The organism is Streptomyces fulvorobeus, from assembly GCF_013167895.1.
GTDB lineage: Bacteria > Actinomycetota > Actinomycetes > Streptomycetales > Streptomycetaceae > Streptomyces > Streptomyces fulvorobeus.
In genome coordinates this window covers 4,566,136-4,681,478 of sequence record NZ_BLWC01000001.1, presented here as the reverse complement: position 1 = coordinate 4,681,478, position 115,343 = coordinate 4,566,136, and the positions used below count along the sequence as shown (strand labels likewise).

Below are 115,343 nucleotides of genomic sequence, written 5' to 3'. Positions count from 1 at the left end.
CCCAAGACCCCGTCCACCTCGCCTTCCTCGAAATCCGCCGGGCCCAACAGGACGGCCGTGACCCCTTCGAAGAGTGCGAAGGAGTCGAGGCGGCCGAGCAAGGCACCCACGACGGAGATCCCGAGGAAGACGAACGCCCCCCGGGCCACGAAGGCCCCGGCAGCGCCGAAGACCTCGTCCGCCGCCCCGGCTCCCGAGCCCACGGCCACCGAGTCCCCGGCTCCCGCCCCGGCCACCGACGCGACCGCATCCGCCCGCTCCGGCGTCCTCTCCCTCGTCAACCAGGAGCGCGCGAAGGCCGGCTGCGCTCCGGTCGCCGCGTCCCGCGGGCTGACCTCCCTCGCGCAGGACTTCAGCGAGGACATGGCCGCACGCGGCTTCTTCGCCCACACCGACCCCGACGGGGCGACCCCCTGGGACCGCGCGGCGAAAGCCGGCGTGCTGGGGCTCGGCGGCGAGAACATAGCCCGCGGCCAGGCCGACGCACGGGCCGTGATGGACGGCTGGATGAACAGCGACGGCCACCGGGCAAACATTCTCAACTGCGATTACCAGAGGCTCGGCGTCGGCGTCCACTTCGGCTCCGGCGGCCCCTGGTGGACCCAGGACTTCGGCCTCTGAGAGGCCGGCGGCTCACGGCACCGGCTGGGCCCGTGGCGGGCGCTGGCAGTGCGGGCAGTAGTAGCTGGAGCGGTTCATCCACGGCCTGCGGCGGATCGGCGTACCGCAGCGGTGGCACGGCTCGCCCTCCTGCCCGTACGCGTCGAGTGACCGGTCGAAGTAGCCGGACTCGCCGTTCACGTTCACGTACAGACTGTCGAAGCTGGTGCCGCCCTGGGCGAGCGCCTCGTTCATCACGTCCCGGACATGTCCGAGCAGCAGGGTCGTCGCGGGGCGGGTGAGCGTCGCGGTGGGCCGCTCGTAGTGCAGCCGGGAGCGCCACAGGGACTCGTCGGCGTAGATGTTGCCGACCCCGCTGATCAGGGTCTGGTCGAGCAGGGCGCGCTTGACGGTGGTGCGGCGCAGGCGCAGGGCCGCGTGGAACACGGCGTCGTCGAAGGCCGGGTCGAGCGGGTCGCGGGCGATGTGCGCGATGGTGTCGGGCAGTCCCTCGGGAGTGTTCTCGTGGAGCGAGAGTCCCCCGAACGTCCGCTGGTCGACGAAGCGCAGCTCGGTGCCGAGGGCGTCGTCGAAGACGATCCTGATCCGCAGGTGCTTCTCGTCGGGCGCGTCCTGCGGCTGTACGAGCAGTTGGCCGCTCATCCCCAGGTGGCCGAGGAGCGAGAACGTCATGTCGTCGAGCGGCACCCAGAGGTACTTGCCGCGGCGCATGGCCGTGCCGAGGCGGATGCCGTGCAGCCGCGCCGCGAAGTCGGGTCCCCCCGCGAGGTGCCGGCGGACCGCACGCGGATGCAGGACCTCCACCGCGCCGACCCTGCGCCCGGTGACCCAGCGCTCCAGACCCCGCCGTACGACTTCGACCTCGGGCAGCTCGGGCACGGTGACGCTCCTGGGAGAACTGGGCGGTGCGGGACAGGGAAAACCCCCCGGTGCACCAGGCACCGAGGGGTTTCCTCAGGGGTCAGGCCGGAGCGACGTCCGTGTCGGGCGACGGTTCCGCAGGGAGGACGGCGACCCCTGCGTCGGCGGCGGCCTTGGCCGCCGCCTGTCGCGCTTCCGCGTCGGCGCTGATCTCGCGCCAGGCGGACTCCGCCGCCTGTTGCTCCGCTTCCTTCTTGCTACGGCCGGTGCCGGTGCCGTACGAGACACCACCGACGCGAGCAGCAGCAGTGAAGGTCTTCTCGTGGTCGGGGCCGGTCTCCGTCACGAGGTACTCGGGAACCCCGAGGCTCTCGCTGGCGGTGAGCTCCTGGAGGCTGGTTTTCCAGTCCAGGCCGGCGCCCAGGTTGGAGGACCTGTCGATCAGCGGGTCGAAGAGCCGGTGGACCAGCTCCGAGGCCGCGCCGAGGCCCTGGTCGAGATAGACGGCGCCGATCACTGCTTCCAGTGTGTCGGCGAGGATGGAAGCCTTGTCCCGGCCACCCGTACCCTCTTCACCGCGGCCGAGCCTGATGAAGGAGCCGAGTTCGAGGCCGCGACCCACTTCCGCGAGTGCACGTGAGTTGACCACCGCGGCCCGCAACTTGGCCAGCTGGCCTTCGGGCAGGTCGGGGTGGGTGCGGTACAGCGTGTCCGTGACCACCAGGCCGAGCACCGAATCCCCGAGGAATTCGAGACGCTCGTTGGTGGGCAGACCGCCGTTCTCGTATGCGAACGAGCGGTGGGTCAGCGCACGCACCAGAAGGGCGGACTCGAGGTGATACCCGAGCCGCCCTTCCAGAAGCGTGGGGGACGAGGCTGTGTTGACGTTGTCTGCCTGCTTCTTGGCGCTGGACAACTCAGACATCGGGCCTCTCACCAGCCGCTCAGACCTCGAGGACCTGGCGCTTGTTGTAGGTGCCGCAGCTCGGGCACGCAATGTGCTGGAGCTTCGGCTCCTGGCAACGCTCGCACGAAACCAGGGTGGGGACCGCAGCCTTCCACTGCGACCGGCGGTGGCGCGTGTTGCTGCGCGACATCTTCCGCTTCGGAACAGCCACGGCTACTTCTCCTGCTTCTCGTCGACGCCTGCTTCGGCGCCGCCCATGTTGTCCTTCTCGCCGTCCTGATCGGTCTCGGCGAGTCCTTGCAATGCCGCCCAACGAATGTCGACGGCATCGTGGTGGTGGCCGGGATTCTCGTCCAGCCTGATTCCGCATTCGGAACACAGACCGGAACAGGTCTCCTTGCACACCGGCTGCAGCGGCAGTGCGAGCACCACCGCGTCACGCAGCACCGACTCGAGGTCGAACAAGCCGTCCTCGAGGAAGAACCTGTCCTCGTCGTCCTCGGCGTCGTCGACCGGCTCCGCAGTCCTGCTGCGGCTCCGGTCATCGGCGTCAGGGTACGAGAACATCTCCTGGAAGTCCGCCGAAACCTCTCGGCTCACCGGCTCCAGACACCTTACGCACTCCGCCTCGGCCGTCGCACGGGCGGTGCCTGTGACGAGCACCCCTTCCATGACCGACTCGAGGCGGAGCTTCAGCGCCAGCGGCGCGCCTTCCGGCACTCCGATGACTCCGTCGATACCCAGGTCCTTGGGTGCCTCGACCGAACGGGTCAGCCGCTTGAGGGCACCAGGACGCCGACCCAGCTCACGCGTATCGAACACGAGAGGGTTGCGGTGGTCGAGATGGCCGTTCAGGGCTTTTCCTGCTTTCGAGTCATGTGCGTCGCGCTGTTCCGGGGAGGCTGTCCCGGCTTCGGATGAGAAGCGGGCAGCCGGGATCGCGGACATAGGCGCGACCGAACAGCCAGGATACTGGACGCGCCTCCCAGCACCCAATCGGGCCCTGAGCGCTGCGGACGGGACCCGGTCAGCGCCCTTGTTCGTAGCGGCGCAGCTGCTCCAGGTCGATCATGCCGGTGTCGAAGAGACTGGTCTCGTCGAGCGCGCCCTCGCCCTGCGGCGCGGGCGGCTGGGCGGGCTGCTGCGGCCAGCCGTACTCCTGCTGCTGGGGCTGCCCCTGGCTGGGGTCGTAGCCCTGCTGCGGGTAGCCGGCGTACGGGTCGGGCTGCTGGGGGTACCCGTAGGAGTCCTGCTGAGGAGGCTGGTCCTGGTACGCGTAACCCTGCGCGTACTGCGGCTCGGGACTCTGTGTGTACTGCGGCCCGGGCTCCGCCTGGACCGGGAAGTCCACAGGCGGCTGGACCGGGAAGTCCTGCTGCGCCGGGGCGGGGAAGGAGGGCCGGCCGGACACCGGGTCCGCGGTGGAGAGCGCGACCAGACCGGCCCAGTGGTCCTCGTCGCTGATGTGCCCCTGGCTGCCCGCCGCGTCCTGGGCGGCCATGTGGGCTCCGAGGTCGTCGGTGGAGACCCGGCCGAGCAGCTTCTGACGTCCGCGGCCGACCGCTTCCAGGGTCTTGGCGAGTACGGCCTCGAAGGCGCCGAGCTTGGTGTCGACGTACTCGTCGGCCCGGCGCCGGAGCGTCTCCGGGTCGGCGCTGCGTTCGGGCGCCTCGGCGAAGTCCGGGTCGTCGTAGCCCTGGCCCTCGTAGCCCTGGCCGCGGCCCAGCAGCTTCTCGCGGCCCCGGTCGACGGAGCCGATGGTCTTGGTGAGGACGACCTCGAAGTTGGCGAGCTTGCTGTCGACGTACTCGTCCGCCTCGGCCCTGACCTCGTCGGCGTCCTTGCGGGCCTCCGAGAGGATGCGGTCGGCCTCGGCCTGGGACCGGCGGGCGATCTCGGTGTCGGAGATCAGCGAGCCGCGCTGGGCGTGGGCGGACTCGATGATCCGCTCCGCCTCCTGGCGGGCCTGCTCGACCAGCTGCTCGCGTCCGCCGATGAGCTCCTGGGCGTGGGCGAGGGAGCCGGGGAGGGCCTCCCGTACCTCTTCGAGCATGGCGAGCAGCTCGGCGCGGTTGACCACGCACGACGCCGACATGGGCATGGACCGGGCGTTCCCTACCGCCGCGACGATCTCGTCGAGCTTCTTCTGCACGTCCACCGTGTGCTCGCCACTCTCTGCTGCTGTTGGTGCCGGACGGGACGACTGTAAGGCCAGTCGGCTCCCGCCCGACAGCTGGTGACGGGCCGTCAGCGCTTCACTTGCGGCCCAGCCGCTCCGTGAGGGCTTCGTGGACCCTGGGCGGCAGCAGGTGGGAGACGTCGCCGCCCCAGGTCGCCACTTCCTTGACCAGGGAGGACGACAGGAAGCTGTACGTGGGATTGGTCGGCACGAAGAGGGTCTCGACGCCGGAGAGGCCGTTGTTCATCTGGGCCATCTGGAGCTCGTAGTCGAAGTCGCTCACGGCCCGCAGGCCCTTCACGATCGCCGGGATGTCGCGCTGCTTGCAGAAGTCGACCAGGAGGCCGTGGAAGGACTCGACCTCGACGTTGCCGAAGTCGGCGGTGACCTCGCGGATCAGGTCGATCCGCTCCTCCACCGTGAACAGCCCCTTCTTGGACTGGTTGATCATCACCGCGACGTGTACGACGTCGTACAGCTTCGAGGCTCGGCCAATGATGTCGAGGTGTCCATTGGTGATGGGGTCGAATGACCCCGGACAGACGGCGCGGCGCAACGTGATTCCCTCGCTCTCCGGTCCGGTCATCGTGCGTCTTCGCAACGAGAGGCGGCGCGACCGTACCAAAGCGTTCCCTCGCCGTAGCGACGGGCCCGCAGCGGCTCGAATCCCTCGGGCCAGCCGAACTCTCCGCCTCTGGTGCTCCGCTCCACGGTGACGAGCGCATCGTCGGTGAGCCACCCCTGGGTTCGGAGTGTGACCAGCATCTCGCCGAGAGCGCGGTCCGTGACGGCGTACGGCGGGTCCAGGAACACCACGTCGTAGGGGTCGGCGGGCGCCGGTCCCGACACGACCTGTTCCGCCTTGCCCGCGCGGACCTCGGCGCCCGGCAGTCCGAGCGTACGGACGTTGTCGCGCACGACGCGTACGGCGCGGGCGTCGGCCTCGACGAGCAGGGCGTGGACACCGCCCCGGGAGAGCGCTTCGAGGCCCACGGCACCGGAACCGGCGTACAGGTCCGCGACGCGGACGCCCTCCAGGGTGCCCAGGAGCGCTTCCCAGGTGGAGAAGAGGCCCTCGCGCGCCCGGTCGGACGTGGGGCGGGTGCCGGTACCGGGCGGGACGGCCAGGCGGCGTCCGCCGGCCGAGCCGGCGATCACGCGGGTCATGGGTGTCAGGTCCTAGGGTCGCGGGTGGCACACGGTCCTTACGCGTGCCGTGCCACCCACGATATGGCGTCCGGGCCGGCCGGGCCCCGCTCACCCCTTGTCGAGGTACTCCTCACGCTCCTTGTCGAGCAGGGCGTCCAGGGCCGTACGCAGCTCCGGCAGGTGTTCGAGGCCGGGGTCGGCCGCGACGATCCGGACGGCCTCCTCGCGGGCGGCGGCGATGACCTCCTCGTCGTCGATGACGCTGAGCACCCGCAGGGACGAGCGGACGCCGGACTGGGCCTGGCCGAGGACATCGCCCTCGCGGCGCTGTTCCAGGTCGATCCGGGAGAGCTCGAAGCCGTCGAGGGTGGCGGCGACCGCGGCGAGCCTGGCCCGGGCGGGGCTCGCCTCGTGGGCCTCGCTGACCAGCAGGCAGAGGCCGGGCGCGGAGCCCCGCCCGACCCGGCCGCGCAACTGGTGCAGCTGCGACACCCCGAAGCGGTCGGCGTCCATGATCACCATCGCGGTGGCGTTGGGGACGTTGACGCCGACCTCGATGACGGTCGTGGCGACCAGCACGTCGGCCTGGCCCGCGGAGAAGCGGCGCATCACGTCGTCCTTGTCGTCGGGGGGCATCCGGCCGTGCAGCACCTCGGTCCGCAGTCCCGAGAGCGCGCCCTTGCGCAGCTCGTCCGCGATCTCCAGGACGGCCAGCGGGGGCCGCTTCCCGCCGTCGTCCTCGGGGGCCGGGTCCTTGGTGCCCTTACCGTCCTTCGCGTTCTTCGCGTTCTTCCCCGGGGCCTCGTCGGCGTCGTCACCGATGCGGGGGCAGACGACGTACGCCTGGTGGCCGTTCTCCACCTCCTCGCGGACCCGCTCCCAGGCGCGGCTGAGGAAGTGCGGCTTGTCCTTGGCGGGGACGACATGGCTGGCGATCGGCGAACGGCCCGCAGGCAGCTGGTCCAGTACGGAGGTCTCCAGATCGCCGAAGACCGTCATGGCGACCGTGCGGGGAATGGGGGTGGCGGTCATGACCAGCAGGTGGGGCGGTTGCCTGCCCTTCGAGCGCAGGGCGTCGCGCTGCTCCACCCCGAAGCGGTGCTGCTCGTCCACGACGACGAGACCCAGGTCGTGGAAGCGCACCTTGTCCTCGATCAGCGCATGGGTGCCGATCACGATCCCGGCCTCGCCCGTGACCAGGTCGAGCAGCGCCTGCCGGCGGGCCGGGACGCCCATGGACCCGGTGAGCAGCACGACCTTGGTGCCCAGCTCCGAGCCGCCGAGCAGGCCGCCCTCGGCGAGCTCGCCCATCATCTCGGTGACGGAGCGGTGGTGCTGCTGGGCGAGCACCTCGGTGGGCGCGAGCATGGCGGCCTGCCCGCCCGCGTCGACGACACCGAGCATGGCGCGCAGGGCGACCAGCGTCTTGCCTGAACCGACCTCGCCCTGGAGGAGGCGGTGCATCGGGTGGTCCGTGGCCAGGTCGGCGAAGATCTCGCCTGACACCTTCTCCTGGCCCTCGGTGAGGGTGAAGGGCAGCTTCGCGTCGAAGGCGTCGAGCAGGCCGTCCGGTACGGGCCTGCGGGCGACCGCCGGGGACTGGGTGTCCGCGTAGCGCCGCCGGGCCAGGGCGACCTGGAGGACGAACGCCTCGTCCCACTTGAGCCGGGCCCTGGCATCCTCGATGTCGGCCCTGGTCTGCGGCCGGTGGATCTTGAGCAGCGCCTCGGGCAGCTTCGCGAAGCCGCGCCCCTCGCGCAGGGCGGGCGGCAGCGGGTCGACGGCGTCCTGGGCACTGGGCAGCACCGCGTCGACGGCCTTGGCGATCCGCCAGGAGTCGAGCTGCTTGCAGGCCGGGTAGATCGGCAGCAGCCGGCCGGCGAACGCGTCGACCGCCTCGGTGGCCTCGTCGGTGTCCGCGGCGTCGAGCAGTTGGTACGTGGGGTGCGCCAGCTGCGTTCTGCGGTTGAACACGGAGACCTTGCCCGCGAACATCGCCCGCCGGCCGGGCAGCAGTTCCTTGTGCGGCTTGTGGACACCGTGGCCGAAGAAGACCAGCTGGAGCCGGCCGCTGCCGTCGGTGAGGGTCACTTCGAGGCGCTTGCCCCGGCCGTTGTTGAACACCATGATCCGCGCGTCGGCCACCTGCGCGACGACGGTCACGTGTTCCTCCAGCGGGAGGTCGGACAGCGCCGTGAGCTGACCGCGCTCCTCGTACCGCCGCGGGTAGTGGTGCAGCAGATCACCGACCGTGTGCAGGTCGAGGTGTTCGGCCATCACCTTCGCGGTGGCTCCGCCGAGCAGCTTCTTCAGGGGTTCATCGAACGAGGACACGCGATCCATTGCACACCACGCCACTGACACATCCCCGCAGGGCGCCCTGCCGCGGGGCCGCGCGCGCCTATTCGACGCCGAGGAGCAGGGGCGCCACCTGGCGGCCGCCCCGGTAGACGACCGTGTCCACGGCGGGATATCCCTCGCGTACGTGCTCCGCCAGCGCGTCGGCCAGCGCGTCCGGTACGTCCTGGCCGAGGACGAGTGTGACGAGTTCGCCGCCCGCCGACAGCATCCGGTCCAGGACCGTGCGGGCCGTGGACGGCACGTCGGCTCCGATGACGGCGACGTCCCCGTCGATCAGGCCGAGGATGTCGCCGGCCTGGCAGATGCCCGCCATGGTCCACGACTGCCGCTCGGCCACGGCGAGTTCGGCGTACCGGGTGGCCCCGGCGGCGGCGGTCATGGCCACCACGTCCTCGTCGAAGCCCCGGTCCGGTTCGTGCACGGCGAGGGCGGCGAGGCCCTGGACCGCGGCGCGGGTGGGGATCACGGCGACCCGCACGCCCTCGGTGCGGGCCTGCTCGGCGGCGGCTCCGGCGGTGTGCCGCAGCGTCGCGTCACTGGGGAGGAGGACCACTTCGCGGGCGTGGGCGCGGCGGATCGCGTCGACCAGTTCGCCGCTGGCGGGCGGCTCCCCGGGGCGCGCGAGCACGGTGGTCGCGCCCGCCTCCGTACACAGCTCCGCGAGCCCGTCGCCCGGGACGACGACGACGACCCCGCGCTGGGCGGGCTCGGCCTGGGCGGGGACCCGGTCGGCACCGAAGTGGGTGATGCGGATGCGGTAGGGCCGGCCGGCCTCGACACCGGCCTCGACCGCGGCGCCCGCGTCGTCGACGTGGACGTGGACGTTCCACAGCCCGTCACCGCCCACCACCACGAGTGAGTCCCCGAGTCCGTCCAGCCGGGCCCGCAGCCGGCCGACGGCCTCGTCACCGGCCTCCAGCAGGTAGATCACCTCGAAGGCCGGCCCCTCCGCTCCGGCCGGGGCGCAGTCCTCGGCCGGAGCGGGCAGCCCTTCGGGTACGGCCCACGAGGTGCGCGCCGGAGCCTGCCCCGACACGGCTTCCAGCAGTGCTCCGAGTACGGCCACCAGGCCACGCCCGCCCGCGTCCACGACGCCCGCCCGTCCGAGGACCGCGAGCTGGCCGGGGGTGGCGGCCAGCGCGGTGCGCGCGCTCTCGTACGCCGCTGCCACCACGGCCGTGAGACCGCCGGCCGCGCGTTCCGCGGCCTCGGCCGCCGCGGTGGCCACGGTCAGCACCGTGCCCTCGACGGGGTGGGCGACGGCCTGCCGCGCCGCCGCCGCGGCCCTGGTCAGAGCGGCTCGCAGGTGGTCGGCGTCGCCGCCGTGGGCCAGCACTCCCGCCATGCCCCGCAGCAACTGCGCCAGGATGGTGCCGGAATTGCCGCGGGCGCCGATCAGGGCGCCGTGCGCCATGGCCCGTACGGCATCGGCGCGGCCGGCCACGAGGGAGCCCGTCTCGTGGGCGGCGAACACCGCTTCCACAGCCGCCGCCGCGGACTCCACGGTCAGGTAGAGGTTGGTGCCGGTGTCCCCGTCCGCGACGGGATAGACGTTGATCGCGTCGATCTCCTCGCGCTCCCGGCCCAGGGCCTCCAGCGCCAGTGAGCACCAGGTGCGCACCGCGACGGCGTCCAGATCGTCGGGGGCTGCGGCACCTGGTGGTCCTCCTTGAAGCGGCCGTAGGCGGCGGGTTGCACCGCAGAGTAGCCCCGGGTCCCCGCGCCTGCGGGGACAGGGGCGGGGCGGGCGGCCGGGTCGGACATGGTAGTTTCGTATCTCCGACGCAGCCGTTGTATGCTGCTCCGGTTGCCCGGTGAGAGCCGGGCCATTCCCTCCGGTACCGCCACTTCAGTCAAATGAATCCGGCGCGCCGGAATTCACTGTAAGTGCATCTGAAGTCTTTGGAGTGACCCGTGGCTGCCAACTGCGACGTTTGCGGCAAGGGGCCGAGCTTCGGCAACAGCATTTCGCACTCGCACCGCCGTACGTCCCGTCGCTGGAATCCCAACATCCAGCGCGTGCGTGCCGTGGTCGGGCGGACGCCGAAGCGGCTCAACGTCTGCACCTCGTGCATCAAGGCCGGCAAGGTCGCGCGCTGACGTCTCGTCGTAGCGCAGCCTTACCGGTTGCCCAAAAGGCCGGTCCACCTCGGTGGACCGGCCTTTTGCTGTGCCGTGTCAGTGCGGGGCGCGCGTCCGCGTCAGCCAGCCGTGGTCGACGGGGCCGATGCCGCCGCCGAGCGGGAAGCCCGCCGCGATCGCCCCGGTGACGTACTCCTTCGCGGCCCGGACGGCCGCCGGCACGTCCTGCCCGCGCGCCAGACCGGCCGCGATGGCGGAGGCGAGGGTGCAGCCCGTGCCGTGCGTGTGCCGGTTGTCGTGCCGGGGGGCGCGCAGCCAGTGCTCCTCGGCGCCGTCCGTCAGCAGGTCCACGGCCTCACCCGGCAGATGACCGCCCTTGATCACCACCCAGCGCGGCCCGAAGGCCAGCACGGCGGCGGCGGCCCGGCACATCCCGGCCTCGTCGGTGACGGTGACGCCGGTGAGCTGCGCCACTTCGTCCAGGTTGGGGGTGGCCACGGTGGCGACGGGCAGCAGCTTCACGCGTACGCGGTCCAGCGCCTCGGCGGCCAGCAGGGAATCGCCGTGCTTGGAGACGCCGACCGGGTCGACGACGACGGGCGCGTCCGTCTCCGCGAGGAGCGCGGCGACCGTCTCGACGAGTACGGCCGATGAGAGCATCCCCGTCTTGACCGCGTGCACCCCGATGTCGTCGACGACGCTGCGGTACTGGGCGCGTACGGCTTCCACCGGAAGCTCCCAGACGCCCTGGACCCCGAGGGAGTTCTGCGCGGTCACGGCTGTCAGCACGCTCATGCCGTGCACGCCGAGTGCCAGCATCGTCTTGAGGTCGGCCTGGATGCCCGCACCGCCGCCGGAGTCGGAGCCGGCGACGGTGAGGACACGGGGCGGTACAGCGGTGCGTATGGGCATACGCGGCAATCTACTGGGCGTCCTCGATGTCACCGAAGTGGTCCCAGCCGCCCTTGCTGGTCCAGGGCGCGCCGTCGACCGTGACCTGGGGCAGCGCCGAGGGGTTGAGGACCTCGCCGATCACCTTCCAGCGTGCGGGGAGCTTCACGTCCGGCGGGAAGGTCGCCACGATCGCGTGGTCCTCTCCCCCGGTCAGCACCCACTGCAACGGGTCGACGCCGACTGCCTGGCCGATGTCGTACATCTGCGAGGGGATGTCGATGAGGCCGGAGCGCAGGTCGATGCGGACCTTGCTGGACTCCGCGATGTGCCCGAGGTCCGCCACGAGTCCGTCGCTGACGTCCGTCATGGCGGTGGCGCCGAGACCGGCGGCCGCGGGCCCCGCGTGGTACGGCGGTTCGGGGCGCCGGTGCGCCTCGACGAAGGCGCGCGGTGAGCGGAAGCCGCGGGAGAGCACGGCGAATCCGGCGGCGGACCAGCCGAGCCAGCCGGTCACGGCGACGACGTCCCCGGGCCTGGCCCCGGACCGGGTGACCGGCTCGTGGTTGCGCAGGTCACCGAGGGCGGTGATCGCGATGGTGATGGTGTCACCGCGTACGACGTCCCCGCCGACCACGGCGGCGCCCGCCACCTGGCACTCGTCCCGGATACCGTCCATCAGCTCGCCCGCCCAGGTGACCGGGAGTTCGGCGGGTACCACCAGGCCGAGCAGCAGCGCGGTGGGCACGGCGCCCATGGCCGCGATGTCCGCGAGGTTCTGCGCGGCGGCCTTGCGGCCGACGTCGTACGCGGTCGACCAGTCGCGGCGGAAGTGCCGGCCCTCCAACATGATGTCGCTACTGGCCACGACCCTGCGGTCGGGAGCGGCTACGACCGCGGCGTCGTCGCCGGGTCCCAGCCGCACCGCCGGAGTGGTGGTGAGCCGGGAAGTGAGCTCTCTGATGAGCCCGAACTCCCCCAACTCGCCCACGGTTCCCTTCACCGAGTCTCCCCTCTCATTCATCGCACCGGACACCTGTCCGGGCTGCTTCAGCGGACCGGAGTCCCGGCCGTGGACCACCGGCCGCCGGGGGCCCTCCGCCCCGGAACGTACTGGCATGTCCGTCCCCCTTCCGCACCGGGGCTCGCGGTCGCGTGCGGTCACCGCTGTCGGTACGGTCAAGGAATACGTCAACTTCTGCTGTGCGCACGCCACGCTGTGGGCGCCATCGGGCCCGCGGGTCTCCCGCGGCCCGCGGCGACGCGATACCGTGGCGTCCCTTTCCCCCACATGATCCTCGTGGCGGCCCTGGAGGTTCCGTGGTACAGGCGTACATCCTCATCCAGACAGAGGTGGGCAAGGCGTCGACAGTCGCCGAGTCCATCGCGAAGATCCCGGGAGTCATTCAGGCAGAGGACGTCACAGGCCCCTACGACGTGATCGTGCGCGCACAGGCCGACACCGTCGACGCACTCGGCCGCATGGTGGTGGCCAGGGTCCAGCAGGTGGACGGCATCACGCGGACCCTGACCTGCCCGGTCGTCCACCTCTGACCCCCGTCTAGGCTGGGCCGGTGATGTACACCGGCCGCAGGCTCCCCTCGCTGTTCCTCGCCCCCTCCGCCGCCGTGCTCGTCATGGCCGCGGCGGGCTGCTCCTCCGGCGACGCCCAGCCATCGGTCACCGTTCCCACACCGTCTTCGGAGGCCGCCGCGTACTGCGAGGCGCTGCACGGGGAACTGCCGAAGAGCGTCGCCGGAATGGACCGGAGCGATCCCGAGCCGGAGTCCGGCCTCACGGCCGGATGGGGGGACGGGGCGATCGTACTGCGCTGCGGCGTCCCCCGGCCGGCGAAGATGGAGGACGCCCAGTCTGAGGGGATCGACGCGGACGGCGTCCGATGGCTGCTGGAGCAGCGGGAGGGCGCCGGTCCGCGGTTCACGACCGTGTACCGCAAGGCGTATGTGGAGGTGACGCTCCCCGGGGAGTTCGCCCACGACATCACGCCGCTCGCCGAGTTCGCCGCGTCCGTCCGCAAGACGGTCCCCGAGAGCCTGTAGGCCACGGGGGTCTTCGGACGGCCGCGGCGGAACGTCAGCGCAGACCGGTGGGCCTGTCCAGCGCGGCCTGGATGAGCCGGCCCACCAGTTCCTGGTAGTCCACACCGCTCTCCTGCCACATCCGCGGGTACATGGAGATCGGCGTGAAGCCCGGCATGGTGTTGATCTCGTTGATGACGAAGCCGCCCTCGTCGGTGAGGAAGAAGTCGGCGCGCACGAGGCCCTCGCAGGAGGTGGCCTCGAAGGCGGCGACCGCGAGCCGCTGGACCTCGGCGGTCTGCTCCTCGGTGAGGGGCGCGGGCACGAGCCCGGCCGCCGAGTCGATGTACTTGGCCTCGAAGTCGTAGAAGTCGTGCGCGGTGACCGGGGGGATCTCGGCGGGCACGCTGGCGCGGGGGCCGTCCTCGAACTCCAGCACACCGCACTCGATCTCGCGGCCCCGCAGCAGCGACTCCACGAGGAACTTGGGGTCGTGGCGGCGGGCCTCCTCGATCGCCTCGTCGAGGCCCGAGACGTCGTCGACCTTGGTGATGCCCATCGAGGAGCCGCCGCGGGCGGGCTTGACGAAGATCGGGAAGCCGTGCTCGGCGGCGAAGTCCACGATGCGCTTGCGTGCGGTGGGACGGTCGTTGTCCCACTCGCGGGGGCGCACCACCTCGTACGGGCCGACGGGCAGCCCGAAGGAGGTGAACACCCGCTTCATGTACTCCTTGTCCTGACCGACCGCGGAGGCCAGGACTCCGGCGCCCACGTAGGGCACGCCGGAGAGTTCCAGGAGCCCCTGGAGCGTGCCGTCCTCACCGTAGGGGCCGTGCAGCACCGGGAAGACGACGTCGACCTCACCGAGCGCCTTGGGGACCGCACCCGGTTCGGTGTACACGACCTCGCGGCTGCCGGGGTCGACGGAGAGCACGACACCGCCTTCGGCGGACTCCGCGAGCTGGGTGACGTTCGGGACCTTGCGGTCCGCGATGGCCATGCGGGCGGGGTCGTCGGCGGTGAGCGCCCAGCGGCCGTCCGTGGTGATGCCGATCGGCAGGACGTCGTACGCGGTCCGGTCGATGGCGTTCAGTACGGCACCGGCCGTGACGACCGAGATGCCGTGTTCGGAGCTTCGGCCGCCGAACACGACGGCCACCCGCGGCTTACGGCCCTGCACAGGGCTCTCGGGGCTCTCAGGGCTCTGGGGGAGGTTCTCGCTGCTCATATCGCGACGAGCGTACCCTGCGGCCTGCGGACCGAGGAGTGCAGGCACGGGGCGTGCCGGGCACGTGGCGAGGGGGTCAGTGCCGCTCGGGCTTGGCGCTGCGCGCCATCAGCTCCTTGAGCGCGACGACCGGCGGTTTGCCCTCGTGGACGATCCCGACGACCGTTTCGGTGAGGGGCATGTCGACCCCGTGCCGGCGTGCCAGATCGAGCACCGACTCGCAGGACTTGACGCCCTCGGCGGTCTGCCTGGTGGCGGCGATCGCCTCCTGGAGCGTCATCCCGCGGCCGAGGTTGGTGCCGAAGGTGTGGTTGCGCGAGAGCGGGGAGGAGCAGGTCGCCACCAGGTCGCCGAGGCCGGCGAGGCCGGAGAAGGTGAGCGGGTCGGCTCCCATGGCCAGGCCCAGACGGGTGGTCTCGGCGAGGCCGCGTGTGATGAGGGAGCCCTTGGCGTTGTCACCGAGGCCCATGCCGTCCGCGATGCCGACGGCGAGGCCGATGACGTTCTTGACGGCACCGCCGAGCTCGCAGCCGACCATGTCGGTGTTGGTGTACGGGCGGAAGTACGGGGTGTGGCAGGCGGCCTGGAGGCGCTGGGCCACGGACTCGTCCTGGCAGGCGACGACGGCCGCGGCGGGGCGGCGCTCGGCGATCTCCTTGGCGAGGTTGGGGCCGGTGACGACGGCGATGCGGTCCGCGGTGACCCCCGTGACGTCGGCGATGACCTCGCTCATCCGCTTGGCGGTGCCGAGTTCGACGCCCTTCATCAGCGAGACGAGCACCGTGCCGGGTCCGATGTGCGGGGCCCAGGCGGCGAGGTTGGCGCGCAGGGTCTGCGAGGGCACGACGAGGACGGCGAAGTCGGCGCCGCGCAGGGCTTCGGCGGGGTCGGTGGTGGCCCGCACCGAGGCGGGGAGTTCGATTCCCGGCAGGTAGTCGGGGTTGCTGCGGGTCGTGTTGATGGCGTCGGTGACCTCCGCGCGACGGCCCCAGAGGGTGACGTCGCAGCCCGCGTCGGCGAGGACCATGGCGAAGGCCGTACCCCATGAGCCGGTTCCGAAGACGGCTGCCCTGGCGGGGTGCGTCACGTGGTTCCCTTTCCCTCTGCCCTGCGCCGTTGCTCGGCGCGGGCCTTGCGGTGATCGTAGAGCTCGGCCGGTGCCTTCTCGCCCCGCACGGTCTCCAGCTGGGCGGTGATCGCGGCCATGATGGCCTCGGTCGCCTCGCGCAGGACCTCGGGGGTGGGCTCCAGGCCGTAGAACCGGTGGAGGTCCACCGGCGGACCGGCGTACACCTGGAGGGTCTTGCGGGGGAAGAAGCTGAACCTGTGCCGCGTGGCGTACGGCGGCATCGCGAGGTTGGCGCCCCACTGGGCCACGGGGATGACGGGCGCCCGGGTCAGCAGGGCGACCCTGGCGGCGCCGGTCTTGCCCGCCATCGGCCACATGCCGGGGTCACGGGTGAGCGTGCCCTCGGGGTAGAAGGCGACGCATTCGCCCCGCTCGATCGCGTCGACGGCGGCGCGGAAGGCGTCCAGCGCGTCGGTCGTCTCGCGGTAGACCGGAATCTGTCCCGTTCCGCGCAGCATCATGCCCACGAAAGGAGTGCTGAACAGCCCCGCCTTCGCCAGCAGCCGCGGCACCCGGCCGGTGTTGTACTGGAAATGTCCGTACGAAAGCGGGTCCAGGTAGGAATTGTGGTTGACCGCGGTGATGAATCCGCCCTCGGCCGGAATGTGTTCCATTCCCCGCCAGTCGCGCTTGAACAGGACCACCAGTGGCGGCTTTGCGATGACCGCCGCCAGGCGGTACCAGAAGCCGATTCTGCGGCGGGACACTCGGACACCTTCCTCTAGGACCTGACCTGCTGCCTGGCTGTTGACGGCCAAGTCGCGCCCCAGGTCCCTGCTCTGTCGGGAACACCGTACGCCCCGCCCTGCCGACCGGACCTCCGGGTTGTCACACCGGCAGGCGAGAATGAGCGGCGATGTGTACGGAGGGGGAGATGGCCACGAACACCGACCTGACAGGGCCCTGGTCCCTGGTCGTCCCGCTGAAACCGCTCGCGCGCGCCAAGAGCAGGCTGGGGCGGACGGCCGGGGAGGCGCTCAGACCTCGCCTCGCCCTGGCGTTCGCCCAGGACACGGTGGCCGCGGCGCTGGCCTGCCCGGCGGTGCGGGATGTGTTGGTCGTCACGGACGATCCGCTGGCCGGGGAGGAGCTCTCGGCGCTGGGGGCGGACATCGTCCCGGACTCGCCGGCGGCCGGACTCAACGCGGCGCTGGTCCACGGGGCGCGTGCGGTGCGTGCGCGGCGGGCCGGTGCGGCGGTGGCCGCGCTCAACGCGGATCTTCCCGCGCTCCGCCCCGAGGAACTGGCTCGCGTACTCGATTTCTCCAGCGCTTTTCCCCGTGCGTTCGTCACGGATGCGGCGGGAATCGGTACGACATTTCTGTCGGCCTCGCCAGGTGCGGAATTGCGCCCGGCTTTCGGCGGGCCTTCGCGGGCCCGGCACCTGGCTTCGGGCGCCGCGGAGATAACGCTGCCGGGGCTCGACTCGGTCCGCCGGGACGTGGACACCGGTGAGGATCTGCGGGTGGCGCTGGCCCTGGGCGTCGGCCCGCACACCGCGGGGCTGTGCGCTTCGGCCGGCCGTGTGGGAGACCGATAGGCTGCCGCTCATGCAGGCGACCGCGTACACGTACGACTCCGAGACCCGCACCGGCAGTGTGCTTCTCGACGACGGCACCCCGATGGAGTTCGACGCCCCGGCCTTCGACGCCGGCGGGCTGCGGCTGCTGCGTCCGGGGCAGCGGGTGCGGATCGAGGTGAGCGGTGAGGGAGTCCCGCCGCGGATCAGCCTGGTGACGCTCCAGACGTTCTGATCCGTACGCGAAGCCCGCGGGCCGGGCTCCCCAGGGGGAGCCCGGCCCGGCGCGTGTGGAGGAACGGGTGCTGCCCGTTCTCACTTCTTGCGTGCAGTGGCCTTCTTGGCCGTGGTGGTGCGCGCCGTGGTCTTCTTCGCGGGCGCCTTCTTCGCCGTGGTCTTCTTGGCGGGCGCGGTCTTGCTGGCGACGGCGGCCTTCTTCGCCGGAGTCGCCTTCTTCGCCGGAGCGGCGGCCTGCTTGGCGGGCGTGGCCTTCTTGGCGGTCGCGGTGGCGGTGGTCTTCTTCGCCGCCGACGTGGCCTTCTTGACGGTGGCCGTGGTCTTCTTCGCCGCCGGCACGGCCTTCTTCGCGCTCGCCGTGGCCTTCTTGGTCGCCACGGCCTTCTTGGCGGTGGCCTTCTTGGCCGCGGCCTTCGCCGTCGTACGGGTGGAAGATCCGCCCGAGAGGCTGCCCTTGGGCGCCTTCTTCACCGCCACGTCGTTCTTGGGGAGCTTCTTCGAGCCGCTCACCAGGTCCTTGAAGCCCTGCCCCGCACGGAAACGGGGCACGGACGTCTTCTTGACCCGCACGCGCTCACCCGTCTGCGGGTTGCGGGCGTAGCGGGCGGGGCGGTCGACCTTCTCGAACGAGCCGAAGCCGGTGACCGAGACACGGTCCCCGGCGACGACCGCACGGACGATCGCGTCGAGTACCGCGTCTACGGCGTCTGCGGCCTGCTGGCGGCCGCCGACCTTGTCGGCAATCGCTTCTACGAGCTGCGCCTTGTTCACGTCTTCCCCTTCGGAGACATTGCCAGAACGAAAGTGTTCAAGCTTTTTCGCACGTTAGGCAGATATATACCGCAAATCAAACACGAAACGGGCTAATCACCCTAGTGCCGCAACGAAGTCGACCACTGCGCAGTTCCGCAGAGTCAGTCACCTTCGGGGAATCGGCCCTCATCGAGGTCCTTCATCAACCGGTCCAGACGCCGTGCCGCATCCGGGAGATCGTGTTTCGCCGCGGCCGTGATGACCAGCAGCTTCCGGGAGAGCGCCATCCGTACGCCCTCCGGGACTTGCAGTGCGCGCACCACTGAGTGCGCTTCCTTCAATCGGTCGGCGACTTGGCCATAGAGCTTGAGTTGGCTGTCGCGTTCCATGCACCGATTGTGCCATCTGGGGCGAGTTGTCGCCCGACGGGGTCTCAACAAGCGACTGCGCCCCCTGCCCGAAGGCAGGGGGCGCGGTCCTGGAAAAGCGCTGCTCAGACCTGAATCGTACGCGGCTTGTGCGACGGCCTCGCCGCTTCGTACGTCGCGATGTCCGCTTCGTTCTGAAGGGTGAGGCTGATGTCGTCGAGGCCGTTCATGAGCCGCCAGCGGGCGTTCTCGTCGAGCTCGAAGTCGGCCGTGATGCCCTCGGCGAGAACCTGTCGCTTCGCCAGGTCCACGGTGATCTCGGCGGTCGGGTCGGCCTCCGTCAGCTCCCACAGCGTGTCCACGACCCTCTGGTCGAGCACCACGGTCAGCAGGCCGTTCTTCAGCGAGTTGCCGCGGAAGATGTCGGCGAACCGGGAGGAGATGACCGTCTTGAAGCCGAAGTTCTGCAGCGCCCAGACGGCGTGCTCGCGCGAGGAGCCGGTACCGAAGTCCGGACCCGCCACCAGGACCGAGGCGCCCGCCCGCTCGGGACGGTTGAGGACGAAGTCCGCGTCCTTGCGCCACGCCTCGAAGAGGCCGTCCTCGAAGCCGTCCCTGGTGACCTTCTTCAGCCAGTGGGCGGGGATGATCTGGTCGGTGTCGACGTTGCTGCGGCGCAGCGGGACGGCCCGGCCGGTGTGTGCGGTGAATGCTTCCATGGCTATCGGACTCCGGCGGACGTGAGGGCATCGGACAGATCGGCGGGCGAGGCCAGATGGCCCAGTACCGCGGTGGCCGCGGCGACCTGCGGGGAGACCAGGTGCGTACGGCCGCCCTTGCCCTGCCGGCCCTCGAAGTTGCGGTTCGAGGTCGACGCCGAGCGCTCGCCGGGGGCCAGCTGGTCGGGGTTCATACCGAGGCACATCGAGCAGCCCGCGTGCCGCCATTCGGCTCCGGCGGCGGTGAAGACCTTGTCCAGGCCCTCCTCCACGGCCTGGAGGGCGACCCGCACGGAGCCCGGGACCACCAGCATCCGTACGCCGTCGGCGACTTTGCGGCCGTCCAGGATTGAGGCCGCGTTGCGCAGGTCCTCGATACGGCCGTTGGTGCACGAACCGACGAAGACGGTGTCGACCCTGATGTCCCGCAGCCGCTGCCCGGCGGTCAACCCCATGTACTCCAGGGCCTTTTCGGCGGCGTGCCGCTCCGAGGCGTCCTCGTACGAGGCGGGGTCGGGGACGTCGGCCGACAGGGGCGCGCCCTGGCCGGGGTTGGTGCCCCAGGTGACGAACGGCGCCAGTTCGGTGGCGTCGATGACGACCTCCGCGTCGAAGACGGCGTCGTCGTCGGTGCGCAGGGTCTTCCAGTACGCGACGGCCGCGTCCCACTCCTCGCCCACGGGCGCGTGGTCACGGCCCTGGAGGTAGTCGAACGTCGTTCGGTCCGGCGCGATCATCCCGGCGCGGGCGCCGGCCTCGATCGACATGTTGCAGATGGTCATCCGGGCCTCCATCGAGAGCTTCTCGATGGCCGGGCCGCGGTATTCGAGGATGTAACCCTGTCCGCCGCCGGTGCCGATCCGGGCGATGATCGCCAGGATCAGGTCCTTGGCCGTGACGGTGGCGGGCAGTTCGCCCTCGACGGTGATCGCCATGGTCTTCGGGCGGGCCAGCGGGAGGGTCTGGGTGGCCAGCACGTGTTCGACCTGGCTGGTGCCGATGCCGAAGGCCAGCGCGCCGAACGCACCGTGCGTGGAGGTGTGGGAGTCGCCGCAGACCACGGTGGTGCCGGGCTGGGTGAGACCGAGCTGGGGGCCGACCACGTGCACGACGCCCTGCTCCACGTCGCCCAGCGGGTGCAGCCGGACGCCGAAGTCCGCGCAGTTCTTGCGCAGGGTCTCCAGCTGCACGCGGGAGACCGGGTCGGCGATCGGCTTGTCGATGTCGAGGGTCGGGGTGTTGTGGTCCTCGGTGGCGATGGTGAGGTCGAGGCGCCGCACCGGGCGTCCGGCCTGCCGGAGGCCGTCGAACGCCTGCGGGCTGGTCACCTCGTGCAGCAGGTGCAGATCGATGAAGAGAAGGTCGGGCTCGCCCTCCGCGCGCCGGACGACGTGGTCGTCCCAGACCTTCTCCGCGAGTGTCCTACCCATCGCTTTCCCTCCGGCCGGCGTCTTCGCCGGCCCAACTAGAGATTCGGTGCGTCACCGTCCGGACCCCCGTGCGGGGCGGTGGCTACGGGCCGTTGTGTGGCCGCCCGTACAGGTTCGCAACTTCCGCCGGAAATTGAACTTGCGTTTCACAGAGTGAGACGCGAGTATCGTCGTATGGACAACTCTAGCGGCGTCGGCGTTCTCGACAAGGCGGCTCTGGTACTGAGCGCCCTGGAGTCCGGTCCGGCCACCCTCGCCGGGCTGGTCGCGGCGACCGGGCTCGCACGACCCACGGCTCACCGGCTGGCCGTGGCACTGGAACACCACCGCATGGTGGCGAGGGACATGCAGGGCCGCTTCATTCTCGGCCCCCGGCTCTCGGAACTCTCGGCCGCGGCCGGCGAGGACCGCCTGCTCGCGACGGCCGGGCCGGTGCTCACGCACCTGCGCGACATCACGGGAGAGAGCGCGCAGCTCTACCGCAGGCAGGGCGACATGCGGATCTGCGTGGCAGCGGCGGAACGGCTGTCCGGACTGCGGGACACCGTGCCGGTCGGCTCCACGCTCACCATGAAGGCCGGTTCGTCGGCCCAGATCCTGATGGCGTGGGAGGAGCCGGAGCGTCTGCACCGCGGCCTCCAGGGCGCCCGGTTCACGGCGACGGCACTCTCCGGCGTACGCCGCCGGGGCTGGGCCCAGTCGATCGGCGAGCGGGAACCGGGCGTCGCCTCGGTCTCGGCGCCGGTGCGGGGCCCCTCGAACCGGGTGGTCGCCGCCGTGTCGGTCTCCGGTCCCATCGAGCGGCTGACCCGCCACCCCGGCCGGATGCACGCCCAGGCCGTCATCGACTCGGCCGCCCGGCTGAGCGAGGCCCTGCGCCGTACGGGCTGACGCGGAGCACTCCCCCACGTCCCACGTGAAGGCCGCCCCAGCGCCGCGGCGGCCCGACCGGTCCTTTCGCCCCGCTCGCCGGTCGCCTCCGCGACCACCCCGGGCGCCATACGGAAAAAGCCCTCCACCGAAGTGAAGGGCCTTGTCCTTTCGGGCTGTTGTACCCCCGACCGGATTCGAACCGGCGCTACTGCCGTGAGAGGGCAGCGTGCTAGGCCGCTACACAACGGGGGCTTGTACTGCGGTCTTGCGCTGGGCTACCAGGACTCGAACCTAGAATGACGGTACCAGAAACCGTAGTGTTGCCAATTACACCATAGCCCATGGTGTTGCAAGTACCCCCGACCGGATTCGAACCGGCGCTACTGCCGTGAGAGGGCAGCGTGCTAGGCCGCTACACAACGGGGGCCCTAGCGATCCTCCATCCGGCGTCAGCCGGATATTGTCACCGCAGGAACATGGGTGCGACCCAGATGTTCCCGCGGGAAGGATCTGTACCCCCGACCGGATTCGAACCGGCGCTACTGCCGTGAGAGGGCAGCGTGCTAGGCCGCTACACAACGGGGGCTTGTACTGCGATTTTGCGCTGGGCTACCAGGACTCGAACCTAGAATGACGGTACCAGAAACCGTAGTGTTGCCAATTACACCATAGCCCACTGAAACGCAACCCCTGGGGGTTTCATTTCTGTCTGCGCTTCCCTGCCGGACCTTCCGTCCCGCTCGGGCGGCGCAGGAAGAACACTACCCGAAGGTGTCCGGCGCTCCAAAACGGGTATGGCCCGCCAGCAGCCCGGGCAGCTGATGGAGCCCGGTGATCCGCGTGAGATCGGGTCTGCCGCCGCGGTCCTGCCGGTCCAGCCAGATTCCCGTCAGACCGGCGGCCATGGCTCCACCCGCGTCGATGTCAGGCTCATTGCCCACGTACGCCACCTCGTGCGGAGCCAGCGCGAGCGCATCGCAGGCGGCGTGGAAGGCGGCGACCTCGGGCTTGGAGACGCCCAGCTCCGCGGCGCAGAGAACGGACTCGAACCGGTCCCGCACCCCGAGGACGGTCAGCTTGCGGTGCTGGTGCACCAGCGAGGAGTTCGACAGAACGGCGTGCCGGTACTCCGTCAGCGCGTCCAGCACGGGCACGGAGTCCGCGAAGAGCGACCAGGCGGTCTCGTAGTGGCGGACGTGCCGGCCGAACCACTCGTCGGCCTCGGCGTCACTGAGCGGACGGCCCAGGAAGTCCCTGGCCCGGTCCCGGCGCTGCCCCTCCCAGTCGGTGAGTCCCGCGGCGAAGCGCTCCCAGTGCCGCCGCGTGAGCCCTTCCCAGGCGTCCAGGGCATCCTGCGCGCAGCCGTAGCCATCGGGCAGCCCTTCGGCCTCCAGGTGCCTGCTGAGGCCGGTGGCAGCGGCCGTTCCGTAGTCGAAGAGGGTGTCGTCAACGTCCCAGAGGACGGCTCTGATCGCCATGCGCACCAGGGTAGGGCCTCTGTTACGCGCGCGGACCCGGCACTCGGGACGGACGGAGGGGGCGGCAGCCCTGCGGCTGCCGCCCCCTTCCCGTACCGGAGCGTTACGCGGCGAGTCTCGCCAGTGCCGCGTCCACGCGGGCGATGGTCTTCTCCCGGCCCAGGATCTCCAGGGACTCGAAGAGCGGCAGGCCGACCGTGCGGCCGGTGACGGCGACACGGACCGGGGCCTGGGCCTTGCCGAGCTTCAGGCCGTGCTCCTCGCCAGCCGCGAGGACGGCGGCCTTGAGCGCCTCCGCGTTCCACTCGGCGGCGAGCAGCCGGGCGCGGGCCGTGACGAGGAGCTCGTGGGAACCCTCCTTCATCGCCTTGGCCCAGGACGCCTCGTCGTGGACCGGCTCGTCGAGGAAGAGGAAGTCGACGTTGGCCGTGATCTCGGAGAGGACGGTCAGACGGGTCTGGGCGTAGGGCGCGATCGTCGCGAACTGCTCCGCGTCGAACGCCTCGGGGGCCCAGGGGGCGAACGGGGCCTTCAGCCAGGGGCCGCACGCCTCCGTGAACGCCCGGACGTCGAGCCTGCGCACGTGCTCGGCGTTGACGTGCTCGGCCTTCTTCAGGTCGAAGCGGGCCGGGTTGGCGTTGACGTCGGCGATGTCGAAGGCGGCGACCATCTCGTCGATGTCGAAGATGTCGCGGTCCTCGGCGATCGACCAGCCGAGCAGCGAGAGGTAGTTGAGCAGGCCCTCGGGAGGAACCCGCGCTCGCGGTAGAGGTTGAGCGATGCCTGCGGGTCGCGCTTGGAGAGCTTCTTGTTGCCCTCGCCCATGACGTAGGGGAGGTGGCCGAAGAGGGGGATCTCCTTGGCGATCCCGAGCTCGATGAGCGCCCTGTACAGGGCGATCTGCCGGGGGGTGGAGGAGAGCAGGTCCTCGCCGCGCAGGACGTGGGTGATCTCCATCAGGGCGTCGTCGACCGGGTTGACCAGTGTGTAGAGCGGGGCGCCGTTGGCACGGACGATGCCGTAGTCCGGCACGTTCTCCGGCTGGACGGTGATGTCGCCGCGGACCAGGTCGGTGAAGGTGATCGCCTCGTCGGGCATCCGGAAGCGGACGATCGAGGCACGCCCCTCACCCTCGTACGCGGCGGTCTGCTCCGCGCTCAGATCGCGGCAGTGACCGTCGTAACCGGAGGGCCTGCCGGCGGCGCGGGCGGCGTCGCGGCGGGCGTCGAGCTCCTCGGTGGTGCAGTAGCAGTGGTACGCGTGTCCGGCCGCGAGGAGCTTTCCGGCGACGTCCCGGTAGATGTCCATGCGCTGCGACTGGCGGTACGGGGCGTGGGGGCCGCCGACCTCGGGGCCCTCGTCCCAGTCGAAGCCCAGCCAGCGCATCGACTCCAGCAGCTGGCCGTAGGACTCCTCGGAGTCACGGGCCGCGTCGGTGTCCTCGATGCGGAAGACCAGGGTGCCCTTGTGGTGCCGGGCGAACGCCCAGTTGAACAGGGCGGTACGGACCAGGCCCACGTGCGGGTTGCCGGTCGGGGAGGGACAGAAACGTACGCGAGGGGGCCCCTGCTCGGACGGTGCCGGGGGCCGGGGGACGGTGCGTTAACCACGCTTGATCACCTTGTTGGTGAGAGTGCCGATGCCTTCGATGGTGACGGCGACCTCGTCGCCGACGTGGAGGGGGCCGACCCCCGCGGGGGTTCCGGTGAGGATCACGTCGCCCGGGAGCAGCGTCATGGCTTCCGTGATGTGGACGACCAGGTCCTCGATCGAGCGGACCATGTCGCTCGTACGGCCGAGCTGGCGCTGCTCGCCGTTGACCGTCGCCTGGATGGTGAGGTCGGCGGGGTCGAGCTCGGTCTCCACCCAGGGGCCGAGCGGGCAGGAGGTGTCGAAGCCCTTGGCCCGCGCCCACTGCTTCTCGCGCTGCTGGGCGTCACGGGCGGTCACGTCGTTGGCGCAGGTGTAGCCGAAGATGACGTCCTTGACGCGCCCAGGCGGGACTTCCCGGCACATGCGGCCGATGACCACGGCCAGTTCGGCCTCGTGGTGCAGTTCGTTCGAGAAGGAGGGGTACTCGATGGCGTCTCCCGAGCCGATCACCGAGGTGGTGGGCTTGAAGAAGGCGACCGGGACCTCCGGGACCTCGTTGCCCAGCTCGGCGGCGTGCTCCGCGTAGTTGCGGCCGATGGCCACGACCTTGTTGGGGAGCACGGGCGGGAGCAGCCGGACCTTGCTCAGCGGGACCTTGGTGCCGGAGAGCTCGAAGTCGGTGTACGGGATGCCCCTGATGATGTCGAGGACGAGGTCGCCGGATTCGACGGTGCCCTCACCCTCCACGGCGCCGAAGGCGACATTGCCGTCGATGGAGAACCTGGCGATGCGCACGGGAAGCTGTCGCCCCTCACTTGCTGGCTGGCTGAAGACTGACGCTCCAGGCTATCGCCTCGCCCGGTGAGGGGGCGGCAGCGCCGGTTCAGGCGCCGGTCGTGACCGGGGCCTCCATCAGGATGGTGCGGCGGGGGTTGGCCGTCCGGGCGGGCAGGTCGACCGAGTGCTCCGGCTGCTCCCGTGTCCGCAGTGCTTCGGCGTCCTCGAGGTGCGCCAGCGTGGTGCGCCGGGGGTTGGCAATGTTGCGGAACATCATCGTGGTCTTCATCTGCCGTCTGGGCCCTGTCGGTCGGGGCGCCACCTGAGGGGCGCCTACTGGTCGGATTCGCCATCCCTGTAAAGGGTCAGGCTAAACATCCAATTCCCGGCCGAGGACCCGGGAAGTCGGCGATCATCATGTGAGTTTGCTCACGAACTACCCGACAAATGGTGCATGACGGTCAGGGAATTGCCTGTCATGAAACGGACATTGCATAGCTGAACAAGTCATTCCGCCCCTGATCAACGCGACTGGGGCACCCCCTACCTGTAAGCGACTCATCCCTGATCGCCCGTTTTGACCCCGAACACGCTCCACATCTTGTTACTCGTTCATCACAACGTGTCACCCAGGTCACAGCCCGGTACAGGGGCCTTGTTGGAGATCCTGCACTGTGCTGGAATTCCACGCACCGCCGCGGGTTTCAGGCCGGCGCGCAGGGCGCGACGCAGCGCCGAGTGGCGGCGGGAGGGGGAAGAACGCCGGTCACTCACGACCACCATGGGGCGCGTCCAGCGCCCCACGACGCCGACACCGTCCCGACCCGCGCACGCGGAGAGGGACGCCTGGTCCAGAGGTTGCGACGCTAGTGCAGGGACGTTTCAAGAGGGATGGCATGGGGTCTCCCCAGGCCCGCCAGGGCCGAGGGAAAGCTCCGGCGGATCAGGAACGCGGCGGGAACGACCGCGGTTCCTCGCCCCAGCACGCCCAGAGCCCCGGGCAGTCCGCGGCCGGTGACAGCGCCGACCGCGCACAGCGCCCGGGCACGGCCAGCGGCTCCGAGCCGGCCGGCGGGTTCCAGTCGCGCGGCCCGGTCAACACGGGGTCGCGAATAGCCCTCCGCAACTGGCGCATCAGCACGCGTCTGGTGTCGCTCCTCGCACTTCCCGTGGTGGCGGCGACCACGCTGGGCGGACTCCGTATCAACGAGTCCATGAACGACATGCAGCAGCTGGAGCACATGCAGCTGCTGACCCAGATGACCAAGCAGGCGACCGCGCTCGCCCAGGCGCTCCAGGAGGAGCGCGACAAGTCCGCGGGCCCCCTGTCCAACGGCACCGAGCCCACCGACTTCAAGATCACGGAACCGCGCAAGAAGACCGACCGCTCCAAGGACGCCTTCTTCGACGCGACCAACGCGATCGGCAACCCCGACGACGACGAGGCCCTGGAGGGCATCCACGCGAGCGTCGCCCAGATCTCGACGCAGCTCGGCCAGATCCGGGACATCCGCGAGGACGCCTACGCCAAGGGCACCCCGAGTCTCAACACCATCGACCGGTACAGCCAGTTGATCACCTCGCTGCTGAGCCTCTCGCAGGACATGGCGCAGGCGACCAACAACCCGGAGATGATCAAGCGGACCCGGGCCCTGGCGGCCTTCTCCTCCTCCAAGGAGTACGCCTCGGTCCAGCGGGCGGTCATCGCGGCCGCGCTGCCCGGCGGGAACAGCCAGAAGACGAACCTCGACAAGAACGACCAGCAGTTCGGCCGCAACGCCCTCCGCAAGGAGGCGCAGACCCTCGCCTCGTTCAAGTCGACGTACGAGAACACCGGCAACAGCGCCGACGAGCTGACGGCCTCGCTGACCAGCGGCCACCCCGAGATCAACGCGGCCGACATGTACGCCAAGCAGGTGCTCGAGAGCCCGACGGGCATGGTGGGCAAGAAGGCCCGCTCGTACATGGACTGGTACGACCAGAGCTCCACCAAGATCTCGGCCATGAAGACCATCGAGGAGACCCTCCTCAGCGAGATGGAGGGCAAGGCGCGCGAGCTCCGCGAGGAGTCACAGCGCGAGGCCATCCTCAACGGTGCGGTCATCCTCCTCGTCCTCGGTGTCTCGCTGGTGGGCGCGTTCGTCGTGGCGCGGTCCATGATCCGTTCGCTGCGGCGGCTCCAGGACACCGCGACCCGGGTCGCCCAGGACCGGCTGCCCGAGCTCGTCAAGCAGCTCTCCGAGACGGACCCGCAGGACGTCGACACCTCCGTCGAGTCCGTCGGTGTGCACTCCAGGGACGAGATCGGCCAGGTGGCCGCGGCCTTCGACGACGTGCACCGCGAGGCCGTCCGGCTCGCCGCCGAACAGGCGCTGCTGCGAGGCAACGTCAACGCGATGTTCACCAACCTCTCGCGTCGTTCGCAGGGCCTCATCCAGCGCCAGCTCTCGCTCATCTCCGAGCTGGAGTCGCGCGAGGCCGACCCGGACCAGCTGTCCTCCCTCTTCAAGCTCGACCACCTCGCGACCCGTATGCGCCGCAACGGCGAGAACCTCCTCGTCCTCGCGGGCGAGGAGCCGGGCCGCCGGTGGACGCGCCCCGTGCCGCTGGTCGACGTGCTCCGTGCCGCCGCCTCCGAGGTGGAGCAGTACGAGCGCATCGAACTGGCCGCCGTGCCCGCCACCGAGGTCGCGGGCCGCGTGGTCAACGACCTCGTGCACCTGCTCGCGGAGCTGCTGGAGAACGCCACGTCGTTCTCGTCGCCGCAGACGAAGGTCAAGGTCACCGGGCACGCGCTGCCCGACGGCCGCGTGCTCGTGGAGATCCACGACACCGGTATCGGCCTCTCCCCCGAGGACCTCGCGGCGATCAACGAGCGGCTCGCCTCCCCGCCCACCGTGGACGTCTCGGTCTCCCGCCGCATGGGTCTGTTCGTGGTCGGCCGGCTGTCCCTGCGGCACGGCATCCGCATCCAGCTGCGCCCCTCGGACTCCGGCGGCACGACCGCACTGGTCATGCTCCCCGTCGACGTCGCCCACGGAGGCAAGCAGGCCCCCTCCAAGCAGGGCCCCGGTCAGCAGGGCGCTCCCGGCGGGCTTCTCTCCGGTGGTGCCCCGGGCAGCGCCCCGCGCCCCGGGCTCGGCGGCTCCCCGACAGGGCCTTCGGCGGTCGCCGGAGCCGGTGCGCAGCGCGGACAGGTCGGCGCGGGCTCAGGTCCGCGTGCCGCGCTGCCCTCGCGCGACGGCGGTCCCTCGCAGGACGGCGGACCGCGCCAGCCGCAGCCCGCCGCCGGCTCCCCCGGCAACGGCACGCAGAACAACGGCATGCAGGGCGCGGGCCGCCCCCAGCAGGCTCCGCCCGCGGGCGGCCTCACCGGCGCCTTCGGCGGTGGTGCCCGGACGGGCGCCCGCGGGGGCCAGGGCGACGCTCCCGGCCGTACGGAGCCGGGTCAGCCCAACCTGTTCGGTCACTCGGGGCAGAGCCGTCCGGGCCAGCAGCAGGGCGGCCCGTTCGGCCAGCAGAGCGGCCCGCCGGTCCGGCAGCAGGGCAGGCACGCGCAGAACGACCGGAGCGGGTTCCAGCAGCCCGGCGGCCCCGGCCGCCAGCTGCCGCCGTCCGGTGGGCCGCGCGCCGAGCTGCCCGGTGGTGCCCCCAGCCGCAGCGGCCGCAGAGCACGAGCTGGGGTGTCGAGGAGCAGGGCGTACCGCGCCAGTCCCCGCCGGACACCCCGCGCGGCCACGAGGAGCCCGACAGCACCGGCCAGTTCGCCAGGCCCGCCGTGCCGAACCAGCCGTTCGGCGCGTCGGACCAGCACCAGGGCCCCGGTGTCCCGGCGGAGTTCGCCCGCCCGGACTTCTCGGCGCCGCAGGCGCCCCAGGACCCGGCGGGCACCGCCCAGTTCGCCCGACCGGACTTCGGCACCCCGCCGCCGGTCCAGGGCACACCGGCGCCGCGCCAGCGCGGCCGGGAGGACGCCGGCTTCGGCGCTCCCCGTCCGGCGGCCCCGCCCACGGGTGAGCTGCAGCGCCGTCCGGCTCTGCCGCAGCCCGAGTCGCTTCCGCCGGCCGGTCCCGGGGACGGCCGTACCCCGCTGTACGACACCCTGGAGACCAACTGGTTCCACGGCCCGCAGCAGGGCGGCCAGCAGCCGTCCGCTCCCGAGGCCCAGGTACCGGCGGCTCACTCCGCCACGCCCGTTCCGCCCATGCCCCGGCGTGGTGACACCGACACCGGCGCCATGAGCACCTGGCGTCCCTCGCCCAACGACGAGCTCGTACGACAGGCCGAGCGGGTCAAGAAGCCCGCCGCGGGCGGCATCACCACGTCCGGACTTCCCCGCCGGGTTCCCCGTGCCAATTTGGTACCGGGCACCGCCCAGCAGCAGAATCACCAGTCCGGACCCCAGGTTTCGCGTGCGCCCGATGACGTACGCGGACGTCTGACCAATCTCCGCCGGGGCATCCAGCAGGGTCGGCAGGCCAACAACGGCCAGCCGACCGGCGGTTTCCATCTCGGCCCCACTCACCAGCAGGAGCGTTAGTTGAGCCCCATGAGTCAGGCCGCACAGAATCTGAACTGGCTGATCACCAACTTCGTGGACAACACCCCAGGGGTTTCCCACACCGTCGTGGTCTCCGCGGACGGCCTGCTGCTGGCGATGTCCGAAGGCTTCCCGCGCGACCGCGCCGACCAGCTGGCGGCCGTCGCCTCCGGGCTGACGTCGCTGACGGCGGGCGCCTCCCGGATCTTCGAGGGCGGCGCCGTGAGCCAGACGGTCGTGGAGATGGAGCGAGGCTTCCTTTTCCTGATGTCCGTCTCGGACGGCTCCTCGCTGGCCGTCCTCGCCCACCCGGACGCCGACATCGGTCTGGTCGGGTACGAGATGGCTCTCCTCGTCGACCGCGCGGGCACCGTCCTCACGCCCGACCTGCGCGCCGAGCTCCAGGGCAGTCTGCTCCACTAGGCGGCCATGCAGCGGATTCCCGTCACAATCCCCCCAGGTACCACCCGTAACCCTCACCCGTCCGGCCGCTTCAGACCCCCCACCGGCCCCTTCAGACGGCAAGCCGACACACTGCTGTCACGCCCGGAGGATTCATGACCCCGCCACCCGCCTCATCTGATCCGTACGGCGCCCTGCACCACGCGTCGTACGACGGTGAAGGCGACCAGCCGCTGGTCCGTCCCTATGCCATGACCGGCGGCCGGACCCGGCCGCGTTACCAGCTCGCGATAGAGGCCCTGGTCAGCACCACGGCCGACCCGGCACACCTGGGGACCCTGCTCCCCGAGCACCAGCGGATCTGCCACCTGTGCCGTGAGGTCAAGTCGGTGGCAGAGGTCTCGGCGCTGCTGTCCATGCCGCTCGGCGTGGCCCGCATCCTCGTGGCGGACCTGGCGGAAGCCGGCATGGTGGCCATCCACCAGCCGGGCAACGGAGAGGCCGGCGGCGCGCCGGATGTGACACTGCTCGAAAGGGTGCTCAGTGGACTTCGCAAGCTCTAGCGGCGGGACGGGCCGTGCCACCACCTCGGCGAAGATCGTGGTGGCGGGCGGTTTCGGCGTGGGTAAGACCACGTTTGTCGGTGCTGTCTCGGAGATCAATCCGCTGCGTACCGAAGCGGTGATGACGTCCGCGTCCGCGGGCATCGACGACCTCACCCACACCGGGGACAAGACCACCACCACGGTGGCCATGGACTTCGGCCGCATCACCCTCGACCAGGACCTGATCCTGTACCTCTTCGGCACCCCCGGACAGGACCGCTTCTGGTTCATGTGGGACGACCTCGTACGCGGCGCCATCGGCGCCGTCGTCCTCGTCGACACCCGCCGCCTCGCCGACTGCTTCCCCGCCGTCGACTACTTCGAGAACAGCGGACTCCCCTTCGTCATCGCCCTCAACGGCTTCGACGGACACCAGCCCTACACCCCCGACGAAGTACGCGAAGCACTCCAGATCGGCCCCGACACCCCGATCATCACGACGGACGCCCGCCACCGCGCGGACGCCAAGAGCGGCTTGATCACGTTGGTCGAGCACGCGCTCATGGCGCGTCTCAAGTAGGCGTAAGTCGTTTTTGTCGTACGGAAGTTGTTGTAGTCACTTGGGGGCGGACTGTGTCCTTTGACACGATCCGCCCCCGTGTTCATAACGTTTCGACAGAGAATTGCCGACGGACCGATACCCGACGCGTTCGGCTGGTACCGCTCTGCTCATGCGAGCCCCGTCTTTTAGCGGGGCTCGCTCTTTATGCCCGATTTATCTGCGGCGTGGACCACTCGGAATCACTCATTCCGACTGTTTGGAACGCGACCCGTCCCCGTGCTGGAATTCGATGAACTACCGAGTGGTACGGCCCTGAACGAAAACTTCGGCACAACGTTGGTGCCGACGCCGAGAGGTTGTTGGTCGAGTGACGCGAAGCAACGAGGGCTCCCCGGCGCAGCCGGAACGGGGCAACTTCACCCCGCCGCAGCGCGCCGGGGCGTCGTCCGCGGAACTGTCCGCGCCCGAACCGGCCGGTGGTTCCACCAGCCGGCTGGCCCCGCGCAACTGGCGAGTGCCCACGCGGCTGAACGCGATCCTCCTGATTCCCGCACTGGTCGGCCTGATCATGGGCGGCTTCCAGGTGAAGGGATCGGTCGACACCTGGAACGAGGCCCAGGACGCCGAGAGGACCGCGCTGATCGTGCGCGCGGCCTCGGAGTACGGGCAGGCGCTGCTCAACGAGCGTGACCTCACCGCTCAGCCGCTCCTGTCGAACAAGCGCACCGCCGAGGTCGTCGAGGGGCCCGGGCCACCACGGACGAGGCCCGGAAGAAGTTCGACAAGGCCGTTCAGGACAGGCCGTCGAAGCAGGGCCTGGACCGCCGCCTTGAGCTGTTCAAGGTCGAGGAGCCCCAGCTTCCCGAGCTGCGCAAGGCCGCGTACGCCGAGGGCATGGACCCGGTGAAGACCGAGGAGGGCTACACCAAGGTCCAGCACTCCCTGATGGAGTTCTCCAACGAGCTCCACCTCGGCGCCGGCAACATCACCAGTTACGGCCGTACGGTCTACGCGATCGAGCTGTCCAAGGCGGCGCTGTCGCTTCAGCGCTCCATCGGCACCCACCTGCTGGTCCGTCCCAGCCAGAAGCGCGTCACGTTCCAGGCTCAGGTCAAGGCGTTCAGCTCGTACAACTACCTGGAGCAGATCGCCCTCGCGGAGTTCGTCTCCGGTGGCACCGAGGCCGACGCGAACCGCCTCAGGACCGTGATGACCGGCAAGGCGGCCGAGGGCGCCAAGCAGCTGAAGGCCGCCGCCGAGCAGGCCGAGGCCGCCGGCAAGCCGTTCGTGCCGCCGCCCAGCGTCAACGGTTCGGTCTTCGACGGCATGGTCCAGCAGCTGAGCCAGGGGCAGTCACCGGCCCAGCTGAAGGCGAAGGGGATCACCCCCGAGACCTGGATGGCCGCCTCGACCGCCAAGTTCGACGGGTACTCCACGGTCGGTGACGAGCTCGTCGACAAGGCCGTGACCGAGGCCGCCGAGATCTCGTCCGACGCCAGGACCGACGCCATCGTCAACGCGGCGATCGTGATCATCGCGCTGCTCGCGGCCTTCATCGTCGCCGGGCTCATGGCCCGCCAGATGAGCCGCTCGATGCGCCAGCTGCGCACCGCCGCCTTCGGCATCGCCGAGCAGCGGCTGCCGATGCTGGTCGACCAGCTGTCGCGGACCGACCCGGGCCGGGTCGACACCCGGGTCCAGCCCATCCCGATCAACACCCGGGACGAGATCGGCGAGGTCGCCCGCGCCTTCGACCAGGTGCACCGCGAGGCCGTCCGGCTCGCCGCCGAGCAGGCCATGCTCCGGGGCAACGTCAACGCGATCTTCACCAACCTCTCGCGCCGCAACCAGTCGCTCATCGAGGGCCAGCTCACCCTCATCACCGACCTGGAGAACAACGAGGCCGACCCCGACCAGCTGGAGAACCTCTTCCGCCTGGACCACCTGGCCACCCGTATGCGCCGCAACGGCGAGAACCTCCTCGTCCTCGCGGGCGAGGAGCCCGGCCGCCGCTGGAACCAGCCGGTGCCGCTGGTCGACGTCCTGCGGGCCGCCTCCTCCGAGGTGGAGTCCTACGAGCGCATCGAGCTCACCGGCGTCCCCGAGAGCGAGATCCACGGGCAGGCCGTGACCGACCTCGTCCACCTGCTGGCCGAGCTGCTGGAGAACGCCACCACGTTCTCCTCCCCGCAGACCAAGGTCCGGGTCACCGCGACCCGGCTGCCCGACGGCCGCGTGATGGTCGAGATCCACGACAAGGGCATCGGCCTCACCGCCGAGGACTTCGCCGACATCAACCACAAGCTGGCCAACCCGCCGACCGTGGACGCCGCGGTGTCCCAGCGCATGGGCCTGTTCGTGGTCGGCCGGCTCGCGGACCGGCACGGCATCCGGGTCCAGCTGCGCCCCTCGGGCGAGCAGGCCGGTACCACCTCGCTGGTCATGCTCCCGGACGCGATCACCCACGGCGGTGGCGGCGAGATCCCCCAGCAGGACGACTTCACGGTCTCCTCGATCATTCCGGAACAGCAGCGTCCGGCGTTCGACGCGATGCCGCACCAGAGCACGATGCGTACGGCGGCGGAGCTCGGCTTCGACGACACGCGCTACGAGATACCGGACCCCGACGCACCGCAGCTGGACCCGGTCGGCCGCTCGCTCCAGCGCGAGGAGCGCCGCGCCGCCCTGGAGGCCCAGGCCGGCGGCGAGCGTCCGGCGCTCCACGGCGAGAGCCCTCAGCAGTACGGCCAGGAGCAGTACGCCCAGGAGCAGCACGGCGGCCTGGGCAGTTACGGCCAGGAGCAGTTCGGCCAGGGGCCGCAGCCCGTACAGCAGGGGTACGAGCAGTCCTCCTACGAGGCACCCTACGAGCCGTACGCCACTGAGGGCGGCTACCCCCAGCAGCCTCAGCAGGGCGGCTATCCGGAAGCGGCGTACGGCGCTCCGGAAGTCCAGCAGGCTCAGTACGGTGAGCAGTTCAGCACCCCGATGACCCCGTCCCACCAGGACGACTGGCCGGTGCAGGGCGGTTACCAGGGCGCCTATGAACAAGCCCCCCAGGCGGAAGCGGAATCTGCGCCGAGTGCACCTGCCGGGGCTCAGGAGCACGGGGGCCTCGACCGTTCCGGCCCCGTCCCCAACGCCGCGCAGGAGATGACCGAAGCCGGTCTGCCGCGCCGGGGCGGTGCACAGCACTGGCAGCCCGCCGGCCGCGGCAGCGATTCGCCGGCCCGGCAGGACACCCGGCAGCCGCCGTCCGCCCCGGTGACCGGCGAAGGTCCCGACGACTGGCGCTCCACGAACGACGAGCGCTGGGGCCGGGCGGAGAAGCTCCGTGAGCCGAAGGCCGGCGGGATCACCCCCTCCGGTCTCCCCCGTCGCGTGCCCAAGGCGAATCTGGTGGAGGGCACGGCGGAGCAGACGCAGCAGGGCGGCCCCCAGGTCTCCCGCGCACCGGAGGACGTCCGTGGCAGGCTGAGCAACCTGCGGCGCGGTGTCCAGCGGGGCCGTGATGCGGGGTCGGACGCAGGTAACACCTACAACCAGGAGCGTTAGTGTGAGCCCGATGAGCCAGGCGGCGCAGAATCTGAACTGGTTGATCACCAACTTCGTGGACAACACCCCCGGGGTGTCGCACACGGTGGTGGTCTCCGCTGACGGCCTGCTGCTGGCGATGTCCGAAGGCTTCCCGCGCGACCGCGGGGACCAGCTGGCGGCCGTCGCCTCCGGGCTGACGTCGCTCACGGCGGGTGCTTCCCGGATCTTCGAGGGCGGCGCCGTGAATCAGACCGTTGTGGAGATGGAGCGGGGATTCCTCTTCATCATGTCCATCTCGGACGGATCATCTCTTGCCGTCCTTTCGCATCCGGACGCCGATATCGGTCTGGTTGGGTATGAAATGGCGCTTTTGGTAGATCGCGCCGGCAGTGTTCTGACCCCGGATCTCCGTGCGGAGCTCCAGGGCAGTCTTCTTAACTAGTAGACAGACAGTGCGTTTCTCGCCACCGCGCCATAAGGTGCGGTGGCGCGGCCCCACTGGGATCGGCGACCGGCATTCGGAGGAGGAAACGTGGCAGCACCCACAGACGGACACCCATATGAGGGTGGCCAGCGGGTTCCGGGTGAGCACGACGGCAACCGCTTCGACTTCCCCTCCGCTCCCGGCAGAGAGGGCGCACAGCAGCCGTACCAGTCACAACAGCACTATCAGCCACAACAGCACTATCAGCAGCCGCAGAGTGCGCAGGGGTCCGCCTGGCCCCAGCAGGACTCGGACTGGCCGCAGCAGGACTCGGACTGGCGTCGGCAGGGCTCGGACCGGCCGCAGCAGGACTCGTGGCCGCAGCAGCCCCAGCAGCCGTACGAGCAGCCCCGCGCACCCCGTATCCAGCCCGCGCAGCCGCAGCGGGCCGCGGCGCCCGCTCCCCCGGCGCACAACCCGCTGGTCCGTCCGTACGCCATGACAGGCGGCCGGACCCGGCCGCGTTACCAGCTCGCCATCGAAGCACTGGTGAGCACCACGGCCGATCCGTCGCGCCTGCAGGGGCAGTTGCCCGAGCATCAGCGGATCTGCCGGCTCTGCGTGGAGATCAAGTCGGTGGCCGAGATCTCGGCCCTCCTCTCGATCCCGCTCGGCGTAGCCCGGATTCTCGTGGCCGACCTGGCCGAGGCCGGACTCGTCGCCATCCATCAGCCCGCCGGCGACGAGGCCGCCGGTGGCCAACCAGACGTGACACTGCTCGAAAGGGTGCTCAGTGGACTTCGCAAGCTCTAGCGGCGGAGCGGCCCGCTCCACTACCTCGGCGAAGATCGTGGTGGCAGGGGGCTTCGGCGTGGGTAAGACCACGTTTGTCGGTGCTGTCTCGGAGATCAATCCGCTGCGCACCGAAGCCGTGATGACGTCCGCGTCCGCGGGCATCGACGACCTCACCCACACCGGGGACAAGACCACCACCACGGTGGCCATGGACTTCGGCCGCATCACCCTCGACCAGGACCTGATCCTGTACCTCTTCGGCACCCCCGGACAGGACCGCTTCTGGTTCATGTGGGACGACCTCGTACGCGGCGCCATCGGCGCCGTCGTCCTCGTCGACACCCGCCGCCTCGCCGACTGCTTCCCCGCCGTCGACTACTTCGAGAACAGCGGACTCCCCTTCGTCATCGCCCTCAACGGCTTCGACGGACACCAGCCCTACACCCCCGACGAAGTACGCGAAGCACTCCAGATCGGCCCCGACACCCCGATCCTGACCACGGACGCCCGCCACCGCGCGGACGCCAAGAGCGCGCTCATCACGCTGGTCGAGCACGCGCTCATGGCGCGCCTGCGCTGACGGTCCCGGTACGGCGGAAGGCCCCGCACTCCTGTCGGAGTGCGGGGCCTTCCGCGCGCCGTGGGGACGGGGGCGGTGCTCAGCCCTGCCAGCTGTGCGGGGCACGGAAGCCGGGGGTGCGCTCCAGGCGGCGCCATCCGGCGGTCTCACGGCCCCTGTGGGCGGGTGCCGCGGGCCGGGAGGCCGCGCGGGCGAGCAGGACGGCGGTGATGGCCGCCAGCTCCTCGGGGTCGGCGAGACCCTTCTCGACGCGCAGCACGGACTCGGCGGGCATGGTGCTCATGGGTGTCTCCGTCTTCTGGGCAGCTGGGCGCGGGCTTTCGCGGGGTGACCCGCGTCGGCCGCGCTACTGCGGCGGGTTGCCGTGCTTGCGGGACGGCAGGTCGGCGTGCTTGTTGCGGAGCATCGCGAGCGAGGCGATCAGGATCTCGCGGGTCTCGGCGGGGTCGATGACGTCGTCGACCAGGCCGCGCTCGGCGGCGTAGTACGGGTGCATGAGCTCGGCCTTGTACTCCTTGACCATGCGGGCCCGCATGGCCTCGGAGTCCTCGGCCTCCGCGATCTGGCGGCGGAAGATGACGTTGGCCGCGCCTTCGGCTCCCATCACCGCGATCTCGTTGGTGGGCCAGGCGTAGGTGAGGTCGGCTCCGATGGACTGGGAGTCCATGACGATGTACGCGCCTCCGTAAGCCTTGCGCAGGATCAGGCTGATCCTCGGCACGGTGGCGTTGCAGTACGCGTAGAGCAGCTTGGCGCCGTGCCGGATGATCCCACCGTGCTCCTGATCGACGCCCGGCAGGAAGCCGGGTACGTCCAGCAGAGTGACGATCGGGATGTTGAACGCGTCACACATCTGGACGAAACGAGCGGCCTTCTCGGACGCCTCGATGTCCAGGACGCCCGCCATGGCCAGCGGCTGGTTGGCGACGATGCCGACGACCTGGCCGTCCAGGCGGGCCAGCGCGCAGATGATGTTGCGGGCCCAGCGCTCGTGGATCTCCAGGTAGTCCCCGTCGTCGACGAGCTCCTCGATCACCTTGTGCATGTCGTAGGGGCGGTTGCCGTCGGCCGGCACCAGGTCGAGCAGGGTGTCACCGCGCCGGTCGGCGGGGTCGTCGCTCGCCACGGTGGGCGGGTTCTCGCGGTTGTTCGAGGGCAGCATGCCGATCAGGTAGCGGACCTCGGCGATGCACGTCTCCTCGTCGTCGTACGCGAAGTGCGCGACGCCCGAGGTCCCGGCGTGCACGTCCGCGCCGCCGAGTCCGTTCTGGGTGATCTCCTCGCCGGTGACCGCCTTGACGACGTCGGGGCCCGTGATGAACATCTGCGAGGTCTCACGGACCATGAAGACGAAGTCGGTGAGGGCGGGGCTGTAGGCCGCGCCGCCCGCGCACGGGCCGAGCATCACGCTGATCTGCGGGATGACACCGGAGGCGCGGGTGTTGCGCTGGAAGATCCCGCCGTATCCGGCGAGCGCGGAGACGCCCTCCTGGATGCGGGCGCCCGCGCCGTCGTTCAGGGACACCAGCGGCGCGCCCGCCGAGATGGCCATGTCCATGATCTTGTGGATCTTGGTGGCGTGGGCCTCGCCCAGCGCTCCGCCGAAGATCCGGAAGTCGTGGGCGTAGACGAAGACCGTGCGGCCGTCGACGGTGCCCCAGCCGGTGATGACGCCGTCGGTGTACGGCTTCTTCGCCTCCAGGCCGAACCCGGTCGCCCGGTGCCTGCGCAGCTGCTCGACCTCCTTGAACGAGCCTTCGTCGAGGAGCAGCGCGATGCGCTCGCGGGCGGTCAGCTTGCCCTTGGCGTGCTGGGCCTCGGTCGCGCGGTCACTCGGTCCCCGCATGGCCTGCTCACGCAGGGCCAGCAGTTCGGCCACCCGGCCACGCGTATCGCTCGGCTCGCTCGGGGTCTCGTCCACAACGGTCATGTACTGACCCTACGAAGCCGACCGCACAAATCGTGCCGTCGACTCCGTACAGTCTCCTGCCCGGTTTCCTGGTGGGCCCCGACAGAACCCCACGGCGGAGCAGCCGATCCACCAGCTCACAGCCCTGCCTCTTTGTCGGAGGCCGACAAAGAGGCAGGTGTGTCTCCCGGCACAGCCGTCAACGGACCTCGCACCGGAGGGTGGCGCCGGCGACTCCGGGGCTGACCCGCAGGACCAGTCTCCCGCCCGTGGCCCGGACCTCGATACCGGGGGCGGAGGTGACCACTTCCCGTACCGGCCGGTTCCACACGAGGTCCACGGGGGTGCCGGTCCGGTCGGGCCCGCTCACGCAGAGCGTGGTGGAGCGCCGGCCCCTCCTGACGAGCACGCTCGCCGGGGCGGAGGCGGTGAGCGGACCCGCCGTACCCGCCTTCCAGAAGTTGGCGGCCGTCACGCCCAGCGAACCGATCGCCACCGCCTGGACGGTGGCGGTGTTGGCGAGCACTTCCAGCCAGTCGCCGTCCGCCGCGCGGGCCGCGACCGTGCGGCGGGAGGCGCCCGGCATGAGCAGGTAGGTGTACCGGGCGTCCACCGGATCGGTGCCGTGGTCGAGCCAGAGGGTCTGGTAGCGGCGGGTGCGGCGCTCGGTGGTGCTGGAGGTGTTGATGTCGCTCCAGGACCCCGTGCGGTCCTCGCGCAGGGTGCGCAGCTCCGCCCCGCCGGGGAAGACCCAGCCGCCGTGCCCTTCCAGATGGGCCCAGCGCGGGGCGGTACGGTCCTCGGCGGTGAACGCGTTCGTGCCCGCCTCGCCGAGCATGCGGTTGTCGACGACCGTCTCCGCGGGTACTCCGTCGCCGCTCGTGATCCCGGCGCCGAGGCACACGACGGCGTCGGCCGCACAGAACCACGACTTACGGGCTTCGATGGTGGAGCCGAGCCCTCTGAGGTGCTGCCCCACCGCGGCGAACTCGCCGTCCGTGGCGCCTCCGACCCACGTCACCGCGGGTTTGGGCGCTCCCCACTCGCCGCCCGCCCGGTCGGCGAGCCGCCTGGTGGAGACGGTCGTTCCCGGCAGCCGGCAGAGGTCGACGGTCGGCCAGAACCAGTCGGTGTACTGGTCGCCTCCGGTCTCGCCCGGCCACCAGTAGAGCATTCCGGCCCCGGTGTGCCAGCCGCGCGGATTCTCGCCGTTGCCGCACTCGTAGTACGCGATCCGCTCCGACGCCATCGAGAGGCAGGCGGCCCAGCCGGGTCTGCGGTGCACCGCGCGGTCCATGGCGGCGAACAGCTTGTGGGCGACGGGTTCGGGGGCCGCGGGCACGGCCGACGCGGCGAAGGTGTGCAGCCGGGCCAGGTCGGCGACGTCGAACTGGGGCGCGGTGAGCAGCGGAGTCGTACGGTCCCGCTCGATCCAGCCCTTGACCGTCGCGGTCCAGCGCTGCCGCTCGGCCGCCGAGGCGCCGCCCGCGAGGAGGGGGATGGCCGCGATCAGGCCCTGGCCGTGGAAGTGGTCGCTGCGCATGACCCCGCGGTCGTCGCTTTTGAGGTGACCGCGGCTGATGGCGCGTCCGTTGACGCTGTCCATCATCAGGCCGTTGTAGATCAGCGGCACGTAGGCGTTCTCCACGGAGTCCAGGATGATCTGCCGGCCCGGGTCGGTGACGGCCCAGTCCGATCCGGCGAGGAGGGTGAACAGGCGGCCCAGCCCGTCGAGCATGACCTGGCCGTACGTACCCGAGTAGGCGACCCAGGTGTGCTGGACGAACGAGCCGTCCGCGTAGAGGCCGTCGCCCTTCGTCACGTACGGGAAGACGGGTGAGAGGGCGTCCCTGGCCAGCGCGATCCTGGCCGGGCTGCGGCCGATGACGCCGCGCAGGGCGACGGAGCGGCAGAGGTCGACCCGGTTGGCGCCGGTGCTCGTGCCGGTGTAGCTGGTGAGCAGGGAGTCGGGGACGAAGTGGTCGACGGCGGCGCAGGCGGCCTGGCGCCGGTCCTCGGTGAGTTCACCGTGGAGGGCGGCGTGGATGTCCATGAGGAGGCGCGGGCTGCCGATCTGCCACTCCCACCAGTTGCCGTAGCGGGCCGTCGAGGGGTTGTAGACGGTGGTGGAGAGATGGTCGAGCCCCCGCACCACGTCGGTGAGCAGGGTGTCGTCGGCGGTGAGACCGGTGCCCGGCTGGAGGTACGCCTGGGTCATGGTCCACAGGCGGCTGTAGCTCCGGGTGATGCCGGACGGCGGGTCGAAGGTGTGGCCGGGCCAGAGGGTGGTGGCGGTGGGCGCCATGGTCGCCCGGAAGCCCGCGGCGAGCCGGCCGGTCTCCTGGAGCCGGGAGGCGAAGGGTTCGGCGGCCGGGTCGAAGCCGGTGCCGAGCGAGAGACCGACCCAGCGGGCCCTGAGCGTCTCGTAGGCGTCGGTGCCCGACGCGGCGCGGGCGGGGCCGGCGCGGGTGGCGCCGAGCGCGGTGGCCGAGGTGGTGGCGAGGAAGGCGCGGCGGGACCAGGCGGCGGGCAGGAGCGGCACGGGGAGTCCTCACGGAGCAAGTGGCTTAGCCCTGTCGCCCGTTGGTCTAGCACGCCGCCCGAGAGCCTTGCAACGAGCGTGCGGGCCGGACCGACTCACCGGTCCGGCAGCCGCCTCGCCCCGGTTTGGGGCGCCGGTCCGCTCAGGGCGGTGGCCCCGTCCCGCCGGACGGGGCCACCCCTGCGCACGGCTCAGCAGCCGCCGCAGTTGTAGTACGTCACGTCCCAGTGGTGGCCCTCGTCCGCGTAGATGTTGCCGGAGCCGGACCTGTACTGGGGAGCGCCGTCACCCCGGACACCGATGTAGGTGAAGACGCCGCGGACGTAGTTGTTGAGGCAGGTGGACTTGGAGAAGTCGAGCTTGTAGCCGTTCCAGTGCGAGTACGTGCCGCCGGCGTGCCCGGTCTCCGTACCGCCGGTGATGTTCAGCGCGCAGCCGGTGGCGCTCTTGAGGGTCTGGGCACCCTGGGCGCTGGCCAGATTGAGCTGGTCGAAGGAGGTGCAGGTGGGGACGTTCCGGTCGGAACAGCCGCCGGACGAGGACCAGGTGATGTTGGACGAGCGGAACATCGAGGCCGCGGTGGAGTGACTGATCTTGGTGACGGCGAAGGCGTCGGTGGCGCCTGAGACGACACCGATGCCGGGGGCGAACAGGGCGCCCAGCACGAGGGCGAGGGCGGTCAGTACGGAGCGGAGCTGCGGGCGGTGGGACACGGGGGTTCCTCCTGCTCATGACAATTACAGCGCGGCGGCCACGCTGGACGGGCAGGCAGATAGTGCCCGAGTTCTACGCGCGTCCGCCAGAGGCGGCGCGATACCCCGAGGCGGAAGGGCGACTTCCGGACCGGCCTGGACCCTTGATGTTGAAACTTGAACTAGATTGCTCTACAGTGAGTCTCGTTGAAGGTTAAACAACCTCTCCGCAGCCGCTCGATCACGTCCCCCGAGGAGGAGCCATGGCTCTGTTCAACCGCAAGAACACCAACGCCCCGTCCACCACCGCCACGCTCCCGGTGGACCCCGCACTGGCCGCCCTGACCGGCGACTACGTGATCGACCCGGCCCACAGCAGCATCGGATTCACGGTGCGCCACGCCATGGTCACCAACGTGCGCGGTTCCTTCGGCGAGCACGAGGGCAGCCTCAGGCTGGACGGCGCGGACCCGGCGAACTCCAGCGCCTCCATCGACGTCAGAATCGCCAGCATCGACACCGGCATCGCGGACCGCGACGGCCATCTGGTCAGCGGCGACTTCTTCGACGCCGAGAAGTTCCCGCTCATGACCTTCCGGTCCACGAGCGCCGAGCAGCTCGGCGGCGACTCGTACCGCGTCACCGGCGACCTCACCATCAAGGACGTCACGCGTCCGCTCTCCATCGACCTGGAGTTCAACGGCTCCGCCACCGACGTCTACGGCAACGAGCGCGTCGGCTTCGAGGGCACCGCGGACATCCTGCGCTCGGACTGGGGCCTGACCTGGAACGCGGCGCTGGAGACCGGCGGCGTGATGGTCAGCGACAAGGTCAGACTGAGCTTCGACATCTCCGCGATCAAGTCCGCCCCGCAGGTCTGACCCGCGGCACGCGCGTACGCCGGGCGCCCGCCTCCACTCCCCGCCTGCGGCTGGGGAGCGAGGCGGGCGCCCGGCGTTCTCGCCTTCACCCCCGGTACGCGGCCACCGCGTCGCGGACGTCCTCACCGATCAGGTCCGCGTTGATCGCCGCACCGGCCTTCAGCCCCGCGCTCGCCGCGCCGATGACCTGCTCGGTCAGACCGGCGACGTTTCCGGCCACCCAGACGCCGGGGACCTCGGTCGCCCCGGTCGGGTCGGCCGCGATGCAGGTGCCGACCACGTGTCCGCCCATCTCCTGCTCCGTCGCCGCGAGACCCAGGCTCTCCAGCACCCCGGAACGCGCGGTGAAGCGGGGCTGGACGACCACCGCCTCCCGGGCGACGACCCGCCCGCCGGCCAGCCGGACCCCGGTGAGCCGGCCGTCCGCCACCTCAAGACCTGTCACCTCACCGTCCACGACGGCGACGCCCCGGGCGGCGAGCTGTTCGTACTCCTCGTCGCTCGGTTCCGGTCCGGTGTGGCGGAAGAGCGTGACGTCCTCGCTCCACTGCCGCCACATCAGTGCCTGGTGCGCGGCCATGGGGCTGACGCCCAGGATGCCGAGCGGGCGGTCCCTGACCTCCCAGCCGTGGCAGTACGGGCAGTGCAGCACCTCGCGGCCCCACCGATCGGCCAGGCCCGGCACCGGGGGAGCTCGTCGACCAGGCCGGTGGTCACCAGCAGCCGGCGGGCCACCACGGCGGCCCCGTCCTCCCGTACGACGCGGAACCCCTTCCCGCCCGGGAGCCTCTCCGCGGACGCCACGGCGCCCTCGGTGATCTCGGCGCCGTACCCGGCCGCCTCCGCGCGCCCGGCGGCCAGGAGCTCCGAAGGGGCGGTGCCCTCGCGGGCCAGGTAGTTGTGCACGTGGGCCGCGGGCGCGTTGCGCGGCCGGCCGGCGTCGATCACCAGCACCGAGCGCCTCGCCCGGGACAGGGCCACCGCGCCGCTCAGGCCGGCCGATCCGCCGCCCACCACCACCACGTCGTACCGCTGCTCGTTGTCGTCGTTGTCGTCCATGCGGAACACCTCCATGGCACGGATGGTGCGACGGGCAGGGCTCCGACGACAAGTTCCCTTGCCGTACCGGCAAAACCACGGTGTGGCCGGAACTAGACGCTGCTGTCGGCTGCCCGGCCGAGGTGCCGCTCGTGCCGGAGACCTCGCAGACCAGGCTCTCGTCGCACAGGAGCCGCACCCTGATCGGTCCCGAGCCGCAGCGGATGGCGTTGGTGACCAGCTCGCTGAGGATGCACGAATCACAGCGTGGGGAACGGTATGGATCGCGTCCGCCCCTAGAAGCCGCCTCCGTCGAACCCTCCGCCGCCGCCCAAACCGCCGCCGTCGCCGAAGCCGCCGAAGTCGGACGCGTTGAAGTCGGAGCCCGAGACGTCGCCGCCGCCCCATTCCCCGCCGGAACCGGCGCCGAAGTCCCCGCCGCCGTACTCACCCGCGTACGCGGGAGTGGCCAGCATCGAGCCGAGCATGGTGCCCACCAGCAGGCCGGGCAGCAGCCCGCCGCCGAAGTAGCCGCCCGCCCAGGGGCCGTAGGCCGGTCCCGCCTCCCAGTACGGGCGGCGGCGGCCGTCCCCCACGTCGACGGTGCGGCTCATCGGGTCCTCGCCCGCGCGCAGCCGGACCTCGTCGGCGCCGCAGACGGGGACCTCGCGTCCGGCGCCGCCGGACGGTGTCCACCGGACGTCGGCGACCGAGGGGCCGTGGCGGGGGTCGAAGAAGCAGGGCGGGCGCCGGGCGGGGAGTGCGGCGCCCGTCCTGCGGGCCTCCAGGACGGCGAGGGAGTAGCGGCCGTCCTCAAGCGCCTGGGTGACGCCCCGCACCTCCGAGGGGTGCCGGGCCCGTTCCATCCTCGCCTTGGCGCTCTCGTAGGAGTCCAGGGCCCGCTCGTAGTCGGCGCGCATCGTGTCGTCGGCGCCCGGTTCGGCGGGGTGGAAGTCCAGCCGCTCCAGGGTTTCGCCGTACGCGGTGATGTCCTCGTCCACGACGACCCGGAGCTTGTCGAGGGCGGCCCGCTCCTCCTCGTCCTTGCGGCGCCGGTTGCGGCGGACGACGGCGTACGCCACCGCGCCGCCCGCGACCGCCACCGCGCCGAGCAGGACCAGGCCGGTCGCCGAGGCTCCCGTGCCGTCCGCGGCCCCGCCCGACCAGGAGGCCGGCGCGTTGCCCCTGGCCTGTTCGACGGCCCGGTCCACGAAGGCGTTGAGCTGCGTCGCCGCGTCCGCGCCGACGTCCCCCGTCTTGACGGAGGCGACCAGGTTGTCGACGGCGCGCACCGGCATCACCGCGCGGTCGGCGCCCGCGTCGAAGCCGTCGCCGAGACGGACAGCGTAGAGGCCGGTGATCCCCGTGTCGTTGCGGAGGCCGGCCAGAAGCCCTTCCTCGGGGAAGTCGGCGGACGGGGGCAGGACGGCCACGAAGACCGGTTTGCCGGCGTCCTTGATCTTCTTCTCCAGCGCGTCCGCCTGGGAAGGGGAGAGCTGGCCGGCCGCTGCCGGATGGACGTAGACCGGGCCCTGGCGCAGGGCCTGGGCGGCTTCGCCGATCGTGGCGGGGGCGGACGGCGCAGCGGGGGACATCGCCAGCACGGCCGCCGAGAGCATCAGCAGCAGGCAGGCCCACAGGGGAGCGAACAGCCTCTTCCGCATACTCCGAAAATAACCCAGATGGGCGGCGGATGCGCCGCCCATCTGGGCTTTATCGCGACCCGACGCGTTTTACACGGCGCGGTAGGCGGCGCGGAGCCCGGCCACCGCTCCCGTGAGGTCGCCGGAGAGCAGCAGGTGGTCGGCGTCGGCGAAGGGACCGGACATCGCCGCGGTCACCTTGCCTCCGGCCTTCTCCTGCACCAGCAGCCTGGCCCGGTCCACGATCGCCTTGCCCTGCGCGGTCCTGGAGAGGCCGGCCTTCTCCGCCGCGTGCGCGGCGACCGCGAGGGCGGCGAGGGTGTGCTCCCCGCCCATCGGGGTCTTCGTGAGCGTGGTCAGACCCCAGCCGTAGGGGAACTGCGGGTCGTACGCCGCGTCACCGACGTTGATCGGCAGCTGCGCCTCGGACTTCGGCCAGGTCACCGGGAGCTGACCGCTGAAGGGCCGCTTGCCGTAGAGGACGTCGGCCACGCCGTCGCCCTCGGTGCCGGGCAGCCAGGAGGCCACCAGGGCGTCGATCGAGGCGAGTTGCCCGCCGATGAGCTGCGGGCGTCCGGAGACGACGAGGACGGCGCACTCCATGGCGGCGCAGACCGTGTCCACGGCCGCCCGGTCGGCGGCGCTGAGCTCCAGGTCGTGACCGTTGCCCACGTCCCCGATGCCCTCGGCGTACGGGGTCTCGCCGACCACCACGACTCCGACGTCATGGCCGCCCGTGGGCGCGGACGCGTCCTTGGAGTAGGTGACGGACGCCGGGTCGGCGGCCGCCTTGCGCATGCCCTCCAGGATCGTGGTGCCGGTGGTGGTGCGGCCCGACGCGCCCTGCCAGCTGACGGTCCAGCCGCCGGCCTGGTTGCCGAGGTCGTCGGCGTTGGAGCCGGCGACGTAAACCTTCCGGGACGGATCGATCGGCAGGACCGCGCCGTCGTTCTTCAGCAGGACCTGGGACTTGGCCACCGCCTCGCGGGCCACGGCGCGGTGTCCGGCCGAGCCGACCTTGTCCAGGTTGGCCGGGTCGGCGTACGGCTTCTCGAACAGTCCGAGGCGGAACTTCTGGGTGAGGATGCGCGAGACCGCGTCGTCGATCCGCGCCTGGCCGATCCGGCCCGCGGCGACCTCGTCCCGAAGCGTCTTGGTGAACTCCTGGTACGCGGTCGGGACCATGATCATGTCGAGCCCGGCGTTGACCGACGTGCGGACGTCACTGGCGTAGTCGCCGGGGATCTGGTCGATGGCCTGCCAGTCGCTGATGACGAAGCCCTTGAAGCCCATCCGGTCCTTGAGCACACCGTTGATCATCTCGGCGTGCGCGTGCATCTTCACGGGGCCCGCGTCGTCGCCGATGATGTCCAGCGAGGAGTAGGACGGCATCACCGTGCCGACACCCCGCTCGACGGCTTCCGCGAACGGGGCGAGGTGCACCGCCTCCAGTTCCTCGCGGGTGACCTTCGTGACGCCCTGGTCGATCGTGTACGCGCCCGTGGTGGAGGAGCCGAACTCCGTACCGCCGTCGCCGACGAAGTGCTTGGCGCTGGCCAGCACCTTGTCGTTGCGGTCCAGGTCCTTGCCCGACGGGCTGCCCTGCATGCCCCTGATGACCGTCTCCATGGCTTCCACCAGGGCCGGGTCCTCGCCGTACGCCTCGTAGGAACGGCCCCAGCGCTCGTCGCGGGTCACACAGACGCACGGGGCGAAGTCCCAGGGGACGCCGGTCGCGCGGACCTCGCTCGCGGTCACGGCGCCGGTCCGCTCGGCGAGCTTCGGGTCGCGGCCCGCGCCGATGCCGATGTTGTGCGGCATGATCGTCGCGCCGATCACGTTGTTGTGCCCGTGCACCGCGTCCACGCCGTAGATCAGCGGGATCTGGAAGCGCGTCGCCTGCGCGCGCAGCTGGTAGGCGTCGACCATCTTGGCCCAGGCGGCGGCCGTGTTCGGGGTGGGTACGGAGCCTCCGCCCGAGAGCAGCGAACCGAGGTCGTAGGCGGCGATGTCGCCGGGCGTCCTGAGCGCGTTGCGCTCGGCCTGGGTCATCTGCCCGGCCTTCTCGGCGGGCGACATCCGCGACAGCAGGTCGGCGACGCGCTTCTTCACCGGCAGCTTCGCGTCCAGGTACGGGAGTCCGTGGGCGTCGATGACGACCTGCGGGTCCTCCTTGGGCGGTTTGGCTCCGGTGACGGTCAGCTCGACCGGGATCGTCTCCGCTGGCTCGGCGTCCCCGTCCCGCGCGGTGGCCACGGCGACGGTGTGCGAGGTGCCGGAGGCGGTGCCCGCGGGGAAGGTGTGGGTGCCGGTGACCGGTGTGTAGTCGGTGCCGGACGCGGCACTGCCGCCCTGGGTCGTGTAAGCGACGGTGACGGGCTCCTCGATGGGGAGGGAGCCGGTGGTGGCGACGGAGATCTCGATGTGCGCCGTGGCGCCCTCCTTCACCGGGTGCAGGGCCGAGTCGACGACGACGCCGGACTTGAGGGCCGGGTCGGGCTTCCCGTACAGCTCGACGCCGTCCATGGCGAACGCGCCGGGGGCGCCGGCCGGCAGGCTGAGCGCGTAGCCCCACATCTCGTTCAGGCCGAGGACCTGGTCGATGCCGCCGACGGGCTGGTAGTCGGCTCGGTAGACGAAGTCCGAGAAGGGGATCTCGATCTGGTGCCAGCCCTCCCAGTCGTCGGTGAAGGAGGTGGTCCACAGCTCGGACGCGCCGCCGTTGGCGCCGCCGTCCTTGATCTCGAAATTGATCCGCTTGCCCGAACCGGGCGGCAGGGGCGCGGTGTTCTGTCCGTACCACCAGAAGCGGATGCCCTTGTGGCTGGTCCAGTTCTTCGGCGGCTGGTCGACGGCGAACTCGTGGCTCAGTCCGCCCCAGGCGCTTATCCCGTAGGTGCCCTGCAGGACCTTGTCGCCCTCGGGGCGTCGGCCCGTGCCGCGAACTCCAGCTTCGGGTGGTCGTCCGCGTCGCCGCCCCAGGTGAAGAGGGAGTCGGCCGGCGGGTTGCCGAACGGGACCTCGCCCTCGAAACGGTCGATGAGGACCGGTGCGGGGTCGTCTCCTTCGGCTGCCGCGCTGGGAACCGCCCCGGCGAGCAGTCCGGCGAGGACCGTGACGGCGGCGAGCGCGGCGGTGGCCGGTCTCGCGCGGTGGCGGGCGCGGGCGTGCGGGGTACGCGGCATTGCGGCTCCAGTGGGGACGGCGGAGCGGGCGCTCCGCGTCGGGTCGGCCGCCGCATTCGGTGACGTGCGGTCACTTCCCGAACACCGGCGGGCCGTTGGACCGCCGGCCTCCGCCATGAGCCGACGACGCTCGTCGAAGCTTCACGGGCAGGGCGGGGCAGGCGGGGACCATAGCTGAGGTACCGGCATCCGTACCGCTACCTGCGTTGCGGCTGGAGTCAACCGCGCGGAAAAGTCGACGTCAATACTTCACGCCGAGATTGGTCCGTACCCGTTCCCCCACCTGACCGGACCCCTGACCCGTTCATCTAGTGAACACACGCGCCCGGACACCTCCTGGCCGGGCGAGCTAGTCGAGGGGTTCGACCCCCGCGCGCAGCAGCCCGAAGGTGTAGGCGTCCTCCAGCGCCTGCCAGGAGGCCGCGATGATGTTCTCGGCCACTCCCACGGTCGACCAGTCGCCGGTTCCGTCACCGGTGGTGATCAGTACCCGGGTGGTGGAGTCGGTGCCGGTCGTCCCCTCCAGGATGCGGACCTTGTAGTCGACCAGTTCCAGCTTGGCCAGTTGCGGGTACATCCGCTCCAGGCCGACCCGCAGCGCCCGGTCCAGCGCGTTGACCGGTCCGTTGCCCTCCGCGGTGGTGACGATCCGCTCCCCCTTGGCCCAGAGCTTCACGGTCGCCTCGTTGGCGTGCGTGCCGTCGGGGCGGTCCTCGGTGATGACGCGCCAGGACTCCGTACGGAAGTAGCGGCGGGCCCGGCCCTCGACCTCGCCGCGCAGCAGGAGTTCGAAGGAGGCGTCGGCGGCCTCGTAGGTGTAGCCCTGGAGTTCGCGCTCCTTGACCCGGGCCACCACCCGGCCGACGAGCTCGCGGTCCTCCCCGAGCTCGATGCCGAGCTCCCTGCCCTTGAGCTCGATCGAGGCGCGGCCCGCCATGTCGGAGACGAGCATCCGCATGGTGTTGCCGACGCGCTCGGGGTCGATGTGCTGGTACAGGTCCGGGTCGACCTTGATCGCGGAGGCGTGGAGTCCGGCCTTGTGGGCGAAGGCGGAGACTCCCACGTACGGCTGGTGGGTGGAGGGCGTGAGGTTGACGACCTCGGCGATGGCGTGCGAGATCCGGGTCATGTCGGCGAGCGCGCCCTCGGGCAGGACGGTCATGCCGTACTTGAGTTCCAGCGCGGCGACGACGGGGAAGAGGTTGGCGTTGCCCACGCGTTCGCCGTATCCGTTGGCCGTGCACTGGACGTGGGTGGCGCCCGCGTCCACGGCGGCGAGGGTGTTGGCCACGGCGCAGCCGGTGTCGTCCTGGGCGTGGATGCCGAGGCGGGCCCCGGTGTCCGCGCGGACGGTGGCGACGACGGCCTGGATCTGGGCGGGCAGCATGCCGCCGTTGGTGTCGCACAGGACGACGACGTCGGCGCCCGCGTCGGCGGCGGCCCGGACGACGGCCTTGGCGTACTCGGCGTTGGCGCGGTAGCCGTCGAAGAAGTGCTCGCAGTCGACGAAGACGCGCCGGCCGTGCTCGCGGAGGTGGGAGACGGTGTCGCGGACCATCTCCAGGTTCTCCTCCAGAGTGGTGCGCAGGGCCAGTTCCACATGGCGGTCGTGGGACTTGGCGACCAGGGTGATCACCGGCGCCCCGGAGTCGAGGAGCGCCTTGACCTGTGGATCGCCGGCCGCGCTGCCGCCGGCTCTGCGGGTCGCCCCGAACGCGACCAGTTGGGCGTGGGCGAAGTCGATCTCCTTCGCGGCGCGGGCGAAGAACTCCGTGTCGCGCGGGTTGGCGCCCGGCCAGCCGCCCTCGATGAAGCCGACGCCGAAGTCGTCCAGATGCCGGGCGATGGTCAGCTTGTCCGCGACCGTCAGGTTGATGCCTTCACGCTGTGCACCGTCGCGCAGGGTGGTGTCGAAGACATGGAAGCTGTCGTCGGTGGCCGTGGCCTTAATGGTCATGCTGTCTGACTCCTGTCGGATGAGTGGATACCGGACGATCGGACTCCACTTGCCCCCGTCATCCCGGGCGCGACGCCCCGGCCGAGGTGAGGGCCGGAAAACGAAAAAACCCCTCGCGGGTGCGAGAGGTCTGCGCGCGGGTCTGGGGCACGGTGGCCGCGCCGTACAGGGTGGTACGGGGCGATCACTGCGGACCGGCGCGCCTGTTGCCAATAATCATGAGGAACGAGGACACGGACGCAGTCTCGCACAGCGCCGCCCCCGCGAACCGGCCCGTCTCAGTATGCGGTCGTGACGTCCATCGCGGACGGCAGCGGCGGACTCAGGGCGCGGCAGCGAGGAACAGCGCGTCCCCCAGGAACTCCCGTACGTGGGAGAGCACCTGCTCACGCCCCGTACCCGGTATGCCGACCGCCACGTGCACGCTGAAGCCGTCGAGCAGGGCCCGCAGCCTGGCGGCGAAACGGTCCGGGTCAAGGGCGCGGAACTCACCGCGCGAGATCCCCTCGGCGAGCAGCGCCACCAGGTCCCGGTGCCAGGCTCCCTCGATCGCCGCCTGCCGTCCGCGCGCGTCGGCGTCGGCGCTCTGCGAGCGGTTCCAGACCTCCAGCCAGAGCGTCCAGTGGGGGTCGCGCGGCCCTTCGGGTACGTAGAGGTCCACGTAGGCGCCGAGCCGCTCGGCGGCGGGCGCCTGGCGGGAGAGCAGGGCACCGCGCTCGGCGCCGAGCCGGCCCTCGCTCCACTCCAGGGTCTGGAGCAGGAGCTCGTCCTTGGTCCGGAAGTAGTAGAGGAGGTGCCCGCTGCTCATCCCGACCTCGCGGCCGAGCCCGGCCATGGTCAGCCCTTCGAGCCCGCGCTCGGCGATGGTGGCCATGGCCGCGACGAGCACGGACTCCCGGGGCGGGGCGATGTTGCGCCGGCGGGCGGGGGGCGTGGTCATGCCGCGGCCGGTACGCGGAGCATCTCGTTCACCCGTACGTTCTACCGGATCACGGCTCAGCCGTGCACGGCCGGCTGCTGCTGGGTGATGCAGTGGATGCCGCCGCCGCCCGCGAAGATCGTCCGGGCGTCGACCAGCTCGACGGTGCGGCCGGGGTGGAGGCGGCGGAAGATCTCCGCGGCCTGCTCGTCACGCGGGTCGTCGAAGGCGCACAGCACCACCCCGCCGTTGCAGAGGTAGTGGTTGATGTAGGAGTAGTCGGCCCACTGGCCGTCCTCGTCCTGGACGGCGGTGGGCGCCGGGACCTCGACGACCTCCAGTCGGCGGCCCCGGGCGTCCGTCTGCGCCCTGAGCATCGCCACGTTCTCCCGGCAGAGTGTGTGGTCGGGGTGGGACGGGTCGGGCTGGGTGTGGGCGACGACCACTCCGGGGGCCGCGAAGGCGGCGACGATGTCGACATGGCCGAGGGTGCCGTAACCGTGGGGCGGGTAGTCGCCGGTGAGGCCGCGTTCCAGCCAGATCGCCTTCGTGGTGCCGAGCCTGGCGTGGATCTCCGCCTCGACCTCGGCCCTGGACCAGCCCGGGTTGCGCTCGGGGCCCAGCTGCACCGTCTCGGTGAGCAGCACCGTGCCCTCACCGTCGACGTGGATGCCGCCGCCCTCGTTGACCAGGGGCGAGCTGTGTACGGGCACGCCCGCGAGGTCCGCCACATGGCGGGCGATCCTCGCGTCGTGCTCCCAGGTGGCCCAGTCCTGCGCGCCCCAGCCGTTGAACACCCAGTCGACGGCGGCGAGCCGGGTGCCGTCGGTGACGAAGGTGGGGCCGATGTCGCGCATCCAGGCGTCGTCGAGCTCGCGCTCCACCACCTCGATGCCCGGGCCGAGGAGGCCGCGGGCGTGCTCCGCCTGTCCGGGTCCCACGACCATGGTCACCGGCTCGAAACGGCGCACGGCCCGGGCGACCGAGGCCCACGCCGCACGGGACGCGGCGAGGTCGTCACCGGAGAAGGTCACGTTGGGGCCCGGCCACGCCATCCAGGTCCGCTCGTGCGGGGCCCACTCGGGCGGCATACGGAAGCTCATGTCGTCGTACTCCAAGGTCCGGTGTGCTAGAGGAAGTAGAGGCGGTTCAGGGAGACGGATTCGGCCGGTTCGGAGCGCACCGGAGCACCGTCCAGCGTGACCAGGCCGCTCTCCCCGTCCACGGCCACCGTGCCGGTCCGGGAGTTGAGGAGCAGGTCGGCCGGACCGATCCCGCGGGTGCCGCGCACGGCGACCCTGCGGCGGCGGGTGGGCATGAGGTCGGCGCCCAGCTCGGTCGCGGCCTTCGCCACGAAGGCCACCGAGATGTCCGCGGGGGTGGTTCCGTACGCGCCGAACTGCGGCCCCAGGATCAGTGGTTCGCAGGTGTCGGTGGCGGCGTTCGGGTCGCCCGTCACGCCGTACGCGGGGAAGCCCGACTTCAGTACGAGTTGGGGTTTCGCCCCGAAGAACTGCGGCTTCCACAGCACGATGTCGGCCATCTTGCCCACCTCGAGCGACCCGATCTCGTGGGCCAGGCCGTGCGCCAGGGCGGGGTTGATGGTGAGCTTGGCGAGGTAGCGCAGGACGCGGGCGTTGTCGTCGTGCGGTCCGTCGCCCTCCAGTGGCCCGAGCTCGGCCTTCATCTTCCCCGCCATCGCGAAGGTACGGCGCACGGTCTCGCCGGCGCGCCCCATCCCCTGTGCGTCCGATGAGGTGATGCCGATCGCGCCGAGGTCGTGGAGCACGTCCTCGGCGCCCATGGTGCCCGCCCTGATCCGGTCCCTCGCCATGGCGGCGTCGCCCGGCAGGTCGGTCTTGAGGTCGTGTACGGAGACGATCATCCCGTAGTGCTCGGCCACCGCGTCCCGGCCGAAGGGCAGGGTCGGGTTGGTGGAGGAGCCGATGACGTTGGGCACGCCCGCCATCTTCAGGACGTTCGGCACGTGCCCGCCGCCGCAGCCCTCGATGTGGAAGGCGTGGATCGTCCGGCCGTCCAGGACGCTCAGGGTGTCCTCGACGGACAGGCATTCGTTGAGGCCGTCACTGTGCAGGGCGACCTGTACGTCGTACTCGTCGGCCACCCGCAGGGCCGTGTCGAGGGCGCGGGTGTGGGCGCCCATGTCCTCGTGCACCTTGAAGCCGGAAGCACCGCCCTCGGCGAGCGCCTCCACCAGCGGAGCACTGTCGGACGAGGAACCGCGGGCCAGGAAACCGATGTTGACGGGCCAGGCGTCGAAGGCGTTGAAGGCGTGCCGCAGCGCCCACGGCGAGTTGACGCCGACGCCCCACACCGGGCCGAACTCCTGGCCGATGACGGTGGTGACACCGGAGGCGAGCGACGCCTCCATGATGCGCGGGGACAGGAGGTGGACATGGGTGTCCACGGCGCCGGCCGTGGCGATCATGCCCTCGCCGGAGACGATGGTGGTCCCGGTGCCCACGACGACGTCGACGCCGTCGAGGGTGTCCGGGTTCCCGGCCCGGCCGATCGCGCTGATACGGCCCTCGCGGATACCGATGGAGACCTTCCTGATCCCCAGGACGGCGTCGATGACCAGCACGTTGCTGATGACGACGTCGCAGGTGTCGCGTACCGCGGCCGCCTTCAGGTGCATCCCGTCGCGCGCGGTCTTGCCGAAGCCGGCGAGGAACTCCTCGCCGTGCCGCTGGGAGTCCGACTCGACGCGCACCACCAGGCCGGAGTCGCCGAGGACGACCCGGTCCCCGGCGCGCGGTCCGTGGACCGAGGCGTATTCACCGGGGTTCATCAGGCGTCCTCCGCTCCGAGATAGCCGCAGGCCGCCGCGCGCCGCAGGGCCTCTTCCTTCGCGCCCGGCGCGTCCAGCGGGCCGTCGACCAGGCCCGCGAACCCGATCACTGTCCGCGCGCCGCCGATCGGCACGAGGCCGACCTCGGCCCCGCCGCCCGGATCGAAGCGGACGGAGGAGCCGGCGGGCACACACAGCCGCATGCCGTAGGCGGCGGCCCGGTCGAAGTCGAGGCGCGGATTGGCCTCGAAGAAGTGGAAGTGCGAGGTGACACTGACCGGGACCGTCGCGGTGTTGCGCACGGTCAGCCGCAGCACGGGCTCGGGCTCGGGGTGCGGCGGGCCGGGCAGGACGGCACCGGGCGCCCTCTCGCCGGGACTTCCGCCCCCCAGGGGCGCGGACACGACCGCCAGCCGGGAGCCGTCGTCGAAGACGGCCTCGACGTGCACCTCGGTGACCACGTCCGCCACACCGGGCAGGACGTCGTCCGGTCCCAGCACGGAGCGTGCCGCCTCGACGGCCTCCGCGAGCCGCCGCCCGTCGCGGGCCGCCTCGCAGACGGTGTCCGCGATGAGCGCGGTCGCCTCGGGGACATTGAGCCTCAGCCCACGCGCCCGGCGCGCCCGCGCCAGTTCGGCGGCGCTGAAGAGCAGCAGCCGGTCGCGCTCGGTCGGGGTCAGTCTCATGCCGTCACACCTCCTGGTTAGAGCATCACTCTAACCACAGGCGCTTTATCTAGAAAGTCTCTCTGAATGTGCGCTGCGACTCTTCGAGCGTCGCTCTAACTCTGGGCCATGAAAGACCGCAGCCCGGGTACGCCCCAGGCGCCGTACGAGCCCGTACGGCGCCTGGGAGAACCGAGCCCAGAAGGGCTCAGCCGAGCGGGTGCATCCAGCCGTGGGTGTCCTCGGCGACGCCCCGCTGGATGTCCAGCAGACGGTCCCGCAGCCTCATCGTGACCTCGCCGGGCGCGCCGTCGCCCTGGGCCCACTCGCCCTCGGCGGACTTGACGGTGCCGACGGGCGTGATGACGGCGGCCGTGCCGCAGGCGAAGACCTCGGTCAGGGTGCCGTCCGCGGTGTCGGCCTTCCAGCGGTCGATGGAGACCCGGCCCTCCTCCGCCGTGTAACCGAGGTCACCGGCGACCTTGAGCAGCGAGTCGCGGGTGATGCCGGCGAGCAGCGAACCGGTGAGCCCCGGCGTGACGATGCGCGCCCCGCCGTCCTCCTGCCCGTACACGAAGTACAGGTTCATGCCGCCGAGCTCCTCGACCCACTTGTGCTCCACGGCGTCGAGGTAGGCGACCTGGTCGCAGCCCTGCGCCGCGGCCTCGGCCTGGGCCAGCAGGGACGCCGCGTAGTTGCCGCCGGTCTTGGCGTCGCCCACGCCGCCGGGGACCGCGCGGACGCGGTTCTCGGAGAGCCAGATGGAGACGGGCTTCACACCACCGGGGAAGTACGCGCCGGCCGGCGAGGCGATGACGATGAAGAGGTACTCGTTGGCGGGCCGCACGCCGAGGCCGACCTCCGCGGCGATCATGAACGGGCGCAGGTAGAGGGACTCCTCACCGCCGTGCGCGGGGACCCATGCCTTGTCCTGCTGGACGAGGGCGTCGCAGGCGGCGATGAACGTCTCGACCGGGAGTTCCGGCATCGCGAGGCGGGCGGCGGACCGCTGGAAGCGCACGGCGTTGGCCTCGGGGCGGAAACTGGCCACGGTGCCGTCCGGCTGGCGGTACGCCTTGAGGCCCTCGAAGATCTCCTGCGCGTAGTGCAGGGTCATGTTGGCCGGGTCCATCGACAGCGGGCCGTACGGGACGAGCTGGGCGTCGTGCCAGCCCCGGCCCTCGGTCCACCGGATCGTCACCATGTGGTCGGTGAAGTGGCGGCCGAATCCCGGGTTGACCAGGATCGCCTCGCGCTCCGCGTCGGACAGCGGGTTCGAGGAGGGCTTGAGCTCGATCGTGGGCGTCGTCATGAGTGCGTGTCCTTCACCGGTCTTGTGTGTGATGGACCGCGCTCACGCCCTCTGCCGCCCGGCGGCCGCCCGGGAGGTCCTAGGACGTCCGAGCAGTGCCGCGAGCCACGGCCCCGCGTCCGATTATCTCCCGGGGGTGGCCGTGCGCGAAATGACGTGGTTGCGGTCCAGGGTCGATGGTGGCACCCGGAGACCGCAGAAGAAGCCGCCGGGTGCGTCGTGACCCGGCGGCTTCGAAGTGGAGTCGTCGGGTCAGCCCGCTACCCGTACCGCGAGGGCGTCGCCGATCTCGTCGGTGGTGCGGGCCGCGTCGCGCTCCGCGAGGTCGGCGGAGACGGCGTCCTCGATGCGCACGGCCTCGGTCTCGTAGCCGAGGTGGCGCAGCAGGAGGGCGACGGAGAGGACCGTGGCGGTCGGGTCGGCCTTGCCCTGGCCCGCGATGTCGGGGGCGGAGCCGTGGACCGGCTCGAACATCGACGGGAAGGCGCCCGTCGGGTTGATGTTGCCGGAGGCGGCCAGGCCGATACCGCCGGTCACCGCGGCGGCGAGGTCCGTGAGGATGTCGCCGAAGAGGTTGTCGGTGACGATGACGTCGAAGCGCTCGGGCTGGGTGACGAAGAAGATCGTCGCGGCGTCGACGTGCAGGTAGTCGGTGGTGACCTCGGGATACTCGGCCGCGACCCGGTCGAAGGTGTTCTTCCACAGGTGGCCCGCGTAGACGAGGACGTTGGTCTTGTGGACCAGCGTCAGCTTCTTGCGCGGGCGGGCCTTCGCCCGCTCGAAGGCGTCACGGACGACCCGCTCGACACCGTAGGCGGTGTTGACGCTGACCTCGGTGGCGACCTCGTGCTCCGTGCCCGTGCGCAGCGAGCCGCCGTTGCCCGTGTACGGGCCCTCGGTACCCTCGCGCACGACCACGAAGTCGATGTCCGGGCGGCCGGCGAGCGGACTCGCGGTGTTCGGGAAGAGCTTCGACGGGCGCAGGTTGATGTAGTGGTCGAAGGCGAAACGCAGCTTCAGCAGGAGCCCGCGCTCCAGGACGCCGGACGGCACGGACGGGTCGCCGATCGCGCCGAGCAGCAGGGCGTCGTGGCCCTTGAGCGCTTCCAGCTCCGCGTCCGGGAGGGTCTCACCGGTGCGGTGCCAGCGCTGGGCACCGAGGTCGTACTCCTTGGTCTCCAGCTTCACATCCTGCGGGAGAACAGCGTTGAGGACCTTGAGGCCCTGGGCCACGACTTCCTGGCCGATTCCGTCACCGGGGATCACTGCGAGATCGATGCTGCGAGACATATCGGCACCCTACTGTTCGTCCCATCCCATGACATCCACTGTCCGCCATACGGACAGCAGGCCGTGGTACGGGGGCGGCGCGGCCGGCCTTCAGTGACCGGTGGAGCCGCCGTTGTCCCTGCGGTCGAGGGCGCGCTGGAGGGCCGCGGCGGCGTTCTTGCGCTCGGACTCGGTGGGGCGGTGGGCGTGGCGGACGCGGCGTGCGGTGGTCTCGGCCATGGTGGATCGACTCCTTGAGATCGCGAGGATTTCGAGATCGAGATTCGAGATCGGGATTTCGAGGCGCCGGAAGGGGCGGGGAGCGTGCCGCAGGGGTTACCTGCTCCGGGGCACGCGCTCACAACCGCCAGTCACTCGATGGAGCGAGTCGTTCGGCTTCCACAACGCTAGGACAGAAAGGCCGTTCTGTCTCCACAGTTACTCGGACTTCCTACTATCTGAGACGGGCGCGCCGGACCGCCGCCCCGCCGGGCGCGACGGCCCCCAGGGCCGGACGGTCAGAGCACGTCGCCGTCGCGCCAGTCGAAGAGCAGGGTCCCGGTACGGATGGCGGGCCCGCCGCGCACGTACGCGCTGCCCTCCTCCTCCGGCAGGGGCACCGTCCCCCGGGGTCCCAGCGCGGTGATACTCCCCCGCCACAGCTCCCAGCCACGGGCCTCGTACAGCAGGGCGCCCTCGGTGGACGCGGAGAGCGCCCCGAAATCGTAGGCCCTGTCGATGACGCCTTCCAGTGCGGCCATCAAGCGGCCCCCGAGCCCCTCGCGCCGCCGGTCGGCACGGACGGCCACGCTCTCGACGTACCCGATGCGGTACGAGCGGTCCTCGTGGATCACCCGGCGCTGGATGACGGAGCCGTGGGCGAGGAGGTCACCGTCGTCCCCGCGTGCGAGGACGTGGACGCCGCCGAGTGTGTGGTCCCAGTCGTCGTCGCCGAAGTCCCCGGCGAAGGCCGTGTCCAGGAAGGCCCGGACGTCCTCGAGGAGCGCCGGGGTCAGTTCGTGGGTGTGCGCGGTGTACAGGGCCGCCTGACGTGTCATGGCCCCAGCCTGCCAGGGCCGCCCCCCGCCCGGCAGAGGGCGGGGGGCGGCCCTGGCGGGAAGCGCCGGACAGGTCAGTACACGGTGACGCCGTACGCGGCCAGGGCCTCCCTGACCGGCTGGTGGATGGCGGAGCCGCTGGTGCCGGTGCAGCCGGAGCTGCCCGAGTGGATGCCGAGGGCGACGGACCCGGCGAAGTGCGCGCCGCCGCTGTCGCCGCCGGCCGAGCAGGCGGTGGTGCGGACCATGTTGTAGACGGGGCCGTCGCCGTAGTTGACGGTCACGTTGACGGCGGTGACCGTGCCGCTGGTCACCTTGGTGGTGGAGCCGCTCTTCCTGAGCGCCTGGCCCACGACCGCGTCGGCGGCCGACGCGATGTCCTGGAAGCTGCCGCTGTAGAGGTCGACGTTCCCGGCGGGCGCGGAGCCGTCCGTGTACCGGACGATGCCGTAGTCGTTGGTCGGGAAGCTGGTGCCCTCCCGCACGCCGATCACGGCGCCGCCGGAGGTCGCGGACCAGTTGGCCGAGATGTTGGTGCAGTGGCCCGCGGTCACGAAGTACCTGGCGCTGTTCTTGGTGACGTTGAAGGCGGCCGAACAGCGGCTCCCGCCCCCGTAGATGGCCCCGCCGCCCGCGACCTCGCGGTGGAAGACGCCGGGCACCCTGGCGATGCGGACGGCTCCGTCGAGCCGGGCGGCGACGGCCTTGAGGCGGGCCATCTCCTTCGCGGATACCGACTCGTCGGCCTCCACGGCGACCTGGTTGGTACGGGGGTCGATGCCCCACGAGGTACCGGTGATCTTCGCGCCGGTCTCCAGGGCGTCCATCGCGGCGTCGAGCTCCGCCGCGTCGCGCGTCACCCGGCGGACGGTGGCCCCCGCGGCACGGGCCTGTTCGGCGGCGCGGTCGGTGGTGACCGTGACGACGAGGGCGCCGGTCCTCGCGTCCAGGTAGCTGCCCGCGCTGTCGGCTCCGAGCTGCCGTTCGAGCGTGGCGTCCAGGGCGTACGCGGCCGGGGCGGGGGTGGCGCCCGCGGCCGGGACGGCCTCGGCGGGGGTCGCGCCGAGGCCGAGGGTCGCGCCGACGAGCAGACAGGCGCCGACGCGCGTACGAAGGGTGCGTCTCATGGGGGAGCTCCTTCTCGGATGACGTGCAGGGACGTACCTACCGAGCAAGGAATTTGACATGCGCATTACTGATGCCGCAAGGGTGCCTGGCGGGAACCGGACGGCCGCCGCGGTCCCCGCGGACGGAGACCGCCCCCCGGCCGGCTGGGGGGCCGGACGGGGGGCGGGACTCGCGGCGGGGCCGCCTGTGCGGCGCCCGGGGGGATCAGCCCTGGTGGGGGTAGGTGTAGTCGGTCGGCGGAACCAGCGTCTCCTTGATGGCGCGGGTCAGCGTCCAGCGCTGCAGGTTCTGCGGCGCACCGGCCTTGTCGTTCGTACCGGAGGCCCGGCCGCCGCCGAAGGGCTGCTGGCCGACGACGGCACCGGTCGACTTGTCGTTGATGTAGAAGTTGCCCGCGGCGTACCGCAGCTTCTCCATCGTGCGGGCCGCCGCGGCGCGGTCGTTGGCGATGACCGCACCGGTCAGGGCATAGTCGGAGGCCGACTCCATCTGCTCCAGCATGGCGTCGTACTCCTCGTCCTGGTACACGTGGACCGCGAGGATCGGGCCGAAGTACTCGGTCGTGAAGACCTCGTTCGACGGGTCCGTGCACTCGATGACCGTGGGCCGGACGAAGTAGCCGACCGAGTCGTCGTACGTGCCGCCCGCGACGATCGCGCAGCTCGGGTCGGCCTTGGCACGGTCGATCGCGGCCTTGTTCTTCGCGAAGGAACGCTCGTCGATCACGGCGCCGATGAAGTTGGACAGATCGGTGACGTCACCCATGGCGATGCCGTCGACCTCGGCGGCGAACGCCTCCTTGAAACCGGAGTTCCAGAGGGAAGCGGGTACGTACGCCCGCGAGGACGCCGAGCACTTCTGGCCCTGGTACTCGAAGGAGCCACGCGTCAGCGCGGTCTTCAGGACGGCCGGGTCGGCGCTCGGGTGGGCGACGACGAAGTCCTTGCCGCCGGTCTCGCCGACCAGCCGCGGGTAGGTGCGGTACTTGGCGATGTTGTTGCCGACCGTCCTCCACAGGTGCTGGAAGGTGGGGGTCGAGCCGGTGAAGTGGATACCGGCCAGGTCACGGTGGTTCAGGGCCACCTCGGAGACGGCGATGCCGTCACCGGTCACCAGGTTGATGACGCCCTTCGGCAGCCCGGCCTCCTCGAGGAGCTGCATCAGCAGCACGGCGGCGTGGGTCTGCGTGGGGGACGGCTTCCAGACCACCACGTTGCCCATGAGAGCGGGGGCGGTGGGCAGGTTGCCCGCGATGGCGGTGAAGTTGAACGGCGTGATCGCGTAGACGAAGCCCTCCAGCGGGCGGTGGTCCATGCGGTTCCACACGCCGGGGGAGTTGGCCGGGGGCTGCTCGGCGAGGATCTGGCGCGCGTAGTGCACGTTGAAGCGCCAGAAGTCGACGAGCTCGCAGGGCGTGTCGATCTCGGCCTGCTGCGCGGTCTTGGACTGGCCGAGCATCGTGGAGGCGGCCAGCGTCTCGCGCCAGGGGCCCGCGAGGAGCTCGGCGGCGCGCAGGATGATCGCGGCGCGGTCGTCGAAGGCCATCGCGCGCCAGGCCGGGGCGGCGGCGAGGGCCGCGTCGATCGCGTCCTGCGCGTCCTGCTGGGTGGCGGCGGCGAAGGTGCCGATGACGGCCTTGTGGTTGTGCGGCTGCACGACGTCGAAACGCTCACCGCCGCCCATCCGCCTCTCGCCGCCGATGGTCATCGGCAGCTCGACCGGGTTCTCGGCGAGCTCCTTGAGCTTCACTTCGAGGCGGGCGCGCTCGGGCGATCCGGGGGCGTAGGAGCGGACCGGCTCGTTGACCGGCGCGGGGACCTGGGTGACAGCGTCCATGAGTGCCTTGTCTCCTTGTGTCAGGGGGTGGGGGTCAGCCGGGCAGGTCAGCCCTTGGTGAGGACGGAGCGGCCGAAGAACAGCAGGTTGGCCGGCTTCTCCGCGAGGCGCCGCATGAAGTAGCCGTACCAGTCGGTGCCGTACGCCGTGTAGACGCGCATCCGGTGGCCCTCGGCCGCGAGCCGGACGTGCTCGTCGCTGCGGATGCCGTACAGCATCTGGAACTCGTACTCGTCCAGTTTGCGCCCGGCGTTGCGGGCGAGCTCCTGGGTGATGGCGATGAGGCGGGGGTCGTGGGACCCGATCATCGGGTAGCCCTCGCCCTCCATCAGGATCCTGACGACGCGGACGAACGCCTTGTCGGTCTCGGCCTTGTCCTGGTACGCGACGGAGGCGGGCTCCTTGTAGGCGCCCTTGACGATGCGGACGCGGCTGCCGGCGGCGGCCAGGCGGCGGGCGTCGTCCTCGGTGCGGAAGAGGTACGCCTGGATCACACAGCCGGTCTGCGGGAAGTCCTTCCGCAGCTCCTCGTGGATGGCGAACATCGAGTCGAGGGTGGTGTGGTCCTCGGCGTCCAGCGTCACCGTGGTGCCGATCGCGGCGGCGGCCTCGACGACGGGTCGCACGTTGGCGAGGGCCAGCTCGTGGCCTCCGTCCAGCGCCTGGCCGAACATCGACAGCTTGACGGACATCTCGGCCCGGGTGCCGAGGCCCAGCTCCCTGAGCCGGCCGATCAGCTCCAGATAGGCGTCGCGCGCCGCCGTGGCCTGCGCGGGAGTCGTGATGTCCTCGCCGACGACGTCGAGGGTGACCTCCAGGCCCTTGCCTGCCGCGTCCTCGACGATGGGGACGACCTGCTCGACGGTCTCACCGGCGATGAACCGGGCGACGACCTGCTTCGTGCCCGGCGCCGCCGAGATGAAACGACGCATCTTGTCGCTGCGGGACGCGGCGAGAATCACGGGACCCAGCACGGGGCACCTCCACGGAATCAGACGAACGAGGCTGTAGGGGTACGAAGTGACACGGACCGGTACAGCACGGAGAACCACCGTGAAATCTAAGGACCTCTCCGATCCTGTGCCATCGACACCTGTCACGCATCCGTGGTCCACACCTCAGACATATGTCTGAGAGGGTGCGAGAATAAGGGGATGAAAGGCGACTACCAGGAGCTGGTCGACGAGATCTCCGCCCTGCTCGGCGCTCCGGCGACCCTGGAGAACCGGGACTTCGGCCTGGTCGCCTTCGGGGCCCACGACAGCGACGACGACACGGCGATGGACCCGGTCCGCACCCGGTCGATCCTGACCCGGCGCTCCACCCCTGCCGTCCGGGCCTGGTTCGAGAACTTCGGCATCACCCGCGCCACCGGCCCCGTCCGCATCCCGGCCGCCCCGGAGGCCGGTGTCTTCCGGGGCCGGATCTGCCTTCCGGTACGCCACCGGGGTGTCGTGCTCGGTTACGTGTGGCTGCTCGACGCGGACCCCGGCCCGGGCGACGACCGGCTGACGGCCGCGATGGACGTGGCGTCCAGGATCGGGGCGCTGCTCTCCGACGAGGCGCGGGCGGGCACGGACCTCTCCCGGGAGTTCGGGGCGGTCCTCACGGCGGTGCGCGGCTGGCAGCGGGACATGGCGGTGGCCGCGCTGCGCGAGGCGCTCGGCCCGGACGCGGACGGGCTGCACACGGTGGTGTGCGTGAGCCCGTGGGCCGAGGAGACCCCGTCGGTGCGTACGGTGCCGTCGGCGGCGGCCTTGTCCACGGTCGCGTACCCGGCCGGGCCGGGCTCCTCGGCGGGTGCCGGAGACGCCCAGGTGTCGCTCGCCGCACTGGTCAGACTGCGCTCGTCCGATGTCCTGGACCCCGCCACGACGGCGGCCGGGCGGCTGCGCTCCGCCGCGGGCACGGCCGCCACAGCCGGGATCGCCGTCCCCCGGCGGGGCCTGGCGGAGCTGGCCGCCTCCTGGCACGAGGCGGTGTCGGCGGCCCGCGCCGCCACGGCCGGGACCCGCTTCGGCCCGGTCGCCGACTGGCGGGCCATCGGCCCGTACCGGCTGCTGACCTCACTCCCCCGGCCGGCGGACGGCCTCCCGGACCCCGCGATACGCCCCCTGCTGACCCCGCCGCACAGCGAACTGGCCCGCACCGCCGAGGTGTTCCTCGACTGCGCGGGCCAGGCCGGCCGGACGGCGGCGGAGCTGGGCATCCACCGCCAGACGCTCTACTACCGGCTCTCGCGCGTCCACCAGCTGACGGGGCTCGACCTCAACGACGGCGAGGACCGGCTGTTGCTGCACATGGCGCTGAAGACGGCGCGGCTGTGAAGGAGAGCCCTAAGGGCTGTCCACGCAGTCGTCCTCATCCGGCAGCCCGACGACCGGCCGGTCGCTGACCGCCGCCGCCATGACCACGGGCGCGTCACCGTCGCTGTGCCCGGCGCTCACCGCCACCCACCGGCGCACGGCCCCGGGCCCCTCGACCGTCACCGGCCCCCACACCCACAGGTCCCCGTAGCAGTCCTCCGCCAGCAGGGCGCCGAACAGCGGCGGCACGGGCGCTCCCCGCCGCCTGCGGAACAACGGCACGTGCATGGCCACCTTCCGGTGCACACCCCAGCGGGCGTCCAACTCCCCCACCAAAGCGGCGAGGTGGCCTTCGGCGACGCCCACCTCCTCGTTCCATTCGGGCTCGTACAGCCCTGTGAGCGCCTCGCCCTCCCACAGCGGCACGACCCGGAAGCCCTCACCACGCGTCGTGGTCCACTCCCCCGTGGCCGGATCGCCCACGGCGACGGTCGGCCCGTCCGCCGGGACCGGCCCGGCCAGCAGTGCCTCGACGTCGGCGACCGCCCGTACGACGTCGAACTCCTCCCCCGCCCTGGCGGTCACAGCGCGGCCCGGTCCATCGGTCGCGGCAGCCCCCGGAGCACCCCCGCCTCGCGGAGCCGCAGGTTGGCGGCGAGCACCGCCGCCGCGTCGCCGGGTGCGGCGATCTCCAGGAGAACGCCCTGGGAGCCCACCTCCTCGCGCGCGTCGGCGAGGTCCTGCGGCAGCAGGGCGGCCCGGGCCGATGAGAGGTAGCCGATCCAGCCGACCGACGGCTCGTCGGGAGCGAAACCCCCGTCATCCTCCAGCGAGTCGAGCACGTCGTCGTTGCTCACCCCTCCGAAGTCCGCCTCCCACACCTCGGCGACGGCCGCCAGGAGCGCGGTGTCGGGGACCTCGGCGCCCTCCGGTGGACGGACACCGATGACGACCGTCTGGAGGAGGTACTCCGAGGTGCCGCCGACCCGCCCGGTGACCTCGACCTTCCAGCCGGGCGTCCGCTCCGCGACGAACTGCGTGCTGCTCCCCGTACGGTCCGACCAGCCGTCCGCGGCCTGCGCGGCCCGTACGGCGGCGAGCAGCGACTTCTCGTCCGGCCGCAGAGCGGTGGCGGGCCCGGAGCCCGGCACGTTCCGCCAGGCAGGCTCGTCCCCGGTACCGGCGCACGCCTCGGGCAGCAGTACGGCGAGCCGGTCCAGCGTCTGCTTCCAACGCCGGGCCAGCGCCTGCGCCGACTCCTGCCTGGGACCCCAGAATCCCCGCACCACACGTCGCATGTCCCGCCTCCGTACCTCTGTGACACTCTCTTCCCCCCGTCCAGCGCTGCCACCCTAGGCGGTGTCGTTCCCGGACACCCTCAGTTCGGCTTCGGGTCGAACGCCTCGGGATCGCGCGGACCGCCCGGCTTCTTCTGCGGGGTGGGTACCACCTTGACCGGGAGTCCCGCGTCACGGAACGCCTTGCGCGCCGCCTTGGCCACGTCCGGGTCGGAGAAGTGCCACTCGACGGCCCGGCCACCGGACGCGTCGACCTGGCGCTGCGCCTCGTCGAGGAACTTCTTGCGCCCCGAATCGGTGAGCGTGCCGGGGTCGCTCTTGGACAGGTAGCTGTCGTAACCGTTCTTCGCTTCCAGGAACGTCTGCCGGCTGGAGTCCCAGCCGTCGTACTCCACGGCGGGCACGCCCTCGTCCGGATGCGGTACGACGTACTCGCTTCCCCGGTTGGTGCCGGTCACCTGCTCCTGGTAGCGGAGCCAGGACTCGTTCTCCCAGTTGGGCGGGGGGTTGCGGTCGCGGCTCGCCCAGTAGCCGTCTCCGAGGTCGGCGTCGCCGAGCGTGGGCGTGTCGAGGTCCTCGGCCCAGGCGGGCGGCTGGTAGTTGCGGGGGTCGGAGGTGTCGTTGCGCTGCGGCTCCGGGTACTGCTTCTTCTTCAGCTCGGCCTGGCGCGCGCGCTCGGGCTCCTCGGCCCGCTTCCGTTCGAGGTGGGCGGCCCGCTCCTGGTCGCGGGCCATCTTCGCCTCGGCTTTGGCCGCCTCGTCGCACCCGCCCTCGGCGAGGATCACCCGGTCCGGCCGCCCCGATGCCAGCACCCCGCTGCCCGCCCCGGCGACGCCCTCGATGTTCCCGGTGTGCCCGTGGCGGACCACCGGGCCGGAGGCGATGGTGCAGCCGGTCCTGCGGGCCGCGTCCTCGGCCGCGTCCGCCGCCTCGTCGGCCTCCTCGGCGGCCTTCCTGACCCCGTCGACGTCCCCCGCCTCGGCCGCCTTACGGGCGCGGCGGGCGGCGTCGCCCGCGTCGGCGGCGGCCTCGGCCACCTCGTCGGCGACCCTGCCGACCTTGCCGAGTGCGCCGACCTTGCCGATGACCTTGGCGACGTCGTAGCCGGGGATGAAGAGCGACCCGACGTTCCAGACCACATCGGTGACGGCCCTGGTCTTCTCGCCGTTGTTCCAGCGCTCGCGCACCTCGTCGCCGACGAAGACGTCGTCACCGACCTTGACCACGGTGCTGAGCGACGCGCCGCCCCAGTCGCCGAGCGCGCCGAGGTAGTCGCCGTCGCTCCACTTCTCCGCGGCGCCCGCGGAGTCGCGCACCCACTGGTCGCCGAGCTGGGTGCCGTAGTCGGCGATGCCGGACCAGGTCTCCGGCTTGAAGAGGTCGATGATGCCGGCGATGTCACCCCCGATGCCGTCGACGAACACGCCCTTGGCCACCTGGGTGGTGCGGTCCCAGGCACAGCCGAAGAAGCCCCAGCCGCCGCAGTCCTCCTCCTCGGCCTCGTCGCCGGCGTCGTTCTCGCCGTCGCCGTCACCCTCGCCGTCGCCCTCGCCGGACGCGGAGATGTTGTCGTACGTCGCCTCGGGCTCGGCGCCGGTCTCGGGGTAGGTGTCCTCTCCGGACCCGTCGGGTCCGCCCGCCGTCCCGCCCCCGGCTGCCCCCTCCGTACCACCGGTACCACCGGTACCCGTGGAGCCTCCGGTGCCGGTGGAACCTCCCGCACCGGCTCCACCCGTACCACCGGACGCCCCATCGGTGCCCCCGGCCCCCGTGGCCCCACCGTCCGCGCCTCCCGAACCGGAACCGGAGCCCGAACCGGAGCCCGAGCCCGATCCGGAGGAACCCGTGCCGCCCGTCACCGTGGAGCCCTCGTCCGCGCCCCCCGTGGCTCCGCCGTCCTGGCCCCGGCCGGCGTCCACCGTGCCGCTGCCGTCACCGCCGGCCGGGCACGCCGTGCCCGTGACCGAGCAGATCGCCGACCGGAAACCGTCCGCCATGCTGCCGCCGACACCCGTCACGAGCAGGGCCACGACGATCGCGGCGACCAGCATGACCAGTCCGACGTACTCCACCGCCGACTGGCCGCGGTCGCGCCGCCAGGTGATCATGTGCGGCAGCGAGAACTCCGGCTTCTCCGCCCGCTCCCGCACCGGCAGCCGGAACCACTCGCGGCTCTGCGGCCGGTTGAGGAAGACCAGGATCAGTACCGGCAGGAACAGCTGGGTGAAGCCGTGCACCGACCCGTCAGCGATGTTCCCGAGACCGCCGAGCACCAACCACACCTGTACGGCGACCAGGCCCCACCAGACACGCCTGCCCCCGTTCCAGGCGCGCCGCGAGAGCAGCCAGCCCGCCACCCCGGGCACCGCCGCGTACACGGCGATGCCGAGGAGCCGGGCGCCCAGCGCGTCGGCCGCCAGTGCGGAGGCCAGCAGGCCGGACCCGCCGAGCGCCGTCGCCACCAGGAGGACGTGGACCAGCATGCGGGCCGCGCCCAGCGCACGAGGTAACGCGCGCCGCCCGGACCCCGGAGCGGGCACGGCGCCGCCGTGTGCGGGTATGCCACCGATCGCTGACATGCGTGACCCCAACCAGTGCAGGCGTTGAGCGAACTGAGGACGCTTCACGCTAGGCCCGGAGGGGGCGCCGCGTCGTGGGCCCCAGGACCCAAGCGCGGGCCCAGCCAGGCCGGGCAGGGCCCTCTTCCCGTCCCGTCACCGTCCCTCGACGACCCCCTCAACGCGACGTACCCGGCACCTGGACGCCCTGGTCAAGACGGGTGTCCACGTGCCGGGTACGAAGGCGGTACGGCGGAGAATCAGTCGGTGAGGTCCACCGAACGGGCCGAGGCGGCGCCGATCTCCTCGGAGATGTCGGTCAGGACCGACTGCGGAACGGTGTCGTCGACGGTGAGCACGACCAGCGCCTCGCCGCCCACGTCCGCCCGCGACACCTGCATGCCCGCGATGTTCAGCCCGGCCTCGCCGAGGATGCGGCCGACCGCGCCGACGACACCCGGACGGTCCTGGTAGCGCAGGACGACCATGTGGTCGGCGAGCGCCAGGTCGACGTCGTAGTCGCCGATGGCCACGATCTTCTGGAGGTGCTTGGGGCCGGCCAGCGTGCCGGAGACCGCGACCTCCTCGCCGCTCGACAGCGTGCCCCGGACGGTCACCACGTTGCGGTGGTCCGGCGACTCGGAGCTGGTGGTGAGGCGCACCTCGACACCGCGCTCCTGCGCGAAGAGCGGAGCGTTGACGTAGCTCACGGTCTCGTCGACGACGTCCTCGAACACGCCCTTGAGCGCGGAGAGTTCGAGCACCTTGACGTCGTGCTGGGTGATCTCGCCGTACACCTCGACGTCGAGCCGGGCCGCGACCTCGCCCGCGAGCGCGGTGAAGATCCTGCCGAGCTTCTCGGCGAGCGGCAGTCCGGGACGGACGTCCTCGGCGATGACGCCGCCCTGGACGTTGACCGCGTCCGGTACGAGCTCGCCCGCGAGAGCCAGGCGCACGGACCTGGCGACCGCGATACCCGCCTTCTCCTGGGCCTCGTCGGTGGAGGCGCCGAGGTGCGGGGTGCAGACGACCTGGTCGAACTGGAACAGCGGGGAGTCCGTGCAGGGCTCCTTGGTGTACACGTCCAGACCGGCGCCGGCGACACGGCCCTCCTTGAGGGCGGAGGCGAGCGCCTCCTCGTCGACGATGCCACCACGGGCGGCGTTGACGATGCGCACCGAGGGCTTCACCTTGTGCAGCGCCTCGTCGCCGATGAGGCCGAGTGTCTCCGGCGTCTTGGGCAGGTGCACCGTGATGAAGTCGGCCACCTCCAGCAGTTCGTCGAGGGAGAGGAGCTTGACGCCCATCTGCGCGGCCCGCGCGGGCTGCACGTAGGGGTCGTACGCGACGATCTTCATGCCGAAGGCGGACATGCGCTGCGCGACCAGCACACCGATGCGGCCGAGGCCGACGACGCCGAGGACCTTCTCACTGAGCTCGACGCCCGTGTACTTGGAGCGCTTCCACTCGCCGTTCTTCAGGGCGGAGTTGGCCTGGGGGATGTTGCGCGCGGTGGCGACGAGCAGACCGCAGGCGAGCTCGGCGGCGGTGACGATGTTGGAGGTCGGGGCGTTGACGACCATCACGCCGGCCTTGGTGGCCGAGGAGACGTCGACGTTGTCCAGACCGACACCGGCGCGGGCGACGACCCGCAGCTTCCGGGCGGCGGCGATGGCCTCGGCGTCGACCTTCGTGGCGGAACGCACCAGGATGGCGTCGACGTCGGCGATCGCGGGGAGGAGTTCGGCGCGGTCGGCGCCGTTGCAGTGCCGGATCTCGAAATCCGGACCCAGAGCGTCGACCGTGGCGGGCGACAGCTCTTCAGCGATGAGTACGACAGGTTTCGAGCTCACGAAAGTCCTCACATGTCCAGTGCGGACGGCCGTCCCGACGGCCGCAGGCGGTGGAGGGGCTAGCCGCGTGAGACGCACGACACTGTGGGCCCTGACGCGTGTATGAGTGGAGAGTGTAGTCATGCGGCGGGGCGCCCGATGCGCCCCGGTGGAAGGATCACCCACACGAGAGTGGACGACTTGTACACACATTCGATGCAGCCGCTTCTCCACCTCCTCCGTCCGCAGTGACACGGGGGACGGGGCGGGCGGTGCGCCGCGGGACGGGCGTGGGCCCGCCCCGCGGCGGGGAACCTACGCGTCCTCGTCGTTCACCCAGCTCATGAGCTTGCGCAGCTCACGGCCCGTGGTCTCCAGCAGGTGGTCGCTGTCGGCCTTCTTGTACTCGTTGTACTTGGGCAGACCGTTGTGGTACTCGGCCATCCAGGCATTGGCGAAGGTGCCGTCCTGGATCTCGGTGAGGACCTTCTTCATCTCGGCCTTGGTGGCGTCCGTGATGATCCGCGGTCCGGTGACGTAGTCGCCCCACTCGGCGGTCTCCGAGATGGACCAGCGCATCTTCTCCAGGCCGCCCTCGTACATGAGGTCCACGATCAGCTTCAGCTCGTGGAGGCACTCGAAGTACGCGATCTCCGGCTGGTAACCGGCCTCGGTCAGGGTCTCGAAACCGGCCTTGACCAGAGCGGCGGTGCCACCGCAGAGGACGGCCTGCTCACCGAAGAGGTCGGTCTCGGTCTCCTCCGTGAAGGTCGTCTTGATGACGCCGGCACGGGTGCCGCCGATGCCCTTCGCGTACGAGAGGGCGAGGGCCAGGCCCTTGCCCGTGGCGTCCTGCTCGACGGCCACGATGCACGGGACGCCACGGCCCTCCTCGTACTGACGGCGCACCAGGTGGCCCGGGCCCTTGGGGGCGACCATGCAGACGTCGACGTTGGCCGGCGGCTTGATGAAGCCGAAGCGGATGTTCAGGCCGTGACCGAAGAAGAGCGCGTCGCCGTCCTTGAGGTTGTCCTTGATGGACTCCTCGTAGACCTGGGCCTGGATCGGGTCCGGCACGAGGATCATGATGACGTCGGCCTCGGTGGCGGCCTCGGCGGGCGTCACCACGCGCAGGCCCTGCTCCTCGGCCTTGGCCTTGGACTTCGAGCCCTCGTGCAGACCGACGCGGACGTCGACGCCGGAGTCACGGAGCGACAGCGCGTGGGCGTGGCCCTGGCTGCCGTAGCCGATGACCGCGACCTTGCGGCCCTGGATGATGGACAGGTCGGCATCGTCGTCGTAGAACAGCTCGGCCACTGGGTCTTCTCCTTGGTGTGCAGGTGTTGCGTCCCACCGTACGGCGGGGTGCGTCGGATGCGTTGTCGGGTCTCGCCATGCGAGCGGCGGGACGGCGGCGAGGAGGCCGCCGCTCCGCTACGCCGAGCGGTCGAGCGCGCGCAGGGAGCGGTCGGTGATCGACCGTGAGCCCCGCCCTATGGCGATGGTGCCGGACTGGACGAGCTCCTTGATGCCGAACTGCTCCAGCATCTTGAGCATCGCCTCCAGCTTGTCGGCTCCCCCGGTCGCCTCGATCGTGACGGCCTCGGGGGAGACGTCCACGGTCTTGGCGCGGAACAGCGAGACGATCTCGACGATCTGGGAGCGGGTCTCGTTGTCGGCGCGGACCTTCACCAGGACGAGCTCGCGCTGGATCGCGGCGACGGGCTCGAGTTCGACGATCTTCAGGACGTTGACCAGCTTGTTGAGCTGCTTGGTCACCTGCTCCAGGGGCAGGTCCTCGACACCCACGACGATGGTGATGCGGGAGATGTCGGGGTGCTCGGTGGTACCGACCGCGAGTGAGTCGATGTTGAAGCCGCGCCGGGAGAACAGAGCCGTGATCCGGGCGAGGACACCGGGCTTGTTCTCGACCAGGACGGAGAGTGTGTGCTTGGTGGACATGGAGTCGGTCTCTCTCTGTCTCTCAGTCGTCTTCGTTGTCGCCGAAGTCGGGGCGGACACCCCGGGCGGCCATGACCTCGTCGTTGGAGGTGCCGGCGGCGACCATCGGGTACACCATGGCGTCCTCGTGGACGATGAAGTCGATCACGACGGGGCGGTCGTTGACGGAGTTGGCCTCTTCGATGACCTTGTCCAGGTCGGCGGGGTCCTCGCAGCGGATCGCGTAGCAGCCCATGGCCTCGGACAGCTTGACGAAGTCCGGCACCCGGGTGCCCTTCGCCGGAACGCCGTCGGTGTCGGCGCCGGAGTGCAGCACGGTGTTGGAGTACCGCTGGTTGTAGAAGAGGGTCTGCCACTGGCGGACCATCCCGAGAGCGCCGTTGTTGATGATCGCGACCTTGATCGGGATGTTGTTGAGCGCGCAGGTGGTGAGTTCCTGATTGGTCATCTGGAAGCAGCCGTCACCGTCGATCGCCCAGACCGTGCGGTCGGGCATGCCCGCCTTGGCGCCCATCGCGGCCGGGACGGCGTACCCCATGGTTCCGGCGCCCCCGCTGTTCAGCCAGGTGGCGGGCTTCTCGTAGTCGATGAAGTGGGCGGCCCACATCTGGTGCTGGCCGACGCCCGCCGCGAAGATCGTGCCCTCGGGGGCGAGCTGACCGACCCGCTGGATGACCTGCTGCGGGGAGAGACTGCCGTCCTGCGGCAGGTCGTATCCGAGCGGGTAGGTGTCGCGCCAGCGGTTGAGATCCTTCCACCACGCCTCGTAGTCACCGGTGTTGCCCTCGGTGTGCTCGGCCTGGACGGCCTGGACGAGGTCGGCGAGGACCTCGCGGGCGTCCCCGACGATCGGCACGTCGGCGGCGCGGTTCTTGCCGATCTCGGCCGGGTCGATGTCGGCGTGGACGATCTTCGCGAACGGCGCGAAGCTGTCCAGCCTCCCGGTGACCCGGTCGTCGAAGCGGGCGCCGAGCGCGACGATCAGATCGGCCTTCTGCAGCGCGGTGACGGCGGTGACCGCACCGTGCATGCCGGGCATCCCCACGTGCAGCGGGTGGCTGTCGGGGAACGCGCCGAGCGCCATCAGGGTGGTGGTGACGGGCGCTCCGGTGAGCTCGGCGAGCACCTTGAGCTCGGCGGTGGCCCCCGCCTTGATGACGCCTCCGCCCACGTACAGCACGGGGCGCCTGGCCTGCGTGATGAGCTTGGCCGCCTCGCGGATCTGCTTGGCGTGCGGCTTGGTGACCGGCCGGTAGCCGGGCAGGTCCTGGGTGGGCGGCCAGCTGAACGTCGTCCGCGCCTGGAGGGCGTCCTTGGCGATGTCGACGAGGACCGGTCCCGGGCGGCCGGTGGACGCGATGTGGAACGCCTCGGCGATGGTGTGCGGGATGTCCTCGGCCTTGGTGACCAGGAAGTTGTGTTTGGTGATCGGCATCGTGATGCCGCAGATGTCGGCTTCCTGGAAGGCGTCGGTACCGATCGCGGCGGATGCGACCTGGCCGGTGATCGCGACCAGCGGCACCGAGTCCATGTGCGCGTCGGCGATCGGGGTGACGAGGTTGGTGGCGCCGGGCCCCGAAGTGGCCATGCAGACGCCGACCTTGCCGGTGGCCTGGGCGTAACCGGTGGCCGCGTGGCCCGCGCCCTGCTCGTGCCGGACCAGAACGTGGCGCACCCGGGTGGAGTCCATCATCGGGTCGTACGCCGGAAGGATCGCACCGCCGGGAATGCCGAATACGGTGTCGGCCCCGACTTCCTCGAGAGAGCGGATGAGGGACTGGGCGCCCGTGACGTGCTCGACGGTGGCGGACGACGGTCCGTTGTGACGGGCCCGCGGCTGCGGGTGGTGGGCCCCGGTGGCCTGCTCGGTCATCGGCATTCTCTTCTCGAAGCTGAGGGTTTTTGCGGGGTTTTGTGGAGTACCGGTGCAACAAAAAACCCCTCGTGCCGTGAGGCAAGCGAGGGGAGCGCGCCGGTGCGGTCTGCAGGGGGTCAGTGACTCGCTCTGCTTCAGCCGACGCGCTTTCCAAGTACGAGAATTCGGGTGCGCATGGCATTGACCCTCTCTCCGGCACGCGTACGGTGTCAAGTGGGTGGGATGGGCGTCTCACCATGTGAGCCGGCGAGCAGGGGGACCGAGCCGCCCGTCAGGACGGGCTGGGCGGCGGGACTGCCCGGTACGGGGAACTCCCCCCGCACCAGAACGCGGCGCAGCCGGTACTCGTCGAGCGGTCCGGAGAAGGCCATCCCCTGCCCGTGCGTACAGCCCATGGCGCGCAGCGCGAGGACCTGTTCCGGTACGTCGACGCCGTCTGCCACGGACTGCATGCCCAGGTCGCAGGCGATGCGGAGCAGGCCGCTGGTGATCTTGTGGAGGCGGGCGGACTCCACCACCCCCTCGACGAGCCCTCGGTCCAGTTTCAGTACGTCGATGGGGAGCCGGCGCAGGGCGTTGATCGCCGCGTACCCGCTGCCGAAGCCGTCGAGCGCGATCCGGACGCCGAGGCGGCGCAGGGCGACCAGGCGCTGCTCCAGTTCGTCGAAGGAGATCCGGGGATCACTGTCGGCGACCTCGATCATCAGGGCGCCCGAGGGCAGCCCGTACCGGGTGAGCAGCGCCTCGATGGAACCGAAGGGCAGCGCCCGGTCGAGCAGGCGGCCGGCCGGCAGGCGCACGGAGACGGGGACCGGGTGCCCGGCCCTGGCCCGGTCGGCGGCCTGCTCGACGGCCGCCTCCAGGAGCCAGCGTCCGAGCTCGGCGGTCCGGTCGCTGTCGTCGGAGACCCGGAGGAACTCGGCGGGGGTGAAGAGGATGCCCTGCGCCGAGCGCCAGCGGGCCTGCGCGGACACGGCGGCGACGGTGCCGCCCGCCAGGTGGACGACCGGCTGGTGCAGCAGCGCGAACTCGCCCTCCCGCAGCGCCGTGCGCAGCCGGGCGGCCACCTCGGAGCGGCGTACGACGTCGGCCTGCATCTGCGGGGCGTACAGCTCGACCCGGTCCTTGCCGCCCGCCTTGGCGCGGTACATGGCGAGGTCCGCGTTGCGCATGAGGTCGGTGGGGGTGATGCCGGGCTCCGCGAAGGCCACGCCGATGGAGGCGGCCACGCGGACCTCGCTGGCCCCGATGCGGTAGGGCTGGGAGAGCGTGAGGCGCAGACGGTCGGCGATCTCGTGCACCTGGCACTCACGGGCGCCCTGGTCCCGGGCGCCGTCCCCGATGATCAGGGCGGCGAACTCGTCGCCGCCGAGCCGGGCCGCGGTGTCCCCCGCCCGCACGGAGTCCGCGAGACGGCGGGCGGCCTGGATGAGGAGTTCGTCCCCGGCCTGGTGGCCGATGGAGTCGTTGACCGCCTTGAAGCCGTCGAGGTCGATGAAGAGGACCGCGGTGCCCGAGTCGCCCGAGCGCCGGCCGCTGAGCGCGCGGCGGACCCGGTCGGTGAACAGCGCGCGGTTGGGCAGGTCGGTGAGCGGGTCGTGTTCGGCGTTGTGCTGCAACTGGGCCTGGAGTCTGACCCGTTCCGTCACGTCCCGGCTGTTGAGGAGCAGGCCGCCCTGGTGCCGGTTGACGGTGGACTCCACGTTGAGCCAGTCGCCGTCGCCCGACCTGAAACGGCACTCGATACGGGTGGTGGGCTCCTCGTGGGGCGAGGCCGCGAGGAAGCGCCGCACCTCGTGCACCACCCCGCCGAGGTCTTCCGGATGGATGATCGAGGCCAGCTCGGAGCCGACGAGATCGTCCGCCTCGCGCCCGTACACCCCGGCGGCCGCGGGGCTGACGTAGCGCAGTATGCCGGTGGGGGCGGCGATCATGATGACGTCGCTCGAACCCTGCACCAGCGAGCGGAAGTGGTTCTCCTTCTGCGCCAGCTCCTGGGTGAGCGAGATGTTGTCGAGGAGCATGATGCCCTGCCGGACGACCAGGGCGAGTACGACCGTGCAGCCGGTGAAGATCACCACCCGGTCGACCCGGCGGCCCTCGACCACGTTGTACAGGATGCCCAGGGTGCAGACCGCGGCGGCGAGGTAGGGCGTCAGCGCCGCCAGCGAACCGGCGATGGGGCGGCTGGTCGGGCGCACCACCGCCGAACCGGGCCGGGCCGGCTGCGTCCCGCGGCGCCTGGCGCCCCAGGGGGCGTACGCGAGGAGGAGCGAACCCGTGAACCAGCCCGCGTCGAGCAGCTGGCCGGAGTGGTACGTCGAGCGGAGCAGCGGCGAGGTGAACACGGTGTCGCACAGGACGGTCAGCGCGAGCGCGGCGACAGCCGTGTTCACCGCGGAGCGGTTGATGCCTGAGCGCCGGAAGTGCAGCGCGAGCACCATGGACACCAGCACGATGTCCAGGAGCGGATAGGCGAGGGAGAGCGCGGCCCTGGCCACGCTCTCGCCCTCCGGATCGGCGGCATGGGCCGTGTGGGCCAGCGCGAGGCTCCAGGAGAGCGTCAGCAGCGATCCGCCGATCAGCCAGGAGTCGAGCGCCAGGCAGACCCAGCCGGCCCGGGTGACGGGGCGTTTCGCGAGGACCAGCAGTCCCACGATGGCGGGCGGCGCGAAGCAGAGGAAGAAGAGATCGGCGAGGGAGGGACTCGGCACGGGCAGGTCCAGCACCACCTCGTACCACCCCCAGACCGCGTTGCCGCAGGCCGCCATCAGTGAGGAGAGCGAGAAGAGCAGCCAGGCGGGCCGGAACCGGCTGGTGCTCGCCCGCGCGTAGACGAAGCAGGAGAGGGCCGCGGTCAGCGCGGCGACGCTGAGCCCGAAGTCGCCCATGAACAGCGCCACCCGCGAGGAGCCCCAGCCGACGGCCGCACCGAGGGCGTACCCGGCGCAGACGGTCGCCAGGGCGATCGGGGCGAGCAGACCCGAGCCCCCGGCCCTGACCGACTGCCTGGACAGCGGGGCCCCCACGGTGGTCACCGCGGAACTCCGCGGGCCGCTTCCCGCATCCCGGGAGCCGGACGCCCCGCTGCCCGCGCCGGCCGCCGCCGGGGCCGGGTCATGACCGGCGTCGGCAGCGATGACCATCGCCCGCCCTGCCGCGTCGGATCGTCTCTCCATTGGCCGCACATCGCCCGTCGCCCCCTCGCGTTCTCCTGTCTCCCCCGCGTCGCCCCTGCCACGACGCAGCGCCCCGTTCCGGACGATACACCAGACTCGTCACTCAGGGGCATAGTTCCTCTACTCTCCGTGACGACTTGCGGCATTGCGGGAACCCACTGCGATGAACGTACTCCGGAGCGTGTTCAGTTGGTGGTCAATACGACATTTCGCACCGGCTCACCCGCCGCGAAGCGGGTGAGCTGCGCCGCCAGCAGGCGCTTGGCCCGGGGCAGGAACGCCGAGGTGCTGCCCCCGACATGAGGGGTGATCAGGAGATGCGGAGCATGCCAGAGGGGGTGGCCGGCGGGCAGCGGTTCCGGGTCGGTGACGTCGAGAGCGGCGCGCAGCCGGCCGGACCGGAGTTCGGACAACAGGGCCCCGGTGTCGACCACCTGGCCCCGGGCGACGTTGACGAGAAGGGCGCCGTCCCGCATCGCCTTGAGGAACTCCGCCCCCACCAGCCCTTGCGTGGAGGCGTTCAGCGGGGTGGACAGGATGACGACGTCGGCCTCGGGCAGCAGTGCGGGCAGGTCGTCGAGCGTGTGTACGGGGCCGCGCGCTGTCGTCCGCGCCGAGCGCGCGACGCGCGTCACCCGCGCGCACTCGAAGGGTGCGAGCCGGTCCTCGATCGCCGAACCGATCGATCCGTAACCGACGATGAGCACCGACTTGTCGGCGAGCGCCGGATAGAACCCGGCCCGCCACTCCTCGTCGTCCTGGCCGTGCACGAACCCGGGGAGCCCGCGCAGCGAGGCGAGGACCAGGGCGAGGGCGAGCTCGGCGGTGGACGCCTCGTGGACGCCCTTGGCGTTGCACAGCCGCACACCGCCGGGGAGCAGGCCGAGGCCGGGCTCCACGTGGTCGATGCCCGCGGAGAGCGTCTGCACGACCTGGACCGCGCTCATGGCGGCCAGGGGCCGGGTCGCGATCTGCGGGCCCTTCATATACGGAACGACGTAGAAGGCGCAGTCCGCCGGATCGGCGGGGAAGTCCGGTCCGCCGTCCCAGAAGCGGTAGTCGAGCCCTTCCGGGAGCCCCTCGGTCTCATCGGCCGGGATCGGCAGCCACACGTCCGTACTGGATATCGAAGTCATGCTCAGGAGGCTAGGGGGCGGCTGCTCGGCGGCTCCGTGGGGGCAGAGGTTACTTTGGGGTGCGGTGTGGTCCCGTGACCGCGGGACCGAGGGAGGGTACGGGGAGTTGGAGCGCAGGACAATCGGTGCGGCGGCGCTCGCCGTGGGCCACGTCGGGCTGGGCTGTATGCCGATGAGCTGGGCGTACAGCAGCTCGCAGCAGCGCGGCGACCGCTCGGTGCGCACGGTGCACGCGGCGCTCGACGCGGGCGTCCGGCTGCTGGACACCGCGGACATGTACGGCCCCTTCACCAACGAGCTGCTCGTGGGCAGAGCCCTCAAGGGGCGGCGGAGCGAAGCCTTCCTCTCGACCAAGTGCGGGCTGCTGGTGGGCGACCAGCACATCGTCGCCAACGGGCGTCCCGGCTACGTGCGGCGGGCCTGCGACGCCTCGCTGCGGCGGCTGCAGACCGATGTGATCGACCTGTACCAGCTGCACCGGGCCGACCCCGAGGTGCCGGTGGAGGAGACCTGGGGGGCGATGGCCGAACTGGTCGCCGCGGGGAAGGTGCGGGCGCTGGGGCTGTGCGCGGTGGGGGCACGCGCCTCGCGCGGACCGGGCGCCCGGATGCATGACGGAACGATCCGTCAGCTGGAACGCGTCCAGCAGGTCTTCCCGGTGAGCGCCGTCGAGGCGGAGCTCTCCGTGTGGTCGCCCGAGGCGCTGGACGCCCTGCTGCCGTGGTGCGCCGCGCGGGGTGTGGGGCTGCTGGCGGCGATGCCGCTCGGCAACGGCTATCTGACGGGCACGCTCACCCCAGGACAGGGTTTCGAGCCGGACGACCCGCGGGCCAGGCACCCGCGGTTCACGGCCGAGATGATGGCGGCGAACCAGCCCGTGGTCGCCGGGCTCCGGCGGATCGCGGAGCGCCACGGCGCCACCCCGGCGCAGGTGGCGCTGGCCTGGGTGCTGCGGCAGGGTCCCCATGTGGTGCCGGTACCGGGCGCCAAGCGCGAGCGGTGGGCTGTGGAGAACGCGGGCGCGGCGCGCCTTGAGCTCGACGACGCGGATCTGGCGGAGATCGCGGGGCTGCCGCGGGCGCGCGGGTCGTGGGACTGAAGGTGTCACGGGAGAATGGGCGGGGATCAGGACCGCGGGCGGGGTTGCGGTGCAGGAACAGTCGAGGTGCGGCCGTCGAAAGGATCGTTGCTGTGTTGGGATCTGCTCTCTCCCCCGCTGTACGCAGAGGGGCGGTGGCCGCGCTGGCCGCGGCCTCGCTGCTGGCCTCCGCGGGCTGCTCGTCCGAGGCCGGCTCCGGGGGTACGGCGGGCCGGGAGGGCGACTCGGCGCCCTCCGCCTCCGCGTCCGCTCCCGCCGCCTCCGCCCGCCCCGCGGACACGCCTCCGGCCAAGGGCTCGGTGAAGGTCCTCTCCACGCTCACGGAAGGGCTGGCGAGCCCGTGGGGGCTGGCCGCGCTGCCCGGCGGTGATCTGCTGGTGGCCTCGCGCGATGACGGCACGATCACCCGTGTCGACGGAGCGAGCGGGAAGAAGACGCTGCTGGGCTCCGTGCCGGGGGTCTCGCCCGGCGGTGAGGGCGGGCTGCTCGGCCTCGCCGTCCCGGCGACGTTCGGTGCGGACCGTATGGTCTACGCGTACTTCACCACGACGTCCGACAACCGCATCGCCCGCATGCTGTACGACGAGCAGAAGCCGGCGGGACAGCAGCTCGGCGCCCCCGACACGATCCTGCGGGGCATCCCCAAGGGCGCGGTCCACAACGGCGGCCGGATCGCCTTCGGCCCGGACCGCATGCTGTACGCGGGTACCGGCGAGACCGGGGACACGGGACTGGCCCAGGACAGGAAGTCGCTGGGCGGCAAGATCCTTCGGATGACGCCCGACGGCGAGCCCGTGCACGGCAATCCGGCGGCCGACTCGGTGGTGTATTCGTACGGGCACCGCAATGTGCAGGGGCTGGCCTGGGACGGGCGGAAGCGGCTCTGGGCGGCCGAGTTCGGCCAGAACACCTGGGACGAGCTGAATCTGATCGAACCGGGCAGGAACTACGGCTGGCCCGAGGTGGAGGGCAGGAAGGGCGGCGAGGGCTTCGTCGACCCGGTGGCCCAGTGGGGGACCGACGAGGCGTCGCCGAGCGGGATCGCCTTCGCCGGCGGATCGGTCTGGATGGCGGGACTGGGCGGCAAGCGGCTGTGGCGCATTCCGCTCTCCGGCGAGGCCGGCCAGGAGCCCTTGGCGCGGCCCCAGGCGTTCCTGGAGAACACCTACGGCCGGCTGCGGACCGTGCTCGCGGCGGGCGGCGACAGGGTGTGGCTGGTCACCAGCAACACGGACGGCCGTGCCACGCCGGAGCCGGGAGACGACAGGATTCTGCTGCTGGAGGTGGAGTAGCGCGCCGATGGCGCGCTCCGGCGCGTGGCCGGTGGGGTGGCGGCCCACCGCCATTCCGGTGTCCCAGGACGCGGGTACGTGAGCTGGGGCGCGGTACGGGAGGTTTTTGTACCCCCTCCCGGCAGCCGTCCGGCACCGCCGGCCGCGCACCAGGACACCGGGACACCGGGCGCGGGGCCGTACCTCGGCTCCGGCCGGTGCCTCAGGGGCAGAACTCAGCCGCCGGCCGGGGCGGCGGCCGTGGGCAGCGAGAGGAACAGGTCGAAGTACATGCCGGCGGAGATCAGTACGCCGAGCACGCCGAGCACGATGCCGGCCAGGGCGACGGCACGGATCCAGCCGGGCTGCGGGTGTACCGAGGGGGCGCCGAAGGCGGGGCGCACGAGCACGAAGACGCCGACCAGCAGGGCGAGCAGCGCGAACAGACCGTTGACCAGAGCGGTGGTGTGCCAGGCGTCACCGTAGATCTCGGAGATCTGCTGGGCCGGGCTGCCACCGCCGGAGGTCGTGATCTGACCGATCAGGGTCTCCCGCTCGGCGGCGACCCGGCCGCCCCAGGCGCCCGTCAGCGAGACGATGCCGAGCGCGGCCGCGACGACGGCCGAGGAGCCGGTGCCGAGCCAGGACGCGGAGGCCGCCTCGGCCTCGGCGTACGCGTCGAGCTCCAGGTCCGCGTCGTCGTCGGTGTCCGCGTCCGCGTCGGTGTCCGTGACCGTGCCGGTGTCCGTGACCGTGCCGGTGTCGTCCGTACCGGACGCACCGGAGCCGGCGTCCCCGGTCATGTCCTTCGTGTCCTTCGTGCCCTGCACGGCGCTGTCGTCCGTCGTCGTCTTCTCCTCGCGGTCGTCGTCGACGGCGGGAGCGGTGGGGGTCTTGGGGGTGTCCATGCGCCGCACGCTAGGGGTTCCGGATGAGAACCCCTTAACGTTGTGGCCTCGCGGCGCTCTCAGCCGCGCCGCGCACGCCATTCCGGTGCCAGGACGGACCAGATCTCCGAATCGTGCCGCTGCCCCCGGTAGGGGTAGCTCTCCCGCCTCACCCCGTCGCGTGTCATCCCGAGCCGCTTCGCGACCGCGACACTGCGGGTGTTGGCCGAGGAGGCGACCCACTCCACCCGGTGCATGCCCCGCACGTCGACCGCCCAGTCGATCAGCTCGTGCATCGCCCGGGTGACCAGGCCCCGCCCCTCCCCCGCCGGTTCCAGCCAGCAGCCGACCTCGCAGTTACCGGTCCGGGCCTCGAAGGTCCGGAACAGGACCCCGCCGACCAGCGTGCCGTCCAGCCAGATGCCGTAGAGACGGCCCGTGTCAGCGGCCTGGCTGTCGGCGTACCGCTGGAGCAGGGCCCGCGCCGACTCCAGGTCGGTGGCAGCCGCGGCGAACGGGATCCACGGGTCGACGAGCTCGCGGGCCCGGTCCATGTGGTGCAGGAACTCCTGGGCCTGCCAGCTCTCCAACGGGCGCAGCTCCGCCCCGTCGTCACCCAGGGATATCGCGAACATCGTGCTCCTCCGGTCTCAGCGAACGCGCTCGGCACGCCCGGGCGGGGCGGGCAGGGGCGCCGTCCCGCCGCCCTCGCCCGCACGCATCCCGGGGATCTTCGCATGCTCCACGCCACCGTCGGGCGGCTCGATGCTGATCCGCGGCAGCCACCGGTCCAGCCAGCCGGGCAGCCACCAGTTCGCGCCGCCCAGCATGTGCATCAGGGCGGGTACGAGCAGGGTGCGCAGGACGAACGCGTCCAGCGCGACGGCCACGGCGAGGGCGATGCCGAACATCGCGATGACACGGTCACCGCTGAGCACGAAGGCGAGGAAGACCGAGATCATGATCACCGCGGCCGAGTTGATCACTCTGCTGGTCTCGGCGAGGCCGACGCGGACGGCCCGCCGGTTGTCGCCGGTCTCCAGCCACTCCTCGTACATCCGGCCGACCAGGAACACCTGGTAGTCCATCGAGAGCCCGAAGAGCACCGAGACCATGATCACCGGCAGGAAGGGTTCGATCGGGCCCGCGCTGCCGAGTCCCAGCAGCTCGCTCCCCCAGCCCCACTGGAAGACCGCGACGACGACGCCGAAGGAGGAGGCGACGGCGGCCACGTTCATCGCCGCGGCCTTCAGCGGTATGCCGACGGACCGGAAGGCCAGGAGGAGGAGCAGGCAGCCGAGCCCGATGACCACACCGACGAAGAGCGGCAGTTTGCCGATGATGATCTCGGCGAAGTCGTCGTAACCGGCGGTCACCCCGCCCACATGGGCGTGGAGCGAGGTGGTGTCGGCCGCGTCGGGCAGTACGTCGGCCCGCAGCCGGTCGACCAGGTCGCTGGTCCGCTGCGACTGGGGCGCCGAGTCGGGCACGACGGTGAGGAACGCCGTGTCACCGCTGCTGTTGTACGTCACGTGGCCGACCGACGCGATGCCCTCGGTGTCGCGCAGCGCGTCGGGCAGCGCGTCCAGGGCGAGCCGGTCGTCGGCTCCGTCCAGCTGCGCGGCGATCGTCAGCGGCCCGTTGACCCCGGGCCCGAACCCCTCGCCCAGCAGGTCGTACGCCTGCCGGGTGGTCGCCTTCGCGGGGTTGTTCCCCTGGTCGGACGTGCCCAGGTGCAGCCCGGACGTGGGCAGCGCCAGGACCAGCATCACGGCCGCGGCGACCGCTCCCAGCAGCTTGGGGTGCCGTTCGACGAAGGCGGACCAGCGCGCGGCGAAGCCGGTGGGCAGCTCGGGCTGCGGCCCCCTCTCCGCGAGCTGACCGCGCTCGCGCCGGCTCAGCGCACGCATCCCGATGAACGAGAGCAGCGCCGGCAGCAGGGTCACCGAGGCGGCGACGGTCAGTACGACGGTGAGGGACGCGGCGATCGCGACCCCGTTGAGGAAGCCGAGCCTGAGCACCAGCATGCCGAGCAGCGCGATGCAGACGGTGGCCCCGGCGAAGACGACCGCGCGCCCCGTGGTCACCACGGCGTTGAAGGCGGCGTCGGTGACCGGCAGGCCGCGCCGCAGCCCTCTGCGGTGGCGGGTGACGATGAACAGCGCGTAGTCGATGCCGACGCCGAGTCCGATGAGCATGCCGAGCATCGGCGCGAAGTCGGCCACCGTCATCACGTGACCGAGCAGGACGATGCCCGCGTAGGCCGTCCCGACGGAGACCAGCGCGGTGACGATGGGCAGCATGCTCGCGGCGAGGGAGCCGAAGGCGAGGAAGAGGACGACCGCGGCGACGACCACGCCGACGGCCTCGCCGAGGTGGACCGAGGGCGCTTCGGTGAGGGCGACGGCCGTGCCGCCGAGCTCGACCGCCAGTCCGTCGCCCGAGGCCGCCTTCGCGGTGTCGATGAGGGCTTGTGCCTGCTGCGGAGGGACGTCGTCGGCCTGGTGGTCGAAGGTGACGGTGGCGTAGGCGGTGCGGCCGTCCGCGCTGATCTGTCCCTCGCCCGCCGGGTCGTAGGGGCCGGCGACGCCGCCGATTCCCGGCAGCTCCTCGATCGCCTGGAGGGTCGCGGTCATCCGCTGTTCGACGTCGGCGGCCCGCACCGTGGAGCCGTCGGTGTGCCAGACGACGGTGTTGGTGTCACCGCCGAGATCCTCGAAGCCCCGCTGGAGGAGTGCGGTGGCGCGGCCCGACTCGGTGCCCGGCACCTCGTAGTCGTTGGAGTAGGCCGGACCCGCGAAGCCCGCCGCGGTGGCCGCGCCGCCGAGTGCGAGCAGCCAGAGGAGGACGGCGAGAAGCCGGTGCCTGAGACACCAGCGGGCGATGGCAGCCAACGGACGCGCTCCCTGGGGGCTCGTGAATCCTTGTCGGGATATGACCCGGAATTCCCGTCAAAGACCTCATGACCTGAGAGCTGTCACTCTGGCAGCTCGATCTGATCCTTTGTCCCTTTCGTGGCGATACTCACAGCGGTCGTGTTCTCCCCCCGAGCGCCCCACCCGCCCCACCCGGGACGTGAGGAGGGCGGGCGCCCCGCCGGCGCCCGCCCCCTGTACCGCTCGGCCTCAGCCCGAGACGCTCGCCCTGCCGTTCTCGATGTGGCCCATCAGCCGCCGCCGGAAAGCGGCGTCCCCGTCGACCGTGACGAGGAGGTCGTACCATCCGCGCGCGTCGGCCGCCGAGTGCACGACGGTACGGCTGCGTCCGGGCTTCACCGTGACGCGCCGGGTCCAGCCGCGCAGGTCCTCCTCGTCGACGTACCCGAGAGGCCGCACGGTGAAGGTGAGCGTCCGCCGCCCCGTGTTGCGCAGCGTGACGTACAGGTCCCGCTCATGGACGTCGAGCCGGGAGCCGACCTCCGCGTCACCGCCCGCCCCGCCCGCGAACTCGCGGCGGAAGCCGTTCGGTCCGGTGACCGTGAACCGGTAGGCGTCCCCGGGGAAGGGCACCGTCCACTGCGCGGTGCCCTTCACGTCGCGGTGCTGCGGGGCGGGGAACTCACCGGCGTACGGATAGAGCGTGAAGTGCGCCGATGAGCGCCCTGTGTTGCTGAGGCCCACCTGCACCGCCCCGTCCGTGACCCACGCCTGCGCGTCCGGCTGGTAGGGCAGCGGCCTCGCCGGGCGCGTGCCGGGCTCCTGCACGGGCATCCGCTGGACGGCCGGCGGCCTGGGCTGCCAGCGTCCGCCGAACACCGGGATGGCGGCGGGCCGGTCCAGCTCGGGGCGGCGCCCGCCGCGCGAGAAGTCGAAGGCGGAGGTGAGGTCGCCGGTGACCGTGCGCCGCCAGTCGCCGATGTTGGGCTCCTTCACCCCGGTCCACCGCTCCAGGAAGCGGATCACGGAGGTGTGGTCGAAGACCTCGGAGCAGACGTAGCCGCCGATGGTCCACGGCGAGACGACCAGCATCGGCACCCGCACGCCGAGACCGGTCGGCTTGCCATCCCAGCGTTCGCCGGCCACCTCGGGCGGCGCGACAGGCGGCGGGACGTGGTCGAAGAAGCCGTCGTTCTCGTCGTAGTTGATGAAGACCGCGGTGTGGCGCCAGACCTCGGGGTGGCGGCCGAGCGCGTCGAGGACCTTGTAGAGGATCGTCGCGCTGTGGACCGGGGACGAGACGCTCGGATGCTCGGAGTCCACGGCCGAAGGCACCAGGTAGGACACCTCCGGCAGGGTCCCCGCCGCCACGTCCCCGGCGAACCGGTCGGCCAGCGTGCCCGTCTCCATCCGCCGCAGCCCGCGCTCGAAAAGGCTCCGCTCCGCTTCGGACAGGGTCGCGACGCCCTCCTCCAGGAGCCCGAGCAGACGCTCCCGCTCACCCGCGTCGTCCGCCTCACGGACGTCCGCGTAGAAGGACTCCATGAAGGTGTGACCGCCGGTCCTGGCGAGGGCCTTGCGGGCGATCGCCTTGAAGGTGGCGAAGAACTCGATCTGGTTGTCGGTGAAGTTTTCCCACTCCGTGTACGTCTGCCAGCTGCGGCCCGCGGCCTCCAGCCGCTCCGGGTAGGTGGTCCAGTCGTACCCGGGGTGCGTGCCCTCGTCGTACGCGTCGTTGCCCACGGCCCGCTCGCCGTTCGCCTCGAAGCCCGTCTTCCCGCTCCACAGGTGGTTGCGGTTGGGACTGGTGGAGGTGTGGACCGAGGAGTGGTAGGCGTCGCAGACCGTGAAGGTGTCGGCCAGCTCGTAGTGGAGCGGGATGTCACGGCGGTCGTAGTACGCCATCGTGGCGGCCGTCTTCGTGGTGACCCAGCCGCTCATCCAGCCGCCGGCCCAGGCCCGGGCGCCGCCGCTCCAGGAGTGGTCGAGGGCGCCGATGTACTGGAGATCCTTCTTCTGCGTCTCGGCCGCCCCGCGCACCGGGAAGGGCAGCACGGACGTGCCGAGCGGGCCCGGCTGCTCGAAGACGGGCCTGCCCGTGGGGAGTTCGACGGCGTTGCGGTCACCGAAGCCGCGTACGCCGCGCAGCATCCCGAAGTAGTGGTCGAAGGAGCGGTTCTCCTGCATCAGGATCACCACGTGCCTGATCTCGTCGAGGCCGCCGGACCCCGCCGGGCGGGCGGGCTGCGCGGCGATGGCGGCCTGGAGCGAGGGCGGCAGGAACGATCCGGCTGCCGCTGCGCCGAGCGCGCCGCCTCCGAGGGCGAAGAGCCGTCGCCGTGAAATGTCCGTGGTCAAGTGAGCCTCCCGAATCGGTCGTACCGTCGGAAAGCTAGCCAGGCGAGGTGGCGGCCGGAAGACCGCGGTACGGCACAGCGGTGAACGTCCGGCAGGGCGCTCCGGAAGGCCGGTGAGCACCGCTCCCGGGCACGCGTGAAGGGGCGGCGCGCGCCCGGATTCCGGGTGCGCCGCCCCTTCACGTACCTCGGTACGCCGGAGGTCAGCCTTCGACGCCGAGCTTCTCCAGGATCAGCTCGCGCACCCGGGCCGCGTCCGCCTGGCCGCGGGTCGCCTTCATGACCGCGCCGACGAGCGCGCCCGCAGCCGCCACCTTGCCGCCGCGGATCTTGTCCGCGATGGCCGCGTTGGCGGCGATGGCCTCGTCCACGGCCGTGGACAGCGCGCCCTCGTCCGAGACGACCTTCAGGCCGCGCTTCTCGACGACGGCGTCCGGGTCGCCCTCGCCCGCGAGGACGCCCTCCAGTACCTGGCGTGCCAGCTTGTCGTTGAGGTCGCCCTTGGCGACGAGCTCGGCGACCCTGGCGACCTGCCCGGGAGTGACCCCGAGCTCGTCGAGGGCGCGGCCGGTCTCGTTGGCGTTGCGGGCGAGCTCTCCCATCCACCACTTGCGGGCCTGGTCCGCCGGAGCGCCCGCCTCCGCCGTGGCGACGATCAGATCGACCGCGCCCGCGTTGAGGATGGACTGCATGTCGTGCTCGGAGACGCCCCACTCCTCCTTGAGCCGCGCGCGGCGCAGCCGCGGCAGCTCGGGGAGGCCCCGGCGGAGCTCCTCGACCCAGTCACGGGCCGGGGCGACGGGCACCAGGTCCGGCTCCGGGAAGTAGCGGTAGTCCTCGGCGTTGTCCTTGATGCGGCCGGCCGTGGTGGAGCCGTCCTCCTCGTGGAAGTGCCGGGTCTCCTGCACGATCGTTCCACCGGAGTTCAGCACCGCGGCGTGGCGCTGGATCTCGAAGCGGGCCGCCCGCTCGACGGAACGCAGGGAGTTCACGTTCTTCGTCTCGGAGCGCGTACCGAACGCCTCCCGGCCGTGAGGGCGCAGCGACAGGTTGACGTCGCAGCGCATCTGCCCCATCTCCATCCGGGCTTCCGAGACGCCCAGCGCCTTGATGAGCTCGCGGAGCTCGGCGACGTACGCCTTGGCGACCTCGGGAGCGCGTGCGCCCGCGCCCTCGATCGGCTTGGTGACGATCTCGATGAGCGGGATGCCCGCACGGTTGTAGTCGAGCAGGGAGTGCGACGCGCCGTGGATGCGGCCGGTGGCACCGCCGACGTGCGTCGACTTGCCGGTGTCCTCCTCCATGTGGGCGCGCTCGATCTGCACCCGGAAGATCTCGCCGTCCTCCAGCTGGACGTCCAGATAACCGTCGAAGGCGATCGGCTCGTCGTACTGGGAGGTCTGGAAGTTCTTCGGCATGTCCGGATAGAAGTAGTTCTTCCGGGCGAAGCGGCACCACTCGGCGATCTCGCAGTTCAGTGCGAGGCCGATCTTGATCGCGGACTCGACGCCGATCTCGTTGACGACCGGCAGGGCGCCGGGCAGCCCGAGACAGACCGGGCAGGTCTGCGAGTTGGCGTCCTGCTTGAGCTCCGTGGAGCAGCCGCAGAACATCTTGGTCTTGGTGCCGAGCTCGACATGGACTTCGAGGCCCATGACGGGGTCGTACGTCGCGAGGGCGTCCTCGTACGACTCCAGGTCAATGACAGTCACGGTGAGAACTTCCCTCTCAGCCCAGCAGGACGTCGTCGTCGCCGAGCTTCTTCAGCTCGCGGTAGAGCAGAGCGAGGCCCGTGACGATGGCGGCGGCGGAGACAGCGGCGTCGACGAGACGGAGCGTGTCGTTGTCCTTGCGGGCCATACGGGCCTGCTTGACGACGCTGATCGCACCGAAGGCGGTGGAGCCGATCGACAGGTACGTAGCGGCCTTTGAATTCTTGAATCCCTTGGCCTTGATGGGCATGGGGCTCATAGTGACGGTGCCTCCTCAAGCAGCGGGTGCCCCCACTTTTCCACGAAGGCCGCCTCCACGGCAGCTCCGACCTTGTACAGCCGGTCGTCCTTCATGGCGGGGGCGATGATCTGCAGTCCGACCGGCAGGCCGTCCTCCGGTGCCAGGCCGCAGGGCAGCGACATGGCGGAGTTGCCCGCGAGGTTGGTCGGGATGGTGCACAGGTCCGCGAGGTACATCGCCATCGGGTCGTCGGCGCGCTCGCCGATCGGGAAGGCGGTGGTGGGCGTCGTCGGCGAGACGATGACGTCGACCTGCTCGAACGCCTTCTCGAAGTCCCGGGTGATCAGGGTGCGGACCTTCTGCGCCGAACCGTAGTACGCGTCGTAGTAGCCGGAACTCAGCGCGTACGTACCGAGGATGACGCGGCGCTTGACCTCGTCACCGAAGCCGGCCTCGCGGGTGAGCGCGGTGACCTCCTCGGCGGACTTCGTGCCGTCGTCGCCGACCCGCAGGCCGTAGCGCATGGCGTCGAAGCGGGCCAGGTTCGACGAGCACTCGGACGGCGCGATCAGGTAGTACGCCGAGAGGGCCAGGTCGAAGGAGGGGCAGTCCAGCTCGACGATCGTGGCGCCGAGCGACTTCAGCAGCTCGACCGACTCGTTGAAGCGCTGGACGACACCGGCCTGGTAGCCCTCGCCCGCGAACTGCTTGACGACGCCGACGCGCATGCCCTCGACGGAGCCGTTGCGGGCGGCCTCGACCACCGGCGGGACCGGGGCGTCGATGGACGTCGAGTCCATCGGGTCGTGGCCGGCGATGACCTCGTGGAGCAGGGCCGCGTCCAGGACCGTACGGGCGCAGGGGCCGCCCTGGTCGAGGGAGCTGGAGAACGCCACCATGCCGTACCGGGAGACGCCGCCGTAGGTGGGCTTGACGCCGACGGTGCCGGTCATGGACGCGGGCTGGCGGATGGAACCGCCGGTGTCCGTACCGATGGCGAGCGGGGCCTCGTAGGAGGCGAGCGCGGCCGATGAGCCGCCGCCCGAGCCGCCCGGGATGCGGGTGAGGTCCCACGGGTTGCCGGTCGGGCCGTATGCGCTGTTCTCGGTGGAGGACCCCATGGCGAACTCGTCCATGTTGGTCTTGCCGAGGATGACGACGTCGGCTGCCCTGAGCTTCTGCGTGAGGGTCGCGTCGTACGGCGGGACCCAGCCCTCGAGGATCTTCGAGCCGACGGTGGTCGGCATGTCCTTGGTGGTGAAGATGTCCTTCAGCGCGAGCGGGACGCCGGCCAGCGGGCCGAGCCTCTCGCCCGCGTCCCTCTTCGCGTCGACGGCGCGGGCCACCGCGAGGGCGCCCTCGCGGTCGACGTACAGGAAGGCGTGGACCTTCTCGTCGACCGCGTCGATCCGGGCCAGGTGGGCCTCGGTTACCTCGACGGCCGTGAGCTCACCGGAAGCGATCTTCGCGGCGGTCTCGGCGGCGGTCAGCTTGATGATGGTGCTGATGTCCGTCATGGCTTTTAGTCCTCCCCCAGGATCTGCGGCACCTTGAAACGCTGCTGCTCCTGGGCCGGGGCGCCGGAGAGCGCCTGCGCGGGGGTGAGCGACGGACGGACCTCGTCCGCGCGCATGACGTTGGTCAGCGGCAGCGGGTGGGAGGTCGGCGGTACGTCTTGGTCGGCGACCTCGGAGACGCGGGCGACCGCGCCGATGATGTCGTCGAGCTGACCGGCGAAGTGAACGAGCTCTTCGCCCTTCAGCTCCAGACGCGCCAGCCGGGCGAGGTGGGCGACCTCCTCGCGCGTGATGCCAGGCATGCGGCGATCCTCAGGGTTCGGTGTGTGGTTTCGGCCCAATCCTATGGGGTCGGCCGCGCGGGCCACCGCCACCCGTGGGAGACCCCGCCCGGCCACCCGGCGTTGGCCCGCCCGGCGGCTCAGGCCGTCGCCGGGCCCGACACCGTACGCCCGGTGGGCCGGTGCTCCAGCTCGGGTACCCCGCTCGCGGCCCCCGCCGCCGCGACGGCCGCCGCCGCCCTGGCCGCCGCCGCCAGCTCGGCCGGCCGCCGCCAGCCGTGCTCGCCGCGCGCCCGCAGCCAGGCCGTCGTCTCCTGCGGGGCATCGCGGGCGCCACCAGCCAGCCCTGCACCGCGTCGCAGTGCAGGTCCCGCAGCCGCTCCCAGGTCTCGTCGTCCTCGACACCCTCCGCGACGACCAGCAGGCCGAGCGAGTGGGCCAGGTCGATGGTGCAGCGGACGATCTCGGCGTCCTCGTTGTCGATGGCGAGCCTGGCGACGAACGAACGGTCGATCTTGAGCTCGCTCACCGGGAGCTTCCGCAGGTGGACCAGTGAGGAGTAGCCCGTCCCGAAGTCGTCCAGGGACATCTTCACGCCGTGCCCCGTCAGCCCCGCCAGGGTGTCAGCGGCGCGCTGCGGGTCCTCCAGGAGCACGTGCTCCGTTATCTCCAGCTGGAGGGCGCGGGCCGGGACGCCGTGCCGGGCGAGCCGGGCGGCGACGCTGCCCGCGAAACCGGGGGTGTGGACGTCGCGCGGCGACACGTTGACCGCGACCGGGACGAACAGCCCCTGGGCCCGCCAGCGGGCGACCTGGGCGAGCGCCGTCTCCAGGACGTACTCGGTGAGGTGCGGCATCAGACCGGAGGACTCGGCGATCGCGATGAACTCGTCCGGGGGGACCCGCCCGCGTTCGGGGTGCACCCAGCGGACCAGTGCCTCGAGCCCGGCCACCTGGCCGTCGAAGCGGACCTTCGGCTGGTAGTGCAGCTCCACCTCGCCCGCGTCCAGGGCGCGGCGCAGGTCGCCCAGCAGCCCGAGCCGGTCCGGGGTGTTGCTGTCCCGCTTCGACTCGTACACCTCGACGCCCGTACGGTCCCGTTTGGCCTGGTACATCGCCACGTCCGCGCGTCTGAGGAGCCCTTCGGCGTCCAGCGCGTGATCGGGGTAGACGGCGACCCCCGCGCTGGCCTCCAGCACCAGGGTGAGGCCGTCGAGGTCGAGGGGCGACGACAGCTCGGCGACCAGGTGGCGGGCGACCCGCTGGGCACTCGTCGCGGAGTCCGCGCCCGGCAGCAGTACGGCGAACTCGTCGCCGCCCAGCCGCGCGACCTCCGCGCCGCGGGGCAGGGCCAGGCGCAGCCGGTCCGCTATCTGCAGCAGGAGCCGGTCCCCGGCCAGATGGCCGAGGGTGTCGTTCACGGCACGGAACCGGTCGAGGTCGATCAGGACGAGGGCCGACCGGGAGCCGAGGTTCTCGGCCTCCTCCAGCGCCGCCCAGGTCCTTTCCAGGAGCCACTGGCGGTTGGGCAGCCCGGTCAGCGGGTCCCGCAGCTGCTCCTCGGCCCGGGCCCGGGCGATCCAGAGCGTGGAGTCCAGGGCGATCAGAGGAACCGCGAAGAGCGGCAGCAGGACGGGCATGGCCACCGCGACGACGCAGATCAGGGGGGCGATCCCGAGCAGGGCGACCGCCACAAGCCCTTGGCGCAGCAGCGCCGTACGGGCGATCGTCGGGAGCCCGCCGCCCTGCGGTGCCCGGGCGTACCACAGCAGGACCCTGGTGACGAGCAGATAGGTGGAGGCGGCGAGCAGCACCTCCGGCAGGGCGTCGATGCCCCAGTCGAGTGGCCGCCAGGGCCGTTCGACGGTCGGCACCTCACCGAAGGCGGCGAGGACGAGCGCGGCGGCGCCGATGCCGAGTATGTCGACGGCGCCGTGGAGCATCCCCTGCCGCCAGCGGTGGCGGCGGGCCGTCCCGACGAGCACCACGACGACCAGGCTGACCAGACCGGCGGGCACCCAGCCGTAGACGAGCAGCACGGCCAGCGTGAGGGCGGCCCCGGAGCCGGTGCCGCCCCACCAGCGGTCACGTCCGAGGGCGACCAGGTGACCGACGATGATTCCGGTGAGCAGGGTGAGCGACCAGCCCGCCGTGCCGTCCGGGAAGAGCGCGTGACCCTCGTGCACCGTCCGGTACAGCCCGGTCGTCAGCTGAATCGTCGCGACCGCCACGACGACGGCCTCCACCCGGGGCGGGAGGCCGGCGAAACCTCGCAGCCGCGACTCCGGTGCGGCGCTCTCGGTCGGTTTCATTCCGTCCCTCTCACAGCCGGCAGTGCGGACGTGCGGATGTCACACCATGGCCGGCGCTGTCAGCCGCTACGGCCCTTCCCCGCCACGCGGCCGTGCACGGCGGGTGCACCTTCAACAGTAGGCCGCGCAGGGGCTCCAGGGGCAGCGCTCGACAGCTCCAGCCCGAATGCGGACCGGCGACCCGTCAGCCTGCGCCGTGCGCCGAACGGGTGAGATCGGCCGACGGGCCGGACCACTCGCGTCCTCCTGCCCGCTTTCTTCCCCTCTCCCTCCGGGGCCACTCCCTGACGGGGTGTCGATGGGGTGTCGATGGCATATCGATCCGCCTGCGGTCCGGTCCGGTCCGGCCCCCCGTCCGGCCCTGTCCGGCCCCGTCCGGTCATTCCGCGGCCGGGACCGCCGCCTCCCGCGCCGCCTCGGGCCCTTCTCCGAGCAGGACGGCGAAACCGTCCTCGTCGAGCACGGGCACCTTCAGCTGCATCGCCTTGTCGTACTTCGACCCCGGGTTCTCGCCCACCACCACGAAGGAGGTCTTCTTCGAGACGGACCCGGTGACCTTCGCTCCGCGGCTCTGGAGCGCCTCTTTCGCGCCGTCCCTGGTGTGGGTGGCCAGCGTGCCGGTGACGACGACGGTGAGGCCCTCCAGCGGCCGGGGACCCTCGTCCTCCCCCGCGCCCACGTCCTCCATCCGGACCCCGGACTCCCGCCACTTGCGCAGGATCTCGCGGTGCCAGTCCTGTGCGAACCATTCTTTGACCGAGGCGGCGATGATGGGACCCACCCCGTCCGCGGCGGCCAGCTCCTCCTCGGACGCCTCGTCGATCCGGTCGATGGAACGGAACTGGCGGGCCAGCTCCTGCGCCGCGACCGGGCCCACGTGCCGGATCGAGAGCCCGGTGAGGATGCGGGCCAGCGGCGCCGCCTTGGCCGCGGCGATCCCCTCCAGCATCCCCAGGGCGTTCTTCTTCGGCTCGCCCTGCTGGTTGGCGAAGACCGTCGCGATCTTCTCCTCGCCGGTCTTCGGGTCGCGCTTGGGCAGCCCGCTGTCCTGGTCCAGCACATAGGCCCGGATCGGCAGCAGCTGCTCGACCGTCAGTCCGAACAGGTCCCCCTCGTCCCGCAGGGGCGGCTCGGAAGGCTCCAGCGGCTTGGTCAGGGCGGCGGCCGCCACATAGCCGAAGTGGTCGATGTCCAGGCACTTGCGGCCCGCGAGATACGCCACCCGCTCGCGCAACTGAGCCGGGCAGGAACGGGCGTTGGGGCAGCGGACGTCGATGTCGCCCTCCTTCATGGGGCGCAGCGCCGTCCCGCACTCGGGGCACTCGGACGGCATCACGAACGGCCGCTCGCTGCCGTCCCGCAGATCGACGACCGGTCCCAGGATCTCCGGGATGACGTCGCCCGCCTTGCGCAGCACGACCGTGTCACCGATGAGGACGCCCTTGGCCTGCACCACGTTCTGGTTGTGCAGGGTGGCGAACTCGACCTCGGAGCCCGCGACCTCGACCGGCTCGACCTGGGCGTACGGGGTGACCCGGCCGGTGCGTCCGACGCCGACCCGGATGTTCACCAGCTTGGTGTTGACCTCCTCCGGCGCGTACTTCCAGGCGATCGCCCAGCGCGGAGCGCGCGAGGTGGAGCCCAGCCGGCCCTGGAGCGGGATCTCGTCCAGCTTGACGACGACGCCGTCGATCTCGTGCTCCACGGAGTGGCGGTGCTCGCCGAAGTAGGCGATGAACTCCCGCACCCCGTCGATGGAGTCGACGACCTTGTTGTGCTTCGCGGTGGGCAGGCCCCACTCCCGCAGCAGCTCGTACGCCTGCGACAGCCGGTCGATGTCGAACCCCTCGCGGGCTCCGATGCCGTGGACCACCATGTGCAGCGGGCGGGCGGCGGTGACCTTGGGTTCCTTCTGGCGCAGGGAGCCCGCCGCGGCGTTGCGCGGATTGGCGAACGGCTTGTCCCCCGCCTCCACCAGCCGGGCGTTGAGCCCTTCGAACGCTTCCATGGGGAAGAACACCTCCCCGCGGATCTCGACCAGCGCGGGAATCCGCTCCCCCTTCAGCCGGTGCGGGATCTCGGCGATCGTACGGACGTTGGGCGTGATGTCCTCGCCCGTGCGGCCGTCACCCCGGGTGGCGGCGCGGGTCAGTCTGCCGTGCTCGTAGGTGAGGTTGACGGCGAGGCCGTCCACCTTGAGCTCGCACAGGAAGTGGTACCCGCCGCTGCCGACGTCCTTGGCGACCCGCTCGGCCCACGCCGCGAGCTCCAGCTCGTCGAAGGCGTTGTCGAGGGAGAGCATGCGCTCCCGGTGCTCGACCGAGGTGAACTCCGTCCGGTAGGGCCCGGCGACCTTCTGGGTCGGCGAATCCGGTGTGCGCAGCTGCGCGTACCGCTCCTCGATCTTCTCCAGCTCACGCATCAGCCGGTCGAACTCGGCGTCACTGACGACCGGCTGGTCCTTCACGTAGTACCGGAAGCGGTGCTCCTCGACCTGTTCGGCAAGGAGTGCGTGCCGCTCCCGCACCTCCGCCGGCACCGCGATCTGCTGCGCCTGCTGTTCGCCGGCCATCGTCCTGTCCTCCCGTTGACCCGTGCCCCGTTACTCAGGGTTGTCTGCGAGCGATCTCGCGGCCCGGGCGCAGTGGGCGAGCGCGGCGCGCGCGTACGCGGGCGAAGCCTCCGCGAGCCCGCACGACGGAGTGACCACGACGGACTCGGCGAGAGTCCCCGGATTCAGCCCCAGCCTGCTCCACAGCGTCCTGACACCCATGACGCTACCGCCAGGGTCTGACAATCCGTCCGAGGCCGCGTCGGCGCCGGGCACCACTCCGAGGAAGAGCTGGATGCCGTCCTCGACGGCTTCCCCGATCGCCTCCTCCTCACGCTCTGTGAGGAGCGAGAAATCGAACGAGACGGCGTCGGCTCCGGCCCGGCGCAGCAGCGCGAGGGGCACATCGGGCGCGCAGGAGTGGACGACTGTCGGCGCGTCGCCGTTCACCGCGAGCACCTCGCGCAGGCCCGCCTCGACGACCTGCCGGTCCACGGCACGGTAGGTGCGGTAACCGCTCGCCGATCTGACCCTGCCGAGCAGCACGGCGGTCAGGGACGGCTCGTCGAGCTGGAGGACCACCTCGGCGCCCGGCACTCTGCGCCGTACCTCGGCCAGGTGCCCGCGCACTCCCTCGGCCAGCGAACCCGCCAGGTCACGGCAGGCGCCCGGGTCCCCGAGCATGGCCTCACCGCCGCGCAGCTCCAGTCCCGCGGCCAGCGTCCAGGGCCCCACGGCCTGGACCTTGACCAGCCCTTCGTAACCCTGGGTGAACTCCTCCAGCGCGTCGAGGTCCTCGCCGAGCCAGGAGCGGGCCCTGCGGGTGTCGCGGCCCGGCCGGTCGCTGATCCGCCAGCCGCTCGGTTCGACCTGGCCGAACATCTCGACGAGCATCCCGATGGTCCGCCCGGTCATGTCGGCGCCGGGTCCGCGGGCGGGCAGCTCCGCCAGATACGGCATGCCCTGCCCGTCGGCGAAGGACCCGGTGACGGTCTTCGCCGTCTCCCGGGCGTCTCCGCCCGGCATGGACCCGATTCCGGTGGCCGGACACCCGCTGAACTTGCTCTTCTCACTCACGCCGGAAGCCTACGGCCCGGGAGCGGCGGGCACGGTCCCGGCCGGTCGCCCGTGCGGAGGGCGGTGTGCGGGGCCGTCCGCAGAGGGCCCCGGGGAGGGGCCCGTCAGCGTCCTGGGCGGACCGTCAGGTCGTTGACCTCGGCGTCCGGCGGCAGATCGATGGCCATCAGGATGGTGGCGGCCACCGACCCGGGGTCGATCCAGCGGGAGGCGTCGTACTCCTTGCCCTCCTGCTGGTGGACCTTGACCTGCATGGGGCTCGCCGTGCGGCCGGGGTAGACGGAGGTCACCCGCACGCCGTTCCCGTGCTCCTCGTGGCGCAGCGAGTCGGCGAGGGCCTTAAGACCGTGCTTGCTCGCGGCGTAGGCGCCCCACTCGGCGTGCGCGTCGAGCCCGGCGCCCGAGTTCACGAAGAGGACGTGTCCGTGGGCGACGCGGAGCTGCGGTAGCAGGAGGCGGGTGATCTCGGCGGGGGCGACCAGGTTGGCGTTGAGCTGGAAGTGCCACGCCTTGGGTGTGAGGTCGCCGATCCGGCCGAGCTCGACGACTCCCGCGATGTGCAGGAGCGAGTCGAGCCGGTCAGGCATGGTCTGCTGTCCGAAGGCCCAGGAGAGCCGGTCGGGGTTGCCGAGGTCACCGACGAGCGTGCGGGCGCCCGGGTGGAGGGCGGCCAGCTCCCTGGCGCGGCCGGCGTCCCGGGCCAGCAGCCAGAGTTCGTCACCCCGCTCGTGCAGACGGCGGGCGACGGCTGCCCCGATGCCGGAGCCGGCGCCGGTGATGAGATGAGTAGACATGCGCCCATGCTCCCATCACCGCATCCCGGCGGACTCCTCCAGGTGGGCGAGCGCGCCGACCCCGTCCTCGGCGAAGAAGACCAGCTCGGTGAGGGGCATCGGCAGGAAGCCCTCGTCCTCCATGCGGCGGAACTGCTCGTGCAGTCCGTCGTAGAAGCCGGCCGTGTTGAGCAGGACGACGGGCTTAGTGTGTTTTCCGTGCTTCCTGAGCTCCAGGATCTCCGTGGCCTCGTCGAGCGTCCCCGTACCGCCGACCATGATCACGAAGGCGTCGGCCTTCGCCAGGAGCAGCGCCTTGCGCTCGGCCAGATCGCGGGCGATCACCATCTCGTCGGCGTCGGTACGCGCCTTGGCGGCCAGGAAGTCCACCGACACGCCGACCAGCCGCCCGCCGGACTCCCGCACCCCGTCGGCGACGACCTTCATGAGCCCGCTCTCCGAGCCTCCCCAGACCAGGGTGTGCCCTCCCCTGCCGAGCAGTTCGGCGAATTCCCGGGCGGGGCGGGTGTAGCGGACGTCGAGATCGGCGGCGGAGAGGAAGACACAGATGTTCATGCGCTCACGGTACGAGCCGCCACCGACACGTTCGGGGGCCGGGGCGCGGGCAGGGGAAGAATCCGGCCGTCCCCGCCGCTGAAGTCCGTATGACTTCTACGCGAGGACACCGCATCACCGTCGAGCCCGGCACCGAGCACGTCCGGGCGGTGCGTGACGGACTGGTGCTGGCCGAGAGCCGGCGCCCGCTCGTACTGCGCGAGACGGGCTGCCCGGTCCGCTACTACCTGCCGCCGGAGGACGTCCGTACGGATCTGCTGACGCCCTCGGACTCCCGTACGCACTGTCCGTTCAAGGGAGACGCCTCCTACTGGTCGCGTCCCGGCGCCGCGGATCTGGTGTGGGCCTATCCGCAGCCCAGGGCCGGAGTCGCCGCGATCAAGGACCACTTCTGCTTCCACGACACGGAGGTCGTGGCCGGCGACGCCGCCGGACAGGTCACTCACTGACCGTCAGCACCTGCTGCCACCGGGGGAATCGCGGTCTCCCGAAGAACTTCCCGGCCGCGGCGATGAGTTTTCCCGGCCGCGGCGGTCCACCCTCACATGGACAAGACTCTCTCGCGCGACGGCACCTGGATCGCGTACCGCCGCCAGGGCGGCGGGCCGCCGCTGATCCTGGTGGGCGGAGCGCTGGGCACCGCGGCGACCGACGCCCCGCTGGCGTCGCTGCTGGCGCCGCACTTCACCGTCGTCACGTACGACCGCCGGGGGCGCGGCTCCAGCGGTGACGGCGGGCCGTACGCGGTGGGGCGCGAGATCGAGGATCTGGCGGCGCTGATCGACGAGGTGGGCGGCGCCGCCTCCGTCTTCGGGATGGTCTCCGGCGGGGCACTGGCGCTGGAGGCCCTGGCGGCGGGCCTTCCTGTCGGCCTGCTCGCGGTCTACGAGCCGCCGTACACGCCCGAGCCCGCGGGCCTGCTGGACAAGGCCCGCTGCACGGAGCGACTGCGCCGCCTGCTGTCGGCGGGCGACCGGGGCGGGGCCGTGGAGTTCCACCTCGCGGTGACGGGGGTCCCGCCGGAGACGATCGGCCGGATGCGGCGTGCGCCGCTGTGGCGCGGCCTGGAGTCGCTGGCGCACACCCTCGCCTACGACGACGCCCTGCTCGGTGACGGCACCGTGCCCGAGGACCGGCTCGCGTCCGTCACGGCCCGCACCCTGGTGGTTTGCGGCGGGTTCAGTCCCTCCCCGGTCCGGGCGGCGACCCACGCCCTCGCGGACGCGCTCCCGCGTGGCCGCCACCGCACGCTGACGGGTCAGACGCGCGATCTGGCACCCCAGGTGATCGCCCCGGTCCTCGCGGACTTCTTCCTGAGGGACGCGTCCCTGCGCCAGGCTTCGTAGCCCGCCGGTGGGGTGACCGCCGGTGGCGCCGCTAACCGGCCGCGGCGGTCTCCCGGCGCACCGTCGTCGCGATGGTGGCCGAGCCGACCACGCGGGTGCCGTCGTACAGGACGACCGCCTGGCCGGGCGCCACACCCCGTACGGGCTCGGTGAAGGAGACGTGCAGGGTGCCGTCGACCAGCTCGGCACCGACCTCGGTCTCGCCCCCGTGGGCGCGGAGCTGTGCGGTGTACGTGCCGGGGCCGGCCGGGGGTGTGCCGCACCAGCGGGGCCGGATGGCGGTCAGCGCGGTGACGTCGAGGGCCTCGGCGGGGCCCACCGTCACGGTGTTCTCCACCGGGGAGATGTCCAGGACGTAGCGCGGCTTGCCGTCGGCGGCGGGGTGCCCGATACGCAGGCCCTTGCGCTGGCCGATGGTGAAGCCGAAGGCTCCGTCGTGCGTGCCGAGCTTGGCACCCGTCTCGTCGAGGATGTCGCCCTCGGCCTTCCCGCCCAGCCGGCCGGCGAGGAAGCCCTGCGTGTCGCCGTCGGCGATGAAGCAGATGTCGTGGCTGTCGGGCTTCTTCGCGACGGCCAGGCCGCGGCGCTCGGCCTCGGCGCGGATCTCGTCCTTGGTGGTGAGGGTGTCGCCGAGCGGGAACATCGCGTGGGCGAGCTGCTTCTCGTCCAGGACGCCCAGCACGTAGCTCTGGTCCTTCGCCATGTCGGAGGCGCGGTGCAGTTCGCGGCTGCCGTCCGCGTTCAGTACGACCGTGGCGTAGTGGCCGGTGCAGACGGCGTCGAAGCCGAGCGCGAGGGCCTTGTCGAGGAGCGCGGCGAACTTGATCTTCTCGTTGCAGCGCAGGCAGGGGTTGGGGGTGCGGCCCGCCTCGTACTCCGCGACGAAGTCCTCCACGACGTCCTCGCGGAAGCGTTCCGCCAGGTCCCAGACGTAGAAGGGGATGCCGATGACGTCCGCCGCGCGGCGGGCGTCACGGGAGTCCTCGATGGTGCAGCAGCCCCGCGCGCCGGTCCGGAAGGACTGCGGGTTGGCGGAGAGGGCCAGGTGCACACCGGTCACGTCGTGTCCCGCCTCGACGGCGCGGGCGGCGGCGACTGCGGAGTCGACACCGCCCGACATGGCGGCGAGGACACGGAGGGGGCGCTGGGAAGTCTGAGTCATAGCCTCACCAGGGTACGGGGCGCCGGGAACCGAATGCTCACGGATAAGCGTTGTCGATCACATGGGCACCAACGGAACCGCCGGCGGGCAGGGCGCGAAGCCCGCGCGCGGCATCGGCCGGCGCGCGGTACTGATCGGCGGCGCCGTGACGGCCGTGGGCACGGCCGCGCTGGCACGGGACGAGCTGAGGCGCGTCTGGTGGCGGATGCCCGGCGTGCGCAAGCCGCGCAGACCCGGCGAGCTGGACTTCGCGGCCGCCCGCTGGGTGGCGGCCTCGGAGGCGAACTGGCGGATGGCGGACCGCCCCGGCGACTACGGGATAGACCGGGTGGTCATCCATGTCACCCAGGGCAGCTTCCGCAGCGCGGTCAGGGTCTTCCAGGACCCGGCGCACGGTGCGGCGGCGCATTACGTGGTGGGCCAGGACGGCCGGGTGGCGCAGATGATCCGCGAGCTGGACGTGGCGTTCCACGCGGGCAACCGCTCGTACAACGAGCGCAGCGTCGGCATCGAGCACGAGGGCTTCGTGGACCGCCCGCAGGACCTCACACCCGAGATGTACGCGTCGTCGGCCCGCCTGACCGCCGCGATATGCGAGCGGTACGGGATTCCGGTGGACCGCGAGCACATCATCGGCCATGTGGAGGTCCCCGGCACGGACCACACGGACCCGGGGCCGCACTGGGACTGGGACCGCTATCTGAAGCTGGTCCGGGCGGTGGAGCCCGGTCCGTCGAAACCGGCGGAGGGGGCTTCTAGCTGAGCCCCGCCGTCCTGGCGCGCCGCACCGCCGGGCCGATCGCGCGGGCCACGTCCTCCACGTCCTGCTCGGTGGAGGTGTGGCCGAGCGAGAAGCGCAGGGTGCCGCGGGCCAGGTCGGGATCGGTGCCGGTGGCCAGGAGTACGTGGCTGGGCTGGGCGACCCCGGCCGTGCAGGCGGAGCCGGTGGAGCACTCGATGCCCTGGGCGTCCAGGAGCAGGAGCAGGGAGTCGCCCTCGCAGCCCGGGAAGGTGAAGTGGGCGTTGGCGGGCAGCCGGCCGCCCGGGGCCGGATCGCCGCCGAGCAGGGCGTCCGGCACGGCCGACAGCACGGCGGCGGCCAGCTCGTCGCGGAGCGAGCCGATCCGGTGGGCGTACTCCTCGCGCCTCTCCGCGGCGAGCCGCCCGGCGACCGCGAAGGACGCGACGGCGGGCACGTCGAGGGTGCCGGAGCGCACATGGCGCTCCTGCCCGCCGCCGTGCAGGACGGGTACGGGGGTGTACTCGCGGCCCAGGAGCAGTGCGCCGATGCCGAAGGGCCCGCCGATCTTGTGGGCGCTGACGGTCATCGCCGCCAGCCCCGAGCGGGCGAAGTCGACCTCCAGCTGACCGAACGCCTGCACCGCGTCGGCATGCATCGGTACGTCGAACTCGCGCGCCACGGCCGCCAGTTCGCGTACCGGCATGATGGTGCCGATCTCGTTGTTGGCCCACATCACCGTGATCATCGCGACGTCGTCGGGGTCGCGGAGGATGGCCTCGCGCAGCGCCTCCGGGTGGACGCGTCCGTACGCGTCGACGGGGAGGAGGTCGACGGTCGCGCCCTCGTGTTCGGCGAGCCAGTCGACGGCGTCCAGGACGGCATGGTGCTCGACGGGGCTGGCGAGGACCCGGGTGCGGCGGGGGTCGGCGTCGCGGCGGGCCCAGTAGAGGCCCTTGACCGCCAGGTTGTCGGCCTCGGTGCCGCCGGAGGTGAGGACCACCTCGCTGGGCCGTGCGCCGAGGGCGTCCGCGAGGGCTTCTCTCGACTCCTCGACGGTACGGCGGGCCCGGCGCCCCGCGGCGTGCAGCGAGGACGCGTTGCCGGTGGCGGCGAGCTGGGCGGTCATCGCAGCGATCGCTTCCGGAAGCATCGGCGTGGTCGCGGCGTGGTCGAGGTAGGCCATGGTGGGCTCGATTCTACGAGCCCGGGGCGGGGCACATGCCGGGCGCTCCGTCGCGGGCGGTCCGAGCCCGCTCCCGGGGCGCTCTGGGGGCGCTCCCGAGGCGCTCCCGGGGTGCCGGAAAGCTCGGCCCGGCCGGCCGCCGGGAGCGCCGGGACTCCGGGGGAGGTGCTGATCTGCTGGGGCACCGGGGACACCTGGCTCCCGGTCGCCGGGGGACACCAGCCGGCCGGGCTGGTCCCGGGCGCGGAGCTGCGGCTGACCAGCGGGGCCGGGCATCTCGTCCAGGAGGACGCCCCGGCCGAGCCCACCGCCGCGCTCACGGGATTCCCGCGGGCCTGGTCCGGCCTGGTCGGTACACCAGGGATGACGGGACAGCCCTAACCGCGCGGCGCCCTGGCCAGCTGGCGGGACTGGGCGACCAGGCGGTCCGCGCTGTCCCAGACTTCGGCGTCCTCCTCCAGGAAGCCGCCCGCCAGGTTCCGGGTGGTGATGGAGACGCGCAGCGGCCCGGGGGCCGGGCGGCAGCGGACGTGGGTGGTCAGCTCGATCGTCGGGGTCCAGCCCTTGAGGCCCAGCTCGAAGGCGGTCGGCGGCAGCGCGTCCACCGTGAGGAGCAGGGAGAGCGGGTCCGCGTCGCGGCCGTCCGCCAGGCCGAACCAGCCGCGCATCTCGCCCTTGCCGGACGGCGCTCCGACGGCCCAGCCGGCCGTCGCGGGGTCGAGCTTGATGTCGAGGCGTTCGGTGATGGCGGAGCTGCCGGGGATGGCGGCGGGGCCGTCGCTCGGGCCGAGGCACTGGGCCGCCGGGGGGATCGCGGGCGGTCGCGCCGACGTGCGGACGTCGCCGGTGAGGCCGTCCAGGTCGCCGTAGGTGGCGAGCACCCGGATGCGTTCGGTCTCGGTGCCGTCCTCCGCGTACTGGAAGAGGGACGCCTCACCGGTGGAGAGCGTGCGGCCGGTCCGGACGACCTGGGTACGGATCACGGCGGGGCCGGGTTCCGAGGCGGTGAGGTAGTGCGCCGACACCGAGAACGGGTCGGGGTGCGGGAGCGCCTGCCCGAGGGCGCGGCCGAGCATGGCCAGCAGGTAGCCGCCGTTCACGGCGTGGATGATCGTCCACCCCGCGGAGAGTTCCGCGTCGTAGACGCCCTCTTCGCGGAGCGTGACAGCGGTGTCGCGGTCGAACTCGCTGTCCCCGATGGTTGCCCGCGCCATCTGCGCGGTCTGTGCTGCCTGTGCCATGACGTGCACGGTACACCGAACGCGTTACTGAGCGGTAGCTTTTCGACACCTTCCGTGCCTCAGCCCTCCTCGGCCGTCGCCGAGCGGCGGTTGTAGGCGCGTGGCGCCCGCCAGTGGAAGCGCATCGCCAGGAGCCGCAGCGTGAAAGCGGTGACCACCGCCGTACCGCTGGTGAAGGCGTTCAGCGCGTCGAAGCGGATGCACAGCACGACCATCGCCGCCCCGACGATCGCGGGCACGGCGTACAGATCGCGGTCCCAGCGCAGCAGGGAGGGCACCTCGTTGGCCAGTACGTCACGCAGCACACCGCCGCCCACCGCCGTGGTGAGCCCGAGGGCCGCCGACGCGGTGAGGCCGAGCCCGTACTCGTACGCCTTCACCGTGCCGGTGACGCAGAAGAGCCCGAGACCCGCGGCGTCGAAGACGTTGACGCCGGCCTGGATGCGCTCGACGTGGGGGTGCAGGAAGAAGACCAGGCCGGCGGCGAGCAGCGGGGTCGTGAAGTAGCCCAGGTCCGTGAAGGCGGCGGGCGGGATCGCGCCGATGATCACGTCACGGAACAGCCCTCCGCCCAGCGCGGTCACCTCGGCGAGGACTGCGATGCCGAAGACATCGAAGTTCTTGCGTACGGCGAGCAGTGCGCCGGAGATCGCGAAGACGAAGATCCCGGCGATGTCGAGCGCGTGCTGGACGGAGGGCGTGAACAGTTCGAGGAGCACCCGGGCAATTGTGCCGGTACTACTCCTTCGGGCCGGCCCCCGGCTCCTCGGGCGTTCCCGGCCCCGAGGCAGCCCCGGACGTTCCCGGCTCCCCGGTGGCCGCCGGATCGGGCGCGGCCTCCGCCCCGGCCGGCTCCTTCTTCAGGGCCACGATCTCGATCGCCTCCCGCGCCGTCGCCAGGGCGGCCTCGCCCGGCACCTGGTCCGGCGCGTTCTCCGGGTGGTGGCAGGCCACCTGGTGCCCGGTCTTCAGCGCGATCAGCGGCGGCTCCTGCGTCGTGCAGACCTCCGTCGCCTTCCAGCAGCGCGTGTGGAAACGGCAGCCGCTTGGCGGCGAGATGGGCGAGGGGACGTCGCCCTTCAGCAGAATCCGCTCGCTCCTGGCCGACCGGCGCTTCGGGTCCGGGATCGGCACCGCCGAGAGGAGCGCCTTGGTGTACGGGTGCATCGGCGCCTTGTAGAGCGACTCGCGGTCGGCCAGCTCGACGATCTTGCCGAGGTACATCACCGCGATCCGGTCCGAGACGTGCCGGACCACCGAGAGGTCGTGGGCGATGATCACGTACGTGAGGCCCAGCTCGGTCTGGAGGTCGTCCAGGAGGTTGACGACCTGGGCCTGGATGGAGACGTCCAGTGCCGACACCGGCTCGTCCGCCACGACCAGTTTCGGGTTGAGCGCGAGCGCCCTGGCGATCCCGATGCGCTGGCGCTGCCCGCCGGAGAACTCGTGCGGATAGCGGTTGAAGTGCTCGGGGTTGAGGCCGACCACCTCCAGCAGCCGCTGCACCTCCTTGCGTACGCCGCCCTCGGGCTTGACGCCCTGGAGCTTGAAGGGCGCTCCGACGATCGTGCCGATCGTGTGGCGCGGGTTCAGGGAGGAGTACGGGTCCTGGAAGATCATCTGCATGTCACGGCGCAGCGGACGCATGCCGCCCACACCGAGGTGCGTGATGTCCGTCCCCCGAACTCGACCGTCCCGGCGGTGGGTTCGAGCAGCCGCGTGATCAGCCGGCCCATCGTCGACTTGCCGCAGCCGGACTCCCCGACCACACCCAGGGTCTCCCCCGCGTGCACCTCGAAGTCGATCCCGTCGACGGCCCTCACCGCACCGGACGTGCGCTGGAGCAGGCCCTTCCTGATCGGGAAGTGCTTCTTCAGGCCGCTCACCCGGAGCAGCACCTCCGGGGAGCCGCCCTTGGCGGAGCTCCTGCGCCCGGGAACGCCGGCGCTCGTGTCCTGGCTCGTCACCGCTCTGTCCTCGCTCTTGTCCTCGCTCACAGCTTGGGCGCAATCTCTTCGGTCCAGATACGCTCCCGCTGCTCCCGCGACAGGTGGCAGGCGGCCGAGTGCCGGCTGCCCACCTCCAGCAGCTCGGGCCGCACGGTGCGGGTGACGTCGTCCTTGGGCAGGTCCGCGTACGGGCAGCGCGGGTTGAAGGCGCAGCCCGACGGGACGTTGATGAGCGAGGGCGGGGAGCCCTTGACCGGGATGAGCCGCTCGGTCTGGTCCCGGTCGAGGCGCGGCATGGAGCCGAGCAGCCCCCAGGTGTAGGGGTGCCGCGGCTCGTAGAAGACTTTTTCGGCCGGTCCGCGCTCCACGCAGCGCCCGCCGTACATCACGAGGATGTCGTCGGCGAGCTCCGCCACCACGCCCAGGTCGTGCGTGATGACGATGACCGCGGAGCCGAACTCCGTCTGGAGGTCCCGGATCAGGTCGAGGATCTGCGCCTGCACGGTCACGTCGAGGGCGGTGGTCGGCTCGTCGGCGATCAGCAGCTGCGGGTTGTTGACCAGCGACATCGCGATCATCGCGCGCTGACGCATCCCGCCGGAGAACTCGTGCGGATAGCTGTCCACCCGCTTGTCGGGCTGCGGGATGCCGACCCGGTCGAGCATCTCGATGGCCCGGGTACGGGCCTTCTTCCTGTCGACGGCGTGGTGGACCCGGTACGCCTCCACGATCTGCTTGCCGATCGTGTAGTACGGGTGCAGCGCGGACAGCGGGTCCTGGAAGATCATCGCCATGTCCCGGCCGCGGAGCTTGCGCACCTCGTCCGGGTCGCTGGAGAGCAGTTCCCGTCCGTTCAGCCAGATCTCGCCGGAGATCTGGGCCTTGCGCCTGCCGTACTGGCCCGCGGTGTGCAGGCCCATGATCCCGAGCGAGGTCACGGACTTGCCGGAGCCCGACTCGCCCACGATGCCGAGTGTCCTGCCCTTCTCCAGCGTGAAGCTGAGCCCGTCGACGGACTTGACCAGCCCGTCGTCGGTCGGGAAGTGCACCTTCAGGTCGCGGACGTCCAGGAAGGCGCCGGTCGCGGGCGAGGCGGGGACGGCCGGTTCGCCCGGGGCGGCTCCGCTCGTGCTCAGCTCGGTCATGACAGCCTCACTCGGGGGTCGATCACGGCGTACAGGATGTCCACGACGAGGTTGGCGATGATCACCGCGAGCGAGGTGATCAGGACCACGCCCAGGATGACCGGCAGGTCGCGCTCGTTGATCGCCTTGAGCACCGCCTGGCCGAGGCCGGGGAGGCTGAAGGCGGTCTCGGTGAGGATCGCGCCGCCGATGAGAGCGCCGAGGTCCATGCCGAGCATGGTCAGGATGGGGGTCATGGTCGAGCGCATGGCGTGCTTGCCGATGACGACCGGCTCGCTGAGGCCCTTGGCCCGGGCGGTACGGATGTAGTCCTCGCCCATGACTTCGAGCATGGTGGCCCGCGTGATGCGGGCGTACATCGCCGCGTACAGGAAGGCGAGGGTGACCCAGGGCAGCAGCATGCCCTGGAACCAGGCGCCCGGGCTGTCCCCGAACGGCACGAATCCGGAGTCGATCCAGCCGAGTCCGTAGTCGAAGACCGCGAGGGAGACCATGGCGGTGAAGAAGATCGGCAGCGAGACGCCCGCGAGGGCGACGACCATCGCCGAACGGTCCCACAGCGTGCCCCGCTTGAGGGCGGAGAGCACACCGGCCGCGACGCCGAAGAGCAGCCACAGGGCGGCCGCGCCGAGCGCGAGCACCATGGTCACCGGAAGGCGGTCGGTGAGCACCGGCCAGATGGCCTGCTCGCTGCGGAAGGAGTAGCCGAAACAGGGCATGGCGCAGTTCGTGACGTCGCCGCCCGCGGCGTAGGTACGCCCGACGAAGATGCCCTTGAAGAACTCGAAGACCTGGATGAGGATCGGTTCGTCCAGCGCGAGCTTCTGCCGGATTCCCTCCACCGCCGCCGCGTCCGAGGTCTTGCCCACGTACATCGTGGCGGGGTCGACGCCGGTCCACTGGGGGATGAGGAAGAAGATGCAGAAGACCACCACGACGATGACCACAAGCATTACTGCGACGGCCATGAGCCGCCTGATGAGGTATGTGAGCACTGCTCTCGGCCCGGCGGAGGGGCCGCGGGCCACCGGAGGTCGTCCGATGGCCCGCGACCGCACCGCTCCGGCCTTCACCTGCCTTTCGTGCCGTACGGCGGGTGTGCCGGTGTGGTGGTTACTTCACGACGCCCAGGCTGGCGAAGTCGTACATGCCGCTGTAGGCGTCCGTCGAGTAGACGTTCGTCAGCCGCGCGGAGCGCCAGTTGATGAACTTCTCGAAGACGAAGGGCAGGTAGTACGCGCCCTCCATCACCTGGTGGTTGATCTCCGTGGCGATGGCCTTCTTCTTCTCCCGGTCGAGCTCGACGGAGAACTTGTCGAAGTTGGCGTCGATCGCCTTGTCCTTGATCATGGCGAAGTTGTTGTTGCCGCTCTCCAGGATGTAGCTGCTGTCCCAGAGGGGCGCGCCGTAGCCCTGGACCGAGGGGAAGTCCGGACCCCAGCCCATGATGATGATGCCGTAGTTCTTCTTCTTGACCACGGACGGGTTGCCGATGATGCCCGTGGTCTGCGAGCCGTCGTACTGGTCGATCTCGGCCTTGATGCCGATCTTGCCGAGCGACGCCTGGAGCGACTCGGCGGTGGCGACCTCGACGGGCTTGTTGTTGCGCACGGCGATGGTGGTGGTGAAGCCGTTCGGCTTGCCGCACGCCTTCAGCGCGGCCTTGGCCTTGGCGGTGTCCGGGGCGCCGTCGTTGGCGGTGGTGCCGTACGGGTCGTACTTCTGGCCCTCGGAACCGGGCACCGAAGGAGGCAGCATGTTGGTGCCGATGTCGCCGCCGGCGATCGGGCCGCCGCGCGCGGTCTGGAGCGACTTGTGGTCGGCCCCGTAGATGACCGCCTTGCGGCAGTCGATGTTGTCGAACGGCGCGACGTTCTGCGGGAAGACCGCGTAACGGATGTAGCCGGAGACCGGGTTGTCCAGGTTGTCCTTGTGCTCCTTCAGCGCCTTGGTGCGGCCCTGGGGGGAGAGACCCGTCTGGTTGATGTCGAGGTCGTAGTCGCCCGCGAGCAGCTTGTTGTCCATGTCGTCCGCGTTGGAGAACAGGTTCACCGTGATCTTGTCCGGGAGCGCCTTGCGGACCGGGTCGGAGGACTGCTTCCAGTTCTCGTTGCGCACCAGCACGAGGGACTTGTTCGGCGAGTACGACTGGAACTTGTACGGGCCGGAGGAGAACGGCTTCAGGCCGTACTTCGACTTGGTGTCCTTGTCCTGGCGGACCGGCGAGGACGAGGTCAGCGCGAGGATCTCCTCGAAGTCCGAGTTCGCCTTCGGCAGCTTGAAGATGATGGTCTTCTCGTCCGGCGTCTCGATGGCCTTCAGGCCCAGCTTGTCCTTGGAGGTGTCCTTGTAGGGACCCTTGTACTCGCCCTTGGGGTCGAGGATGTCACGCAGGTAGACCGGGCCACCGGACAGCACGTCCTGCGCCCACTGGCGCTCGATGCCGTACTTGATGTCCTGGGAGGTGATCGGCTTGCCGTCCTCCCACGTGATGCCGTCGCGCAGGGTGTACGTGTACGTCCTGCCGTCGTCGGTGATCTTGGCGCGCTCGGTGGCGAGGTCCGGCGTCAGCTCGGCCCCGGTCTTGCCCGGCTCGGTCTTGCCGGTGACGAGCTGGCGGCTGTAGTAGCGCATGAAGTTCCACACGAAGCCGTAGTAGCCGCGCGTGGTGTCCCACGAGTCGGCGTCCTGGGCACCGGCGAACTTCAGCGTGCCGCCCTTCTTCGCCGAAGGGTTGGCGACCTTGTTGTTGGCCGCGTCGAAGCCCGCCGCCGCACCGCCCTTGCCTTTCTTGCCGCCGCTGTCCTCACCGCCGCCGCACGCCGCGGTGGAGAGCAGCGCCGCGACCACGGCAGCAGCGGCCACTGCCTGCTTGCGCCGTGCGTTCCTTCGGGTAGTCACGATTCGGGTCCTCCGTGTGTAGAAGCGGCCCGTGCGGTGCACGGGCTTGGCGGGGGTACGGCAGTCAGCGGGAGCCCTTCGGGTCGAGCGCATCGCGTACGCCGTCACCGAAGAGGTTGAAGGAGAGCACGGTGATGAAGATGGCCAGACCCGGGATGATCATGTACATGGGGTCGGCCTCGTAGTAGCTCAGGGCGGAGGACAGCATCTGCCCCCAGGAGGCGGAGGGCGGCTTGACGCCGACGCCCAGGAAGCTCAGGGCCGCCTCGGTCAGGATGTTGGTCGGGATCATCATCGTGGCGTACACGATGATGGGCGCGACGAGGTTGGGCAGGAGCTCCCTGAACAGGATGTAGATCCGTCCGGCCCCGAGGCTGCGGGCGGCGTCCACGTACTCCCGCTCGCGCAGCGACAGCGTCTGGCCGCGCACGACCCGGCCGACGTACGGCCAGCCGAAGAACCCGATGACCAGGATCATCACGAAGAGCCGGACGCCGGTGCCGGTCAGTCCCAGCATCTCGTTCGGCATGACGGAGACCAGGGCGATGATGAAGAGGAGCTGCGGGAAGGAGAGCAGCATGTCCATCACGCGGCTGATGACGGTGTCCAGCCAGCCGCCGAAGAAGCCCGCGAGTACGCCGAGGACGGTGCCCAGCACGATGGCGACCACGGCGGAGGCGAAGCCGACGAGCAGGGAGACCTGGGCGCCGTAGACGATGCGCGCGAAGACGTCCCGGCCGCTGACCGGCTCGACCCCGAGCAGGTGGTCCGAGCTGATGCCGCCGAACGAACCGATGGGCGTGGAGAAGAGCGGGTCGATCAGCTCCTCGTGGCGCTCGTACGGCGACTGCCCGACGAGACTCGTGATCAGCGGCGCCAGCACGGCGACGAGGACGAGCACCAGCACCACGACGCCTCCGCCGAGGGCCAGCTTGTCCCGCTTCAGACGCTCCCAGGCGATACGGCCCAGGGAGCGGCCCTGCACCGCCTTCTCCGGGACACCGGCCTCGAATCCCGCCGGCGGGGCCGCTTCCGTTGTCGGCTCGTGAAGTGGTGCCGTCATCGTGCCAGGGACCCCTCTCAACCGGCGGTGGCCGGTACACACTTGCCGCTGTGGCGGCGTGATCAGTCCGTCTGTGTTCAGGGACGGAACATCCCCTGTTGCGGGAGTCTTCATCGGGGCCGCGACAGGTCGCCAGAGGTGGCGGTGAATGGATGCCTAACCGTGATGCATCAACGCTGATCCGTTATCCGGACGCGCGTGAACGCCTCCCGGACACAGGGAGGTTGACGCTGATTAGCGTACGCACTACCGCCAAGGCCCCGTCAGGTGGCACCAGCCGTCAGAGGGGGTGAAATGCGGCCCGCCTGCCGATCGGGGGCGAAACGGCGTCATATATCCGGAACGGACCACGGCCCCGGGGCGGACGCCCGGCCGGCGGCGTCTCAGAACGCTCGTGGGGCCGGGGGGTAGCCGTAGCCCGGCGCGGCGGGCGGGTGGCCGGCCGGGGCGTGGGCCTCACGGTCGTAGAACGGCCGGGAGTTGGCACGCAGCCACATCGCGACGGGGTCGTACTCGTCGGACATGGAGACGGTGGAGACGGGCAGGCCCTCGGGGACCGCGCCGATCGACTGCTGCATCATCGCGCGCACGGCGTCGACGGAGGGCCGGCCCGTGTCGTAGAGATCGAGGCCGATCGCGAGGTACGGGACACCGAGCGCGGGCTGCACCCAGGCACGGCGCAGCGAGCGGACGGCCGGGGTGCGGTGGGCGTTCTGCGTGAGCATCGCGTAGAACTGCGGGATCTCGACGGCGGGTTCGCAGAGCCGCAGCGGGCCGGCGGGCATCCGGTCCAGACCGGTGGCGATCCGGCGCAGGTCGAGCCAGGGGATACCGACGCCGCCGCCCGGGGCGTGCGGGTTGAGCCAGATCCCCCAGCGGTCGGGGAAGAGCGCGCGGGCGATGTCCCGTCCGGTGACCAGCTCGTGGGCGCGGTTCCAGCCGCTGGCGGAGAGCTCCTGGGCGGAGGTCACACAGGGGGCGTAGCCCAGCCCCTCGACCTCCATGTTCCCGTACTGCGCGTCGGGTGAGCCCGCGGTGCCGTGCCACAGGAGCATCCAGACCCGCCCGCCGGTGAGGGCCTGGAGCAGAGCTTCGTACGCGTCGTAGCGCCCGGGCGTCACCTGGCCCAGCATGTGCTCGATCTGCCCGGCCGCCGCGGTGCCTGACGCGCTCACTCTGGGTCCCGCCCCTCATCGATCTCCGCTGTGCCGCCCTGTGCTCGCGGGCATACGGGTGCGCCCCCGCGATGCCATCAAACCAGCTTATGCCCCGCTTCTGACACCGGCTTGACGGCGGTCAGTGTCCCTCGCGCCGGTAGAAGGGACGCACCTTCTCCAGCATCCAGTCCCCCACCGGGTCCCGCGCCACGTCGAGGAGGACCAGATTGACCGGCCAGGGCGGCTGGACCAGCCCGAGCGCACGGCCGAGCGCCTCCATCGGGGCGCTCTGCCCCGCGCCGTCCCAGGTGGCGAACTCGACGCCGACGAAGAGGACCGGGTCACCGCCCTCGATCCTGGCCAGCGCCCGGCGGGCGGTGCTCACGGCGCCGATCGCCCGGAACTCCCCGGACACCGCGGCGAGGAAGTCGACGGGGTCCTCCTGCCAGTCCGGCTCGTACAGCGTGACCCGGCCGCCGGCCGGGCCGTCCAGCGGGGTGCGGCCCGCCCGGCAGAGTTCGGCGACGGCGGGCGGCGGGAGGGGCAGGCCGACGGCGCCGCCCGGATTCACGGCGATACCGACCTGCGGGGGCAGCCCCCGGGCGAACTCGCGGGCCGGCGCCACGGTGAAGGAGAGGCGGGTGCCCACGCACAGCACGTACTGGGCCTCGGAGCTGTACACCGGGACGTACGCGGCGCCGCCGATGTCCATCATCGGCAGGTCGAGACTCGCGGCGGTGGGGCTGCCGCCGTTGGGCAGGGGCACCCAGACCTGGCTGCGGCCGAGCACCTCGAGCAGCCGGCCGCCCGCTTCGGGGACGCCGAGGGAGGCGGCCAGTACCTCTTCGAGCTCGTTGGCCGGCCAGCCGTGGTACGGCCTCGTCCCGAACGGTGCCGGATTGTCCACTGGTCCCCTGCTTCCCCTCTGGATCTTGCTCTGCGGCAGCGATGGTAGACGAGCGGACCGCCCGGCTCAGCAGGCCCCGAACGAGATCCGGTCGAGGGCGTCCGCCGCCTCGCGGTCCAGCAGCACCGCCGAGGCGCAGCCGGCCGGCAGCAGGCCGGTCTCGGTGTCGCGCATCAGCCGGCCGACCGCGCGCCGGTGGCGGGCGAAGGCGTAACCGGAGACCCCGCGCCCCCGCTCACGCTGGCCCTCCATGGCCACCTCGGGGGCGACGTCCAGCAGGACGAGGTGCAGGATGCGCCCCCGGCGCCGGGCGTGCCGGGCAAGCCAGCGCCGTACCCAGGTCTGCGTACCGCAGTCGTGGACCACGACGGAGTCGCCGGAGCGCAGGGTCCGCCAGAGCGCGGTGTAGTGGGCGATCCGGACCAGGGGGCGGTAGAGGGCGTAGGGGAGTAAGGCGGGCAGGGCGCGGGCCCAGCGGTCCCTGGTGTCCTGGGAGTCGATGGCCCTGTCCTTCACCGTGCGGCGGATCAGGGTCGACTTCCCGCTGCCGGGCAGCCCGGAGACCACCACCACGTCGCCCGCCGCGAACTCCAGGGCGCGCGGGCCGCGCCCGTCCCGGCTGCGCAGATCGCGCACGACGGGGGCGTGCGTGCCCAGCATCGCGCGGACGGGCACCGCCTGCTGCGGCGGCACCGTGCCGTGTGCGGCTCCCGCTGTCGTCGCGTGACGCTGCAACGCCATCGCCTCCCCCTGTCCGCTGACCCACATCTGCCCAAGAAGTGTAAAGAAAAGGTAATGCGGCACAACCGGCTCACCGGCGCGTATCCGTCGGGACCGGACGCCCCACTCTCCCGCATGCCGTGCGATGATGACCCCGCCAACTGCATACCGGCCGTTTGAATCCGCGCGGGAGAGTTCCGGACACTGTGTGTGCCGGGCGCCGAAGGAGCAAGTTCCTCCCTTGAATCTCTCAGGCCCCGTACCGCGTGGATGAGGCAGATCTGAAAAGCGAGCCGTTCCGCGGCTCCACCCAAGGTGCAAGCCGGCCTCTGCGGGGACGACCCCTTCGGAGCCTCCCGGCGAACCTCTCAGGTTCCGATGACAGATGGGGAGGGATCGTCCTCTGTCGTCATGCCCTGGAGCCGTATCCATGAGCACTGCCCCGAGCCCCGCCCCCCGCCATACCGCGCTGGACGCCCTGCACCGTTCGCTGGGCGCCACCATGACCGACTTCGCGGGCTGGGACATGCCCCTGCGCTACGCCAGTGAGCGCGACGAGCACAACGCCGTGCGCACCAGGGCCGGTCTCTTCGACCTGTCGCACATGGGGGAGATCACGGTCACGGGCCCGCGCGCCGCCGACCTGCTGGACTACGCGCTCGTCGGCAACATCGGCACGATCGGCCCCGGCCGGGCCCGCTACACCATGATCTGCCGCGAGGACGGCGGCATCCTGGACGACCTGATCGTCTACCGCCTCGGCGCGAGCGAGTACCTGGTCGTCGCGAACGCGGGGAACGCGCAGACCGTCCTGGACGCCCTCACCGGGCGTGCCGCCGGTTTCGACGCCACCGTGCGGGACGACCGCGACGCGTACGCGCTGATCGCCGTCCAGGGCCCGGAGTCCCCCGGCATCCTGAAGTCCGTCACGGACGCCGACCTGGACGGGCTGAAGTACTACGCGGGGCTGCCCGGCACCGTCGCCGGTGTCCCGGCGCTGATCGCCCGCACCGGGTACACCGGTGAGGACGGCTTCGAGCTCTTCGTCGCCCCCGAGCACGCCGAGCGGCTGTGGCAGGCCCTCACCGAGGCCGGCGCCCCGGCCGGCCTGATCCCGTGCGGGCTCTCCTGCCGCGACACACTGCGCCTGGAGGCGGGCATGCCGCTGTACGGGCACGAGCTGACCACCGCGCTGACCCCGTTCGACGCGGGTCTCGGCCGGGTCGTGAAGTTCGAGAAGGAGGGCGACTTCGTGGGGCGCGAGGCCCTTCTGGCCGCCGCCGGACGCGCCGAGTCCGCTCCGCCGCGCAAGCTCGTCGGCCTGGTCGCCGAGGGCCGCCGGGTGCCCCGCGCGGGCTTCCAGGTGGTCGCCGCCGGTGAGGTCGTCGGCGAGGTCACCTCCGGCGCCCCGTCGCCCACGCTGGGCAGGCCGATCGCCATGGCGTACGTGGACGCGGCGCACGCCGCGCCCGGCACCCAGGGCGTCGGAGTCGACATCCGGGGCACCCACGAGCCGTACGAGGTCGTGGCCCTGCCGTTCTACAAGCGCCAGAAGTGACATCCGGGACATCCCGGCGTTCCTGGCGTGACGCAGTCGCGTCTCACCCCGTAAGACCACCGTTCATCAGCACTCCCCCGCGTACAGGAGAATTCAGGTCATGAGCAACCCCCAGCAGCTGCGGTACAGCAAGGAGCACGAGTGGCTGTCGGCCGTCGAGGACGGTGTGGCCACGATCGGCATCACCGCGTTCGCCGCCAACTCCCTCGGTGACGTCGTCTTCGCCCAGCTCCCCGAGGTCGGTGACACGGTGACCGCCGGCGAGACCTGCGGCGAGCTGGAGTCGACCAAGTCGGTCAGCGACCTGTACTCGCCGGTCACCGGCGAGGTCACCGCGGCGAACCAGGACGTCGTGGACGACCCGTCGCTGGTGAACTCCGCTCCCTTCGAGGGCGGCTGGCTGTTCAAGGTACGCGTCGCGGACGAGCCGGAGGACCTGCTCTCCGCCGACGAGTACACCGAGTTCTCCGGCAACTGAGACCCAAGGGACCCCCTGATGTCGCTTCTCAACTCCTCCCTCCACGAGCTGGACCCGGACGTCGCCGCCGCCGTCGACGCCGAGCTCCACCGACAGCAGTCCACCCTCGAGATGATCGCCTCGGAGAACTTCGCTCCGGTCGCGGTCATGGAGGCCCAGGGCTCCGTCCTCACCAACAAGTACGCCGAGGGCTACCCGGGCCGTCGTTACTACGGTGGCTGCGAGCACGTCGACGTCGTCGAGCAGATCGCGATCGACCGCGTCAAGGCGCTGTTCGGCGCCGAGGCCGCGAACGTCCAGCCGCACTCCGGTGCGCAGGCCAACGCCGCCGCGATGTTCGCGCTGCTGAAGCCGGGTGACACGATCATGGGCCTGAACCTGGCCCACGGCGGTCATCTGACCCACGGCATGAAGATCAACTTCTCCGGCAAGCTCTACAACGTGGTTCCGTACCACGTCGACGAGACCGGCGTCGTGGACATGGCCGAGGTCGAGCGCCTCGCCAAGGAGTCCAAGCCCAAGCTGATCGTCGCGGGCTGGTCCGCCTACCCTCGCCAGCTCGACTTCGCCGCCTTCCGCCGGGTCGCGGACGAGGTCGGCGCGTACCTCATGGTCGACATGGCGCACTTCGCCGGGCTGGTGGCCGCGGGCCTGCACCCCAACCCGGTGCCGCACGCCCACGTCGTCACG

Annotated in this window: 93 protein-coding genes, 5 tRNA genes, 8 pseudogenes and 1 riboswitch (2 of these 107 only partly in view); of the genes and pseudogenes, 26 read left to right on the top strand and 80 right to left on the bottom strand. The window is 71.2% G+C overall.

Annotated elements, in window-relative coordinates:
* On the top strand, positions 1-621 hold the 3' portion of the coding sequence (locus Sfulv_RS21130; RefSeq protein WP_173316135.1) for a CAP domain-containing protein. Its footprint begins 261 nt before the window's first position; 621 of the gene's 882 nt are visible here — the last part of the coding sequence; its start codon lies off the left edge, out of view; the stop codon is at positions 619-621.
* 12 nt (positions 622-633) lie between these two features.
* Here Sfulv_RS21130 and mutM read toward each other — a convergent pair whose 3' ends face one another.
* The 9 genes from mutM to Sfulv_RS21085 form a co-directional block, all read right to left on the bottom strand.
* Positions 634-1,500, bottom strand: coding sequence for a bifunctional DNA-formamidopyrimidine glycosylase/DNA-(apurinic or apyrimidinic site) lyase (gene mutM / locus Sfulv_RS21125; protein WP_173316134.1), 867 nt, complete (start codon positions 1,498-1,500; stop codon positions 634-636).
* Between the two features lie 82 nt (positions 1,501-1,582).
* Positions 1,583-2,407, bottom strand: coding sequence for a ribonuclease III (rnc, locus tag Sfulv_RS21120; protein WP_173316133.1), 825 nt, complete (start codon positions 2,405-2,407; stop codon positions 1,583-1,585).
* 19 nt (positions 2,408-2,426) lie between these two features.
* The gene (rpmF, locus tag Sfulv_RS21115) at positions 2,427-2,600 is read right to left on the bottom strand and encodes a 50S ribosomal protein L32 (protein ID WP_003965982.1); all 174 of its coding nucleotides are present in this window, start codon (positions 2,598-2,600) and stop codon (positions 2,427-2,429) included.
* A gap of 2 nt (positions 2,601-2,602) precedes the next feature.
* Positions 2,603-3,211 carry a YceD family protein gene (locus Sfulv_RS21110; protein WP_173318080.1) on the bottom strand — a complete coding sequence of 203 codons (609 nt, stop codon included), beginning with the start codon at positions 3,209-3,211 and terminating at the stop codon, positions 2,603-2,605.
* Positions 3,212-3,416: 205 nt separating this feature from the next.
* A complete protein-coding gene (locus Sfulv_RS21105; RefSeq protein WP_173316132.1) occupies positions 3,417-4,547 on the bottom strand; it encodes a F0F1 ATP synthase subunit B in 1,131 nt (376 codons plus the stop codon).
* A 97-nt stretch (positions 4,548-4,644) separates the two neighbouring features.
* The gene (coaD, locus tag Sfulv_RS21100; protein ID WP_179764444.1) at positions 4,645-5,124 is read right to left on the bottom strand and encodes a pantetheine-phosphate adenylyltransferase; all 480 of its coding nucleotides are present in this window, start codon (positions 5,122-5,124) and stop codon (positions 4,645-4,647) included.
* Between the two features lie 26 nt (positions 5,125-5,150).
* Entirely contained in the window at positions 5,151-5,735 is a 585-nt protein-coding gene (gene rsmD, locus Sfulv_RS21095; RefSeq protein ID WP_173316130.1) for a 16S rRNA (guanine(966)-N(2))-methyltransferase RsmD, read from the bottom strand.
* A gap of 90 nt (positions 5,736-5,825) precedes the next feature.
* Entirely contained in the window at positions 5,826-8,060 is a 2,235-nt protein-coding gene (gene recG / locus Sfulv_RS21090; RefSeq protein WP_173316129.1) for an ATP-dependent DNA helicase RecG, read from the bottom strand.
* A gap of 58 nt (positions 8,061-8,118) precedes the next feature.
* On the bottom strand, positions 8,119-9,699 hold the full coding sequence (locus tag Sfulv_RS21085; protein ID WP_256669041.1) for a DAK2 domain-containing protein: 1,581 nt from the start codon (positions 9,697-9,699) through the stop codon (positions 8,119-8,121).
* 293 nt (positions 9,700-9,992) lie between these two features.
* Between Sfulv_RS21085 and rpmB the strand changes: the two genes are divergently transcribed.
* A complete protein-coding gene (gene rpmB, locus Sfulv_RS21080) occupies positions 9,993-10,178 on the top strand; it encodes a 50S ribosomal protein L28 (RefSeq protein ID WP_003965989.1) in 186 nt (61 codons plus the stop codon).
* A gap of 78 nt (positions 10,179-10,256) precedes the next feature.
* Here rpmB and thiD read toward each other — a convergent pair whose 3' ends face one another.
* Complete coding sequence (thiD, locus tag Sfulv_RS21075; protein ID WP_173316128.1) at positions 10,257-11,072, bottom strand: bifunctional hydroxymethylpyrimidine kinase/phosphomethylpyrimidine kinase; 816 nt, start codon at positions 11,070-11,072, stop codon at positions 10,257-10,259.
* A gap of 10 nt (positions 11,073-11,082) precedes the next feature.
* A complete protein-coding gene (locus Sfulv_RS21070; RefSeq protein ID WP_173318076.1) occupies positions 11,083-12,054 on the bottom strand; it encodes a thiamine-phosphate kinase in 972 nt (323 codons plus the stop codon).
* Between the two features lie 317 nt (positions 12,055-12,371).
* On the opposite strand from Sfulv_RS21070, the gene Sfulv_RS21065 reads away from it, so the two are divergent.
* Positions 12,372-12,605 carry an Lrp/AsnC family transcriptional regulator gene (locus Sfulv_RS21065; protein ID WP_173316127.1) on the top strand — a complete coding sequence of 78 codons (234 nt, stop codon included), beginning with the start codon at positions 12,372-12,374 and terminating at the stop codon, positions 12,603-12,605.
* Between the two features lie 23 nt (positions 12,606-12,628).
* A complete protein-coding gene (locus Sfulv_RS21060; RefSeq protein ID WP_173318074.1) occupies positions 12,629-13,111 on the top strand; it encodes a DUF3515 domain-containing protein in 483 nt (160 codons plus the stop codon).
* A 34-nt stretch (positions 13,112-13,145) separates the two neighbouring features.
* Here the strand turns inward: Sfulv_RS21060 and Sfulv_RS21055 are convergent, their stop codons facing one another.
* From Sfulv_RS21055 to Sfulv_RS21045, 3 genes are all read right to left on the bottom strand, one after another.
* Complete coding sequence (locus Sfulv_RS21055) at positions 13,146-14,318, bottom strand: D-alanine--D-alanine ligase family protein (protein WP_173316126.1); 1,173 nt, start codon at positions 14,316-14,318, stop codon at positions 13,146-13,148.
* Between the two features lie 76 nt (positions 14,319-14,394).
* On the bottom strand, positions 14,395-15,405 hold the full coding sequence (locus Sfulv_RS21050) for an NAD(P)H-dependent glycerol-3-phosphate dehydrogenase (protein WP_173316125.1): 1,011 nt from the start codon (positions 15,403-15,405) through the stop codon (positions 14,395-14,397).
* On the bottom strand, positions 15,402-16,154 hold the full coding sequence (locus tag Sfulv_RS21045) for a lysophospholipid acyltransferase family protein (RefSeq protein ID WP_173316124.1): 753 nt from the start codon (positions 16,152-16,154) through the stop codon (positions 15,402-15,404). The genes Sfulv_RS21050 and Sfulv_RS21045 overlap by 4 nt, the downstream gene beginning before the upstream one ends.
* Before the next feature lie 149 nt (positions 16,155-16,303).
* Between Sfulv_RS21045 and cofC the strand changes: the two genes are divergently transcribed.
* Together cofC and Sfulv_RS21035 are read left to right on the top strand one after the other, a co-directional pair.
* Positions 16,304-16,987: a 2-phospho-L-lactate guanylyltransferase gene (gene cofC, locus Sfulv_RS21040; protein ID WP_173316123.1), complete on the top strand. Its 684-nt coding sequence runs from the start codon at positions 16,304-16,306 to the stop codon at positions 16,985-16,987.
* 10 nt (positions 16,988-16,997) lie between these two features.
* Positions 16,998-17,201: a hypothetical protein gene (locus Sfulv_RS21035; protein ID WP_173316122.1), complete on the top strand. Its 204-nt coding sequence runs from the start codon at positions 16,998-17,000 to the stop codon at positions 17,199-17,201.
* Between the two features lie 80 nt (positions 17,202-17,281).
* On the opposite strand, the gene Sfulv_RS21030 is transcribed toward Sfulv_RS21035, so the two are convergent.
* From Sfulv_RS21030 to leuC, 4 genes are all read right to left on the bottom strand, one after another.
* Positions 17,282-17,974, bottom strand: coding sequence for an HU family DNA-binding protein (locus Sfulv_RS21030; RefSeq protein ID WP_173316121.1), 693 nt, complete (start codon positions 17,972-17,974; stop codon positions 17,282-17,284).
* A 143-nt stretch (positions 17,975-18,117) separates the two neighbouring features.
* Positions 18,118-18,345 (bottom strand): SCO5555 family protein, encoded by a 228-nt coding sequence (locus Sfulv_RS21025; RefSeq protein WP_173316120.1) that lies wholly within the window; start codon positions 18,343-18,345, stop codon positions 18,118-18,120.
* 104 nt (positions 18,346-18,449) lie between these two features.
* Positions 18,450-19,043 carry a 3-isopropylmalate dehydratase small subunit gene (gene leuD, locus Sfulv_RS21020; RefSeq protein WP_173316119.1) on the bottom strand — a complete coding sequence of 198 codons (594 nt, stop codon included), beginning with the start codon at positions 19,041-19,043 and terminating at the stop codon, positions 18,450-18,452.
* A 2-nt stretch (positions 19,044-19,045) separates the two neighbouring features.
* Positions 19,046-20,473 carry a 3-isopropylmalate dehydratase large subunit gene (gene leuC, locus Sfulv_RS21015; protein WP_173316118.1) on the bottom strand — a complete coding sequence of 476 codons (1,428 nt, stop codon included), beginning with the start codon at positions 20,471-20,473 and terminating at the stop codon, positions 19,046-19,048.
* A gap of 174 nt (positions 20,474-20,647) precedes the next feature.
* On the opposite strand from leuC, the gene ndgR reads away from it, so the two are divergent.
* On the top strand, positions 20,648-21,364 hold the full coding sequence (gene ndgR / locus Sfulv_RS21010) for an IclR family transcriptional regulator NdgR (RefSeq protein WP_173316117.1): 717 nt from the start codon (positions 20,648-20,650) through the stop codon (positions 21,362-21,364).
* A 161-nt stretch (positions 21,365-21,525) separates the two neighbouring features.
* Here the strand turns inward: ndgR and Sfulv_RS21005 are convergent.
* From Sfulv_RS21005 to Sfulv_RS20965, 9 genes and pseudogenes are all read right to left on the bottom strand, one after another.
* A tRNA-Glu gene (locus tag Sfulv_RS21005) sits at positions 21,526-21,598 on the bottom strand.
* 18 nt (positions 21,599-21,616) lie between these two features.
* Positions 21,617-21,688 (bottom strand) — tRNA-Gln (locus tag Sfulv_RS21000).
* 12 nt (positions 21,689-21,700) lie between these two features.
* Positions 21,701-21,773: transfer RNA gene (locus Sfulv_RS20995), tRNA-Glu, on the bottom strand.
* Between the two features lie 86 nt (positions 21,774-21,859).
* Positions 21,860-21,932 (bottom strand) — tRNA-Glu (locus Sfulv_RS20990).
* An 18-nt stretch (positions 21,933-21,950) separates the two neighbouring features.
* A tRNA-Gln gene (locus tag Sfulv_RS20985) sits at positions 21,951-22,022 on the bottom strand.
* 85 nt (positions 22,023-22,107) lie between these two features.
* A complete protein-coding gene (locus Sfulv_RS20980) occupies positions 22,108-22,824 on the bottom strand; it encodes an HAD family hydrolase (RefSeq protein WP_173316116.1) in 717 nt (238 codons plus the stop codon).
* Positions 22,825-22,927: 103 nt separating this feature from the next.
* A pseudogene (gltX, locus tag Sfulv_RS20975) lies at positions 22,928-24,342 on the bottom strand (glutamate--tRNA ligase).
* 84 nt (positions 24,343-24,426) lie between these two features.
* Positions 24,427-25,212: a fumarylacetoacetate hydrolase family protein gene (locus Sfulv_RS20970; RefSeq protein ID WP_173316115.1), complete on the bottom strand. Its 786-nt coding sequence runs from the start codon at positions 25,210-25,212 to the stop codon at positions 24,427-24,429.
* Positions 25,213-25,300: 88 nt separating this feature from the next.
* Positions 25,301-25,483: a hypothetical protein gene (locus Sfulv_RS20965; protein ID WP_173316114.1), complete on the bottom strand. Its 183-nt coding sequence runs from the start codon at positions 25,481-25,483 to the stop codon at positions 25,301-25,303.
* Between the two features lie 580 nt (positions 25,484-26,063).
* Between Sfulv_RS20965 and Sfulv_RS20960 the strand changes: the two are divergent.
* The 8 genes and pseudogenes from Sfulv_RS20960 to Sfulv_RS20925 all read left to right on the top strand — a co-directional run bounded on the left by Sfulv_RS20960 (position 26,064) and on the right by Sfulv_RS20925 (position 36,579).
* A pseudogene (locus tag Sfulv_RS20960) lies at positions 26,064-29,734 on the top strand (sensor histidine kinase).
* Between the two features lie 9 nt (positions 29,735-29,743).
* The gene (locus Sfulv_RS20955) at positions 29,744-30,157 is read left to right on the top strand and encodes a roadblock/LC7 domain-containing protein (protein WP_024495006.1); all 414 of its coding nucleotides are present in this window, start codon (positions 29,744-29,746) and stop codon (positions 30,155-30,157) included.
* 134 nt (positions 30,158-30,291) lie between these two features.
* Positions 30,292-30,699, top strand: a complete 408-nt coding sequence (locus Sfulv_RS20950) for a DUF742 domain-containing protein (RefSeq protein ID WP_020679255.1) — start codon at positions 30,292-30,294, stop codon at positions 30,697-30,699.
* Complete coding sequence (locus Sfulv_RS20945; protein WP_173316113.1) at positions 30,680-31,261, top strand: GTP-binding protein; 582 nt, start codon at positions 30,680-30,682, stop codon at positions 31,259-31,261. Before Sfulv_RS20950 ends, Sfulv_RS20945 begins: the two co-directional genes overlap by 20 nt.
* Positions 31,262-31,610: 349 nt before the next feature.
* A pseudogene (locus Sfulv_RS20940) lies at positions 31,611-34,798 on the top strand (nitrate- and nitrite sensing domain-containing protein).
* 10 nt (positions 34,799-34,808) lie between these two features.
* The gene (locus Sfulv_RS20935) at positions 34,809-35,222 is read left to right on the top strand and encodes a roadblock/LC7 domain-containing protein (protein ID WP_173316112.1); all 414 of its coding nucleotides are present in this window, start codon (positions 34,809-34,811) and stop codon (positions 35,220-35,222) included.
* A gap of 90 nt (positions 35,223-35,312) precedes the next feature.
* Positions 35,313-36,017, top strand: coding sequence for a DUF742 domain-containing protein (locus Sfulv_RS20930; protein WP_173316111.1), 705 nt, complete (start codon positions 35,313-35,315; stop codon positions 36,015-36,017).
* Positions 35,998-36,579, top strand: a complete 582-nt coding sequence (locus Sfulv_RS20925) for a GTP-binding protein (RefSeq protein ID WP_014048542.1) — start codon at positions 35,998-36,000, stop codon at positions 36,577-36,579. Before Sfulv_RS20930 ends, Sfulv_RS20925 begins: the two co-directional genes overlap by 20 nt.
* A gap of 79 nt (positions 36,580-36,658) precedes the next feature.
* On the opposite strand, the gene Sfulv_RS20920 is transcribed toward Sfulv_RS20925, so the two are convergent.
* The 4 genes from Sfulv_RS20920 to Sfulv_RS20905 all read right to left on the bottom strand — a co-directional run bounded on the left by Sfulv_RS20920 (position 36,659) and on the right by Sfulv_RS20905 (position 41,743).
* Positions 36,659-36,862 (bottom strand): acyl-CoA carboxylase subunit epsilon, encoded by a 204-nt coding sequence (locus tag Sfulv_RS20920; RefSeq protein WP_173316110.1) that lies wholly within the window; start codon positions 36,860-36,862, stop codon positions 36,659-36,661.
* Between the two features lie 63 nt (positions 36,863-36,925).
* Complete coding sequence (locus tag Sfulv_RS20915; protein ID WP_173316109.1) at positions 36,926-38,509, bottom strand: acyl-CoA carboxylase subunit beta; 1,584 nt, start codon at positions 38,507-38,509, stop codon at positions 36,926-36,928.
* A 178-nt stretch (positions 38,510-38,687) separates the two neighbouring features.
* Positions 38,688-41,030 (bottom strand): polysaccharide lyase 8 family protein, encoded by a 2,343-nt coding sequence (locus Sfulv_RS20910; protein ID WP_371874691.1) that lies wholly within the window; start codon positions 41,028-41,030, stop codon positions 38,688-38,690.
* A gap of 191 nt (positions 41,031-41,221) precedes the next feature.
* On the bottom strand, positions 41,222-41,743 hold the full coding sequence (locus tag Sfulv_RS20905) for a hypothetical protein (RefSeq protein WP_173316108.1): 522 nt from the start codon (positions 41,741-41,743) through the stop codon (positions 41,222-41,224).
* A 242-nt stretch (positions 41,744-41,985) separates the two neighbouring features.
* On the opposite strand from Sfulv_RS20905, the gene Sfulv_RS20900 reads away from it, so the two are divergent.
* Complete coding sequence (locus Sfulv_RS20900) at positions 41,986-42,603, top strand: YceI family protein (RefSeq protein ID WP_173316107.1); 618 nt, start codon at positions 41,986-41,988, stop codon at positions 42,601-42,603.
* Positions 42,604-42,688: 85 nt separating this feature from the next.
* On the opposite strand, the pseudogene Sfulv_RS20895 reads toward Sfulv_RS20900, so the two are convergent.
* The 15 genes and pseudogenes from Sfulv_RS20895 to Sfulv_RS20830 form a co-directional block, all read right to left on the bottom strand.
* A pseudogene (locus tag Sfulv_RS20895) lies at positions 42,689-43,662 on the bottom strand (NAD(P)/FAD-dependent oxidoreductase).
* Positions 43,663-43,937: 275 nt separating this feature from the next.
* Positions 43,938-45,305, bottom strand: coding sequence for a hypothetical protein (locus tag Sfulv_RS20890; RefSeq protein ID WP_173316106.1), 1,368 nt, complete (start codon positions 45,303-45,305; stop codon positions 43,938-43,940).
* A gap of 69 nt (positions 45,306-45,374) precedes the next feature.
* Positions 45,375-48,469, bottom strand: a pseudogene (locus Sfulv_RS20885) (glycoside hydrolase family 3 N-terminal domain-containing protein).
* 349 nt (positions 48,470-48,818) lie between these two features.
* Positions 48,819-50,426, bottom strand: coding sequence for a citramalate synthase (cimA, locus tag Sfulv_RS20880; protein WP_173316105.1), 1,608 nt, complete (start codon positions 50,424-50,426; stop codon positions 48,819-48,821).
* A 322-nt stretch (positions 50,427-50,748) separates the two neighbouring features.
* Positions 50,749-51,366 carry a TetR/AcrR family transcriptional regulator gene (locus tag Sfulv_RS20875; RefSeq protein WP_173316104.1) on the bottom strand — a complete coding sequence of 206 codons (618 nt, stop codon included), beginning with the start codon at positions 51,364-51,366 and terminating at the stop codon, positions 50,749-50,751.
* Positions 51,367-51,422: 56 nt separating this feature from the next.
* The gene (locus tag Sfulv_RS20870; protein ID WP_173316103.1) at positions 51,423-52,448 is read right to left on the bottom strand and encodes an agmatine deiminase family protein; all 1,026 of its coding nucleotides are present in this window, start codon (positions 52,446-52,448) and stop codon (positions 51,423-51,425) included.
* A gap of 26 nt (positions 52,449-52,474) precedes the next feature.
* Positions 52,475-54,157: an urease subunit alpha gene (locus Sfulv_RS20865; RefSeq protein ID WP_173316102.1), complete on the bottom strand. Its 1,683-nt coding sequence runs from the start codon at positions 54,155-54,157 to the stop codon at positions 52,475-52,477.
* Entirely contained in the window at positions 54,157-54,843 is a 687-nt protein-coding gene (gene ureA, locus Sfulv_RS20860) for an urease subunit gamma (protein ID WP_173316101.1), read from the bottom strand. Before ureA ends, Sfulv_RS20865 begins: the two co-directional genes overlap by 1 nt.
* A 187-nt stretch (positions 54,844-55,030) precedes the next feature.
* Entirely contained in the window at positions 55,031-56,134 is a 1,104-nt protein-coding gene (locus Sfulv_RS20855) for a branched-chain amino acid aminotransferase (protein ID WP_173316100.1), read from the bottom strand.
* A 252-nt stretch (positions 56,135-56,386) separates the two neighbouring features.
* Complete coding sequence (locus Sfulv_RS20850; RefSeq protein WP_173316099.1) at positions 56,387-57,424, bottom strand: 3-isopropylmalate dehydrogenase; 1,038 nt, start codon at positions 57,422-57,424, stop codon at positions 56,387-56,389.
* A gap of 90 nt (positions 57,425-57,514) precedes the next feature.
* Positions 57,515-57,643 (bottom strand): hypothetical protein, encoded by a 129-nt coding sequence (locus Sfulv_RS30610; protein ID WP_256669038.1) that lies wholly within the window; start codon positions 57,641-57,643, stop codon positions 57,515-57,517.
* A gap of 278 nt (positions 57,644-57,921) precedes the next feature.
* Positions 57,922-58,461, bottom strand: a complete 540-nt coding sequence (locus Sfulv_RS20845) for a GNAT family N-acetyltransferase (protein ID WP_173316098.1) — start codon at positions 58,459-58,461, stop codon at positions 57,922-57,924.
* A gap of 74 nt (positions 58,462-58,535) precedes the next feature.
* Positions 58,536-59,588, bottom strand: coding sequence for a S1 family peptidase (locus tag Sfulv_RS20840; protein ID WP_173316097.1), 1,053 nt, complete (start codon positions 59,586-59,588; stop codon positions 58,536-58,538).
* A 205-nt stretch (positions 59,589-59,793) separates the two neighbouring features.
* Positions 59,794-61,425 carry an L-glutamate gamma-semialdehyde dehydrogenase gene (pruA, locus tag Sfulv_RS20835; protein WP_173316096.1) on the bottom strand — a complete coding sequence of 544 codons (1,632 nt, stop codon included), beginning with the start codon at positions 61,423-61,425 and terminating at the stop codon, positions 59,794-59,796.
* A gap of 47 nt (positions 61,426-61,472) precedes the next feature.
* A complete protein-coding gene (locus Sfulv_RS20830; RefSeq protein WP_173316095.1) occupies positions 61,473-62,399 on the bottom strand; it encodes a proline dehydrogenase family protein in 927 nt (308 codons plus the stop codon).
* Positions 62,400-62,579: 180 nt separating this feature from the next.
* Here Sfulv_RS20830 and Sfulv_RS20825 point away from each other — a divergent pair, with 180 nt between their 5' ends.
* Positions 62,580-63,752, top strand: coding sequence for a PucR family transcriptional regulator (locus Sfulv_RS20825; protein WP_173316094.1), 1,173 nt, complete (start codon positions 62,580-62,582; stop codon positions 63,750-63,752).
* Positions 63,753-63,761: 9 nt separating this feature from the next.
* Here the strand turns inward: Sfulv_RS20825 and Sfulv_RS20820 are convergent, their stop codons facing one another.
* The 9 genes from Sfulv_RS20820 to Sfulv_RS20780 form a co-directional block, all read right to left on the bottom strand.
* Entirely contained in the window at positions 63,762-64,316 is a 555-nt protein-coding gene (locus Sfulv_RS20820) for a hypothetical protein (protein ID WP_173316093.1), read from the bottom strand.
* Positions 64,313-65,029, bottom strand: a complete 717-nt coding sequence (locus Sfulv_RS20815; RefSeq protein ID WP_173316092.1) for an Imm52 family immunity protein — start codon at positions 65,027-65,029, stop codon at positions 64,313-64,315. The genes Sfulv_RS20820 and Sfulv_RS20815 overlap by 4 nt, the downstream gene beginning before the upstream one ends.
* Positions 65,030-65,109: 80 nt before the next feature.
* Complete coding sequence (locus tag Sfulv_RS20810; protein WP_173316091.1) at positions 65,110-67,608, bottom strand: Tox-REase-5 domain-containing protein; 2,499 nt, start codon at positions 67,606-67,608, stop codon at positions 65,110-65,112.
* 239 nt (positions 67,609-67,847) lie between these two features.
* Positions 67,848-69,440 (bottom strand): phosphoglycerate dehydrogenase, encoded by a 1,593-nt coding sequence (gene serA / locus Sfulv_RS20805; RefSeq protein ID WP_173316090.1) that lies wholly within the window; start codon positions 69,438-69,440, stop codon positions 67,848-67,850.
* Between the two features lie 294 nt (positions 69,441-69,734).
* Entirely contained in the window at positions 69,735-70,736 is a 1,002-nt protein-coding gene (gene ilvC, locus Sfulv_RS20800; RefSeq protein ID WP_173316089.1) for a ketol-acid reductoisomerase, read from the bottom strand.
* A gap of 117 nt (positions 70,737-70,853) precedes the next feature.
* Positions 70,854-71,381, bottom strand: coding sequence for an acetolactate synthase small subunit (gene ilvN, locus Sfulv_RS20795; RefSeq protein WP_173316088.1), 528 nt, complete (start codon positions 71,379-71,381; stop codon positions 70,854-70,856).
* 22 nt (positions 71,382-71,403) lie between these two features.
* Positions 71,404-73,260 carry an acetolactate synthase large subunit gene (locus Sfulv_RS20790; RefSeq protein ID WP_173316087.1) on the bottom strand — a complete coding sequence of 619 codons (1,857 nt, stop codon included), beginning with the start codon at positions 73,258-73,260 and terminating at the stop codon, positions 71,404-71,406.
* 206 nt (positions 73,261-73,466) lie between these two features.
* Positions 73,467-76,295: a putative bifunctional diguanylate cyclase/phosphodiesterase gene (locus tag Sfulv_RS20785; RefSeq protein ID WP_173318070.1), complete on the bottom strand. Its 2,829-nt coding sequence runs from the start codon at positions 76,293-76,295 to the stop codon at positions 73,467-73,469.
* 326 nt (positions 76,296-76,621) lie between these two features.
* Positions 76,622-77,572, bottom strand: coding sequence for a 2-hydroxyacid dehydrogenase (locus Sfulv_RS20780; protein WP_173316086.1), 951 nt, complete (start codon positions 77,570-77,572; stop codon positions 76,622-76,624).
* A 142-nt stretch (positions 77,573-77,714) separates the two neighbouring features.
* Here Sfulv_RS20780 and Sfulv_RS20775 point away from each other — a divergent pair, with 142 nt between their 5' ends.
* A complete protein-coding gene (locus Sfulv_RS20775) occupies positions 77,715-78,671 on the top strand; it encodes an aldo/keto reductase (RefSeq protein ID WP_173318068.1) in 957 nt (318 codons plus the stop codon).
* A gap of 92 nt (positions 78,672-78,763) precedes the next feature.
* Positions 78,764-79,963, top strand: coding sequence for a PQQ-dependent sugar dehydrogenase (locus Sfulv_RS20770; protein WP_256669035.1), 1,200 nt, complete (start codon positions 78,764-78,766; stop codon positions 79,961-79,963).
* Positions 79,964-80,178: 215 nt separating this feature from the next.
* Here the strand turns inward: Sfulv_RS20770 and Sfulv_RS20765 are convergent, their stop codons facing one another.
* The 13 genes and pseudogenes from Sfulv_RS20765 to Sfulv_RS20705 form a co-directional block, all read right to left on the bottom strand.
* Positions 80,179-80,850: a hypothetical protein gene (locus Sfulv_RS20765; RefSeq protein WP_218900420.1), complete on the bottom strand. Its 672-nt coding sequence runs from the start codon at positions 80,848-80,850 to the stop codon at positions 80,179-80,181.
* A gap of 59 nt (positions 80,851-80,909) precedes the next feature.
* On the bottom strand, positions 80,910-81,464 hold the full coding sequence (locus tag Sfulv_RS20760) for a GNAT family N-acetyltransferase (RefSeq protein WP_173316084.1): 555 nt from the start codon (positions 81,462-81,464) through the stop codon (positions 80,910-80,912).
* 15 nt (positions 81,465-81,479) lie between these two features.
* The gene (locus Sfulv_RS20755; RefSeq protein ID WP_173316083.1) at positions 81,480-83,723 is read right to left on the bottom strand and encodes an MMPL family transporter; all 2,244 of its coding nucleotides are present in this window, start codon (positions 83,721-83,723) and stop codon (positions 81,480-81,482) included.
* Between the two features lie 231 nt (positions 83,724-83,954).
* Entirely contained in the window at positions 83,955-86,063 is a 2,109-nt protein-coding gene (locus tag Sfulv_RS20750; protein ID WP_173316082.1) for a phosphocholine-specific phospholipase C, read from the bottom strand.
* A gap of 202 nt (positions 86,064-86,265) precedes the next feature.
* The gene (gene gatB / locus Sfulv_RS20745) at positions 86,266-87,774 is read right to left on the bottom strand and encodes an Asp-tRNA(Asn)/Glu-tRNA(Gln) amidotransferase subunit GatB (protein WP_173316081.1); all 1,509 of its coding nucleotides are present in this window, start codon (positions 87,772-87,774) and stop codon (positions 86,266-86,268) included.
* A gap of 16 nt (positions 87,775-87,790) precedes the next feature.
* Positions 87,791-88,033, bottom strand: coding sequence for a hypothetical protein (locus Sfulv_RS20740; RefSeq protein ID WP_173316080.1), 243 nt, complete (start codon positions 88,031-88,033; stop codon positions 87,791-87,793).
* A complete protein-coding gene (gene gatA, locus Sfulv_RS20735; RefSeq protein WP_173316079.1) occupies positions 88,030-89,532 on the bottom strand; it encodes an Asp-tRNA(Asn)/Glu-tRNA(Gln) amidotransferase subunit GatA in 1,503 nt (500 codons plus the stop codon). Before gatA ends, Sfulv_RS20740 begins: the two co-directional genes overlap by 4 nt.
* A 5-nt stretch (positions 89,533-89,537) precedes the next feature.
* The gene (gene gatC / locus Sfulv_RS20730; protein WP_173316078.1) at positions 89,538-89,834 is read right to left on the bottom strand and encodes an Asp-tRNA(Asn)/Glu-tRNA(Gln) amidotransferase subunit GatC; all 297 of its coding nucleotides are present in this window, start codon (positions 89,832-89,834) and stop codon (positions 89,538-89,540) included.
* 119 nt (positions 89,835-89,953) lie between these two features.
* Positions 89,954-92,124, bottom strand: a pseudogene (locus tag Sfulv_RS20725) (putative bifunctional diguanylate cyclase/phosphodiesterase).
* 379 nt (positions 92,125-92,503) lie between these two features.
* The gene (gene ligA, locus Sfulv_RS20720) at positions 92,504-94,696 is read right to left on the bottom strand and encodes an NAD-dependent DNA ligase LigA (protein ID WP_173316077.1); all 2,193 of its coding nucleotides are present in this window, start codon (positions 94,694-94,696) and stop codon (positions 92,504-92,506) included.
* Positions 94,697-94,726: 30 nt separating this feature from the next.
* Positions 94,727-95,752, bottom strand: coding sequence for a methionine synthase (locus Sfulv_RS20715; RefSeq protein ID WP_173316076.1), 1,026 nt, complete (start codon positions 95,750-95,752; stop codon positions 94,727-94,729).
* Between the two features lie 104 nt (positions 95,753-95,856).
* A complete protein-coding gene (locus tag Sfulv_RS20710) occupies positions 95,857-96,546 on the bottom strand; it encodes an SDR family oxidoreductase (protein ID WP_173316075.1) in 690 nt (229 codons plus the stop codon).
* Positions 96,547-96,561: 15 nt separating this feature from the next.
* Positions 96,562-97,101: an LOG family protein gene (locus tag Sfulv_RS20705; protein ID WP_173316074.1), complete on the bottom strand. Its 540-nt coding sequence runs from the start codon at positions 97,099-97,101 to the stop codon at positions 96,562-96,564.
* A gap of 89 nt (positions 97,102-97,190) precedes the next feature.
* Between Sfulv_RS20705 and Sfulv_RS20700 the strand changes: the two genes are divergently transcribed.
* Both Sfulv_RS20700 and Sfulv_RS20695 read left to right on the top strand, forming a co-directional pair.
* The gene (locus Sfulv_RS20700) at positions 97,191-97,550 is read left to right on the top strand and encodes a DUF427 domain-containing protein (RefSeq protein ID WP_173316073.1); all 360 of its coding nucleotides are present in this window, start codon (positions 97,191-97,193) and stop codon (positions 97,548-97,550) included.
* 96 nt (positions 97,551-97,646) lie between these two features.
* The gene (locus Sfulv_RS20695; protein WP_173316072.1) at positions 97,647-98,447 is read left to right on the top strand and encodes an alpha/beta fold hydrolase; all 801 of its coding nucleotides are present in this window, start codon (positions 97,647-97,649) and stop codon (positions 98,445-98,447) included.
* 31 nt (positions 98,448-98,478) lie between these two features.
* Here the strand turns inward: Sfulv_RS20695 and mnmA are convergent, their stop codons facing one another.
* The gene (gene mnmA, locus Sfulv_RS20690) at positions 98,479-99,609 is read right to left on the bottom strand and encodes a tRNA 2-thiouridine(34) synthase MnmA (RefSeq protein WP_173316071.1); all 1,131 of its coding nucleotides are present in this window, start codon (positions 99,607-99,609) and stop codon (positions 98,479-98,481) included.
* Between the two features lie 61 nt (positions 99,610-99,670).
* Between mnmA and Sfulv_RS20685 the strand changes: the two genes are divergently transcribed.
* Positions 99,671-100,372: an N-acetylmuramoyl-L-alanine amidase gene (locus Sfulv_RS20685; protein WP_173316070.1), complete on the top strand. Its 702-nt coding sequence runs from the start codon at positions 99,671-99,673 to the stop codon at positions 100,370-100,372.
* On the opposite strand, the gene Sfulv_RS20680 is transcribed toward Sfulv_RS20685, so the two are convergent.
* A complete protein-coding gene (locus tag Sfulv_RS20680; RefSeq protein ID WP_173316069.1) occupies positions 100,365-101,534 on the bottom strand; it encodes a cysteine desulfurase family protein in 1,170 nt (389 codons plus the stop codon). The two genes, Sfulv_RS20685 and Sfulv_RS20680, sit on opposite strands and share 8 nt — an antisense overlap.
* Positions 101,535-101,699: 165 nt before the next feature.
* Here Sfulv_RS20680 and Sfulv_RS20675 point away from each other — a divergent pair.
* Positions 101,700-101,915: pseudogene (locus Sfulv_RS20675) on the top strand (alpha/beta fold hydrolase); the annotation flags it as partial.
* Here the strand turns inward: Sfulv_RS20675 and Sfulv_RS20670 are convergent.
* From Sfulv_RS20670 to Sfulv_RS20625, 10 genes and pseudogenes are all read right to left on the bottom strand, one after another.
* Positions 101,912-102,775 (bottom strand): thioesterase family protein, encoded by an 864-nt coding sequence (locus Sfulv_RS20670; protein ID WP_173316068.1) that lies wholly within the window; start codon positions 102,773-102,775, stop codon positions 101,912-101,914. The pseudogene Sfulv_RS20675 and the gene Sfulv_RS20670 overlap by 4 nt on opposite strands.
* 59 nt (positions 102,776-102,834) lie before the next feature.
* Entirely contained in the window at positions 102,835-103,494 is a 660-nt protein-coding gene (locus Sfulv_RS20665) for a trimeric intracellular cation channel family protein (protein WP_173316067.1), read from the bottom strand.
* A 19-nt stretch (positions 103,495-103,513) separates the two neighbouring features.
* Positions 103,514-104,742, bottom strand: a pseudogene (locus tag Sfulv_RS20660) (ABC transporter ATP-binding protein).
* 26 nt (positions 104,743-104,768) lie between these two features.
* Complete coding sequence (locus Sfulv_RS20655) at positions 104,769-105,869, bottom strand: ABC transporter ATP-binding protein (RefSeq protein WP_173316066.1); 1,101 nt, start codon at positions 105,867-105,869, stop codon at positions 104,769-104,771.
* Positions 105,866-106,864: an ABC transporter permease gene (locus tag Sfulv_RS20650; protein WP_173316065.1), complete on the bottom strand. Its 999-nt coding sequence runs from the start codon at positions 106,862-106,864 to the stop codon at positions 105,866-105,868. Before Sfulv_RS20650 ends, Sfulv_RS20655 begins: the two co-directional genes overlap by 4 nt.
* A 118-nt stretch (positions 106,865-106,982) precedes the next feature.
* Positions 106,983-108,773 (bottom strand): ABC transporter substrate-binding protein, encoded by a 1,791-nt coding sequence (locus Sfulv_RS20645; RefSeq protein ID WP_256669277.1) that lies wholly within the window; start codon positions 108,771-108,773, stop codon positions 106,983-106,985.
* Positions 108,774-108,834: 61 nt separating this feature from the next.
* Positions 108,835-109,833 carry an ABC transporter permease gene (locus Sfulv_RS20640; RefSeq protein ID WP_173316063.1) on the bottom strand — a complete coding sequence of 333 codons (999 nt, stop codon included), beginning with the start codon at positions 109,831-109,833 and terminating at the stop codon, positions 108,835-108,837.
* 383 nt (positions 109,834-110,216) lie between these two features.
* Positions 110,217-111,008: an enhanced serine sensitivity protein SseB C-terminal domain-containing protein gene (locus Sfulv_RS20635; protein ID WP_173316062.1), complete on the bottom strand. Its 792-nt coding sequence runs from the start codon at positions 111,006-111,008 to the stop codon at positions 110,217-110,219.
* A 121-nt stretch (positions 111,009-111,129) separates the two neighbouring features.
* The gene (locus tag Sfulv_RS20630) at positions 111,130-111,897 is read right to left on the bottom strand and encodes an enhanced serine sensitivity protein SseB (protein WP_173316061.1); all 768 of its coding nucleotides are present in this window, start codon (positions 111,895-111,897) and stop codon (positions 111,130-111,132) included.
* A 66-nt stretch (positions 111,898-111,963) separates the two neighbouring features.
* Complete coding sequence (locus tag Sfulv_RS20625) at positions 111,964-112,638, bottom strand: AAA family ATPase (protein WP_173316060.1); 675 nt, start codon at positions 112,636-112,638, stop codon at positions 111,964-111,966.
* Between the two features lie 156 nt (positions 112,639-112,794).
* A riboswitch (glycine riboswitch) is annotated at positions 112,795-112,892 on the top strand.
* A gap of 155 nt (positions 112,893-113,047) precedes the next feature.
* Here Sfulv_RS20625 and gcvT point away from each other — a divergent pair.
* The 3 genes from gcvT to glyA form a co-directional block, all read left to right on the top strand.
* Complete coding sequence (gcvT, locus tag Sfulv_RS20620) at positions 113,048-114,175, top strand: glycine cleavage system aminomethyltransferase GcvT (RefSeq protein WP_173316059.1); 1,128 nt, start codon at positions 113,048-113,050, stop codon at positions 114,173-114,175.
* 100 nt (positions 114,176-114,275) lie between these two features.
* Positions 114,276-114,653, top strand: coding sequence for a glycine cleavage system protein GcvH (gcvH, locus tag Sfulv_RS20615; protein ID WP_173316058.1), 378 nt, complete (start codon positions 114,276-114,278; stop codon positions 114,651-114,653).
* 18 nt (positions 114,654-114,671) lie between these two features.
* Positions 114,672-115,343, top strand: the 5' portion of a protein-coding gene (gene glyA / locus Sfulv_RS20610; RefSeq protein ID WP_173316057.1) for a serine hydroxymethyltransferase. 588 nt of this gene lie beyond the right edge of the window; only the first 672 of its 1,260 coding nucleotides appear in the window; it begins with the start codon at positions 114,672-114,674; its stop codon lies beyond the right edge, outside the window.

What these genes read in the sequence shown, in the direction of transcription:
- gatA (WP_173316079.1), bottom strand. Translation starts at nt 89,532, where the DNA reads ATGACGGACATCAGCACCATCATCAAGCTGACCGCCGCCGAGACCGCC.
- pruA (WP_173316096.1), bottom strand. Translation starts at nt 61,425, where the DNA reads ATGGACGCTGTCACCCAGGTCCCCGCGCCGGTCAACGAGCCGGTCCGC.
- mnmA (WP_173316071.1), bottom strand. Translation starts at nt 99,609, where the DNA reads ATGACTCAGACTTCCCAGCGCCCCCTCCGTGTCCTCGCCGCCATGTCG.
- thiD (WP_173316128.1), bottom strand. Translation starts at nt 11,072, where the DNA reads ATGCCCATACGCACCGCTGTACCGCCCCGTGTCCTCACCGTCGCCGGC.
- Sfulv_RS20915 (WP_173316109.1), bottom strand. Translation starts at nt 38,509, where the DNA reads ATGACCGTTGTGGACGAGACCCCGAGCGAGCCGAGCGATACGCGTGGC.
- Sfulv_RS20780 (WP_173316086.1), bottom strand. Translation starts at nt 77,572, where the DNA reads ATGACTTCGATATCCAGTACGGACGTGTGGCTGCCGATCCCGGCCGAT.
- recG (WP_173316129.1), bottom strand. Translation starts at nt 8,060, where the DNA reads ATGGATCGCGTGTCCTCGTTCGATGAACCCCTGAAGAAGCTGCTCGGC.
- cofC (WP_173316123.1), top strand. Translation starts at nt 16,304, where the DNA reads ATGTGTACGGAGGGGGAGATGGCCACGAACACCGACCTGACAGGGCCC.
- Sfulv_RS20640 (WP_173316063.1), bottom strand. Translation starts at nt 109,833, where the DNA reads ATGACGGCACCACTTCACGAGCCGACAACGGAAGCGGCCCCGCCGGCG.
- Sfulv_RS20815 (WP_173316092.1), bottom strand. Translation starts at nt 65,029, where the DNA reads ATGCGACGTGTGGTGCGGGGATTCTGGGGTCCCAGGCAGGAGTCGGCG.
- Sfulv_RS20670 (WP_173316068.1), bottom strand. Translation starts at nt 102,775, where the DNA reads ATGGCACAGGCAGCACAGACCGCGCAGATGGCGCGGGCAACCATCGGG.
- Sfulv_RS20825 (WP_173316094.1), top strand. Translation starts at nt 62,580, where the DNA reads ATGAAAGGCGACTACCAGGAGCTGGTCGACGAGATCTCCGCCCTGCTC.
- ndgR (WP_173316117.1), top strand. Translation starts at nt 20,648, where the DNA reads ATGGACAACTCTAGCGGCGTCGGCGTTCTCGACAAGGCGGCTCTGGTA.
- Sfulv_RS21035 (WP_173316122.1), top strand. Translation starts at nt 16,998, where the DNA reads ATGCAGGCGACCGCGTACACGTACGACTCCGAGACCCGCACCGGCAGT.
- Sfulv_RS20840 (WP_173316097.1), bottom strand. Translation starts at nt 59,588, where the DNA reads ATGAGACGCACCCTTCGTACGCGCGTCGGCGCCTGTCTGCTCGTCGGC.
- Sfulv_RS20760 (WP_173316084.1), bottom strand. Translation starts at nt 81,464, where the DNA reads ATGTTCGCGATATCCCTGGGTGACGACGGGGCGGAGCTGCGCCCGTTG.
- Sfulv_RS20870 (WP_173316103.1), bottom strand. Translation starts at nt 52,448, where the DNA reads ATGAGCTTCCGTATGCCGCCCGAGTGGGCCCCGCACGAGCGGACCTGG.
- Sfulv_RS20705 (WP_173316074.1), bottom strand. Translation starts at nt 97,101, where the DNA reads ATGAACATCTGTGTCTTCCTCTCCGCCGCCGATCTCGACGTCCGCTAC.
- Sfulv_RS20625 (WP_173316060.1), bottom strand. Translation starts at nt 112,638, where the DNA reads ATGGCGTTGCAGCGTCACGCGACGACAGCGGGAGCCGCACACGGCACG.
- Sfulv_RS20865 (WP_173316102.1), bottom strand. Translation starts at nt 54,157, where the DNA reads ATGAACCCCGGTGAATACGCCTCGGTCCACGGACCGCGCGCCGGGGAC.
- leuC (WP_173316118.1), bottom strand. Translation starts at nt 20,473, where the DNA reads ATGGGTAGGACACTCGCGGAGAAGGTCTGGGACGACCACGTCGTCCGG.
- Sfulv_RS20890 (WP_173316106.1), bottom strand. Translation starts at nt 45,305, where the DNA reads ATGCGGAAGAGGCTGTTCGCTCCCCTGTGGGCCTGCCTGCTGCTGATG.
- Sfulv_RS20965 (WP_173316114.1), bottom strand. Translation starts at nt 25,483, where the DNA reads ATGAAGACCACGATGATGTTCCGCAACATTGCCAACCCCCGGCGCACC.
- Sfulv_RS20845 (WP_173316098.1), bottom strand. Translation starts at nt 58,461, where the DNA reads ATGACACGTCAGGCGGCCCTGTACACCGCGCACACCCACGAACTGACC.
- Sfulv_RS20790 (WP_173316087.1), bottom strand. Translation starts at nt 73,260, where the DNA reads ATGCCGATGACCGAGCAGGCCACCGGGGCCCACCACCCGCAGCCGCGG.
- Sfulv_RS20980 (WP_173316116.1), bottom strand. Translation starts at nt 22,824, where the DNA reads ATGGCGATCAGAGCCGTCCTCTGGGACGTTGACGACACCCTCTTCGAC.
- Sfulv_RS20900 (WP_173316107.1), top strand. Translation starts at nt 41,986, where the DNA reads ATGGCTCTGTTCAACCGCAAGAACACCAACGCCCCGTCCACCACCGCC.
- Sfulv_RS20695 (WP_173316072.1), top strand. Translation starts at nt 97,647, where the DNA reads ATGGACAAGACTCTCTCGCGCGACGGCACCTGGATCGCGTACCGCCGC.
- Sfulv_RS20955 (WP_024495006.1), top strand. Translation starts at nt 29,744, where the DNA reads ATGAGTCAGGCCGCACAGAATCTGAACTGGCTGATCACCAACTTCGTG.
- Sfulv_RS20680 (WP_173316069.1), bottom strand. Translation starts at nt 101,534, where the DNA reads ATGGCCTACCTCGACCACGCCGCGACCACGCCGATGCTTCCGGAAGCG.
- Sfulv_RS20935 (WP_173316112.1), top strand. Translation starts at nt 34,809, where the DNA reads ATGAGCCAGGCGGCGCAGAATCTGAACTGGTTGATCACCAACTTCGTG.
- Sfulv_RS20850 (WP_173316099.1), bottom strand. Translation starts at nt 57,424, where the DNA reads ATGTCTCGCAGCATCGATCTCGCAGTGATCCCCGGTGACGGAATCGGC.
- Sfulv_RS20710 (WP_173316075.1), bottom strand. Translation starts at nt 96,546, where the DNA reads ATGTCTACTCATCTCATCACCGGCGCCGGCTCCGGCATCGGGGCAGCC.
- Sfulv_RS20685 (WP_173316070.1), top strand. Translation starts at nt 99,671, where the DNA reads ATGGGCACCAACGGAACCGCCGGCGGGCAGGGCGCGAAGCCCGCGCGC.
- Sfulv_RS30610 (WP_256669038.1), bottom strand. Translation starts at nt 57,643, where the DNA reads ATGGCCGAGACCACCGCACGCCGCGTCCGCCACGCCCACCGCCCCACC.
- Sfulv_RS20765 (WP_218900420.1), bottom strand. Translation starts at nt 80,850, where the DNA reads ATGGACACCCCCAAGACCCCCACCGCTCCCGCCGTCGACGACGACCGC.
- Sfulv_RS20855 (WP_173316100.1), bottom strand. Translation starts at nt 56,134, where the DNA reads ATGACGACGCCCACGATCGAGCTCAAGCCCTCCTCGAACCCGCTGTCC.
- Sfulv_RS20950 (WP_020679255.1), top strand. Translation starts at nt 30,292, where the DNA reads ATGACCCCGCCACCCGCCTCATCTGATCCGTACGGCGCCCTGCACCAC.
- leuD (WP_173316119.1), bottom strand. Translation starts at nt 19,043, where the DNA reads ATGGAAGCATTCACCGCACACACCGGCCGGGCCGTCCCGCTGCGCCGC.
- gcvH (WP_173316058.1), top strand. Translation starts at nt 114,276, where the DNA reads ATGAGCAACCCCCAGCAGCTGCGGTACAGCAAGGAGCACGAGTGGCTG.
- Sfulv_RS20740 (WP_173316080.1), bottom strand. Translation starts at nt 88,033, where the DNA reads ATGAGCCCCATGCCCATCAAGGCCAAGGGATTCAAGAATTCAAAGGCC.
- Sfulv_RS20655 (WP_173316066.1), bottom strand. Translation starts at nt 105,869, where the DNA reads ATGACCGAGCTGAGCACGAGCGGAGCCGCCCCGGGCGAACCGGCCGTC.
- Sfulv_RS21025 (WP_173316120.1), bottom strand. Translation starts at nt 18,345, where the DNA reads ATGGAACGCGACAGCCAACTCAAGCTCTATGGCCAAGTCGCCGACCGA.
- gcvT (WP_173316059.1), top strand. Translation starts at nt 113,048, where the DNA reads ATGAGCACTGCCCCGAGCCCCGCCCCCCGCCATACCGCGCTGGACGCC.
- Sfulv_RS20875 (WP_173316104.1), bottom strand. Translation starts at nt 51,366, where the DNA reads ATGACCACGCCCCCCGCCCGCCGGCGCAACATCGCCCCGCCCCGGGAG.
- Sfulv_RS20920 (WP_173316110.1), bottom strand. Translation starts at nt 36,862, where the DNA reads ATGAGCACCATGCCCGCCGAGTCCGTGCTGCGCGTCGAGAAGGGTCTC.
- Sfulv_RS21055 (WP_173316126.1), bottom strand. Translation starts at nt 14,318, where the DNA reads ATGAGCAGCGAGAACCTCCCCCAGAGCCCTGAGAGCCCCGAGAGCCCT.
- ureA (WP_173316101.1), bottom strand. Translation starts at nt 54,843, where the DNA reads ATGAGACTGACCCCGACCGAGCGCGACCGGCTGCTGCTCTTCAGCGCC.
- ilvN (WP_173316088.1), bottom strand. Translation starts at nt 71,381, where the DNA reads ATGTCCACCAAGCACACACTCTCCGTCCTGGTCGAGAACAAGCCCGGT.
- rsmD (WP_173316130.1), bottom strand. Translation starts at nt 5,735, where the DNA reads ATGACCCGCGTGATCGCCGGCTCGGCCGGCGGACGCCGCCTGGCCGTC.
- ligA (WP_173316077.1), bottom strand. Translation starts at nt 94,696, where the DNA reads ATGGCCGGCGAACAGCAGGCGCAGCAGATCGCGGTGCCGGCGGAGGTG.
- rnc (WP_173316133.1), bottom strand. Translation starts at nt 2,407, where the DNA reads ATGTCTGAGTTGTCCAGCGCCAAGAAGCAGGCAGACAACGTCAACACA.
- gatC (WP_173316078.1), bottom strand. Translation starts at nt 89,834, where the DNA reads ATGCCTGGCATCACGCGCGAGGAGGTCGCCCACCTCGCCCGGCTGGCG.
- cimA (WP_173316105.1), bottom strand. Translation starts at nt 50,426, where the DNA reads ATGACCATTAAGGCCACGGCCACCGACGACAGCTTCCATGTCTTCGAC.
- Sfulv_RS21060 (WP_173318074.1), top strand. Translation starts at nt 12,629, where the DNA reads ATGTACACCGGCCGCAGGCTCCCCTCGCTGTTCCTCGCCCCCTCCGCC.
- Sfulv_RS20810 (WP_173316091.1), bottom strand. Translation starts at nt 67,608, where the DNA reads ATGTCAGCGATCGGTGGCATACCCGCACACGGCGGCGCCGTGCCCGCT.
- Sfulv_RS20700 (WP_173316073.1), top strand. Translation starts at nt 97,191, where the DNA reads ATGACTTCTACGCGAGGACACCGCATCACCGTCGAGCCCGGCACCGAG.